Source organism: Pseudomonas sp. GW821-FHT04D07, from assembly GCF_059420225.1.
Map to the genome: position 1 here is coordinate 1 of NZ_JBWKTH010000005.1, position 115,343 is coordinate 115,343.

Below are 115,343 nucleotides of genomic sequence, written 5' to 3' on the forward strand. Positions count from 1 at the left end.
CGAGTGAGATAACCGAGCTGTTGCCGCACAGGTGGGCGCCCGTTTAATCACGCAAGGTGTGTTGGGCGGACGCTTACACTCGATGACCGCTTCTGGCCGGTTCCTGCCCTAACCCGAGCATTCACTCGACCCAACGGTGTAGCATCGGCTTGGCATTTTGCAATGCTGACGCACGTTCTACGGCAGTAAGGAAGCACTGATGAAATATGATCTAAAGGTTCTATGGCAACGCGAACGCGCACGCCGTGAAACGCTGTGGACTCTAGAACGCCTACGACCAGGCAGTGAAGAAGCGAGGCCATTATTGGCCCTGCTCGACGACATCGAACAGCAGGATCTCGAAAACCCTATCGGTGATTCCTCATCAATTTCGATTGATGAGCTGCGTGAGTTGGTACCTGAAACGCCATTCGTAGGTACTGACGGACACCACTTTGTGCTCGTGCTCGATCAACACATACCGCAGCCATGGAGAATGCGATTTGAAGCCGACGCGACTGCGTGAAGGCAGTTACGCCAGCGACTGGCGCCGTTTTTTACGACTGTGGTTACGCGAAGTTGAGCACGTCGCCGCCCACAGGGCTGGGTTAACCGATGATTCGAACTTGATGTGAATCTGAAACGCCGCTGAGACACACGGTGACGTCAAGTGGTGAGGGCTCAGGATGAAGGAGATACCCAGCCTATGGGCGTCAGGACTATTGCGCCATCATTCACCTCGATGGTCAATTCGTCACCGAGGCCTAAGCCCAAACTCACAAGCAGTTCTGGCGGGAAGTTGACGATAACGTCGCCACTTCCATCTGCGGTGTCTTGGCACGTGACTTTCCAGCGTTGTGTTTCATTCATGATTCGGCTCCCGCATCAAAGGAGAAATTTCATTATGGTCGTGATTTTTTAGACGTAGCCGAATAATGTTTGAATCATTCATCTTCAGCCACAAGCAGTGCTTTGAAGTAAACATCTAAATGGCCGACCAATGAGTTGATCCGTACGAGTAGACAGGCATCGAGCGCCTTTGGTCGCTCCGGACTGCGATAGATTTCAGCGGCCAGCACATCCAAAATCCTGAGCACCATCGGATCACTTTCCGACAACTCAGAGTACCTCTCTATGCATTGGAATTCGCTTGGCGGCGAGCGGGCTAGGCGGAGGGTGGGCCATTAGATAGGAATACCGCTCTCAAGACGTCCGATGAGGTCAGTGACGGCAATGGCGCCCTCCTCTGTACTAAGCACCTCCAGGGGCGTCTTTGAATTCAAACTGCGTGCTGGTGACGTCAGAAATAGCCTCACTGCCTGGACATCACCTTCGAAGAGGCCATACGCTGCGTATAGCATGCTGATCAACGCCGCTAGCTTCCTGCTTTCGCTCACAGACAAGTGCCCTGCAACTGCCGTCCTCGATAGCGTGCGAGCTGGTATCGCCAGGTACTTGCCTAATATTTCGCTGCCCAAAGACAACACCTCGGCCACTTGCTCGAACAAACTGAACGGCAGACAGTGTTCAACGAAGTCGTGATCCATTGCATCTGGCAAAGGAAGATTCAAGTCCTTCATCGAATGATGTCGACACCGCCCATGAACTGCTGGAGAACAGCCGGCACGCGGATCGAACCGTCGGCCTGCTGATAGTTTTCCAGTACCGCTACCAGGGTGCGCCCCACCGCCAGTCCGGAACCGTTCAGGGTGTGCACCAGTTCCGGCTTGCCGGTTTCCGGGTTGCGGAAACGCGCCTGCATGCGGCGGGCCTGGAAATCGCCACAGTTGGAGCACGAGGATATTTCACGGTACTTGTCCTGGCTCGGAATCCACACTTCCAGATCGTAAGTCTTGATCGCGCTGAAGCCCATGTCGCCGGTGCACAGCGCCAGGGTACGGTAAGGCAACTCCAGCAGTTGCAGGACTTTCTCGGCGTTGGCGGTCAGGCCTTCCAATGCCTCCATGGACGTCGAAGGCTCAACAATCTGAACCATCTCAACCTTGTCGAACTGATGTTGGCGGATCATGCCACGGGGATCGCGACCCGACGCGCCGGCTTCACTGCGGAAGCATGGGGTGTGAGCGACGAACTTGATCGGCAGTTGTTTGGCGTCGATGATTTCGCCCGCCACGATGTTAGTCAGGGAGACTTCGGCAGTCGGGATCAGGTACAGATCGGCTTCGCCTTCGCGAACGATCTTAAACAGGTCTTCCTCGAACTTCGGCAACTGGCCGGTGCCTTGCAGTGCTGGCGCCTGCACCAGATACGGCGTGTAGACTTCTTCGTAGCCGTGCTCGCTGGTGTGCAAGTTGATCATGAATTGCGCCAGGGCACGATGCAGGCGCGCAACTGGGCCGCGTAACACTGAAAATCGGGCACCGGAGAGCTTGGTCGCGGCCTCAATGTCCAGACCTCCGCTGAACTCACCTAATGCGACATAGTCTTTGATCTCAAAATCGAACACACGCGGAGTGCCCCAGCGGCGCACTTCTACATTGTCATCCTCATTGCAGCCGATGGGCACACTGGCGTCCGGTAGGTTGGGCACGGTCAGAACGATATCGTCCAGTACTGCTTGAATGCCATCGAGCTCATTTTTGCCAGATTCAAGTTCACTGGCCATGCGCTCGACGTCAGTCATCAAGGGAGCAATGTCTTCGTTCCTAGCCTTTGCCTGGCCGATAGATTTTGAGCGAGCATTACGCTCTGCCTGCAATTGCTCAGTGCGGATCTGCACCGCCTTTCGGCGCTCTTCCAGTGATCGGATGCGCGCGACATCTAGGCTAAAGCCACGAGAGGCCAGGCGATCCGCCACTTCCTGAATTTGGCTGCGTAACAGTTTGGGATCGAGCATTTCGGTTTCTCGCAGTGTTAAGGTAGCTTTGCAATACAATCGTGAGTAAGCCAATCTAACTGAAAGACGGCTTGGGAGAGATTGAGATGGATGAACTGGCGACCTCAGTCAGCCCTCCTACGCTCATTGACAATCGTCTGCCATGGCTGGCCAGTTAAAATGGTCGAGGCAACGTACGCTGAACCAACGCTCACCAACTAAAGTCCCGGTCTGCCCACACACCTCGCACGTCGACAGTGACCGCTCCTCTGCCATGGCTACTACTTCACGACAAGCTGTATCACCACCAGAAAAGTAGAAGCGCAAGCCGCCGAACTTTTCCTTCACTTGGAGCACCTGTATTTGAGGCACATCAGGGTGAGCATTCAAGTGAATTTTCAGTGTGTGGCACAGCTCATCGATCAAATCCAGCCATCCTGGTAAGCACGCGATTTCGCGAAGATGTACGCTGGAGAAAAACTCCGGATAGCGTTCACGCAAGACCGGCAACAGGTCTTCAGTCATAAGGTTCCTAGCCTTCTAATAAGCCTCTAGCGCCTGCACAGCGGGCAGACTTGCATACTTTCGAGAGCCTCTTCCAGCTAGGATGTACAGCTTGTCTTTGCTTTCAAAAATACAGCCATCCAAATCGCGCAGGTATTCGCTGAGGACGCTCTCACCAGGACTGTGCTTGCCCTGGCTGTCATACAGCGTCATCGGGGAATACAAAATGGTTGGCTTAAGCCCCTGCATTTTAAGCTCGTGCTCCGTCGACGAGGACACCATTACATCGAAAATCATCCAATGCCGAACGACGCAAAATGGACGCCCCTTGAAGGCCTCATTTGATACTCGGATCAACTCGTCGTCGTCGAGTTCTGCCCCATTCAAAATGCACGCGGGGCCATAGAGGAGATCCGCCAACAGAACTAATTCCACACTACCCCACTAATTTTTTGCATGCTGGACTGCTTCCAGTGATGGCGTTTAATGCCCGCACAGCTACTCGTCCAAATTTATATCGCCAAACTTACCTACCGATTTCCATTACCGCCCTGGCACTGCCTTTCTTCCGCACACCACGCCCGAGCAAGACGTACACGGTGTTGGTGCTCTCGAACAGATAACCAAGGGTGAGCGACCGTTGAAAGGTGCTGCGCACCCAATCGCCCTTGCGTCGTTTCCCGCTGCTATGAAGAACCACCTCTGATGCGTACAGCACACATGGCGCAAGCCCAGCTCTCACCAGCGAGTCCCTGTAACTTTCATCGACGTCTACTTCGATAATTCGCCAGTCCCTCACCATACAGAATGGCTTATCAGGAAAGTTCAGGAGGGCTTCAACCTCAGCCTCCCAGATGTCCTTGCCGAAGCCGTTCATAGGCTCGCCACTGCCATGAAGCAGCTCTACTAATTCACTATCCACGCGGTTCCCTACTTTTTGAAATTGCCAATCGAAACTATCAGCTTTGATTGCCTGAAGGATTCGACTCGCCTAGAAAAATCCTCAACGGTGCACCCTCGCCTCCCTCAACAAAGCGTTCGTCAGTGGATCATTTTGATCTCGGGCAGAGCGCCATTTTCATACCACCAATGGCAAACAACGTACCGACTGCCGTTGCGCGTCTCGCACAGCTGATACCCCCGAAGCTCATACACTCTTTCGACCAGCGACGTACGGATCGTTTTTCCATCCGCAAAGCGCCCTCTCGACTCTGAGAAAACCACTCCAACCACACATGGGAACTGAAACTCAGCGCAGCAAAGGAACCCAGTAACCGGCACACCGAAATCAATTTCTTTTGCGTCCGACACGCATCTTGGAAGCCCCATTTCCCTGCCTTTTTTTGCCTATAACCGCCATCAAAGGCGACATCAGTGAACTCGATCAAAACGGTCTAAAGCTCCATTTTCATGCAACCAATGAGCGACCACGTACACGCCACCATCAACGGTTGTGATGACCTGATAGCCTGCGCGCCGACATCGATCAACAATGGCTGGCGTACGGATGGGCAATCCTTCCGGAAAGCTTCTCGTGTGGTCACAAAACAGCAAGCCGGTCAGCTGTGGAGGCCGCTCCAGAGCGCACAACAGATAACCCACAACATTGGGATCACCAATGGCTGTTCGTGCTCGCTCAATGAGCGTTGGCAGCCTGTGAAACCTGAAGTCGGACAGCTCTGCTCCGAAAGTTTTGATCCAGTACACCTAATTCCCCCAGCGCAATTGATCAAATTTCAATCGTGAAATTCGGAATGAATCCTGTGTCCTCTCCGGGATAACCGCGTGGATTTGAGATGAACCTGCACCCGCCGAGCTCAATATCGATCGCGCGATGTGTATGTCCAAAAATCCAAACGTCCACCAACGGCAAAAGTCGATGCCACCGATTTGTGTAAGCCGCGCTCAGATGGCCGTCATGCTTGTCACCCCCGACTTCCGGGATCGGGCAATGGTGCGTCACAACTACCGTCGAACCCTCAAACGGCTTGGCGAGTTCATCGCTCAGAAACTCAAACGCAACCCGGTTTCGCTCAATCACGTCATTCGGGCGTAGCCGGCGAAAGCTCTCCTCCGCTCTGATCACCTGGAAGTCATTCATCCATTGGCCGCACATCATCGTCGCCGCCACAACATCTCCGGAGGATGAAAAATCCGTCCACCCCGTTGTGGCCAAGAAACGCGTTTGGTTGCAAACCCAAACCTGATTTTCGAGGAGATGCACATGGGGTGCGGCTGCGTCACGCATTTTGCGCAAGGTATGATCGATATGGCCTTTGTAAAATTCGTGGTTACCGCATACGTAAATCACAGGGCAGCCGAACGTCTCGTTGGCCCACTTCACGCCCCGTGACTGAATGTCGATGTCCCCTGCCAATACGACCAGGTCGCAGTCTCCAGGCTCAGGGGCGAATGGAGAAAATTCGTTATGCAGATCCGAAAGCACGTAGAGCTTCATCTGTAGCCTGATCTCGATTTACAGCTAAATTGAAGGAGCAAACGCAAGGGCGGGACTGGATCTAGGGCCCTCAAGAATGCAGGACATCAACCAGAACCGCCATTCATATAAATATATAGATTTGAGTGGCGGATGGCAAACGCGGCATATAGCTCTGTTTTAACGGAACGAAAAAATGTCTGTGCGCATTGCTTTCGCTGCAGCGTTGAGGCTCTTGAGGACAGGACGCGGCCTCAAGCAAGATGACCTGAGCGGCAGCCTCACACAATCGCACGTGAGCCAAATTGAAAATGGAAAAACATCGCCTAGCCTTGAGGCGATCATTGAGCTGAGCGATGCTCTTAAACTGCACCCTGTCGCGCTGATGGCCTTGGTGTGTGCGGCGCAAGAAAAGCTGACTGCCAGCGATGTCCTCGAAATCGCCGAAAAAGATCTTCAGTCGAAGTCTCTACTCAAGGTCGCAATTGCCCTGGAAAAAGAGGAAAGACCTCACCCTCGTGTTACGGCAGCGGCTCTAGCACGGGACAAGGTTCAGGCTTTGAAAGAACAAGGGCATTCACAAGCTGAGATTGCAAGGAAGCTGGGGATGGCAGAATCGACGGTTAGGCGTCACTGGCATCGTCAGAGTTAATCGTGCTCGTTATGCTTGCTTGAGTATTTCGCTAGATGCTCTGCTCTACTGCTTGGTGCCGGGCAAACGCGGCGATCGTAATAGCCACCGGTACGCTCCAGACCTGCAGGTTTGACGAAGTGGAGGCTGATTGCGCGGCGGCTGCCATATTGGTTCAAAAATCGCTTGATTCAATCAGTGGAAAATCACGAATCAGGTGAAAATAATCGGTGGAAAATCACGATTTATTTTGTTTCTTCAGCGGAAAAACCATAAATGATTCCACTCATTTATCGAAGGGATCGGTTTCGCCTAGGAAATACGGGGCTTTGGGGCTTTCCACTTAAATCGCGATTGGTGCACCAATCGCGTTTTGAGTGGATTGTCCCCCTCCAAAACCCTCAAACCCTTGTATTCCGGGGCCTTAAGCACACCAGGCGCCCCGATTCGGCCGGATTTTTTAACGAAATAAGTGGATAATTTCTTCGGCCTAAAAATAGCAAAGCATTGATTTATATATGTTTTCTTAAAAGCGCTCCAAATGGAATAGCTCTTTCGGCTAAGGGGAAATTAGTGGAATCAGTTTTGACGCTGCGAAACCCCGCCAACCCTGAAACCCTCGCAGGACAAGGGCCCCAGCGCCATTTGAAGATTTTGGTGGACATTCCGACCTACCAATTCCTGAGACGTAATGAGTGGACATTCCACATGAACACCGACCCGCTCAACATTTCCTAAAACTGGGATGCTGACAATGTGTGATCAGACCTCCCTGAAAATAGCCCCTCTGCATATTTTGTCAAGATATATGATATTTTCATCATCACAATTCAGATCCAGGCATAGATCTTTATCTGCTGGAGGCTCTGGGAACACTGACCGGTTACAAACTGCATCTATGTAAATAAATAGAACCTGCTCCCCAGTTACTTCATCATCACCGGCAAACAAATGACAGTGGTCGTGTAAATTCCGCATTTCATCGCTAGAATGTACGGCGCGGCGCAGAGCAAGAACTCGCGCCTGTTTAGTTTTCTCTGAAAAACCGTCGCCTATTGACTCCTTAAACCCAATTGCGCTAAAAAAATCGTTGAATCCTCAGTAAGTCGATCTCGAAAGAAATAGCCAGACAGGACTCGACTGACTCTCCCTGCCGGGAACTAAACATGTCCGGCCACGTACAAACCCTCACCCTCACCCTCACCCCTTTATTGCTTCACGCAGAAGCTTCAGGTTCTGAATAATACCGCCCCGCCATATCTCGCTTTAACTTAGCGATATGATCAAAACAGTCTGCAGCCACATCCCTAAAGTCACTTTCGATCTGCTGGCAGTGATTAAGATAAATATCCGCCAAAACCGAAAAATAAGCCTCTATGATGCGAGTAAATACTAGAATACAGTCCTTCGTTCTTCTGCCCGAGCGGGCAACTACGTAGGTCTTGTTGCCTGACTTCTCTTGCGCAGGTTCGCTCTCCACATACACCCCCCATATCTTCTTATTGTTGTGTATATAGTCACTTAGCATGCCATTGAGGCTGCCAGCATCGGGAATAATCTCCTTCAGCGGCGTGATGGATTTGGTCGGCTCAAATCTATCAAGTTCTATTTTATCTTTTGCGCCCCTAATTTGATAGGCATGCCCTATCTGCTCAAGAACCGAACGAAGCAAGCAATTAACATCAAAGTACATACTGTTCTTTATAAGAATTGAGATTGATTGAAAGCTACTTAATACCCTTTGGAGAATTAGCATAGAAGCGCGGAGCCCTAGGTTAATCTCAGGAAGCCCCCCAATGCTCTCATCAATTGACTTGTGCGCCTTGAAGGAGCTAAACACCAAAAAATCTGTCGCCAAAAATTCATCCTTAACCAGCGTCTGCATAGTCAAGCCGTCAGGATCATTAAGATTTTGAAGTAGCGCCTGAAAATTATCGTTATCAAATTCTTCATTTTCATCAAGAGATGAAAAAAGATAGTGAACCAGCCTAAGCACCGTATTTGAACTATCTGTTGGCAGCGCGTAATCAAACTCGCCTGTTCCCAATGGAAAAAGAAGATGAACATTATCGATAGCATGCTCACCCTGCCGATAATAGCGAAGATCTCGCAAGGAAAACCACGGCTCACGATTATTGCTCATATTTATACAGGGCTCCATTTATTTAATATCCCGTCAGTATTCCAAGAGAATACGCAGGAATTTTCAAAGTTGAAGGAGAGCTCTCTTCTGACTGAAAGCTGACTATGATCCACGGATCCTGCCGGAAGCTGATACACGCATACTCTTGCGGCAATGTGAGGCACGAGACGGTAAAACGTAACTTGCATTAACTTATCAAAATCCGCTGAAATCCAGTGAGACAATTGGCTTTTTGTATCCTATGCCTTTGGCCTCAATGTAATCGACGAGCTCATATATAAAACCGTCAATTTTTATCGGAGCGAAAATTCTAACGAATGGGCTTTGGTTGCTCTCTTGCTCCTCAATATCTGCGAAGCCGTGCTCGTCAAGCAATATAAGCTCTTCCCTCAGGCCGGGGAATTTGCAGGTTCTTACAAGCTTGTTGTAGTTTAACCATAAGCACGCACGATAGAAGCTTCCGCTTGGGGTCTTTTTGTCGTCCATTTCTCTGCGCTCCAGAAGAAAAGCATAGAACTCTCGAGTGATTCTCGGCAGTTCGGCCAGCTTATGGGCGAAGCTTTTAAAGTGTTCCCTGACTTCGCTCAGCGAGTGCTCAAAATTCTCTTCAACCCTCTGTTGATAGGCATAGTATTTCTTGAAATCCGAAAACTGCGGCTTAGGGATTCTCTCAATATACGAATCTATTGATGTTGCAAAATTACCATCTTCATCGGGGATCTCCAGCTCAATCCGAATCCTTGTCAAGTTGCGACGGACAAGGTCATAGAGAGCCTGCAAACGATCAAGTGGAAGGGATATAGTCTTCCTACATAGGTCGTCTATATCCCAGATATTCTTCTCGGTGAAACTTAATGCTTTTGCATACGCCGAATTAATAGTGTATGTCGATTGTTTCTTTCCGATTATCAGTACGATGACTTCGGTGAAACCAGTTTTTTTCTCAAAAAGCACCTTGAGAGTCTTATTGATCTTTTGAGAGGTTTTTGTTGATGTAACTTGAAAGGCAATTGAGGCGACCTCATCGCCAAGGTCTAGACCTGGCTCATTGCTTCTATCGTCATTAAGGTTACACAAGAGCAATGAGAGAGTCTCATTTAAGAAGTCCTTAAAAAAATCCTCAAGATAGCGATTGAGATCGGTAAGTCCAAGCTGGCACCGAGTAGATACCTGCTGTGAAATAGTTGCGAGCCCGTCAACTATCTCGCCAATTAAATGTCCGCGCGTGATCATGCTTCACCGTGAATATGGTTTATAAGTCGGCGATACATACAGACGGGTGCCCCCCTGTTTCTATCGTGTAGCGAGTCTTGTCGATGCGCGCCACTTTATCCAATTATCTCAAGTATTGGAGTCGTAGCATAGGCAAAGAGGTCGCGGTAGGGACGGCAGTTACCTGCCGCCCCCCGCACAGATCCGTACGCGCGGAACTACCGCATACGGCTCCTGCCTCGGGTGATGCTATCAGCAAGGTCTGTCAGACAGATACCTACCACTGAGGGGATTTGAGCCGGACTAGAGGGGCCCCTTCTGTCATCGTCTAGCATTTCGTCCCGGGAAGTATGAACGTGTGACTACGGTGCCAGGGCTCCACGCCCTGGCACCCTCCAGGACTGAGCACTAATTACAATTAATGTCGTCGCTAGCACCCGTTGGGTTAAGTGGTAGATATTCCAGCTCCATACCTGCCATGGACTCCTGCGACAATGCCAGTTTCTTCAACAGCATGTCTTGCACCATAGGTATGGTCGCGCGTTGTAGCCATTCACGCGCAACATCCTGGTTTTCATAATCCTGTGGCTTGTCCCAATTGGAGGCGACGATTTCGGCAATCGTGTTCGCCGACGGCACGACAATACCCTGTGCTTTTGTAGTCAGCGTATTCATCCAACCTTGAGGGTCGAAATCGGGGAAACAGATGACGTTTCTTACGCCGGCAAGAGCTCTCGTCACTGCGGCCGGTGTGATTTGAGGACTCCCACGAAAGAGCATGGGTAGGTGCATGACATTGCCTGGCCAGTGGTACTCGTTGACCGCGAACATCACAGCTTGGTTCTCTACCAGAATCACCGTATCGAGGCCGTGAAGCTCCTCTGCAGGTACGTTCAGAGTGCCTCCGGCCGGGTGGCTGTAAACGCCAGTTGCCAACTGGATTTGTCCGGACAGCGACGCGGCCATGACAACGAAATCCCCGGGCCTCAATCGAGCCAATTTCTCATTACGTGACTTTTTGGCCAGAGCCAAGCGGTCACCCTCTAGCTCTTCCATGCTAACAACCAGAGCGTCTATGCCTGTTTCCCTCTCTAGCATCATGCGCACGGTGTGCAATTCAGCGTTTGTCAGCGTCAGGTAGGTAGCCCCAAGCCTTTTGCCAATGCAGTAGGTTGTGTGCAGGGACAACCAGGTAGCGTTGATTTTCACCTTGCACGCGTCCTGCCTGATTGCAATCACCACGGGTTTGATGGCCCTGATGTTGTCAAAAATTCTCATCGCCGCTCAGCTCTTTCCAAAATCAGGTCAATGACACGCCGGTTGGCAGATATGCGCGGGTATGGGGCATAAGTCGGGTTGAGCCGGTAGTTGAGCGGTTTGTGTCGCACCTTGGCTACCGCCGACTGCAGACGAACGTATCCATCCAGCGCGTAAAGCCAGATGCTCATCGAGATGTCACTGTCGCCATGGGTACTCCAATAGGCAACTGCAGACTGCGCTTGATTGGTCTTGTTCAGGGCCTCAAGCATGCGCATGAGATGATCACGCGCGAAGGGTTTCTCAAGAGCCTTGGGGGCCTCTTCGGCTGGAATCACGGCCTTCGACTCACGAGCTTTCGCGGGCTGTTCGATTCGTCGCTCTTTCGGAGGAGGGAGTGAGGCTATCAACAGTTCTAACTGCTCCAGGCTCTCCCCTGCCTCGACGTCACAGTACGCGCTACCCGCCAAGGTCATTTCCACGGCCGGAACCCAGGCAGCCGTGTCTCTGCCGTCAAACAGCGGTTCCAGATCAATCGGGTTGCCCGCCTGAAGGAACAGGTCAACCGCATGAGCTATCTGGCGCATGTGATTGCGCTTACGCACCGCCAAACTCAGCCGATCTAAGCGTCCGATCATCTCGTCCAGAGCGAGGCGGTTTCGTGAAACAGCACCGAGAAGGTTATCCAGGAGGACACGCCGTAGAGAACGATCACTGCCGGCCATACTTGAAAGGCCTACATGAGTGAACAAACCCAGGTTTTCGTGGAGCCGTTTGAGCCTGTTGATCGCATTATTGATATCTCGCAGCCGATCTCGCAGCCGTGGAGAGAACCCATACCCCCCTTCGATGAACGCTCGGGTTTGCGCTTGCTCGTTACGTAAGTGGTTCGTGACTTGACGGCAGCTGTACGTCAATCGTTTCAGGTGCTGTTCGGCCTCATTGGAGGAGTTGGCCGCTTTGGCGTCACGGTATGCCTCGCAGTGCTGCTCAATGGCTATGAGGGACTCTTTCAGGTCAGGAGCAGCACGACCAAAGCCCTGAAGCGAAATTTGCGCGCCGACCTCCAGCAGCAAGCCACTGAGGTAGTAGAGCTCATCATCTTCTTCGATGAGCCCTTTGGACATCAGATAGGAAATCCCCTTTGTCCGTCGCTCAGGCAGCGCCACTCCGTCCTCGTCTGCCATCGCTAATGCTTCGAGAAAAGGTGCATTTCGTGTGAGTGCATCACCCAGCTCGATCCAGTCTGGCTCCTTCACAAATTGAGCCCTCCCTGATGTTCAGTATGCGATTGGTCGCTGGCACCGATGTCGAGGCTGAGCGAGTTGTATTCGGCTATCCACGCCAAGATCGTATGAACGTAGCCCATCTTGCCTGTGGCGATGTAGTTCGCCGACTCGCTGTTGCGCTTGACGATGTACCCGGCGTCAGCCAATGCGCGAAGGACAAGTTTGAGCCTGTCGTTGTTGTCCTTACCGCTTTTGGATTTGTTGAAAAAGTCGTACCCGCTGAGATCCCAGAGCTGCGTACGGTAGGTGGGATGATTCTCGATTGAGTCCAGCATGTCGGCGAATGAAATGACGTCGCCCGGGGCCAGGCATGTCTCACTGCGTCCCGCACGATTGATTAGCCGGATGAATTCAAGGCAAGGCCGAATCTGGTCGCGTAGCTCGATCAGTTGCGCCGTTGCCGCTTCTCGATCTACAGGTTCAGAAAGGTCAATAAACCGTGCAAAGAACGTATCGGGAGCCTCGGGCTCACCGAGTGTTGCCAATTTTCGCCCCAGGGGCGCGAGCGCACTCTCAACGCAGGCCGCAAAATCAGCCTCTCGTAGCTGGCGGTGAAGCTCTGGATAGGCATATTGGCAAATGAAGCCCCCGGCAAGAAGCTTACTCAGTACGTCTCTCAGGGGGCTCATTGTGCATCCTTCCGATCATCGTTTCCCAGTGCATCGTTAAGGTCATCAAGCTCGTCCTTTTCCTCCATACCGTACTCCTTGACCACAATCGAATCGGTGTCAGACCGGCGCTCCAGGCTGTACCGATTATTAAACTGCCGGAGCAGCTCCGGCGCGCCTCCAGGAAAGCATGCCAACATGGAAAGCCCGCGATCATTGAAGTAGTTGACCAGCGCAACGTAGTTTTCTGGTGACAGCTCCAATGCTTCGTCGATGGGGATCGACATCTGAAAATCCGCCTCATTTCGCAAAAGCTCGAACAGCGATACGTAGATCATGGCCACGATGATCTTCGTCAGCCCTGTGCTGCTGAGGTGGATCAGCTCCGCGTTATTTGTCGCGACTTTCACCCTGCCTTGGTCGTTGCAGGTGACGGAGACATCGAAACAATCGGAAAGCTTAGACGTGAACGCACCGCCTTCAATCTGGCGTTCCACGGTGCGCAAGGCGTCCATGAAGCCATCAGTTGGTAGATAATCACCTCCCATCCCACTCCACCGCTTGTACTGCTGCTCGTAGTTCGTCATGTCGTCCCAAAACGACATCTCATGGATGCGTGATGAAACTTTGAACTCAAACTGGCGGATTTGGGCGAAAGAGCCGAGTACCTCGCTCGCCTTCTCTGTCGCGTCCTTTCCTAACTTCAAAATGCTTCGGTGCAGGTGCTGCAGCTTCGAGCGGTTATCGCAGAGCTCGTCTGAGAGGTTTTTAGCCTGAATAATCAGCTTGGTTTTCTGGTCAGGGTGAGATATCTCAATGTATTCCTGGAGATTCGCAGCGGCTTCCAACCACGCCAGCTCAAACACATATGCACTGTTTGAGGCGTGATTGATGATCTGTTCGATGGCCGCGCCCTGCGGCGTATGCACCAGCCGTTCTCTGACGAAACGATGGTGAACGTCGCGATAAAGCTCGGCGCCTTTGCGGTGGTGTTCTGATTTGCGACGTTTGAGCTTGCCGACCTCATCCTCGATGTCTGCAGCCTTCAGCGTAGAACCCAAGTGGGCCTCAGCGGCTGCGTCAATCTGTTCAAGATCGCGCAGTACCCGTGATACTGCACCTAGCTCCTGGTCATCGGCGTGCCCTTCGGTGACCAATGCCTTGCGACGCTCGGAAATCGTTTTTTGCGCAGCCCGTAGCTCAAGTTGCCATTGTTCAATGGCGCGACTGATCCGCTCAAACTCTGCGATTGCGCGAGCCAACGCCGCCTTACGTTCAGGAACTGCTGGTACTGATTCTCTAACCCAAAGTCGATAGCCATCGATCTCCGATTCATGATCCCTTAAACGTTTGATCGTTTTCTCCAGCTCAGCAATCTCGGCGCCAAGCCGCTTGCTCGCCGTGTCATCAACTCCAGCTGATTTGAGCTGGGCTTCAAGATCTGCCAGAGCTCGTTCCAGTTCCGCCGCGAGGGTGGCGTCGACCCGTTCTTCTGCGGTCTGCAGTTCCAGCTCGGCCCGAGACTGATCCTGAGTCAACTGCAGTCGAGACTTGTCTGCTTCACCTTGCAGGTCACTAATTTCCTGCCTGTGCCGTTTTTTCAAACTGTCTAGGTGGCTGGCGATCAATTCAAGCCGATGTGCTGCTTCCAAGACGCGGGCCGCCTGTATCTCGAGTTCCTGCACGACCTCGTCGCGAGCCCGATCAACCAAACCGGCGTGATCCCCTTTTAGCGTCTCCAGATCCAGAATCGCATTGGTCAGTTCTTTTTGAGCTGCCGACGCCCGGATACCTGTCTGGCGCAGGCGATCTTCTACTCCTCGCTGCTGTCGCTCTATCACCTCCATATCAGTGCCGAGCGCTCCAATCTGGGTGGTCAATAAAACGACCTCAGCTTCGAGAGCGTGAACACTGGCAACAGTGGTCTGGGGGAGCACGTCGAGATTGATCTCAACACCGTAGAGACTTTCTTGAACTGCCTCTAGCAGCGCGGGATTCAAATCCGTACGCATCAACGTCTCTGTCGGGACAAGTCGAGCGATATTATCTGTCCAGGTAGGGTGATGCCGTCGCAGGAAACCAAGCAATGTTTCGGCACCGGCGTTGATCTGCAGCTTGATGGTATTTCTGGACTCGACCAGCGCGTCTCGCCTGGCTTGCAAGCCGCTATACTCCGCAGCGCGGGTCTGTCGTTCCAGCGATAGGCTCTCTACCTCGGCTGACACAACACTCAGCGCGTTTTGAAACTCGGCAATGAGCAGCATTTGCTCATTGATACCCTTTTGGGACGCATCCAGCGCGATCTGGGCGTCAGGAAGCGCGCTGAGGGACTTGAGTTGTTCAGCACGTGCAAGCTCGCGAGCCTGAGTACCAGTTGCCTGGAGCTGTTCTTGCTGGTGCACGGCGAGCTCGTCCTCATGAGCGACCCGTCTCTCATCAAGCAATTTATCTTGAGTAGCGGACAACTCCTGATGCCGTTGTTGGATCGCGTGTGAGGACGCATGGTACTTGGAGAACGCAGCACTCTTTCCATCAGCAGCAGCCTGCTTCGCAGCCGCTTCGAGTTCCAGAAACACGCTTCGGATGTCAGCCCCTTGGCGGTTCAATTTGACCTGGTGTTCTTGCTTGAGGTGTAGCTGGTCTCGTATCTCCCCAAGCTGGTCGAATTCCTCCGAGAGCGCCTGTGTACGATTTTGCAGGTAGCGATCCCGCTTTTCGTTGAACCGATGCTGCCAGGACTCCGCCTCTGTCACCAGGGTCTGAGTTTCGCCCTTTAGACCGCTGAGTGCACTCATATGATCTCGGTTACGGTTTTGTAGCTGCTCATCTTCTGAACTGAGCTGGGCCAGCGCTTCCACTCGACCGTTTTGTCGTTCCTTGAGTTTCTCTTCGACCATGAGTGCTCGGCGCTTGTGCACGCCCAACTGCCGCAGGACTGCACGAAACTCGTGGCAGTGGCGATTCATTTCAAATATCACGGGTTTCAGCGACTCCATCAGGAGATAGCCCGCGCGGTTATCAATGACATTCCTGAACGGCTGCGCGTTGAGCATCATTAGAGTGCGGCTTGGATCTGCGTTGTCCTGCTGAAGGATTTCGGCCATGGTTGCCTTCATCGTGTCGAAGGTGCCGCCGCTCTCGATAAGCGCCAGAGTCACAAAATCGATGCCGTTGAAGTCCTTGCGCTTTGGTGCGAGTGAGAAGCCCATCCGCAGACTCACGATCAGCTTGCGCTTGGTAGCGTCGGTGATTTTCTCCAGATGGGCTGTGCCGCTATTGAATTGAATGATCTGCCGGTAGTGGTACGGTTGCAGCTCAGGGGAACAGGCGATCCCAAGGTGGGTCAGGTGGCCATGTAGTTCGCCTGGAAGTACCAACAGGCCTGCATCATAGTCGCGGTAGAGAAGTTCCGGGCTCCAAGCGCTTGATACCAGTCGATATGCATACCCTTCCCCGCTACGATGCATGATCGCGCAGCGAGCATCGCCAGCAAAGTTCACGTATTCAAACACGATGAAGCTCGAGGAACGTGGGAGATACCAGTTGGCAAAGCTCTCACGGTTGGTTCCAGCCTTCACCAAGCGCCCTGGAGACGCGCCATAAAACACAGGGATGAGCTTTATGAAGGACGACTTTCCGATTCCGTTTTCACCCGTGACGCTGGTGTTACCTTCCATGACAAGCTCTGCTTTGGCGCCCGCACATAGTGAATCGATCAGTACAATTTTGATGAGTTGCGACATCAGCTGCCTCTCTGGCTAACCTCGTATCAATACCGCCGACGGTTTCTCGGCATCCCTTCGCAGCGTCCATCTACTCCTTCGACGGTGCTTGCGCTCTCACTCAACGATATGTAGATATACCAGACACATCTACGGTGTTTACGCATACAGGTAAACTTTTCGAGCACATGGGGACGGTATGAAACGGGCGAAAGCGATTGAGGCTGTACGCTGGGATTTGGCATTGCGTTACAAACTGATAGAGACCGTTGCCTGGTGGGAAGGTCGCCTGACCACGGGGCACTTGATGCAGAGCTTTGGCATCAGTCGTCAGCAGGCGTCGAAGGACATCAACACCTACATCGATGAGCATGCGCCCCGAAATCTATCGTATGACAAGCACCTAAAAGGTTACGTACCCACCAAGCATTTCAAACCGCTGTTCATGAAGGAAAGTGCAAGTGCATATCTGCACCTGCTGAACCAGAATCACGAGCGGGCTCCACACATTGAAGGACTGACGTTGGCGTATGCGCACATTGACATCCTTGACGTGCAGGATCGCTCTATCCGCCCCGAAGTGCTTAGGCCGTTATTGAAGGCTTGTCGAGAAGGTCAACGACTTGAGTGTGAGTACGCTTCTTTCAAAACGCCAGATGGGGAAACCCGACTCATTGCGCCGCATACGCTTATCCATACCGGCATGCGCTGGCACGTGCGTGCATACTGCGAGAAAAATGGTGAGTATCGTGATTTTGTATTGAGTCGGTTTCGGGGTACTCCGGAGCTGATGAATGATTTCACAGAGCATTCACGTCAGCTCGACCCCGGGTGGACGACGCCGGCGACAGTGATCCTGGAAGCGGATTCGAGATTGAAGGCTGGGCAGCGGGCCATTCTCGAAGCCGATTACGGAATGGAGAACGGACAGTTGATGATAGAAACCCGCGGCGCGTTAGTTCAGTACGTCTTGAATCGCTACCAGATCGATACCGCCAAAATGCATATGAAACCAAGCGCCCAGCAGCTCATCGTGGCTAACCTGGACGAGCTCAGCCATTGGCTCTACTAGACCTGGGCAGCACCGTGAATGTGTAAACAAATCACGCATATCGCGCAGGTAGGGCTTGATCACATCCAACAGCAATCACCAGCTGCACCACAGCGGATGCCCCTTACTCAGAGGATCAGCTGGATCGCTGCCGTTGGAAAAGGCAATAGGCCTCATCAGCTCGGAGGCCTACCCCCTATCTACGGGGTGGCCATTTGCGACCTCACACTCAGCATCGTCGTTGGAGGCATCGTTCCTCCGCGATACTCTGAAGCTCAGCTATGAAGATGCTGAGCAGGATTTCAGCAAACTGCGCCTGGAGTCTGATCGGCTGTTAGAGATGGATGATAGCAAAGGACAACAGGGGTTACGTGCACTCCCCCGCCGCCAGAGTCCTTGGCAGCGCATTCGGATCATTCGACTGTAAGGCAAACATTAATTAGAGCAGCGTCGACTCCATGAGGAACGAGGTGCGTCCAGCGGCTATGGGGTCAGGATGCTATCGCCAACATGCGATGTCTTGATATGGCGACAAGGCGCGGCATTCGCGAGTAGCTGAAGATGGATAACGGTCGGTTTTGATTGCCGCTAGATGAGCACGAGTGCTCCCCTATTACCCTGCCGAGTCGCAGGAAGGTGAGCCAAGACGACCACTAATGCCTTGATGGAAAGGCGTGGCAGTGACCCGCTCTACCCCATCTCGTCCAGCTGAAAACTTTGCGTGAATTACGTACATATTGGTTCAAAAATCGCTTCAATCAATCAGTGGAAAATCACGAATCTGGTGAAAATAATTGGTGGAAAATCACGATTTATTTTGTTTCTTCAGTGGAAAAACCATAAATGATTCCACTCATTTATCAAAGGGCTCGGTTTGGCCTAGGAAATACGGGGCTTTGGGGCTTTCCACTTATATCGCGATTGGTGCAACACACCTTGCTTCGCTGTTCACACTCCCTGTACGATTTCCCCAGTTTGTTTGGCTATCCACTCATTCCAAGGAAGGACCATGCGCTTCGTACAGTTCCTCAGCAATCCTCCTGAAAATTTCAAGGGTGGAGCCCGCCAGCGTGTGAAACGGCTCGTTGCCGAGATGTCACCGGGGGTGAAGCCTCACACGCCAACTCCACGAAACAACACGGTCCTGCCTCTTTCGATGTATGAAGGTGGAGTGGCTGACACCCGGCACGAAGACTGCCACCGAGGACACCTCATTGCTCTGGAGTTTGGTGGGCCCGAGTCCTCGAGCAACCTGGTTCCGATGTATGGCTCATTCAACTCGGGAGGTATATGGCGCCAATTCGAGCGTGAGCTTGAGAGCTGGGTGGATACCGCAGGAGGTAATTGCGAAGTGGCCATCACCTGCGATTACGCTACCGAAATTTCCGAAGAACAGCGTGTGCCCACGCGGTTCACGATTATCACGAAAGTCCTGGCCGGCCTGCACGTCAATCGCACACGCACGTGGCCTATTCTGCATCCAAAGCCAGCGCCTATCATCGGCGGTGCCGACCCGACGAAGAAGGCCGAATACCTCGCACTCATCGACGAAATGACAAACGCAGGCTGGGACATCCAGGACCAGTTGAATACTGTAGGGTTTCCCTCTTACCGACGGCTCCCCGTTTTTCCTGCCGCGGCAAGGCCTTACGCGTTCCTCGATTATGCCGAGTGGAAGTCCGTCAAGGATGACCCCAAGCAGCTTGCGCATTGGAATGACCGCGTAATACTGTCGCAGGCAGCCGAATTCTCAAGCACGCAGATCGAAACTATCCGCGCAGTCAACCGCGTTCTCAACGATGGGTATCTTATAAGCGACGCCATCGTTGACCCTGTGTACACCGACAAGTACCGCATTCCAGGCCAGCGGGTTGGTCTACTGGTCGAAGGTGGTCATGATCTCACACCTCAGGTCGATCACATTATTGCCAAGTCTGCCAGCGGAGCGGCCGTTTACAGCAATGCCATGTTGATCAGCGCCAAGCACAACAGCGACAAGCGCGCACGATTGGCGTTCGCAGACAGCAATGCTTTGAGCAGCATTGTTCGCGGTACCGGCAGAGTCAAAAGATATAAGCCTTACTGAACTTGATTTCGAAGACTCGATAGCGGCAGGCAAGCATCAGTGCCTGCCCTCCTCTTTTTTTGAACTAGCATCCATCAGCCGCTGGACTGGGACCGTGAGAGGTCGGGGTGGCAAGGCTAGGGATGTCGGGGAAACTAGGTCTATGAACATCAATCGATGAACAGGCGAGTTAATTCCGAGAACATTGAGCCAGCAATTTCGGGCCTGTGAGCTACTTATGAACATCTGACATCGCCCACTTGTTAAATCATGAATCGTGTCGATGGTTACGCCGTCTGGCTCCAAAGCAGTCGTCACGCCGATAATCTGGTTGCCCGAATCGGCATAGCTGCGACGGCACCTTTTCCGTCGCTCCACGCCCCCCCACGCTGCGGATGGTGAAACTGGAATTCGGCAGATTTGGGGGCTTGTTTGGCGAGGGGCAAAGGAGCTATTCTGTGCCGAATAAAAATATAGTCGTTAGAACTATAACGGCGTAAGGGCAGATAGCGCGACCTGTATCGAAAACAATACAGCTTCGATAGCCAACTGGATTTGGCATGCTCGCGATTTTGATCCGCCCGGTGCGGTGCCCTCGATAGTTCTCCTTATTCAAGCAATTCGATTTTCGGATTATTGCCAGTGTGAAATGCAGGTTGATGGCGTATTGCCATGACCCTGCGAGCATTCACGACTATGCGTTATTAATTTTATTAATGCTTAATGGCTTACAGGGAGGTTGACATGCTGGATCGCCAACAGCTAGAGGCATTTGCCTGCGTCATAGAACATAAGAGCTTTGAACGCGCAGCATCGGCTCTTAATATCACCGGCGGCGCCATTTCACAGCGTATTAAGTCTCTGGAGAATTCCCTTTCAACCATCTTGATTATTCGAGAGCGCCCTATCCATCCTACCTCAGCCGGCCAGGCCTTATTGCAGCACGTCTCGGCGCTGCGTTCGCTTGAACATGATGTTCTGAGGTTGCTTTCGCGGAAAAACCACGCAAGCTCAAAAATTGCCATTGGCGTGCATCCCGATTCACTCAATACATGGTTCGCACCGCTCTTGATCGAGTTGATGCGCACGGAACAGGTTTGCGTAGAAATTATCTCCGATGATCGTTGCCATAGCCTGAATATTCTCAAGCGCGGTGACGTGCAAGGCTGTGTCTCGGTCGTTGCCGATACGCTCGATGGTTTTGAGGTCCAGCCGTTGGGGGCAATGGAGTATTACTGCGTCAGTACACCTGACTATATGCGCCGCTACCTGGCCCAAGGCATGGGGGTGCATTCCCTGCTGGACGCGCCGGCAATCACCCGAGGGCGCAACGACACGCGCCATAGCGCTTTTCTGCGCATATTGCTCGGTGTCACGATCGAGCGATTTCCTTGTCATTATCTGCCGTCATTACCCATGGTTCAGGACGCTGTCCTGGCGGGGCTTGGCTACACGCTGATGCCAGCGGATATCGCTGCGCCGTTTCTCGAGGACGGACAGCTGGTCAACCTGATGCCGCAAAGCAGTTATAGAGAACCCCTTTACTGGCATAGCTGGATGAACCACTCGCTCGTCAATGATCTGGTGGGGCAACGGATCATTGATACTGCTAGCAAATCCCTTCACTCCACGTCCTGTTAAGCAAATCTTCAACAACGTCAAGTCCGTTAAGCGTTACTCGCATCCCCTTAAAAAATCTAACGCTCGGTTTTGCTTAAATGTTTGTGCGTAGAATAAGTGAAATCGAGACACGTGGAGTGAGGATCACGGTATTGTAAAAAATGCTACACAACATGCATAACACGCCCCCTCATGTCGCACGATGCACTATTGAATTAGCTGATTGATAACCCTGGATAACGACGCATGGAAGCGAGTCCTTGCACAAAATTTTTCAGCCTTGTGGATTGTGTCGCCGAGCCATTCAAGGTGCACAGGCCAAGTAGTGTTTTATTGTTTTAAAAAATTAATTGGAGTCCAGTAAAGCCAGACTCATGCCTGGCATATTTCGCATCTGAACTGTCAGATATATCGCCTCATCCACAGGATACTTGTTATGAACTTCCTGATTCAGGCGTCGTTAATCTTCAGCCTACCTTTTTTGTTTTGGTTACCGCTGCGTCGCTTCTTGCCGTTGGTACTGATACAGATCCTATGTGGGATGTTAATCGGCCCGAGCCTTTTCGGCCGCCTGGCCCCGGAGCTCTATAGCGCGGTATTTCCACCCAACACAGCAGTCGCCTTATCAAGTCTCTCGGCGTTGGCGATTGTCTGCATTGGTTTTATCGCCGGATTGGAACTGGAGCTCGATGAACTCAAGCACCAGGCTCGTCAGGTACTGCGCGTCGGTTTCTTGAGTTACCTCATTCCTGCCCTGGGGGGCGGTGTGTTTGCCTGGTGGGCCGGGGGCCAGTGGCCAGAGTTGATGGGCGGGCACACAACGCTATTCGTCTTCGCCGTCGCAGGTTCGATCTGTTTCGGCGTAACGGCCCTGCCCGTCCTGGCGGCCATCCTGCACGAGATGAACCTGTCCAGCAGTCGGCTCGGCCGAATGTCGCTGAGTTTGGCCGCCATCAATGACCTGCTGCTGTGGAGCTGCCTGACTATTCTGATGCTTGCAACCTCACAACCAAGCACCTCACACAGCCGTTGGATCTGGTTGCTATGCCCAGTACTGGTGGCAATCGGGTTCATGCTTCGTCCGTGGCTGCGCAAGTGGCTGGACCGCCTGACTCAGGCAACGGAGCTATCGACGAGTGCGTTAAGCATTGTGCTCGTGGGCCTGTTCTTATCCGCCAGCCTCAGTGAAATGCTCGGTTTGCATGCGGTGATTGGCTCTTTCATTTTTGGGATGCTCCTGCCCCGAGCTCTTCGTCGGTACTTCACAAAGCTGACCGCCCCGTTCAGCAATGCGGTGCTGCTGCCATTTTTCTTTGTTTCGGCGGGACTCAGCCTTGATGTGACAGCGCCCCCACCCTGGATGTTTTTTACGCTCAGCGTACTGGTGGGGAGCGGGTTGAAAATCATAAGCACAGCGCTCCCCGTACGCGCCTGGGGCTGGAGTTGGCGCGAAGCGTTGCAGCTGGGGGCGCTGATGCAAAGCAAGGGGCTGATGGAGATCGTGGTGCTTCGCGCTCTTTACGACGCAGGAATCATTTCGCAAAGCTGCCTAACGGCGCTTCTGCTAATGGCATTGGTCTGTACCGCGTTGGCGATGCCGCTGACGCGCGGACTGACGCCGCAAGTCAGCCAGAATCTCACCGAGCCCCACGAACCTACTGCCGCCCTGGGGCAGGCAGAAAGAGGCCCTGGACGATCACAAGGTGCGGGTCTCGCTGGCTGAAACCAGAAACAGCAAGGCGGTCGCCTCAGCGCTGCAAAAACACCTGCCGCAGGTTTCTAACAACATAAAGAACTACCTAGATAGAAGCATGAATGATTAACCGTTTCACCCACCCAACTAACTGAGGTTTTACATGGAAGAGCAAGCGCGTTGCCGCAATCTTGATTTCAGTCTCAGCCAGGAAGAATTGGAAAAATTTCACCGCGACGGTTACATAGGGCCTTTCGACCTTTATCAAAAGGACGAAATGGAGAAGAAGCTGCAAGCCCTCCGGCCCAAGCTGATCAATACCAAGAAAGCCATTTACAGCCAAGACAAGGCAGTCTCCGGGGCTACCAACCTGGCTAACTATGATCGTCACCTGGACGTTGACTTCCTCGCCGAGCACATCACCCGAGCGGAGATCGTTGATCGGGTCGCGAGTATCCTAGGTCGCGATACGCTCTGCTGGCGCACCGAGTTTTTCCCCAAGTATCCCGGTGACGAAGGCACCGATTGGCACCAGGCCGACAACTTCTCCAACGTGGCCGGTTCCAAGCATCCGCAAATCATCTGGCCGGAAGATGCCCAATTCGGCGGCACCATCACAGTCTGGGCCGCACTCACCGAGGCCAGCGTGGAAAACGGTTGTTTGCAGTTCATCCCGGGGACCCACCGGACCATGAACTACGATGAATCGAAGACCATGGAATACGACGCCGATGCGATCAACAAACTGGAAAAGGGTGGCGTGCGCCGCGGCTTCTTTGGTTACGACTATCGACAGTTGCAGAAGGACCCTAACTGGAGACCTGACGAAGCTAAAGCTCAATCGATGGTCATGCGTCAAGGCCAGTTCATCATCTTTTGGTCCACCCTGATGCATGCCTCCCATCCCCACAGCGGTTTGACTGAACAGATGCGCCTGGGTTTCGCCGCCCGCTACCTACCCACTTCGGTCCGTGTCTATCCTCACTCCGACACCCTCGAAGAATTCGGCGGCCAGACCAGCCTGGAGAAATTCGGTTGTGTGTTGGTATCGGGCGAAGACACTTTCCATCACAACCGTTTTGTTGACCGCACCTGCAACGACTTTCAGTTTCCACGGCGCTGAGCCCCTATCAGAGGAGAACGAACCATGAGCAACGTCGCAGAAATCGGCAAAATTGAGCTTTGGTTGATCAGCACCTGTCGTGAGTTGGGGCTACGCATAGTAGACGCCGGGAGTGACTTCTTCGAGGTCGGCGGGACTTCTCTCAGTGCCATCAAGCTGATTGCCAAGGCAGAGGAGCATTTCGGCGAGGACACCCTGCCCCCCGAAGACCTCTTCGCCCAAGGCCGGATACAGGACATTGCCGCCTGTATCCAGCGCAACAGCATGCACCTCAATGCATTGACGGAGAGTTGAGGTTATGTCCGGGCCTTCGTACGACGAGCGCTGGCTGCTGGTTCCCAAGCCACTCGCCCATCCACGCCTGCGCCTGATTTGCTTTCCCTACGCGGGTGGCAATCCGGATCTGTTTCGTAGCTGGGTGGAAGATCTGGATGCCGATGTGGAATTGCTCGCCGTACGTCTGCCCGGACGCGGTTGCCGGATAAAAGAGCCGCCCTACCAGAACTGGTCATCACTGCTCGAAGACTGTCTGCGGGCACTGGCGCCGTACCTGGATTCGCCGCATGCGTTCTATGGGCACAGCTTTGGCGCACGCTTGGCCTACGAACTCAGCCAACAGACCCGACACCTCTATCCCGGCCAGACCCAATTGTTGTTTATCAGCGGCTGCCGCAGCCCGGCCAGCCCGCAAGCGCAGCCCTATCTGCATCAACTCAGTCCAGAGGACTTTCACCACGCCTTGCAGACCATGGGCGGTACGCCGCCGGCGGTCCTGCAAAGCGAGATGCTCATGCGCCTGATGCTGCCGGTACTGCGCAGCGACATGCAGCTCTCGGAGATCTGGAGCGACTGGCACCCTGCCCCGCTGGAGATCCCTATCCATGCCTACTTTGGCAGCCTGGATCCCATCGACCGGCACGCCAGCATGATCGGTTGGGCCAAACATAGCTCCCGCGCCTTCGAGCTGATTGAGATCGAGGGTGGACATTTCTTCCTCGACAGCCATCGCCAGCAACTGCTGAAAAGCATAACCGCACGGATGAGGGACCAGCATGGAAACGCTTGAATACAGTACTTCGGCACTAACCCTGCACACTCACATCAACCAGACACAGGAGCCCTACCCCGATAGCGCCAGCGTCGGCGAACTGTTCGCCGCCGTCGCCGCACGCTCGCCCCAGGCTGTGGCGCTGATCTGCCAGGAGCGTGAACTGAGCTACCAGCAGTTGAACGCGCAAGCCAACCTGCTCGCCTGGCACCTGATCGCCGAGGGTGTCCAGCCCGGCAGCGTGATAGCGGTGAGCCTGCCTCGCAGCCTGGACCTTATCATCTCTCTACTGGCGATTCTCAAGGCCGGCGCGACCTACCTGCCGCTGGATCCGGTCTGGCCGCAAGCGCGCATCCATGAACTGTTCAGCCAGGCGCACTGCACTTGCCTCTTGGGCAACGCTGACGCCAGGCACGACCCGCGCTTCGCAGGTTATCAGGTGATCATCCTCGAGGCGCTGCAAGGTGCAGCCGAGGCCAGCGCAAACCCACCTACGACGACGAATGCCGACAGCGTCGCCTACATCAACTTCACCTCAGGTTCCACTGGCAAGCCCAAGGGCGTACCGACTCTTCACCGCGGTATCACCCGGCTGGTGTACAACGCTCGATACGTCTCGCTGAATGAACAAAGCCGCCTGCTACAGCTGGCGCCCGTCACCTTTGATGCCGCCACCTTCGAAATCTGGGGCGCGCTGCTGCTCGGCGCTACTTGCGTGTTGTACCCGGAAGCCTTCATTCGCGTTTCGAGCCTGCAACGGCTGCTGCAGGCACAGCGCATCAGTGTGCTGTTCCTCACCACCGCGTTGTTCAACACCCTGATCGACGAAGCCCCCCAGGCACTGGCCAACGTCAGCACTGTGCTCACCGGCGGCGAAGCCCACTCCCTAAGGCATATGGCCAAGGCAGTGGCGCTGTATGGACCACAAAAGATTGTCAGCGTCTATGGGCCAACCGAAAGCACCACCTTTGCTACCTTCTACCCGGTCCGCGAACTGCACAGCGAAGACAACGCGCTGCCCATCGGTCTGCCGATCCAGAACACCCGGGTGTACCTGATCGATCAAGGCCGCCTCTGCGACAGTGGAGAAAGCGGCGAGGTCTGCCTCGCCGGGCCAGGCCTGTCACCAGGCTACCTGGGGTTGCCGGAAATCAGTCGCGAACGTTTTTTTGAATGTCGCATCGGCGATCGGCAGGAGCGTCTCTACCGCACCGGTGACCGCGGTTACTTGCGCGACGACGGTACGCTGGTATTTCAAGGGCGTCAGGATGACCAAGTGAAGATCAATGGCTTTCGCATCGAGCTGGGGGAAGTCGCCTATCATCTCAACAACCACCCGCAGGTGCGCCAGAGCTTTGTCACCGTCAGCGAGTCGGCACAGGGGGAAAAATCCTTGGTCGCCTTTGTCATCGCCGCCAGCGAAGACTGCAACCCGCTACGCCTGCGCCAGGAGTTGGCCACCCAACTCCCGACCTACATGGTCCCGAGCCGCATCCAACTGTGCCACAGCCTGCCGCTCTCGGCGACCGGCAAAGTCGATCGCCAGCGGCTGCTAGCCACACTTCAGTCATCAGGAGCACCCGCTTATGAGCATCAGTAAACGCGCCCAGCAATTTCAGGACATCCTCCATCAACGGGGCCACGCCCTGACCGTTCAGGAGCTGCCCGAATCGACCCACACCGCCGACGATGCGGCCCTTGCCCTTGGCTGTGAAAAAGCCCAGATAGTCAAGTCGCTGGTCTTTCGCACAGCGGCCAACGCCCCCGTACTGGTGCTTGCCAGCGGCCCCAACCGGGTGAACGAAAAAGCTATTTCGCGACTGCTCGGCGACAAGATTTCCAAAGCCGATGCCGACTTTGTCAAGGAGGTGACCGGGTACGTCATCGGCGGCGTTCCACCGCTCGGACACAAGCAAGAGATCACCCTGTTCGTCGATGAAGACCTGCTTACCTTCGATGAAGTCTGGGCCGCCGCCGGCACCCCGAACGCGGTCTTCAAAATCTCCGGTCGCTTGACGGACATCCTGCCCACCCACCGAGTGATATCGGTGAAATGAAGATAAGCCAAACATGCACAGCCCCTATCTGAACGACGAGCAACGAGATTTCGCCTTGTATGTGCGGCAGATCCTGGTGGACCAACTCCTGCCGCTGGTACCGGCCGCCGAGGAGCGCGGGCACCTCTGCCCCCAAGCCTGGCAAACTCTCGCAGAACATGGTTTGCTCGGCCTGCCGCAGCAAGGCGAAGGTTTTATGCGAAGTGCCGTATTCCTCGAGGAACTTGGGGCGCTGGGTTATGCCGGCATTCGTGCTGCCGTGGGCGTCCAGGCCTACATGGCCAGTGCATACCTGGAACTGTTCGGCAACGATGAACAGCGCCAGCGATACCTGCCAGGGATTCGCCAAGGACGCATCATCACCGCCCTGGCGATCACCGAAGAGCAGGCCGGCAGCGATCTCAGCCAGTTGCGCTGCCAAGCCCTGTCAACGGCAAAGGGGTTCATCGTCGACGGAGCCAAACGCTACATCGCCAATGGTTCGCAGGCGTCACTGATCGTCACCCTGGTGCGCAGTGGTGAGGGCCGCCATGCCTTGGGCAGCAGCAGCCTGCTGTTGATCGACGGCACCAGCCCAGGGCTGAACAGACAAGCACTGCCGATGCTGGGCTGGCGCAGCGCCGATATTTGCGACCTGGATTTCCAGCAACTCAAGGTGCCCACGCGACAACTTCTGGGCAAAGCCGGCAAGGCCTTGATCTACCTCATGCAGGGCCTGGACTTCGAGCGCCTGGTTGCCGGACTGTTGGCACTGGGCGGCGCCAACCACAGTATCTCGCTGCTCGAACGCTTCGTGCGTCAGCATCAGCTGCAAGGTGCCCCCTTGAGCGACAAGCAGAGCGTCAGGCACCGGTTGGCAGACCTGATCGGCGAGCAACAGATGCTCCGACACTACGCCTATCAAATAGCATGGCAGTACAGCCAAGGCCAACTCGATACGCGCTCCGCGTGCATTCTCAAGTTGCGTGCCAGCGAACTCGCGCTAAACGCGGCTCAGGCGTGTGCGCAGTTGCACGGAGCACGGGGTTATCAGCTTGATTCAGAGGTGGCGCGCCTGTACCGCGATGCCATGGCCGGCACCATCGCCGCCGGCGCCAGCGAGTTGATGCGCGACATGATCTTCGACAGTACTCCAGCATACGGATCGAGCAGTTGTCACCAGGACTCACGCTCAACGAGCGGGCATGCAACCCTGCGATAAACAGGTCAAAACCGGGCTTGCCATCCGGGCCGCGCAATCAACCCCGTCCGGAGAGTTTTCAAAAGCAAGGCGCTCAGGATACCCGCGCAATTAGTCGCGCCTAGGCTATTGGCCAAGCCTTGCGGATCAGTGTCACAGGAGGGGTCGCCGCCCCTATCCCATCCTGATGCACCGGGCTTATTCAAACTGCTGGCGATTTTCCGGGGTGATCAGTTTGAATGGCACCCAGATCAGCGGTGAGTCCAGGGGCTCGCCCCGAGCCAGGCGCAATGCAACCTCCACCGCGCCATTAGCCTGGCCGATGGCGTCCTGGAACACGCTCACGGCCATCTTGCCGTCAGCCATCAGTTTCAAGCCATCAGGAGTGCCATCAATGCCACCGACCCAATAGTCTTTGGCATTTTTGCCGGCCTTTTCCAGACCCATGATCGCGCCAATGGCCATCTCATCGTTATTGGCAGCGATGATCGAAAAGTCTACGCCCGCCTTGACCCAATCGATGACAATGGCGGCCGCCTGGCTACGCTCCCAGTTACCGACCTTCTTCTGCACCACTTTCATGTTCGGGTATTTGGCGACGACCTTTTCCACGTCTTCGGTGCGCATCAACGAGGATTTGTTGCTTGGGTCCCCCACCAGGATCACCACATTGCCCTTGTAGTTGGCGCGGCGGGCCAACTCTTCCATTTGCAGTGTGCCCGACTCCAGCTCATCGGATCCGACGAATGCCGTCTGTGCCGGCCACTTATCGGGGGCCGGGTTGCGGTTTACGAACACCAGCGGGATTTTCGCCGCACTGGCCAAACGCAGCATTTCAGGGGCGCTCTTGGCATTGACCATCGCGACCACTATGGCGTCCACCTTGGAATTGACCAGATTACGAAACTGGCGCATCTGCAACTCGGCACTGTCATGACCATCCTCCATGAAGATATCGGTATCCAGAACGGCGGCGTGTTTCTGCACGCCATTGCGCAGGATGGTCTGGAAGTTGTCATCGTATTTGGCCATGGCCACGCCCAACAGCGGCGTAGCGGCCTGGGCCAAACCGGCAGTAAGGAAACTGATACCCAAGGCAAGCGTCAACCACTGTTTCATGTTCGGTCTCCCCGGCGTCATACGCTGAAATGATGGAGCAGTTCACGCTGCACCTTGGCCATGTCCGACAGGCCCTGGCTGCTGCTTGCCGTACGCTCGGCCCCCTCGGCGGCCTGTTGGGCGGAGTCGTTGATCTGGGTGACCATGCGGCTGGTTTCTTGCACCGTGGCGCTCTGTTCCTCGGTGGCGGCAGCGATCTGAATGTTCATGTCACGGATGGTGCCCACCGCCTCGCCCATCGCCACCAGCAACTCATCGGCGCCAGAGGCCAACGTTACGCAGTTGTTGGATTGCACCTGGCTTTCGTTCATCACTTGCACGGCGGAATGAATCTTGCCCTGCATCTGACCGATCATTTCCTGGATTTCGCTGGTCGAAGCCTGGGTGCGGCTGGCCAGTGAACGCACTTCGTCAGCCACCACCGCAAAGCCCCTGCCTTGCTCTCCGGCACGGGCCGCTTCAATGGCGGCGTTGAGCGCCAACAGGTTGGTCTGCTCGGCAATGGTGCGAATCGCATCGACGATACTGTCGATGTTCTGGCCATATTTCTGCAGTTCGTCGGTGACCGCCGAAGCCTTGTTCACCTGCTCGGCCTGCTGGCGAATGTTGATGATCGTCTCGGCCACTCGCTGCTGCACCTTGTGAGTCAGTTCGCTGGTGTCGTCCACCGCGCTACGTGTGTCCTGTGCCCGCCGGGCGACTTCTTCGACGGTACTCTCCATCTCGGTCATCGCCGAAGCGGCGGAATGCAGACGATCTTTCTGTTCATCCACTACCCGCGTGGTCTGCTCACTGACCACCGCGTTATCGCTCGCGGACTGGGCCAGGCTATCGGCGGAGCCAATCAGCTCACGGAAGGTGGTCTGCAAGGACTGAGTCAGTTCGTTGAGGTAACCGCCGAGTTCACCGAATTCATCTTTGCGGCTGACATCGAAGCGCACCCGCATGTCACCCCGGGTAAGCTGCTTCAACACCTCGCGAAAGGCTGCCAACGGTCGACGCAAGCTGAAGGCCACCCACGTACCGATCACCAAAGCAGCCAACACCGCCAGCACGCAGACGATCAACAGCAGGCTGAGGCTATTGCTGATGGTGGCGTCGGCATCACTCTTCGCCGCGCTGGCCACGTCAAGAGACTGGCTACCGAATTCGCCGATCTTATCCAGAGTGGCCTGCAGACGGGTTTCCGTCGCCTGGCGTTGTTCGAGAACATGGTCGGCCAGGGTGGCTTCCTGCTGAAAGGCACGGTACAGCCCATCACTGCCGGTCAGGTCGTTGAGCAAACGATTGACCATGACCGCGACGATGCGCCCTACCCGAGGGTCAACGTCCAAAAACGCCTGAACCCGCGAGTTAATAACCTCGTCTTGCAGGTTAAGCAGACGCTGCAACGACACGATATCCGGCTTGGCGGCGTGGGCGGCCAGACTGTCGTAGGATTTGTTGACTTCCAGCAACAGCTTCTCCGCTGCGGCCAGGTGTTCATCGGCACCGGCACTGCGCTCACGGGCGATATAATCGCGCAGATAGCTGGTCAGTTGGACTCCCTGGCTGCTGCTGTAACCTTGCAACTCGTGGGTCTGGGCAACTTGCGCCACATATTGGCGATGGGTCTCCATCAGGTTCTGTGCCTGTTCGACATAAGCCGAACTGAGTTGGCGTTGTTGAGCAAGGTTGTCGCGTAGCCGCGGGTGATCGCCGATGTAGGTCGGAATACTCTCGAGCAATTGAGTAAAGCGCACCAGGCTGTCGTTGAACGGCTGCCTGCCGTCGTTGATCTGCTTGGGGTCGTTGCTGATAAGAATCGCCAACAGTGCCTGATTGGCCCTGAGGATATGAACGTAAAGCTCGCTGGCCGCCCGGCTCAACGGCGCGGATTGGCCGGTGATGATAGTCAAGCGTTCGCTGATCGAATGGGTACTTTGATAGCTGATGCCTACCATGGTGAGCAACACCACCAACAACAGGGCGAATCCGCCAATCACTCGCTGAAGAATGGTCATGGCTATCCTCTTTATTTTTAGTACGGACTCAAGCACGAGTGGCGGAGAGCACGAATCTTGGCGGTTTCTTGGTGACCTGAAATCTTATCGGCGTGGCAATGGTCAACTTTAGGCTCCGCCTGTTGACGCTGAGTACGGCAACAGGAAGTACGGCGGCACCCTGCCAGGCTTAGAGAGTCGCAGCCTGGATATTACTGACCATGTGCTTGAGCCTAGGCCCAATATCATCCTCCAGCTTGTCCCGCGGCAAAATAAAGCTCGGGCCGCCACAGTTGAACGCCAGGATGCCGTACTCGCTATGTATCAGCGGCACGGCGACGGAGTTGACATCCTTTGTCCACTCACCCAGTGACAGGCAGTAGCCGTAATCGGCGTAATCCTTGAAGCATTGCTCCAGGCCACGGCGGATCGTCAGCCATTCGGCGCTGTTGCGTTCACGAATATGATCGAGGATGAAGTCACGTTCGCTGTCCGGCATGGCCGCCAGGCATGCCCTCCCCGCCGAGCTCAAATGCAGTGGAAGGTAACTACCGATTTGCCGGCGCATGGTCAGGTTGGCTTCGCCCTGCACCACGTCCAGGTAAACCATCTGCATCCGGTCACGAGCTGCCATTGCCACGGCGGCACCCGCATAATTGGCCAGGCTCTGCATCAAAGGATGAGCCACTGCCCGGATAGACAGGTTCGACAACATTCCATAGCCCAGCGCCAGGACGCCAATATCCAGCTGGAATTTCGTCGAGTGGGGAACCGGCTTCAGGCAGCCCAGCTTGCACAGGGTGTGGGTCAGCCGCGTCACAGTGGGTTTGGGCAGCCCTGTTCGAGCCGCCAGGTCCTGGTTGCCCAGCACATGCGCGCCCGGGCCAAAACAGCGTAGGACCTCAATGCCTCGGGCCAACGCGGTAATGAAATTACGATCCTTGCCCTCCTCCTCGACGAAATCGAGCGAGACGCCATGGCTGGCCTCGTTTGTGCGCTGACGATCAATTTGATCGACCGATTCCGAGGGCTTTTTCATGGACTAACGCCTTAAATAATATTGCGAAAATATATTCCGCAGTGCGGAAATAAGCAATGTCAGCACGAGGCCGTCAACTCTTCAATGCCCTGGCCGCTTAACTGCTCGATAACGCCGAGGCCCTTGAGTTCCGCGAGCTGCGCGGCGCTCAACCCCAAGCGCTGGCTCAAGACACTGTCCGTGTGCTCGCCGAGCATCGGCGCCGGGCGCAGGTATTCAACCGGTGTGCGGGAGAACTTCATGGGGCTGCCCACGGTAACGAAATCGGCCTTGCGCGGATGAGGGATGGTCACCAGCATATCGCGGGCCTTGACCTGTGGTTCGGCCAACGCCGTTGCAATGTCGTTGATTGCCCCGACGGGCACCCCCTTGGCGTGAATCCGGGTCACCCAGCCTTGTGCCGTGCCTTGCAGGAAGTGCTCGGAAAGCATGCCAACGATGGCCTGTCGGTTGTTTACGCGGCTTGAATTGCGGGTAAACCGAGGATCCTCGGGCAACTCCGGCAAGCCAATGGCGTTGCACAGGTCAACGAACTGGGTGTCATTACCGCAGGCGATGATGAAGTCGCCATCGCTGGCCTTGAAGACCTGGTACGGAACGATATTGGCGTGGGCATTGCCGTACCGGCCTGGCGGTTTGCCCGAGGCCAGGTAGTTCTGGCTTTGATTGCACAGCGTGGCGATCTGCACGTCCAGCAACGCCATGTCGATGTACTGGCCCAGCCCGGTTTGATGCCGGCTCAACAGGGCAGCCTGGATGGCGACAGTGGAGTAAAGCCCGGTCATCAGATCGGAAAAGGCCACGCCAACCTTTTGGGCCCCGCCACCCGGCAGGTCATCACGTTCGCCGGTGATACTCATCAGCCCACCCAGCCCCTGGATAATGAAGTCATAGCCCGGCTCGCTGGCCCGCGGCCCGGTCTGGCCAAAACCGGTGACCGAACAGTAGACAAGGCGCGGATTGATCTCGGACAAGGTCTGGTAATCAAGCCCGTATTTGGCCAGCGAGCCGGCCTTGTAGTTCTCGATCAACACATCGCAGTCAGTGACCAGCGCTCGAATCAATGCCTGCCCTTCAGCGGAAGACAGGTCGAGGGCCACTGAAAGCTTGCCGCGGTTGGTCGATTGATAATAGGACGACTCCTGGGTCGACTCCCCCGCTTCATCCGGCATCCAGGGCGGTCCCCAGCCTCTGGTGTCGTCGCCGACCCTCGGCCGTTCTATCTTGATGACCTCGGCGCCCAGATCAGCCAGGACCTGGCCGCACCAGGGGCCGGCCAGGACCCGGCTTAAATCTAGAACCCGATAACCCGTCAAAGCACCCATTTCACTCACCCTTTAATTATTTTTAATCGAGTATCAACCAACCGATGGCTCGGGAGTCCGCAAAGACAGACCAAGCCCGGCTCGTCGACGCAGCCAGAGCCCTGGGCGGTAACGCGGGTCCGCGGTGAGATCGGCCATCCGCTTGAGGATATGTAGCACTCGCTTGGCGCCCAGCTCATCACCCCAGGTCAAAGGGCCCAGTGGATAGCCCAGACCGCGACGAACACCCTCCTCCAGGTCGTCGACCGTGGTGATTTGCTGTTGAACAATTTCCCCCGCCAGGTTGACGATCATGGCCATGACCCGCTGTGCCACGAAGCCGACACTGTCTTGAATGACTGTCACCCCTACCCCGTCTCTGGCCAACAATGAGTGCCCGGCGGCCAGGACGCTGGGTGCCGTTGCGGTCGTTGGCATCAGCGTCCTGTGTCGTTTCAGGTCGACCAACAGGTCGATGCATAACGTGCGAGTGGGATCGGTATCGAACTGCAGCGAAGCCTGGGCCGCATCAATACCGTAAGGCGCGAGCAGGCAGAGCGCATGGGCTGACGGCCGAACCGCGAACTCAACCTCGGCGCCCAGCTGATTCAGCAGGCTCACCAACGCGACTCTGTCCTCTTCTGTTTCTGTCCCCAGCCAAATGGGCGGGATGGTCTGTACGGCGGGAACCTCTTGACGGGGCCGCGGCTGGGCAAGCTGGCCGTTTGCATAACGATAGAAGCCACGGCCGACTTTTCGTCCGACAAAGCCAGCCTCGAGCATCCGCTGCATCTGCGCCGAAGGACGATAGCGAGGATCCTCATAAAACTGGCCGTAGATCGACTCAATGACCGGGTGGGACACATCCAGGGCGGTCAGGTCGAACAGCTCGAACGGCCCCATTCGAAAGCCCATGCCCTCGCGCAGGATGCGATCGATATCAGCGGGCGCCGCGACACCCTCCTTCAGCATCTGCAACGCCTCGGTACCGTACGCACGACCGGCATGGTTGATGATGAAGCCAGGTGTGTCCTTGGCACGAATGCCGCGATGCCCCATCTGTGTGGCCAGTGCCTGCAACCTGTCGCCGATATGCGGGTCGGTTGCCAGGCCGTCGATGACCTCGACCACTTTCATCAAGGGGACCGGATTGAAGAAGTGGAAGCCAGCCACCCGCTCCGGATGCTGGCAGGCACTGGCAATACGGGTGACCGATAACGACGAGGTGTTGGTCGCGAGGATGCACTTTGCCGTCACGACCGTCTCCAGCTCTCTGAGCAGATTTTGCTTGGCGTCGAGCTTCTCGATAATGGCTTCAATCACCAGGTCGCAGTCGGCGAGTGCGACCAGTTCCGTCTCGACACGCAGCCGGCTCATTGCCGCAGTCGCATCCGCCTGACTGATCTTGCCCTTGCCGACCAACTGCTCAAAGGTTTCACCCAGTTGCACGCGTGCGGCAGCGGCCGCACCGGAGCGAGCATCGAAGAGCGCGACTTGCAGGCCGGCTTGCACGGCGATCTGGGCAATCCCCGCCCCCATCACGCCGGTGCCGACGACGGCCATTGATTGAAGGGTTTGCGTCATGCTCATGCTCCAACAAACTCAGCTTTGCGTTTTTCCAGGAACGCCGAGGCGCCTTCTTTTTGATCCCTGGACGCAAACAGCAATTGAAAGGCCTTGCGCTCCAGGGTCAGCGCGCTCTCCAGGGACAGGTCGGCGCCGGCCAACATGACTTCCTTGATTTGAGCCACCGCCAACGGTGGCAGCGCGGCGATCTGTGTCGCCAGTTCCATCGCCCGAGGAAGCGTTTGTTCGTCGCTCACCAGCTCGCTGATCAGGCCCATGGCCAAGGCCTCAGGTGCCTTCACCAGGCAACCGGTCAAGGCGATGCGCATGGCCTGGAATTTTCCAACGGCGCGAATCAAGCGCTGCGTACCACCCGCCCCGGGCATCAAGCCGAGTTTTACCTCTGGCTGGGCAAAACTGGCGGACTCACCGGCGACGATGATGTCGCAGTGCATGGCAAGCTCACATCCGCCGCCAAGCGCAAAGCCGTTCACCGCAGCGATCACAGGCTTGGGACAACGGCTGATGGCTTCCCACAAACGCTCCGTGTGGCGCAGATACATGTCGATCGGGCCCGCCGATGCAAACTCCCGAATATCCGCCCCGGCAACGAAACAGCTGGGGCTTCCGGTGAGGACAATGACGCGAACCTCGGTATCGCGCCCCAACTCGCTGAAGTGCAACGCCAACTGCTCGCGAACCGCCCCATTCAGCGCATTTTTTGACTCCGGCCGATGGATCCGCACAACGGCGACGCCGTTTTGTGTCCGTTCAACCTGGACGAGAGCGTCCTCTGGTGTGTTCATGCCTGCTCCTATTGGATTTATTTCGCAGTGCGGTATTTGATACTGATTAATAAAATAATAGGGCGAAAAACTCCATCGTGTAAACCTGTAACTGGAAAAACGGCCGCGTCGAAGCGACGAACAGCGTCCGTTCCGGAGCGTTTACATGACTGTAAAATACCGCTGTGCGGAATCTAATTTTATTATGTTGATTTTCTTCGCGCTTCAGCCTTAACCTTTTGAGCAACAGGTGAGCGACGCGAGCCGGGGCCAATGGTTGGCACTGCGGTTACGCGGGTCATTTCTGGACAAAACCACAATGGTTGGGCAAGCGGGCCCCAGAGCCCGAGGAGTGCATATGATCCGCGATGCGGAAACCCTTCAAATCCTGCTGGACTCGATCAGCGCTTTTGTCAGCGGGGAGTTGATTCCACGAGAAACCGAGGTTGAAGAAACGGATTCCATACCGGCCGATATCGTCGATCAGATGCGTGAGATGGGGCTTTTCGGCCTGACCATTCCTGAGGAGTACGGTGGCCTGGGAGTAACCATGGAGGAAGAAGTCTCCATTGCCTTCGAGCTGGGACGCACCTCTCCAGCATTTCGTTCCTACATCGGAACCAACAATGGGATTGGCTCGATTGGCATTCTGCTCGACGGTACCGACGAGCAGAAAAATGACTATCTGCCAAGGCTTGCCAGCGGTGAACTGCTTTCCTCCTTCTGTCTCACTGAGCCGGATGCAGGATCGGATGCCGCTTCGCTGAAGACCTTCGCGGTACGCGACGGCGATTATTACGTGATCCGTGGCACCAAGCGTTTTATCACCAATGCCCCGGAAGCCGGTATCTACACGGTGATGGCCAGGACCAGCACGGAAATCAAAGGCGCCGGCGGTATCAGCGCCTTTATTGTCGAGCGGGAAACAGCGGGGCTGTCGTTGGGTAAACCCGATCACAAGATGGGCCAGAAAGGCGCCCATACCTGCGATGTGATCTTCGAAGATGTGCGGGTTCCAGCCAGCCAACTGATAGGTGGTGTAGAGGGCGTCGGCTTCAAGACCGCCATGAAGGTCCTGGATAAAGGGCGGCTTCATATTGCGGCTTTAAGCGTTGGCGCCGCGGAACGAATGCTCGCCGATGCGCTGCAATACGCCCTTGAGCGCAAACAGTTTGGTCAACCCATCGCTGAGTTCCAGTTGATTCAGGCGATGCTGGCCGACAGCAAGGCGGAGATTTACGCGGCGAAATGCATGGTGCTTGATGCCGCTCGCAAGCGTGACGAAGGCCTTAACGTCAGCACCGAGGCTTCCTGTTCGAAGATGTTTGCCACTGAAATGTGCGGCCGGGTCGCCGACCGCTGCGTGCAAATCCATGGCGGCGCGGGGTATGTCAGCGAGTACGCGATCGAGCGTTTCTACCGGGATGTACGCTTGTTCCGCATCTATGAAGGCACCACGCAAATCCAGCAGATCGTCATCGCCCGCAACATGATCCGCGAGGCATCTTCCTGACCCGAGCGAGTCAAGGATAGGCACCGAGCACACTCATTCGTTTAGCTCTCGCCTGGTCCAGGCCGCGAGAGTGCCTTTCAAATAACTACAATAGGTCACCCCGAATGGACAACACGGCATACCCGGCGCGTGCGGCAGCGCTTGAGCGTAGTAATACCTGGATCATCGTTTTCGTATTCTGTTTTCTCGGCCTGCTGATCGATGGCGCCGACCTGATGCTGCTGTCCTATAGCCTGACCAGTCTGAAAGCCGAGTTCGGCCTGACCAACGTCCAGGCCGGCAGCCTGGGTAGCGTGACACTGGCGGGCATGGCATTGGGCGGTATTTACGGCGGCTGGGCCTGTGACAAGTTCGGACGTGTGCGTACGGTGGTCTGGACCATCACCCTGTTCTCGCTGGGTACGGCGCTGCTGGGGCTCACCCACAGCTATGCGCAATTCGCCATTGCCCGATTTGTCGCCTCCCTTGGGTTGGGCGCGCTGTACGTCGCGTGTAATACGCTGATGGCCGAATACGTTCCCACACGTTATCGCACCACCGTGCTGGGCACGCTGCAAGCCGGTTGGTCGGTGGGCTACATCGTTGCGACCTTGTTGGCTGGATGGCTGTTACCTGACTATGGCTGGAGATGCCTGTTCTACGTGGCAATCGTTCCAGTGATCCTGGCGATCCTGATGCAGCGGCTGGTCCCTGAACCGGCGGCGTGGGTTGCGGCCAGGGCCAGTAAGTCGAGCCGCGATCATGGCGTATCCGGCCCCGGTAAACGTGTCCCGGCGCAAGGTGTCTTCAAGCAAATCCTTGCCGACGCCAAGGCGCGCAGGATGTTCACACTCTGGGCACTGACGGCGGGTTTCCTGCAATTTGGCTACTACGGCGTCAACAACTGGCTGCCCTCCTACCTCGAAACGGAAATGGGCCTGAACTTCAAAGCCATGACCGCTTACCTGGTCGGGACATACGCGGCCATGATTTTCGGTAAAGTCCTTGCCGGCGTGGCCTCCGACTGGTTGGGCCGGCGCTGCGTATTTTCATTCGGTGCACTGGGAACCGCGGTCTTCCTTCCGGTGATCGTTATCTATCACAGCCCCGATCAGATCCTCTGGATGCTGGTTGTCTTTGGCTTCCTGTATGGCATTCCCTACGGCGTCAACGCCACCTACATGACTGAGAGTTTTGAAGCGAAGTACCGTGGAAGCGCCGTAGGCGGTGCCTACAATATTGGCCGGATCGGCGCGGCCATCGCCCCGGCGGCGATCGGTTTCCTGGCGACTCAGGTATCCATCGGGATGGGCTTCCTGGTGATGGGCGCCGCGTATTTTATCTGCGGAGTGATTCCCGCCCTGCTTATCAAGGACAAGCTGTTCGATCCACAGAATGAGTGAGGGCCAGCGATCAGTCAGTCGCGTCCAGCCGGTGTTAATACCCAGAATAAAAAACATCAAGTCCGTTTTGTTCTATACCCGGCATTGACAGCGCTTTGATATCATTCTTTACTTCGGCATACATAACGCTATATCCATATAAGGAAATGAAAGCATGCGCAAGGACGCTGAAGCAATCGAGCTTGCTCACCCCCAAGAATTTTTCGAAAAGCGCCGTTAATTCGCATTCAACTCTTTGATTTTATTGTGCGCGCATCCTGATTTTGGTGCGCTCTAAACTGGGTCGAATCGAATACAGAGGGGCGCTTTATTGTGGAGAACTACACAGAAAAACATAACGTGTCCTCCCTGCCTTTCTGGGTGCTATCCGCAAGACAACTCTGTGACCTGGAGCTGCTGGCTAACGAGGCCTTTTCGCCACTGACGGGTTTCCTCGGCGTAGAAGATTATCTCAGCGTTGTTCACCACATGAGACTGAGCTCGGGTGCCCTTTGGCCAATGCCCATCACCTTGGACATCCCGCAAGCATTGGCTGATCAGCTAGCACCCGGTGGAGAGCTGGCGCTACGTGATCCGGAAGGCGTCACATTGGCCGTGCTGGCCATTGACTCAATCTATCAACCGGACCATCACATCGAGGCGCTGCAGGTTTTCGGCACCCAGGACCAGGGCCATCCCGGTGTGGCAGCCTTGTATCGTCAACATGCGTTTAATGTCGGCGGCGTCATTAAAAAAATTGAATCGGTGACGCATTACGATTTTGCTGATTTGCGCTTGTCCCCCAAGCAAGTCAAACATGAAATAGCTCGTCGTGGCTGGGAGGCAGTCGTTGCCTTTCAAACACGTAATCCGATGCATTGTGCCCATGTCGAATTGACCCTTCGCGCCATGAAACAGGCCAATGCGGCGTTGTTGCTACAGCCGGTGGTAGGGCTGACCAAACCGGATGACATCGATTATTACACCCGTGTCAGGTGTTACAAACATGCCTTGAAGTCTTATGCCGCCGATGCCGTCTTGCTGTCATTACTGCCGCTGGCCATGCGCATGGGCGGTCCCCGCGAAGCCGTTTGGCACGCCCTGATTCGCAAGAACTTCGGTGCGACGCATTTTATCGTTGGGCGTGATCACGCCGGCCCCGGCAACGACAAGCACGGCAACGCGTTTTACTCCCCTTATGCGGCCCAGGAGCTGGCGTTGGCCCATGCGCAAGAAATCGGCCTGAACATTCTTGCCTTTGAGGAAATGTTATATCTCAAAGAGGAGCGGCGTTATGTCGCTGCCTCAGAGGTGCCAGCGGGCGCCACCGTGCTGAGCTTGTCGGGAACCGCCGTGAGAGAAAAACTGGCCAGCGGCGCCGAAATTCCCGACTGGTTCAGTACCCCCGATATCGTCGCCGAACTGCGTCAGTCATATCGTCCGAAACAACAACAAGGTTTTGTGCTGTTCTTTACAGGACTGTCTGGCGCCGGCAAATCGACGATTGCCAATGGCGTTGCCGTGCGCTTGCGCGAAGACGGTAGACGAACCATCAGCTTGCTGGATGGCGATGTTGTCCGGCATAGCCTTTCCAGGGGACTCGGATTTTCAAAAGAGGACCGTGAGGCCAATATCGAGCGCATTGGTTTTGTGGCGACCGAAATCGCCCGAGCCGGTGGTGTTGCAATATGCGCGTGTATTTCCCCCTATGCGAGCACACGCCAGGTCTGTCGAGAGTTGGCCATGTCACACAAGACGGCCTTTTTCGAGATCTACATAGCTGCGGATTTGGACGTCTGTGAGAAGCGTGACCGAAAGGGGTTGTATGCCAAAGCGCGGGCCGGGAAGCTACCGGGAATGACCGGTATTGACGCGCCCTACGAAGCACCACTGTGTCCTGACTTACGTATTGATACCGCCTGCTTCAGTGCGGCCCAGGCAGTGGAGTTGATCATTTCCACCTTGGTCGAGCTAGGCTATGTCCCCGCCTCTCTCCTTCATGAATCCTGAACCGCAAAAGTGTTGTGTCAGTTCAATACCTTCCCCGTCTGTTGAGCTTGCCGTGTTCAAAGGAGAACCATGTGAACGTCACTCAAAAACCTGTGACCCAAGGTAACGCGCGTCCGCGGCCCGTATTGATGATCCCGTTGCGGCGCTGCGGCAGTCACGCATTGCGGCTACGGCTCAATCTTAATCCACAGTTCTATTCACCTTATCCACTGCACCTCGCTGACTTCATGCCGATTGTCCCCCTGTACGGTGATATTGCCGATGACAATGCTTATTTTCGCATGGTGGTCGATGTTGTCGGCCTGCAGGCAGCAAGCGTTGTCAAATGGCCGGGTAGCGCCTTCGATCCGGTCGATATTTTCGAGAGAGTCCGCCACGAGCCGCGCAGCGTGCATCGAATTGCCTGGGAGCTGCTGCTATGCGCCGCTGAACAGCATGAAGCCAGCGTGGTGATGGACAAATCTCTCGACGATGTGCACTACGCCCATGAGCTCATGGAGCTTTTCCCGCAGATGCTGCTGCTCAATGTTGTACGAGACCCGCGGGCTCAGGTCGCCTCGATGAATCGCGCGATCATTCATGACTTTGATACCTTGATCAATGCACAAACATGGGTGGCGGCGCATCGCGCGGCGCAATCCTTGATCGAGCGCTACCCAGAGCGCGTATTGACCATCCGCTATGAAGACTTTCTGCTGGATGAAGAAACTACGCTCAGGCAGATCTGCAATTTTTTCGACATTGAATTTCTCGATAAAATGCTCGATATCTCCGAGTCGCAGGAGGCCAGGCAGATTTCAAAAATGTCGGCGCTTTGGTCATCCAACTGCTTTTCGCCGATCACCACAAATATTGATAAATTCAAAGGGCAACTGAAAACCCGGGAGATCGAAATTATCGAGACCCTGGCGAAGGAGTTCATGTTGCGATATGGCTATGAACCCATGACCGAGGCCAATTTCGCCTTTGACACGCACATGTTGGTGGACGCCACCGAACGCTCGGGTGACGCCAAGAAATTTGCCTGGAAAGACTTGGAACAGGAGAATTTCCAAGACTACATTTTGCGCCAATACCGTGTGGACTACCTGACCTCGGTGCGCAGCCGGCTTGAACGAAGTCGATAACGCCAGGCGGATGGCGGAGTGGCCGAGCAAGTCGGCATAATCCGCCTATCCCACCTCAAGCAAGAGATCTTCATGGCCAATCACGACATCGCCTTCCTCCCCGATCCCGACGCGGACTCCATCTCCTCCGACGTTGCCGGTTTCGGCGGCCTGCTGGTCTCCACCCAGATCCCCACCCACGCTGACGGCAGCCTGGAGCTGGGCGACATCACCCTGCAGAGCGAATGCACCCTGCAGGCGCTCAAGGTGGCGCTGGAGCGCGCCGGCAGTTCCATGGACCGGGTTCTGCACCTGACCATCTACCTCACCGATATCGCCGACCGCCCTGCTTTCAACGAAGTCTACAAACGCTTCTTCGCCAAGCCCTGGCCAGTGCGCGCCGCCGTAGGCGTGGCCGCCCTGGCGGTTGAAGGCATGCGCGTGGAAGTCACCGCGATGGCCGCCAAGGGCTAAGTCCGCGGCCCTGGCTGGCGACCCCGCTCCGCGCGCGGTCGCCGATCGGCAGTATACGAGTGCCGGTCAGGCATTTCGCCGCTACAATGCACGCCTTGACCGTGAAGCCTGACTAAAAAACATGTCCCTACCCAAGCATCACCTGGAATTGCTCAGCCCCGCCCGCGACGTGGCCATTGCCCGCGAAGCCATCCTGCATGGTGCGGATGCGGTGTATATCGGTGGCCCAAGCTTCGGCGCGCGCCACAACGCCTGCAACGAGGTGAGCGATATCGCCGAATTGGTGGAGTTCGCCCGGCGTTACCATGCGCGGGTGTTCACCACCCTCAATACGATCCTGCACGACAATGAGCTGGAGCCGGCGCGCAAGCTGATCCACCAACTCTACGATGCCGGCGTCGACGCGCTGATCGTCCAGGACCTGGGCGTGATGGAACTGGATATCCCGCCGATCGAGCTGCACGCCAGCACCCAGACCGATATCCGTACCCTGGCGCGGGCGAAGTTCCTTGACCAGGCCGGCTTCTCGCAACTGGTACTGGCCCGTGAGCTGAACCTGCAAGAGATCCGCGCCATCGCCGATGAGACCGATGCGGCAATCGAGTTCTTTATCCACGGCGCGCTATGCGTGGCGTTCTCCGGCCAGTGCAATATCTCCCACGCGCAGAATGGCCGTAGCGCCAACCGTGGCGACTGTTCCCAGGCGTGCCGCCTGCCCTACACCCTGAAAGATGATCAGGGCCGTGTGGTTGCCTTTGAAAAACACCTGCTGTCGATGAAAGACAACAACCAGAGCGCCAATATTCGCGCCCTGGTGGAGGCCGGCGTACGCTCGTTCAAGATCGAGGGGCGCTACAAGGACATGGGCTATGTGAAGAACATCACGGCCTACTATCGCCAACGCCTGGACGATGTCCTCGAAGACCGCCCGGACCTGGCTAGTGCTTCCAGCGGCCGTACCGCGCACTTCTTCCTCCCCGATCCGGAAAAAACCTTCCATCGCGGCAGCACCGACTACTTTGTCAGCGACCGCAAGATCGATATTGGCGCCTTCGACACGCCAACCTTCACCGGCTTGCCGGTGGGTACGGTAGAGAAAGTCGGCAAGCGCGATATGCTGGTGCTGACCCATGAGCCGCTGTCCAATGGCGACGGGCTCAATGTGCAGGTCAAACGCGAGGTGGTGGGTTTCCGCGCCAATATCGCCGAGGCCAAGGGCGAGTTTGAGGTCGACGGCGAGAAACGCTACCGCTACCGCGTCGAGCCCAATGAAATGCCCGCAGGGTTGCACAGCCTGCGGCCGAACCACCCGCTGAACCGTAACCTGGACCACAACTGGCAACAGGCCCTGCTCAAGACCTCCGCTGAGCGCCGGATTGGTCTTTCCTGGGTCGCCCGTCTGCGCGAGGATCGCCTGGAACTGACCGCTAGCAGCGAAGAAGGCATCAGTGCCAGCGTCGCCCTGGACGGTCCGTTCGGCCTGGCCAACAAACCGGAACAGGCCCTGGAGCAACTGCAGGATCTGCTCGGTCAACTGGGCACCACTCAGTACCACGCCACGAGTGTCAAGCTGGATGCGCCGCAGGCGTATTTCATCCCTAATTCGCAGCTCAAGACCTTGCGCCGCGAAGTGATCGAAGCGCTGACCGTGGCTCGTATTGCCGCGCACCCACGCGGCGGCCGCAAGGCCGAGACCACGCCGCCGCCGGTGTACCCGGACTCGCACCTGTCGTTCCTGGCCAACGTCTACAACCAGAAGGCCCGCGACTTTTATCACCGCCATGGCGTCAAGCTGATCGATGCGGCCTTCGAGGCGCACGAGGAGACCGGCGAAGTGCCGGTGATGATCACCAAGCACTGCCTGCGCTTCTCCTTCAACCTCTGCCCCAAGCAGGCCAAGGGTGTGACTGGCGTGCGCACCAAGGTCGCGCCGATGCAATTGATCCATGGTGATGAAGTGCTGACGCTGAAGTTCGACTGCAAGCCTTGCGAGATGCACGTAGTCGGCAAGATCAAGGGCCATATCCTTGATCTGCCGCTACCGGGCAGCGGCGTGCAGCAAGTCGTCGGTCATATCAGTCCTGAAGATCTGCTCAAGACGATTCATCGTGCGCCGCACTGAGTGCATGAGTGCCTGACACCGGAACGGGGAGCAAAAGCGCCCCGTTTTCAGGCGCTTGAGTCATGCAGTACAACATCTGTTCGGGGGCGTTCCTGAATACGTCCTCATGCGACTCTCTAGCCTACGTACCTCCAAGAAATGTCCGACTATCTCTCCCGGCAGGTTTAGTCGAGCATATGGACAGGATCGCTGTTGTTCACAGCACTCGGCCAGGACGGCTATGTTGATGATGGCTATAACCCCTTGGGGCCGCCGTCATGAGGATGTCTCCGGTCACTTGTCAATTGCAGGAGGCATGATGAAACTATCGCTTACCTTATACGACGCACTGACCGCTGCCACCATTCCGGCGAACAAGGCCAAGGCAGTTGTAGATGCCTGGGAGGCCGATGTGGAAAATCTCGCGTCAAAATCTGACGTGCTGCAAACCGAGACGCACCTGAACGCGTCCATCTCGCAGCTGGGGTCAGCCATCAGGGAGCAAGGCGTGGAACTGCGGGCTCTGATCAAGGAGCAAGGTGCCGATCTTCGCTCGTCCATTTCGGGATTGGAATCGCAGAACAAAATCCTGCGATGGCAGTTCGGCCTTATCTTCATCTGCGTCGCGCTACCGATCTTGAAAATGGGCCTTGAGCTGCTGGCCAGATCAGCCTGACTCTTCCTTGCCTTTATTGTTTCGGGTTTGTGCGCTTGTTGTGTGCAAACCCACGAACCTATACTCGGCATCCGTCATAGGGGGTTTTACATGGGCTGTCCCCAAGTCTGTTCCGGCGCCACCCTGCAATGCACCTTCGGTCTGGCGCCTGGTGTGCTCAACGTGCTGCCGCAGAACCGCACCCTGGTGTCCGGTATGCCCGCGGCCAACCTGATGGACCATATTCCGCTGGTCAACATCATGCCCTTCGGCATGTGCCAGAGCCTGGCCAACCCCATGGTGGTGGCTGCTACGGCGGCGGCACTCGGGGTGCTCGTGCCGATGCCCTGTATTCCCGTGACCGTTGCCCCGTGGATACCTGGCGGCGCACCGACCATGCTGCTGGGGCCGATGCCGGCGCTGGATGCCAACAGCACGTTGATGTGCAACTGGGCCGGGGTGATCAAGATCGTCTTCCCGGGCCAGGTGCAGATGCTGATTCCCTGATCAGGCATCGGGCGGCTGCCGCCATTTCAACCACCAGGCCTTCCAACGCGCCATGGGTTTTCCCGACTCATCCAGCGGACGCCCATCCGCGGCATAGGATTGCGCGCCGTCCAATGGCTGGCCCTTGTCATATTCAATGCGCGCCGCCAGTTGGCCATTGCCATGGAACCGCTGGTAAAGCCCCTGCAATTGTCCCTGCTGATAGTGTTCGCGAGACGCCAGCGTGCCGTCTTCGAAGTAACTGAGGACCTGCCCGTGCAGCAATCCTGCGCGGTACTGCGCTTCGCGGATCAAGGCGCCTTGCGGGTTATGGAACAGCGCCTGACCGTCGAGTTTGTTCTTGCGAAAATTCAGCCGCGCCGAAGGTTGGCCGTTGGGGTGATAAATGACCATCGGCCCCTCCAGCGTTCCCTGGCTATAACTGAGCACCGCCTGCGGGCGACCACTCTCGGTCACCCGCGCCGGGCCTTCCAACTGGCCGCCGATCAGGGTGGCGTTGAGCTGGCTGTCGCCGCTGACGACTTCCACCTTGGCTGGTTTGTCCATATGCCTTCCTCAATTGACCTTGACCAGGCCGCCCTTGATGGTCAGCATCGCGCCGCCGTCCACGGTCTGCTCGGCCCCCCCCTTGTTCATCAGGCTGACGCCGGCGTCGTTGGTCAGCGTGGTGCCAGCCTTGTTTTCCAATGACGTCCCGGCCTTGTTGCTCAAGGCTGTTCCGGCCTGGTTGCTCAGGGCCATACCGGCCTTGGCACTGAGATTGGCGTCGCTCTTGGCAGTGAAGTCGCCGGCACTTTGCAAGGTCAAAGTGCCGGTCACCTTGATGGTCAGGTTTCCGTCCACGGTCAGTTGGTAGTTACCGCTCACCGTGTGGCTGTAGTTGCCACTGGTGGTGTGGGTCTGGTCGCCACCGACCTTGAGCGTGCGATCACCCTTGACGTCGAGGGTGTCGCTGCCGGTCTGCAGGGTCACTGTACGTTTGCCCTTTTCCAGGGTGACGGTTTCATCGCCTTCCTTGACTGTACGTGTCCGGGCGTTCTGCACCGTGAGGGTTTCGTCATGGCCAACGGTGGCGGTGGTGTCGTTGAGTACATTGAACTTGAGATCCTTCTGTGCCTGGAGAAAGACTTCCTCGCCGTCTTTCTTGTCTTCGAAACGCAGTTCGTTGAAGCCCCCTCCGCCCTTGGAGGACTGGGTCTTGATCCCGGACTGGGTCTGGTTCGCCGGCAAGGCATACGGCAGCGTGTTTTCGCCGTTGTAGATACAGGCAGTGACCAGCGGTCGGTCCGGGTCGCCGTCGATAAAGGTCACCACCACTTCCTGGCCGATACGCGGAATAAACTGCATGCCGAAGCCCTTGCCGGTCCAGCCCTGGGCGACACGGACCCAGCACGAACTGTTCTCGTTCTTTTCGCCCTGTCGGTCCCAGGTGAACTGGATCTTTATCCGTCCATACTCGTCGGTCCAGATGTCCTCACCGTCCTTGCCCACCACCCTGGCGGTCTGGGTATGCATGGTCGGCTTCGGGGTCAGGCGCAGGGGGCGGTAGTTGACGCTCTTGGGAATCGCCTCGAAGCGATTGCGGTAGTGTTTGTGGCTGGCCTCATGGCTGACCGAGGTCAGCAGCCATTCGATGTTCACGGCCTTGTCGTCATGCCCAGTCAGGGTGAAGGTATAGCCGGGTTGCAACCAGCGGCAATCGCTTTCACCGATCAGCCGTTGCGCCTGGGTACGCAAGGCGTCCATACGCTGTTTACCCAGGGCATCGCCCCGCGCCTTGGCGGTGTAGCCACCGGGGTGCTCATAGACCGACAGCGGCCCCGACTCGGCTTCGGCCCGGCCATACAACGAAGTGGTGGGGGTGACGAACTGATAGTCGGTGGCACTGTAGACCCCGGACACCGCTTGTTGGCTGATTTGCGCCGAACGAATGCCCTGCAATTCCCGATTGCCGATCTGCTGGCCGAGATAGGCGATGCTGGCACCATTCGGGCAGGCGGCAAAGGCGCTGTTGCTGTCCGCCAGTATCAGGGTATGCCGTCCTTCGGCATGGCTGAAAAACCAGAAGATACCCTCCTCCTCCAGCAACCGGCAGACAAAGGCGAAATCGGTTTCGCCGTACTGGATGCAGTATTCGCGCGGTTCGTAGCTGCCGGAAAGCTTCAACTCGTAATCGCTGAAACCATGGGCCTTGAAGATACTGGTGACGATGTCGCTGGTGGGCAGGTTCTGGTACACCCGGTTGTTGCTGGCCAGGGTCAACCACCAAAGCCAGGGGCGCAATTGCAGACTATAACGCTCGGCGGTGGCATCGGCCGGTAACTGGCGAATCTGCGCACAAAGCCCATCCACGGCACGCTGTTGCGCGTCGTTATGCAGGGTCAGGGTCACATGGGTGGCCACGGCGCTGGCCATGGCTAATATCTCGGTGGTGTAGCCGGTGACGCTGAACTCGCTTAGCTGATTCAGGGACTCTTCACCGCTCAGGGTTTCGGGGAACAACGGTGCCATGACCGCACCGCTCAATGACAGCGTGGTGTTGGTATCAGTGGGACGGGGCATGGTTTTCCTTGAAGATCATCTTTGACTACCTGTGTTCATTCCAGCACCCATTGCGCCAGTTGCCCTGCCACCTGCTCCATCAGTACATGTTCCACATCCCGCGCGCCGGCTGTACTGCAACGGGCCAGCACGGCCTTGACGATGCCGTCGTCGTAGTCGAAACGCTTGCCGGTGGCCGCCAGGTAACGCGCGCGCAGCTTCTCCAGCTTGGCCAGGACAATCCCTTCCAGGGTCGCCTCATCAAGGGCGCGATACGGTACCACGGTCATGCGCGCCAGAAAGGCCGGGCGAAACGCTTGCAACAGCACAGTGTGCAACTGTTGGTTGAAGGCCTCGGCGGTTGCTTGCTCGGCGGTGCCGTCGAGAATCAGCTCGGCGCCGACGTTACTGGTCGCCAGCATCACGGTGTTCTTGAAGTCGACCACCAGGCCGCTGCCGTCTTCCATAAGGCCTTTGTCGAACACGTTGTAGAAGGCTTCGAGCACGTCCGGATGGGCTTTTTCGATTTCGTCGAGCAAGACCACGCTGTAGGGCTTGCGCCGCACCGCTTCGGTCAGCACGCCGCCGCTGCCATAACCGACGTAGCCCGGCGGCGCGCCCTTGAGCTGGCTGACGGTATGGGCTTCCTGGTATTCGGAGAGGTTGATGCTGATCAGGTTGCGCTCGCCACCGTACAACGCATCGGCCAGCGCATAGGCGGTTTCGGTCTTGCCCACGCCGGTGGGCCCCAGCAGCAGGAACACCCCGACCGGCTTTTGCGGGTCAGTGAGACCGGCGCGATAGGCTTGCAGTCGTTGGGCGATGGCCCCGAGGGCCGATCCCTGCCCCATCACCCGCTGGCCGAGGCGTTCGGCCAGGGTGCGCAAGGCATAGGCTTCGTCGGCAAGCACCTTGCCTTGCGGAATGCCGGTCCAGGCAGCAATCACCGCGGCGACGACTTTCGAGTCGACCTGTTCCGGGACCAGCGGATCGTCCTCGCGAATCGCGTTCAGGCCGCTTTCCAGGCGCACCAGCTCGTTCGCCAGTTGTTCAAGGCGGTTGTCCAGTTCCTCATCATCATGGTTCGGATCGACACGTTCGTTGAGCGTGAGCATTTCGCGACGAGCCCTGAGCAACTCGGTCACCGCCTCACGCTCCTTGTGCCAACGGGTTTCCAGTTCGACGATGGCCTGGCGGTCCTCATGCTCCTGCAGTTCGAGCGGCCGGATGCGCTGGTCATGATCATGCCCGATGGCTTGTTCGCGGCGCAGGCGTTGCAGTTCGTCGAGCGTCGCCGCCTGGCGATGCCGCAGGCTTTCCAGGGCCGGTGGTACGTCGTGCTGGGCCAGCGCGACCCGGGCACAGGCGGTGTCGAGCACGCTGATGGCCTTGTCCGGCAGTTGCCGCCCGGAGATGTAGCGCTGGCTGAGTTTCACCGCATCCTGGATCGCCGCGTCCAGCACTTCGACACCATGGTGCTGCTCCAGCTTGCCGGCCACGGCGCGTAACATCTGCACGGCGGTCTGTTCGTCCGGTTCCTCGACCTGGACCAGCTGGAAGCGTCGCGTCAGTGCCGGGTCTTTCTCGAAGTATTTCTTGTACTCAAGCCAGGTGGTGGCGGCCAGTGTCCGTAGTTCACCACGGGCCAACGCCGGCTTGAGCAGATTGGCCGCATCGTTCTGCCCTTCAGCGGCGCCGGCACCGATCAGCGTATGGGCCTCGTCGATAAACAGGATGATCTTGCCGGCGGCATTACGGACGCCTTCGATCACGCCCTTGAGGCGCTGTTCGAACTCCCCCTTGACCCCGGCTCCGGCTTGCAGCAGTCCCAGGTCCAGTACTCGCAAGCTGACTTCCTGCAACGGTGGCGGCACATCACCCTGGGCAATGCGCAGCGCCAGGCCCTCGACCACGGCAGTTTTGCCGACCCCGGGAGCGCCTACCAGGATCGGGTTGTTCTGCCGACGGCGCAGGAGGATGTCGATGCACTGGCGGATCTCCGCATCGCGCCCGATGATCGGGTCGATGCGCCCCTGGCGGGCGTCCTCCGTCAGGTCCTGGGTGTATTGCTCAAGCAATGAAGCGTCAGCACCGCCGGCTCGCGACGAAGCTTTCCCGGGGCGGGCAGGCAGGCCGGTTTCGCAGGAGTGCTCGGTCAAGGCGATGAACTGAGTGCGCAACGGATCGCGGGCAATACCGAGTAATGACGGAATGCTGCCTTGCAGCAGGGCCCGATACTCGTCACGGTCAAGCAGCGCCAGTAACAGCAGTCCGGAGCGCACACCGGTGGCGCCGAACACGCTGGCCTGGACCACGGCGTCCTCGATCAGGGACAGCAACTGTTTGGACAGCGTCGGTGTGCGGGTGTTGCCGGTCTTGAACAGCTCCAGGGCCAGATTGATCTCACTCGCCAGGCGGTCGCGCTCCAAGCCCAGCGCCGGCAGCAGGCAAGCCAGGTCACCGCCTTCGATCTCCAACAGTTCCAGCATCAGGTGTTCGATTTCGACAAAGTGCTGGTTACGCTGCCAACTGCGCTGGGCGGCCCGTTCCATGGCGTCGCGGCACTGGTGGTTCAAGCGTGAGATCAGCACGGCGATTTCCATCTCAGGCACTTCCCTCTTCGTGCAAACGCAGGTCGATCCGGAAATCCCCCGTACGCGCTACATGGTTCAGTCGGGTCCCCTGACCCAGTGCGGTAGGTTGCTTGTGGCCAATCGTCAATATCGCGCTGCTGGTCACGTGCACGGACACCGTACACCGCAGCTGCGCACCGAAATAGAACGCCACCAGCGCCGCCAACTGCCGATGGGCCTCCTGGCGCGGCATGAAACGCTCGGCCATTTTGGGCGTCTGCGGGCCGAGGCGGATATGAATCCCGGCATGCTCATCCCAGACCCGTGTACCGCACAAGGCGTTGCGACCCAGGGTCAGGTTACGGCCCTGGCGGCCCAACACGCTCTGGTCGCTGGAAGCAATCTGTTGCCAGGCCCCCTGGTAGCCGTGCAGTTGCACGGGCAGATCGAAGTAGTGCCTGAGCAGGTTTTGAAACCCGGCCAGGGATCGCCGCCGGTTGGCCAGCAGTCCGGCACGGGCAATCAGGGCTCTTTCCGGCAGCACAGTCACCTGCTCCACGGAGCTGGATGACAGACCGCACAAGGCGCGCAGCTGCTCGTACACCGGGCTGTGGGCCGGCTTGCGGTAAGGCAAGGCCACTCGCTGGCGCTGTTGTACCCGATACATCAGGCTCAGCAAGCGATGCTGGAACAGATCGAGAAACGCGACAGTGCCGTGATCGCGGTTGCGCGCCCTCTGCTGCAACCATTCCTGATAGGCATAGGGCAACGGACCGTCCGGGCCACCCAGGCCGAACACCTGGGTGTGCAAGGTCAGCCGGGACCCGGACGTGAGCGCATTGGGAACCAGGCGCAGGCTGCTGATCTCGCTCGGCGCGAACTCCGGCAACAGCGGACCGCGCAGGCGCACCACCTCTCGCTCGGGGTCGCTACCGGTGCCCAGTGAATCGGCATTGTGCTGCTCGCGCTCCAGAATCAGCAACGCTTGCAGCAATTCGAAACGCTGGGGTACCTGGCGCAGCAGCGCGCCTAGAGAGCCAGGATGGGGTTGCTGCTCGGACTCCATTGCTTGATCTCCTTATCGCCCTCTACCAGCACGGTGCGAACAAAACAGTTGGCATTGGCATACAGCGCGAAAAAGTGCGCCAGCACACCGGAGAACAGCACCCGGCTGCTGCCGGAAAACTTGCTCGGATCCAGCTCCAGATGAACCTCCAGACCGTTGCGCCAGCCGCGCCAGGCATCCTTGCCGACACGGCCGACAACCCGTTCGGTTTTCAGCGAGAGAATGCCATTGATCTGCAAGCGAGCCGAGGGTTCGTCGCGCAGGTTATGCAGAATCAGCATTTCCTTGAGGGCCTCCAGGGCATGGGGGCCTTCCGTCAGCGACAGATGATTGAGGTTGAGTTGCGAGATCAGGCGCCAGCGTGAAGCCCCTTCCAGGTCGGGCAGCGATTGCGGCGTGGGGCTTCTCAGCAAGGCAATGCTGGCCACCGGACCGCTGCGTTCGAACTTCAAGGCGCTACCGGTCAACAGGTTTTGCGCCATATGCCGGTTGGTGCACCAGACCTGCGCGGTAAAGGTTTCGTCGGGCGATGCAGAGCGGGGCTGGAACTGGCTGTCCACCAGGCTCAGGATCATGTCGGTGCCGGCCCGCGAGTGGCCGGGGGCGCTGATCCGCCTGGCGTGCCAGAACAGGCCGTCATGCCCTTGACCATGCTGGTAGCCATAGTACGGCGGCACGCTCTGGTAACCTTTGGCGGTACCGGCCACCAGTTTGCGGATGCTGTGGATTTCGACACTGTTGTCACGGTGCGAATCAGCCACCAGGCGATACTCGCTTTGCGTACCGTCCGGGCGCAGGGTTTCGGCGGTACGGGCAAACAGGTTGATGACCGGCGTGCAGCCCAGGGCGATATCTTCGCGTTGCAGGCTGATACGGCTTTCGGGAGCTCGGTCGAAGGCGACATAGACCTCAAGTAGATCCATGGTCTGTGGCGGGACCTTCAGCGCGAGATCGAAAAAGGCAAACTTCTCCGGGAAGGCAAAATACTCCACCAACAAGTGCAACCCGGGGTGCACGCCATCTTCCTCCGGCAACAGCCGCTGGGTATCGTCATAGCCGGCCGGTAATGGCCGGACACCGAGCGGCTGTCCGACGCTGCCGGGCAAGCCGCAGACAATATCCAGGCTATGGGCGGCCAGCAGATCATAAAGTTGGGAACGATTGCCCGCGGGCCCCGCCAGGTGAATGCGCACGTTCTGGATCGGCAATTCGGACCAGGGTTTTCCACTATTGCATTTCAACACCAGGCGCAGTGCCGCCTCGGCGTTGGTGATCCCGGTGAGCAACTGCGCGGCGCTGCCTTCGATCAGGCTGGCGTCCTGGACCTCCAGGGGCCATAGGGTGACATCGGCGCAGGTGCGGAAATACAGACTGTCGAGTTGGTCTTTCTCCGGAGCCTTGAACACCTGCGTGCCACGCGGCAGGTGGTAGCCGGCAGCCAGGCTGCCTTTGCTCGGGTCCGGGCCGAACTGCACGATGGCGCAGGACGGCATCGGCCGCAGCGCCATCGGATACAGCTGCTCCAGCAAAGCGTCGCTGAATTCGGAGTAACCATCGTCGAGACGGCGTTGCAAACGCGCCGCGAGCAAGGCGAAGCTTTCGATCAGGCGTTCGACATGGGGGTCCTGGGAGCCACTGGACGATAGCTTCAGACTCTTGGCCAGGGGCGGATGGTTCTTGACGAAGTCGCTGCTGGCGCGGTGCAGCCAGGTCAGCTCGCGCTGGTAGTAGTCCAACAGCCGGGCATCAATCGAATCACTCATGCCTGACCTCGAAGCCGCTTTCACCCAGCTCCATGACGAACGACATGTTCGGAGCCGCTTCCAGGCCCCGGACATGCCCCATCACCCGCACCGTCATGCGGGTACGTTGCCCCGGCAGCGCCTGTACATCGACGTCTTCCAGCGCCAGGCGCGGTTCGAAACGGGTAATGGCACCCCGTATATCGCGAATCAGAACGTGATGATCCTCTTCGCGGTCGGCATACAGGGTGCTCCAGTCGCTCATCCCGTAGTCGATGATGGTCGGGGCGAACCCATGAACCCGTTCGGAGCGCCGAGTATTGAGCAGGCGCTCCAGCTCAAGGCGAATGGACTCGACGATCCGCAGCGGATCATGGGCATCGAAGTAGTCCTCCGTGTCCCCCGCCAGGAGGTCGAACAGCGCAACACGCATGAAAATCTCCAGCCGGATGAAAACAGGCGATCAACCCTTGATGAGTTTGTTCGCCGCCAGGTCCCAAGTGGAGGCTGCCGTGCCTTCCTTGGTGCCGTCGTCTTTCTGTGCGGTCAGCTCCCATTTGATCTTGGTGAAGTTCAGCGACAGGGTTTCCACCGGCTTGCCACCGGCACCGCCGCTGACGCTGACGTTGGAGACCACCACGTTGGTCAGGGTGTAGATAATGAATGGCATCAGTTGGCCGTTGCTCTCGGCGGCGTTACGGCCGACGGTGACCTTGACCTCGGCGATCGGCTTGCCGCCGCAGCAGTACTCATTGATGCTCGGGGTGGCGGAGTCGACGAATTTGGTCAGGGTGAACTCACCGATATGCGGCTTGCCGGAGGTACGCTCCGAGTTGCTGACGTCGTTGGTGACTTGCATGGCCACGTTGTGGCTGTAGGACATGACTTCGATCTTGTCGGCATAACCTTCCAGCAGGGAGTCGCCTTTGATCGTGGTGCCCAGGTCGAGAATAATTGCATCCATGGGGTGTTATTCCTTGCACGACTAGCAGAAATGGAGGGCCCGCCGGGTCACGGCGGGCTGCATGGCATGGATCAGGCCGCGGCAGGTGCCGGCAACGCGGCGACCAGGCGGATCGAAGCCGTCAGCTCCTCGAGCTGGAAGTGCGGTCGCAAGAACACCGTGGCGGTGTAGCTGCCGGGACGTCCAGGCACATCGCTGACATCCACCCGGGCTTCACGCAGTGGGTACTGCGCCTTGATTTCCTGAGGGGCGTTGTCGTTGATCAGCACGTAGTCGGCGATCCAGTTGTTGAGGTAGGTCTGCACGTTGTCGCGAGTCGCGAAGCTGCCGACCTTGTCGCGCAAGATCACCTTCAGGTAATGGGCAAAGCGCGAGGCCGCCAGGATGTACGGCAGCATGCCGGAGATCCGTGCGTTCGCGTTGGCCTCGAAGGTGTTGTAGGTCTGCGGTTTGTTGGTGGTCTGGCCACCGAAAAACACCGCGACATTGCTGTTCTTGCGATGGCACAGGGCGATGAAGCCCAGCGAATCGAGTTCCTTTTCCCGGCGATCGGTGATCGCCACTTCGGTGGGGCACTTGATCGCCAGGTCGCCGACCTGGGTATTGAACTGGTACACCGGCAAATCGCTGACCGTACCACCGCCTTCCGTTCCGCGAATCGCGGCGCACCAGCGGTAATGCGCAAAGGCGTCGGTGATGCGCTGGGTCAGCAGCCAGGCGGCGTTGCCCCAGAGGAACTTATCCGAGTCGGGCTCGACCATCTTCTGCGCATCGACATCGGCGCTTTCAGGCTGCACACCAGAGGCTTTGGCCGCCGAAACGGCTGCAATAGCCGCCGCTGCTGCCGCGGCCCCATCGGTGGTGTTGACGTCCTCGACAAAGGTCGACATCCCCGGTACCGGATTGTTCAGCGGGTCGTACGGCAGGCGTGACAGGTAATGCGGCAGGACCATGGCGACATAGCGCGAGTCCTCGGTCTTGCGAAACGCGTTCCACTCGATCAGTGCGCCGCTTTCGAAGACCTTGCTCAGGTCGCGGGGCACGCCCAGGTCAGCGAAGGTCTTGAGGTCGAACAGCTTCGGACTGGCCGCCGTGATAAACGGCGCATGGGCCGCCGCCGCAACACCCGACAGATTGGTGAGCATCTTCACATCGACACTGTTGCGACCGAACTCGTAGTCGCCCATCAGCAGGCTGAACGGGCTGCCGCCGAGGGTGCCGTACTCTTCCTCGTAGACCTTTTTGAACAGTACGCTCTGGTCGAAGTCGATGGCCTTCTCCAGGTCCTTCTGCAATTCGTCCTTGGTGACGTTGAGCAGGCGCAATTTCAGGGACTCGCCTGTTTCGGTGTTCATCACCAGTTGGTGCAAACCACGCCAGGACGCTTCCAGGGCCTGGAACGACGGGTCGTGGAGCACCAGGTTGAGCTGGGCGTTGATCAGCGTGTCGAGATCGGCGATCCGTTTGCTGATGGTGGTCAGCATGTTCTTGTCGGCCTGGACGTTTTTTTCGCCCACTTCGTCGGCGAAGACGCTGAGCATCTGCTGGGCATACTTCTTCTGGACGCCATCCTTGGCACCCAGAATCATCGCCTGGACGATACTCTCAAGCAGTGGGGTTTGAGCTGTTTGATCGGCCGTGGGTGCGGGCGCGTCCGCTGCCGGTGTAGTTGTGGGCGTCAAAGCTGGGTCATTGGTAGGCATCGCGGTTCCTCCATGGAGGGGAGCTGATCAACTAGGATTTGGCAGGGTCGACAACCGGCGCAGGGGGCACGGGATTGTTCGGGTCCACAGGAGGCGCTGCGGGGTCGGTCTTGACCGGGTCGACAATCGCCGCCGGATCAGCTTTAACCGGATCCACAACCGTTGCAGGGTCAGCCTTGGCAGGATCGACATCGGCCGCGGGGGCCGTTACTGGCGCAGCGAGGGCCTTTTGCAGGTCGTTCTTGAAGGCCAGAACCGCGGCGTCATCGTGCAGCCTGGCAATCAGGCTCTGGTCCAGATCGTCATTGCCGTCGAGCTTGATCAGCAGATCCTGCAGCTTCTGACGCTTGTTGTAGAGGTCCTTCAGCCCATCAATCTGGGAAACGATATTTTCCGGGCTGAAATCGTCGATGCTCTTGAAAGACAGCGCGGCCCACAGACCGTCGCTGTTTGGATCGATGAGATTCGCTACCTTGAATTTTTGCTGCGGGTTGATCCGGCTCAGCACCGTATCGAAGCTGTCCCGGTCGATCTCGACAAACCCGCGCGAAGCCAGTGGGTCGGCGGTCTTCGACTGGTTGTTGCCCGAGAGGTCGGAGAGGATGCCCACCACCAGCGGCAGCTCTTCTTTGGTGAAGGCGTTACCGATCTCGACGTCATAAGTAATTTGCACACGCGGCGGGCGGTTACGACCCAAGTACTTTTGCTTGCTTTCCTGATTAGCGGCCATGCCCTTCTCCTTCTGGCGCGCCTACCGAACGGCAACGCGCTCCTGGTGGTATAAACCTTTTCCGACGGCTTGAGTGCGAATTTTCTGTAGGAAAATCGACTGTCCAAAACCTTAGAAGAGGTCTATAAGACAAGCAAGAAATATCTGGCAAAACCTATATTTGAATCCTATGAAGCGAATTAAGTTCCTCGGTAGCCTCTGTGCGCTAGCTTTTTTCATGCTATTTCAGATAAGTGGTTGCAGCTTGTTTGCGCCGAAGGTCGCCCTGCAGAAAGTCATAGTCGATGTTGAGCCCAAAGCCAACAGCGACACGCCACTGCCCCTGGATTTTGTCGCTGTCGCCGATCCGCAACTGCTGGAGCGTCTCAAGGGTACGCCGGCCAACCAGTGGTTTGCCCAGCGTGAGCAGATGCGTCGCGACTTCCCCCAGGGTTTCAACGTCTGGAGCCTGGAGGTGGTTCCCGGGCAACTGATGACGTTCGCCAACAATCCCCTGCAAGGTGAAAAGGCTGAAGGACTGTTGCTGTTCGCAGGCTACAGTACACCTGGCGCACACCGATTGCTGCTCGACAAACAACCGGATATTTGGCTCAAGGTCGGCGCCCGCGAGATGCGCCTGCTCGATGCCCAAGGCCAGTGAAAACCGTATTCCAGGAAGGCTTAGGAGTGAAGGATGCGCGCTATACCGGATGCAATACCGGATGCGATCTGCTGGAGTGAGGGCATGCACCTGCTGCCACAACATTTCCAGTTGCAGAGTCTGCGTGCCGAGGGCGTAAGTGCCCGGCTCGCTGCCAATGCCAGGCCCTGGTACTGGGGCGTGCAATACATCGAACTGGAGGTGCTGGACAGCGGCAAGATCACCATCAAGGCACTCGAGGCTGTGATGCCCGATGGTTTGGTAATCGATCTCGATTCGGTCAAGGACAAGGAGTACTACCCACTTGAACTCAAACTGAGCGCCGATGATTTCCAGCAGCAGAGCACCGTCATGGTTTACCTGGCGGTCGATCCGTTGTGGCGTTCCGGACTGCTGGGCAAGATCAGTGGCCGACTGCATTCCCTCCATATCCACGCCGTGGACCTGAACGGCAGCGACGCTCCGACGTCTGACCCAGTGTGTATCTGGCGTCCCACCGTGCGGCTGGTCACGGAGAACCAACTCACCGACTCGATCCGCCTGCCCCTGTTGCGTATCAACCATTCGGGTGGTGTGTTCAGCCAGCTGGACTACGTTGCGCCCTGCCCTGTGCTGCTCCCCGATTCGATGATCGGCGAGAGGATCAGCAAGGTGTGCCTGCTGGCTCGAAGTAAATGCGATTTCCTTAAAGGCCGCTGGCGCCTGGCACAGGACGCCGGCAAGACCCTGGAGGGTGTCGAACTGCGTGGGCAACTGGTGGCGATCGGGGCCCGGCTGCCGGAATTGCAGGCCACGCTGGATACCGGTGTGGCTTCGCCGATGGCGCTGTACCTGCAATTGACCGGTCTGGTTGGCGCTCTATACGGGTTGCAGCCGGAGGAACCCCTACCCCGTTTCAGTCCCTTGCTATTCGAAGATATGCTGTCCGGCTTCACTCAGGTGCTTGACTGGATCGAAGGCCAGCTCAACAACATTCGCGCGAGCTACACTCGACGCAGCTTCGACTACAAGGACAAGCATTTCTCCATCGCCCTGCTGGACCGCCAGACGCCGGTCCAACAGTTGGTCATCGGCCTGCGCATGCCTTCCGGCGCTACGCCACAGGCGGCAGGGGATTGGTTGCAAAACGCATTCAGGGCTTCAAGGGCACAATTGCCGCCCCTGATCCAGCAGCGCTCCCATGGGTTGGCGTTCAACGTACTGGGACGCAACGATCAGGTTGCCTACGGCGTTGCCGAGGATATTCGCCTGTTCACCTTGCAGGCCGGAGGTGATGGGTTCACCCCCGATGCCGATCTGTGCCTGTACATGCCACCTGGTAGCGCCAGGGTCGAGCCGGTTGAAATCATGATATTCGACACCACGCGGGACTGAACCTGATCAGGGATTGATGAGCGATGCTGGATAATGACCCACTGCCGACGCTCGACACCTTCGAGGCCGCGCCCCTGAGCAGCGCCTTCAACCGGGCCTGGAATGAATGGCTGGTGTTCTGGCTGGCCCTGCCCCATACCACGGAGGCCAAGGTGCAGGTTGCGCAAGTGGCCGAGCAAGTCAGTCAGATTGCTCGACGGCTATGGCGCAGCACCTTCGCCGCTGTCGGTGATGCCCAGGGCCAGCAAGCCAAGGCGACACTCTTCGCTTTCGTCGGGCTGGTCGACGAACACCTGTTGTTCGAAGACTGGCCGGGACAATCCAGCTGGCAGGACCTGCCGATGGAGACCCGGATGTTCGGCACCCGTTCGGCGGGCGACCGGATTCCGGTCGCCATCAAGAAACTCCTGGAAACCCGTGACCCGGCCCTGCGTGACCTGGGCAGCGTCTACCTGTACTGCCTGATCCTCGGCTTCCAGGGCCGACTGCGCAACGGCAGCGGCCCGGCCTTGCACGAAAAATGGCGGCGCAGCCTGTTCACGTTCATCCGCCAACGCAGCGCGACAGCCAACGACATTGCCTTGCAACTGCAACGTCCGAGCGCCATCGCACCGCAACAACTGCCCGTACGCCGCAGCCTGCCCGACGGTTACCGGCTGGGCCTGGCGCTGGGGCTGGGCTTCTTGCTGTTGCTCGGCCTCAGCCAGGCGTTCTGGTGGAACATTCAATACCGGGTGCAGCCTGCTCTTGAGCAGGATCGGCAAACACTGGTCACGGAGCTCAAGCGCTGATGGCTTACCTGGGTGAAATACTCGCGGGCCTGCTCCTGCTGGTGGTGGTCGTGGCGCTGCTGTGGAAGTATTCCGCGCGATTGAACGGCGCCAATCGCAGCTTCTATGCCGCGGTGAGCGAGTGGGAGCAGGCGCTGGGCGTGCACGACCGTTATGAGACGCCGTGGTTGCTGATGCTCGGCGATGCGCCGCAGATAGAGGCACTGCTCAGCGGCTGGGGACTGACCAGCACGGCGCAACCGGCCTGGTTCGGCCGTTGGTGGTACGGCCCCGACGGTGCGGTCCTGGTGGTACCCCCTGCCCTGTTCAGCCATGGCGAGCGTGCCAGCGTGCAGCTCAAGCTCTGGCGTCAGCTTCTGGAACTGCTGCTGCAAGCCCGGGCCAATCGGCCGGCGGACGGCATTATCTGGCTCTGCGACCTCGACCAGTTGGCGCCCGATCAGGATACCGCCGCGGTCGGCCTGGCGGTGCGGCGCAAGTTTATCGACTTGCAGCAGCGTCTCGGTCTGAGCCTGCCGGTGTATATGCTCCTGAGTGGCTTCGAGAGCCTGCCCGGCACCAGTAAACTGCTGGAGGTGCTGCCGACAGCGGCGAAGGACGCGCCGTTCGGCTGGACCTCGCCCTACTCGGCGCAAATCCCTTGGCATCCGGACTGGATCAACCAGGGCCTGGGTCTGGTCGAACAGACCTTGGCCGACTTGCTGGTGGAAATCGGTACGCTGCGTGGCCAGGTGGACGCTGAGTTGTACTTGCTGCCCCGGCAATTACAAGCGCTGCATGACCCCCTGCGCTCCTTGTGTGACCCGATATTCCAGGGCAACGCCATGGGTGAAGCGCCACGTTTGCGCGGCCTGTATTTCAGTGCCCAGGCGGGTCCCGCCGCGCCGGCGGCCGATGACGAGCCCTTTGCCGAGGGCTCGGCACCGATCCTCGCACCACCGCTGTTCACACCACGTCTGTGGCGGCAACGGATCATCGCCGAACAAGGACTGGCCCAGCCGATCACGCGCATCCTGCAATTGCGTCAACGCTGGCAGCGACTGGTGGCCCTGGCCGTGGGCGTGATCGGCCTGGTCTGGGTGATCGGCATGCTCTGGACCTGGCACGGCCGTAGCGACGCCGCGACGCAGTTGAACGGCCTGCTGCACGATGACCAGGTGCATAACCCGGTGACCCTCGACGACGATGCCGCGCGCGAACGCATCGCCAGCTTCTGGCGCTTGCTCCAGGCCGCGCCACGTTGGCATATGCGCACCTCGCTCCTGCCTGGTTCCTGGCTCTCCTCGCTGGACCAGCAACTGGCGCAGGAGCTGCGTGTCCGGGCCCGGGTGCAATTGTTCTCGCCGCTCAAGGGCAAATTGCAGGACGAGATCAATACCCTGATTGCACCTCGCGTGGCGACGCGCCCCAGGGCCGGCAGCAGCAACAATGAAGAGGCCTATCGCCAAGCCATGCAGGTGCTCGACCAGGCCCTGGCGGTGGAGCAGCACAACAAACGCTTCGCCCAGAGCCTGCAAGGCGACCAACGCCCGCTGGACGATACCATCGCCCTGGCCAACGAGTTGTTCGGATTCAATTTCCAGACCAAGGGCCTGCCGCTGAGCGATGACTACAACAACCTGCTGGCCACCACAGAAGTGCCGCTGGCCAGCCCCGTGCAACTGGACCCGCTCAAGCCGCAGATTGCCAAGCGCTACGTCGATGCCATGAGCCTATGGCTCGACAGCCTGTTCGCCAGTTCCGACTTCAGCGCCACTGCCGGTGCCTTGAACAGCCAATTGCGAGCCTTGCAGGGAGGCCAGCGCAACAGCCTCGCCGAGCTTGAAGAGCTGGATGCCTCCATCGCCCGGTTGCGCCAGTTATTGGCCTTGACCAATGCGGCCTGGAGTCAGGGCAACGGCGCGCAATTGGCGCCCGGTTATCAGGAAGGGCTCGAAAAAGCCCGGCAAAGTGCATTGATCGGTAGCGGCGCCGTCGACCAGGTCGAGCGTTATGCCGACAGCTCGAAACGGACCTTCCACGACCGCTGGCTGGAACAGGGCGACGAGGAACAGGGCATTTTACGGCAACAGAGCGGCGGTGCCCTGGAGCTGCAAAGTAACGTCGACAAGCTCGGACAGGTGGTCGCGGCGCTGCTGCACCAGGATTTCAGTCAGATGGCCCTGAACCAGGACGATGCACCACCGCTGAGCGGCCAGGGGTTGCGCGAGCTGGACGGCGGTAAACTGGATGCGGCGCTGCACTATCACGACAGCTACCAGCTCTGGCTGCAACAGAGCGTGGCGGAACTGCCGGCGCCCTACCGCAAGGCCATGATCAGCGCCGCCCGCTCGGCGACCGCCGCCGCCATGTGGCAAAGCCTGAACAACGTCTCCAGCCTGAGCACCGGCAAGCCTGCGGGCGTCGATCGCGGCACGACCTTCAACCTGCCCGCCGACAAGGCCCTGCAAGTGCTGCAAGTGTTCAGCGACATTGCCGACACGCGCCAGACCGAAGCGCTGCGCCAGGAGTTGAATACCCGCGCGCTGAACGACCTGCATCGCGCCATCGCCGAGATCGATGCACTGCCGTTGTTTCGTCAGCCCATCGACTTCAGCCAATGGGACGGCACCCGCAACCTGTCGCTGCGCAGCTTCCGGGAAAGTGATCCGCAGGCCTTGAAACTGGACTTGAATCGGCAGTTCACCTTGATCGGCGATTCGTTGGCCACCGCGCGTCCGGCTATCGAGTGGCTCGATCAGCAACGTGATCGACTCTCGGCCAGCGACGATGGAAGTCTCGACAGCTTTGTCGACATGAGTGCCGAACTCAAGAAGTACAACGACCAGAACCCGGCCAGCTCGCCGTTGCAATACCAGCAGATGGTCCTGCGCGATTTCAACGACATGGACCTGGGCAACTGCGCCAAGACCCTGTCGGATTCGATCCTGCCGATGGGACAAGGCAATATCGCCCTGCTTGCCCGCAGCGCCCATGAGCGGGCGCGGCAACGCTGCGACAATTTGCAGAATTACACTGCCGCGGTGGCCTGGAAGCGCCTGGGCGATTACTTCAGTACCTACCTGGCCGGGCGTTTCCCCTTCAGCGGCGACGATACACCGGTTGATGCCAACCCCGACCGGGTCCGCGAGTTCCTCGACCTGATCGACAAGAATCTACCCAGCGCCTTCAGCGGCCTGGAGAACAACCGTTCGCCACAATCGTCCGCGGCCGCCGAGTTCCTGTTCAACCTGCAAAATGCCCGGGCCTGGCTCGGGCCGTTGCTGCTGCGTGACAAGGATGGCGTGCGGGGTCTGGACCTGGAGGTGCGTTGGCGCACCGACCGCGAGGAAGAACGTGGCGCCGACCAGGTGATTGACTGGAACCTGGCCACCGGCCCACGGGAAGTCGGCTATCCGGCGGAAAATCTCAGCCACGCCAATTGGACCGTCGGCGAACCGGTCCGCCTGGCTCTGCGCTGGGCCAAGGGCAGCAGCCAACGTCCACAGGACGATCCGAAACAACCGGCGCTGGCCGTGGCCGACTTGCAAGCCAGTTGGTCATACGAAGGCACCTGGGCCTTGTTGCGCTTTATCCACGCCAACCAGGCCGGCAATCACTTTGCGACCCAGGAGGCGGGTGACCGGCCGCTGGCGCTGCAACTACCGTTGCGCTCGCCACTGCCGGGCAATGCCAACGCGCTGATGTTCCTACGCCTGTCGCTCAAGGCGGTCGGAGGCAAGCAGCCGCTGACCCTCAGCGCGCTGCCGACGCGCGTGCCGGCCTCGCCCTATGGGTCGGTCTTCCCGTTGCCAGTGGCCAGTACCGAGAGCCAACAATGACTATCGACACCCCCTCCCTCGATCAGCTGCGCCTGCGTTTACCGGGCCTGATCGAGCCCCTGCCCGGCGCCGATCAGGCCGGTATCAGCTTGCGCTCGGCACCCGAGATCGACGTATTGCGCGAGGCCCGTCGCGAAGACGATGGCAGCCTGCCCACCGGGGTCTGGCAGGCCGACCTGAAACGCGCGGACTGGTCGACAGTGGAAAACCTGGCCAGCGAGCTGCTGAGTCAGCAGAGCAAGGACTTGCTGGTGGCGACCTGGCTAGGAGAGGCTTGGTTGCAGCGTTATCAATTGCCCGGTTTGTGTGTAGCGCTGGAACTGGTAGTTGGGCTATGTGAGCGTTATGGCCTGGCACTCTACCCTCGGGGTGACGACGCCAGTTGGCTGGCATCGCCACTGGCCTTGCTGGTTCGCCAGTACAGCCTGTTGCTGAATATCCGTGTGCCCTTGCTGGGCACCGCGGCGCGCGGCTTCGAAAACCTGACGCTGGAACAGTGGATGCGGGCGCAGAAACAGCGGCTGAACAAGAGCGAGGAGCGCAAGGCAAAGGCCCTGGCGCAGGAGTCGCAGGACCTGTTGCGTGACTGGCGCGAGGCGGTGCTGCGGGTTCCGCTGGATCAGCTCGACGCGCGGTTACAGTTGCTCAATGGCTGTTTGCAGGGTGTCGAACGACTGAACCGCTGGGGTGACAGCCAACTGGGTGAGGACGCGCCGAGCCTTGCCGCCTTGCAAAACATCCTGGATCTACACGTTCAAGCCTTGCGGGAGTTTATCGCCATGCACCCGGAACCGTTGCCTGTGCCAGTCAGCCTGCCCGCTGAACCGACGATCGAGGAGCCTGCCACCACAACGGCCCCGCTGCCGCTGTCGGCGCCAGAGTCACGCCAGGCCGCCTATCGACAGTTAAAAGTTATTTCCGACTATCTGAAACGGGTCGAGCCCCACAGCCCGGTCCCCTACCTGATCAACCGTGCGGTGGATTGGGGGAACATGGAGCTGCCGGAGTTGCTTGGGGAACTGATCAAGGCCGACCCCGATATCCAGCGGATCTGGAGATTGCTCGGGGTCTTGCCTTAAACAAGAATGGTCTTGCGCGGTCATTGTGGGAGCCGGCTTGCCGGCGATTCGATCTGCCGGTCGACATCGCTGTCGCTTGAAAAACGCTATCGCCGGCAAGCCAGTTTCTACAGTTTTAAATCGCGTGGCTTCAGTGCATGTCGCCGTGATCGGCCATGCTGTTCAACGCCCGTGCATGGGCTTTGACCTCGATCGACTCCTTGATGCCCTTGGCGTTTTCCACCACCAGGGTCAGCGGCACTTCATCGCCCTCCTTTACCTGCCCCACCAAGTCGATCAGCATCACATGATAACCCTCGGGCTCGATGGCCACGGTCTTGCCCGCCGGCAATGGCACGAACGCCACCGGCTGCATGCTCATCACGTCGTTGTCCATCTTCGACTGGTGGATCTGCACGATCTTGGCCACCGGCGATTTCGCTTCCAGCAGCTTGGCTTCATCACTGGAGGTGATCCGCATAAAAGCCCCGGTCGACGGTTGGCCGGGCACGGTGGCGCGCACCCAGGCGTCGTCCACGCTGGTTTGGGCAAAGCTCGGGACACTCAGCAGCGCAAGCAGGGAAAACATCAGGACGTTCAAGGGTTTCATGGTCGCAACCTTATAAGCTCGAATATTCATCAGCAGACTTCCATCACCGTGAGCAGATCCTCGGCGCACTGTTTGGCCGACAGCGATGGCGACAGCCCCAGGCGCAGTACGCCCCGCGTGTCATAGACGAAACTGGTCGCCGAATGGGACAGTGTGTAGGTCGAGCCGCTGGGGATCTTTTCGTAGAACACCTTGAATTCCTTGGCGGTGGCGGCGGTTTCTTCCAGGCTGCCGTAAAGTGCGACAAAGCTCGGGTCGAAGGCCTTTACATAGGCATCGAGCACCTTGGGCGTATCGCGTTCCGGGTCCAGGGTGATGAAGATCACCTGCAATCGGTCACCGTCCACCCCCATCAGTTTCTTGGCCTGCACCGCCCTGGCCAACGCGGTCGGACAGACGGCCGGGCACTGGGTGAAGCCGAAAAATACCATTGGCATCATGCCGCGGTAACTGGACAGCGTTTTGACGTTGCCGGCAGTGTCCTTCAGTTTGAAGGTCCGTCCGAGGATCTCGTCGCTCAGGTCCTTGCCGTATTTGTACGACAGGCCGTTGGAGCTGTCGCAGCCGGTCAGCGCGCCGAGGCCGAGCAAGCCAAGGCCGGCAACCACCTGGCGGCGAGTCAGCAATTCATTCATGTTCTGTAGTCCTTCGTAGGGAGCGATGTCGCGGCCTTGTGCTGGCGGATAAATGCCCATTGACGCGCCTCAGCGGGCGTCAGGGCTTATCGGCGGCAGGCCGTCTCGACAATGATCGGTGCGGCGGATCAGGCGCTGGCCTGAGGCGGTGCGCGCGAGCGGGCCCCCGGAAAAACCGCGGCCGAGGCTTGCTCGGGGGTGAAGTGGTTGTGCGCAAAGCTGGTCGGGGACAGGGCCAGGCGAGGCGCCAGGGCATGGGAGTCGTTCAGGGCCGGGTGCTGGAACAGCAGCGAGCAATAACCGCATTTCTCCCAGAGCATCGTCCCGTGCTGATCCGCCGAGCCGGAATCCCGCGGCGCGGTCACGCTCAGGCCGGGCACCGCGCCGCAGATATCTTCGCTCGACGGACCGGCACCGGGGGCCAGGCTTAGTCCCTGTCCGATCAGCGGGCCGGCAAAGACCAGCAGCATGGCCAGCAGGCTGAGCCAGGCACCGGTGCGGCGGCGACCGGAGGGTCGAAGGGGCGGGATGGGTTTCATGGGCGCAGAATGTACCACCGTCACTGTGGCGGGTGGTGCGACAAAATGGCACATCGGCTGCCGCGCCAGAGTCCAGAGTCGCCCCGCGACCTTCCGGATTGAGCTGGCCGAAGCGGCTTGGCGGTCGCTGCAGATCTAACCGAATGTGGTGTTCATGGGTGTGCCAACGATTCAAACAACTGGGCATGTTCGGGAAAACGCGCGGCGAGCTCCTGTTGTCGACCCAGGGTCATGTCGGCAAAGTCGAAACCGGGGAATACGGCCTCGCTGATCAACCCGTAGGCCGTGGATCCCGGTAACAGCCGTGAGGCTTTCCAGACACCGCCAGGAACATGCAGTTGCAGGCATTGGCCGGCGCGGACGTCGTTGCCCATGATCACGGTTTGCAAAGTGCCATCCGGAAAAACGAGGCTGTACTCGATGGCATCGCCCAGATGGTAGTAGTGCAGGATATCGGCGCGATTCAGGTGAAAATGGCCGATGGGAGCGGTTTCGGTCAGCAGGTAATAGATGGAGGTCAGCAGGTAGCGCTCGCCGCCGGCGGTGGCGAGCATGGCTCGATCATCGGCCTGAAAGGTTCGCCGGTAGTAGCCGCCTTCCACATGAGGTTCCAGGTTCAAGGCGGCAACCAGTTGCTGTGCGTTGAGAGAGGGCCTGTCGATGGGCGAGTCCGTCCTGCTGGGGGTTGTCGGTAGAGTCGTCTACCCGGAGTATGACGCGGCTCGGACAACAAGTGAAAGAATTGGCGGAAGGCAGCCGGAGTCGAACCTGCCCGGGAACGGATGCCGTCCCCAACCGGGTTTGAAGCCCGGCCGCGCCACCGGGCGCGATTGCCTTCCATTGATCTTGCGACCATGAAATCTTTATGAAAACGCCGACCCCCTAATGTGGAGCTGGCTTGCCAGCGATGACGGTGGTGAATGTTACATCGCTATCGCTGGCAAGCCAGCTCCTACAGGGGGGGTGGTGTGCTCAGTTCCGCGGGTTCGCCAGCGCGCTATCGGCACGAATGAAGCGCAAGTTGCCAACACGCCGGGTCAGGCCGATACGATCGAAAAACTCCAATATCTGTATGCAGCGTTTACGCCCCAAGCCCAGCCGATCACGAAAGGCGATCACCTGTACCGTCGGATTATCCGCCGCCAATTGCACCAGCATAGCCGCCAATTGCCGGACTGCCGCTTCCGTGTAAAAACGGTCGTGCACCACTTGGTACACCTGCCCCAGCCTGGCCAGTTTGCGCAACAGCAAGCGTACGGCGTCTTCATCCTGCCCGGTCGACAACGCCAGGGCGCGTACCCACGGAGGATCGATTGCGCCCTGCTCCAGCAGCGGTTGAAGCTGTTGCCATAAACCCTCGTCGTCTTCGCTCAAACGTACCTGATGGTCAGGCAAATGCAGCCAGGGTCCGCTCGCGACAATCGTGGCGTTGTCGAGCAAGGCGTCCAGCAGGCTGATAAATACCGGCCGCTCCAGTGCCAAGGCGGCAAAGCGTCGCAAACGGTCACGGTCCGGCCCCAGTTGATCGGGCTCCAGGCTGTGAAAGCGCGCCAGTTGCGCGAGCAAGGCATCCTTCTGGGCTTGCCAACCGGCACTGCTGAACAGCCGCGAGCCTTGTCGCGTGGAGATCACACTGATATCGGCAGGCAGCTTCCAGTTGTCGCGCGGTCGATTGAACTGGCGCTCCAGCCGTTGTGGATCAAGACCGCCAGCGCTGCCGGCGAGCAATGTCGGCAACACCGCCTCCAGGCTCTGCGCCTGCGCCAAGGCCTGTAACTGCGCCAGGCGCTCGGAACTGCGCCGCTGGCGAGTCGGCGCAAAGGGATCCAGCACCCGACCGCCGCCGAGGGTTCGTTGTGCGCTTTGATCGCGCAGCACCAGACGATCGCCATGCACCGCCTGCAAGGGCGCCTGGGTCAACAATTGGGCAAAGGCCCGTCCTCCCGGCGCCAGTTGCGTGACATCGAGCAAGGCCACCCGCCCCGGCACATCCTGGGTGCCCAAATGAATATGGACCGGGCTGAAGTGTTCGAACCGGCGGGTTTCACTGGCGAGCAGTTGCAGCTCGATGTCCACTCGCTGGGTCGGCGCATGCAGCCACTCGGCCTGTAACCAGTGGCCGCGATGAATCTGCTCGAGCACCAGGCGCTCGGCACTCAGGTTCAGCGCTACCCGTTGCCCGGCAAAGGCCTCGCTCCCCGGCTGGTTCTGCGCGTGCAGGCCGCGAACCCGCACGGTTTTGCCGGCGGGGCCCAACGCCAGGACGTCGCCCGTACCGACATGACCGGACAAGGCCGTGCCCGTGACCACAATGCCACTGCCCGGCACATTGAAGGCCCGGTCGATCGCCAGGCGAAAGCCGCCTTCGTCACTACGCTGGCGAACTTCGCCTTGAGCCTGGAGCAAAGCCAGGCGCAGTGTTTCGATGCCTTCGCCGCTGACACTGGAAACCTCGACACGCGGCGCCTGCGCATAAGGCCCGGATGCCAACAACGCCTGAATCTCGGCGTGCACCTGAGCTCTGCGCGCCGGGTCCACCCGGTCGCATTTGCTGATGGCCACCAATGCCCGGGGTATACCCAGCAATTGGACGATCGCCAGGTGCTCGCGGGTCTGGGGCATCACTCCGTCATCGGCGGCCACCACCAACAGCACCAGGTCGATTCCCTGGGCACCGGCCAGCATGTTATGGATAAACCGCTCATGGCCGGGCACATCGATAAAGCCGGTAAGCGCGGCGCCGTGCTCCAGTGGCGCATAGAGGTAACCCAGGTCGATGGTGATACCGCGCTCACGCTCCTCCCGGCGCTTGTCGCCGGCCTGGCCGGTCAGCGCCTGGAGCAGGCTCGTCTTGCCATGGTCGATATGTCCCGCCGTGCCGACGATCACCCCGCCTGACTCCCCTGCGGCCCGCTCTCAGGAGTCCCCGCCCCGCTTTTCGTAGGAGCAAGCTTGCTCGCGATGAACGATGACGCGTTCTCAAGGCTCAACCCCGCAAGCTGCGCCACCCAGACCGCCTCATCATCCAGCTGACGCAGATCCAGCCACAAGGCGTCGTCATCGATACGCCCCAACACCGGAATCGGCAAGCCCCGCAACGCTGCCTCCAGCCCATGCAAACTGCGTCCGCGCAGGCGTTTCGAAGTATTGGCTCGCAGGCACAAGGCCGCGCTGGGCAGCCGCGCCACCGGTTGGCTGCCGCTGCCGATCATACCCAGCGCCGGCATCGCCGTGACGCTCCAGCCCTCCCCCAATACCCCGGCCAACAGCGGACGCAGACGTTCAGCCTGGGCAAGTATCTCGGCCTGGGGCCGGGTCAGCAGACGCAAACTGGGCAAGCGCTCAGCCAATCGATCCGGGTTACGGTACAACCCCAGCACCGCCTCCAGCGCGGCAAGGGTCAACTTGTCGACCCGCAGCGCCCGTTTCAGCGGATTCTTCTTGATCTTGGCGATCAGTTCCTTGCGCCCGACAATCAACCCGGCCTGGGGTCCGCCGAGCAACTTGTCGCCGCTGAAGGTGACAATATCGGCTCCGTCTTCCAGCGCCTGACGCACCGTGGGTTCGGCGGGCAGGCCCCAGCGAGTGAGGTCCAGCAGGCTGCCGCTGCCCAGGTCCTCGAGCAACGGCAAGCCATGCCGATGGGCAATCCGGGCCAACTCGGCGGTGGCTACCTGGGCGGTGAAACCCTGGATGTTGTAGTTGCTGGCGTGCACGCGCATCAACAGGCCACTGCGCGGACCGATGGCGGCTTCGTAGTCACGGGCATGGGTGCGATTGGTGGTGCCCACTTCATGCAGGCGGACACCGGCGCGGGCCATGATGTCGGGAATCCGAAAGGCCCCGCCGATCTCGATCAATTCGCCGCGGGAGATAATGCCTTCCTTGCGTTGCCCGAGGCTGTTGAGGGCCAGCAGCACGGCGGCGGCATTGTTGTTGACCACGGTGACGGCTTCGGCGCCGGTCAGTTCGCGAATCAGGCCCTCGATCAGGTCGTCACGGTCGCCGCGCTTGCCGCTGTGCAGGTCGAATTCGAGGTTGAGCGGGTAACGGGCGGCGATTTGCATGGCGTCTATGGCTTCTTCGGGTAGCAGCGCCCGGCCGAGGTTGGTGTGCAGCACCGTGCCGGTCAGGTTGAACAGCCGTTGCACACGGCTGCGGTGCTGGTTGAACAGGCGCTCGCCGGCCCTGCCCGCGAGGACTGGCAGGGTCAGTTCGGCGGCGCTGAGTTGGCCCGAACGGGCCGGTTCGCGTAGTTCATCGAGCAGATTCCGCAGGGCCGCCAGCAAGGCATCGCGACCGTAACGCTCGAACAGAGGCTGGCAGGCGGGGTCACGCAACAGGCTATCGATGGAAGGCAGGCGTGGCGGGACAGCGGCAAGGTTCGAGGACATCAGCGGTTTCCTGAAGGCGCGATGCGGAAACCTGAGTGTAGACGCCTATCTCTGACCTACGCCGCCGCCCTCTGTAGGAGCGAGCTTGCTCGCGATGGTAGCCCAGGCACCGCGGGGCATCAGGTTTCCCGTGTTATCGTTGACGTTCATCGCGAGCAAGCTCGCTCCTACAAGGGGAGAAATGATGACGGTTCAATCGCCGCCAGGTGCCAGCAACAGGTTCGGTGCCTGACGCAGGTAACCTTCCTGATCCAGGCGAATATCCAGCGCCAGGCTGGTGATATCAGCCGACAGCGCCTCGGCTTCGGCGTCCTCTTCCAAATACAGCAGCTTGAGATAGCTGTTGCAGCCAGGGCAGATTTCCGCCCGCAACGGCGCATGTCCAGCCGCATGGCCGTCATCTCCCAGGCTCAAGTATTTGAGCCCCTTGCTCTGTTCGCAATAGATGCATTTGACCCGCACCACATGCCATTCGCAGGCGCACAACGAACACACCAGGTAACGCAGGCCGTTGAACTTACCCCGGTGCCGGATCACCCCGGCCATCGCCGGCGAACCACAGGCCGGGCATTGGCTCAGGCTCTCGCAAGGCTTCAGCGCAAGGTTCGGCACGCTCAGTAACCAATGGCTCCAGGCCACCTGCAAGGCGGCGCCGAGAAACGGCACCAGTGCTGCAGGCAAACCGGCGTACTCGCCCCCGAGCAACGCCAGTGCCCAGACCTTGCGCTGTCCGGCTCGGCTGTCCTGCAAAGTGCTGATGGCCTGTCGCACAGCGGGCGTCGTGCTCGTGTAGCTCGCGAGCAAGGCGTCGAGCCAAGGCAGCCAAAGATCTTCGCGTACCAGGCTGTCGGCGGTCAGCGGTGGCAGGCCGTGTTCCAGGCACAGCCGCTGGCGCTCAAGGTCCGGAAGCGTGGCGGTCGGCGGCTGGTCCAGCAGTTGCTGCTGCACTCGGCAAAGCCCGGCCACCAAGCCGATGTACTCGGCCAACGGGTGCCCCACCGCCAACTGTTCCAGCCGGGCCGCGCGCAAGGCGAACAGCGTCGAGGGTGGCAGGTGCAGAAACGGTGGCGAACTGGCCGAAGCCTCGATCTGTCCAGGTTCCAATATCGTGTTCAAGCGTTTATCCCTTTTTCGGTGGCTCGGCGGTCGAGGCCTCGTTCCGGGTCACTTCGCGGTACCACAACGCATGGTGCTTGCGCGCCCAGGCGCGGCTGACCCAGCCATGCAGCATGGCCCCGAGCGAACCCTTGATCCAGATACCGGCATAAATATGCACGATGATGCTCAACACCAGCACAAACGCCGCCAGGGCATGGAGCAACACCGCCAGGCGAATGCTGCCGATGCCGAAGTACTGGCTGAAATACGCCCGCCAGATCACCACCCCGCTGAACAGCAAGACCAGCATGCACGCCAGCAGCGTCCAGAACAGCAGCTTCTGCCCGGGGTTGTACTTGCCGATCGGCGGAACGCCCTCCTCCTCGTTGCGCATCACCCGGTCCACCCGCTTGAGCCACAGGCGATCGTTGGCGATAAAGACGTTGGCCCGCCAGAAGTGGATCACCAGCCCGAGGAACAGCACGAACATCAGCAGGCCCATGAATGGATGCAGGATACGGGTCCAGGGACCGCCGCCGAACAGTTGGCTGAGCCAGAACAACGACGGGTGAAACAACGCCAGCCCCGACAGACCGGCCATAAAGAACAGGATCGCCACCAGCCAGTGGTTGCTGCGCTGGTTGGCGGTATAACGCAGGATCGGCTTGTCGCTCATGGCCGTGGCTCCTCACCGGTTTTCGGATCAAAGACATGCACACTGGGATCGACCTGGTGGACGCTGTTGTCCGGGGGCGCCGGATGCTCGTCCTCCTCCACCCGTTGCGGGCCGATGCGCACGTAGTGGAAGAAACCCGCCAGCACCGCCGCGCCCATCGCCAGCAGACCGAGGGGCTTGCTGATGCCTTTCCACAATTCGACAAAGGGACTGATGCTCGGCTGGTTCGGCAGACCGGCGTACAGCGATGGCTGGTCGGCGTGGTGCAGCACGTACATCACATGGGTACCGCCGACACCGGCCGGGTCGTACAAGCCGGCCTGGTCGAAGCCGCGGGACTTGAGATCGACGATGCGCTCGGCGGCGTGCTCCTTCATGTCTTCCTTGCTACCGAAGACAATCGCCCCGGTCGGGCAGGTTTTTACACAGGCCGGCTCCAGCCCCACCGCCACCCGGTCAGAACACAGCGTGCACTTGTAGGCCTTGTGGTCCTTCTGCGAGATCCGCGGTATGTCGAAGGGACAGCCGGTGATGCAGTAGCCGCAACCGATGCAATGGTCCTGGTCGAAATCGACGATGCCATTGGCGTGCTTGATGATCGCCCCCGGACTGGGGCAGGCCTTCAGGCAACCGGGATCGGCGCAGTGCATGCAGCCGTCCTTGCGGATCAGCCACTCCAGGTTGCCGGCGGCGGTTTCATGCTCGGTGAAGCGCATCAGGGTCCAGCTTTCGGCACTCAGGTCCTGGGGGTTGTCGTAGGTGCCGTGGTTATGGCCAACCTCGTCGCGCAGTTCGTTCCATTCCGAACAGGCTACCTGGCAGGCCTTGCAGCCGATGCACTTGGTGGTGTCGATCAGTTTGGCCACTTCTTCCTGCTGGCGTACCGAGGGCGGCAAGGTGGTAGTCGCCGAACGGGCAATGATGTCTTGGCTGGCCATCAGATTTTCTCCACGTTGACCAGGAACGACTTGGATTCCGGGGTCTGCGAATTACCGTCGCCGAGGAACGGCACCAGGGTGTTGGTCAGGTAGCCGTGCCGCGCCACCCCGGTGAATCCCCAATGCAGCGGGATGCCGATATGGTGCACGACCTGGTTGTTGACCTGCAGCGGCCGAATCCGCTTGGTCACCACCGCCACCGCCTCGATATGGCCGCGCTTGGAACTGACCCGCACCCGGTCGCCGGCAGCGATGCCTTTCTCCTTGGCCAGCACCTCGCCGATCTCGACGAACTGCTCGGGCTGGGCAATGGCATTGAGCTTGCAATGCTTGCTCCAGAAGTGGAAATGCTCGGTCAGCCGGTAAGTGGTGGCCGCATAGGGGAAGTCCTTCGCCACCCCCAGGGTGTCCCAGACCGAATCGAAGATCCGCGCCGCCGGACTGCTGGTGACCTTTTTGTTATCCGGGTGCAGCGGGTTGATGCCGATGGGGGTTTCGAACGGCTCGTAGTGTTCCGGGAACGGCCCTTCGGCCATCTTGTCGACGGCAAAGAACCGCGCCACGCCCTCGGGGTTCATGATGAACGGATTCATCCCGGCTTCCGGCGGTACATCGGGCTTGTAGTCAGGCACATCGGTGCCGCTCCAGACCTTGCCGTTCCACCACACCAGGCGTTTTTCCGGCGACCAGGGCTTGCCCTGGATGTCGGCGGACGCGCGGTTGTAGAGAATGCGCCGGTTCATCGGCCAGGCCCAGGCCCAACCCAGGTGCTGTTTCATTCCGTAGGGATCGCTGTTGTCGCGCCGGGCCATCTGGTTGCCCTGCTCGGTCCAGCTGCCGCAGAAGATCCAGCAGCCCGAAGCGGTGCTGCCATCGTCCTTGAGCTGGGCGAATCCGGCCAGTTGTTGGCCAGCCTTGATCGCGCTGCCGCCGGTGTCGGTGAAGTCCGCGCTGGCGTAGCCGTTGATTTCCCGGGCCAGTTCTTCCGGCGAGGGTTCAGCGGCGATCTTGTAGGGCCAGCTCAGCTTGAGGATCGGCTCGGCGAAAGCGCCGCCATCGGCCTGATAACGTTTGCGAAGACGCAGGAACAATTCGCTCATGATCTTCACATCGGTGCGGGCTTCTCCAGGCCCCTCGGCGCCTTTCCAGTGCCATTGCAGCCAGCGACTGCTGTTGGTCAACGAGCCGTCTTCCTCGGCGAAGCAAGTGGTGGGAAAACGAATGACCTCGGTCTGGATACTGCCGGTGTCGACATCGTTGTAAGGCCCGGCATTGCGCCAGAACTCCGAGGTTTCGGTGGCCAGCGGGTCCATCACCACCAACCACTTGAGCTTGCCCAGCGCCGCGGTCACCCGGTTCTTGTCGGGCAACGCGGCAATCGGGTTGAAGCCCTGGCAGATATAGCCATTGACCAGTCCGTGCCCCATCCGGTCGAACATGCGCAGGATGTCGTAGCCGGGGTTGTCGAGCTTGGGCAGCCAGTCGTAGCCCCAGTGGTTTTCGGCGGTGGCATTGGCGCCGTACCAGGCCTTCATCAGGCTGACATGGAACTTGCCGTAGTTCTGCCAGTAGGACAACTGGCCGGGACGCAAGGGTTTGAGGGCGCGCTTGGCGATGTAGGTGTCGTAGTCCTGTTCGGCATCGGAGGCCAGGGTCAGGTAGCCGGGCAGCGAGTTGGACAACAGCCCGAGATCGGTCAGTCCCTGGATATTCGAGTGGCCGCGCAAGGCATTGACCCCGCCGCCGGGCATGCCGACGTTGCCCAGCAACAGCTGGACCATGGCGGCGCTGCGAATGATCTGCGAGCCGATGGAGTGCTGGGTCCAGCCCAGGGCATAGAGAATCGTCATGGTCTTGCCCGGTTGCGAGCAGGTGGCGATCTCGTCCCAGATCTTGCGCATGGCGTCCTGGGGCATGCCGCAGGTCTGGCTCGACAGTTCCAGGGTGTAGCGGCTGTAATGCCGTTTCATCAACTGGTAGACGCAGCGCTCGTGTTGCAGGCTCGGGTCGACCTTGGCGAAGCCATCCTCGCCCAGTTCGTAACCCCAGGAGGACTTGTCGGTATAGGTGCGGCTGGCCGCATCGTAGCCGCTGAACAGCCCGTCCTCGAAGCCGAAGCCGGCTTTGACGATAAACGATACATCGGTGTAGTTGCGCACGTATTCGTGCTGGATCTTGTCCTCGCTCAGGAGGAAGTTGATCAGCCCGCCCATGAAGGCGATATCGCTGCCGGTGCGGATCGGCGCGTAGTAGTCGGCCACCGAGGCGGTCCGGGTAAAACGCGGATCGACCACGATCAGCCGAGCCTGGTTGTGGGCCTTGGCTTCGGTCACCCATTTGAAGCCGCACGGATGCGCTTCAGCGGCATTGCCACCCATCACCAGGATCAGATTCGCGTTGGCGATATCGGTCCAGGTGTTGGTCATGGCTCCACGGCCGTACGTCGGGGCAAGACTTGCCACCGTCGGGCCGTGTCAGACACGCGCCTGGTTGTCGAACCCCAGCATGCCCAGACTGCGAATGACCTTGTGGGTCAGGTAACCGGCTTCATTGGACGCCGCCGAGGCGGCGAGAAAGCCGGTGCTCAGCCAGCGGTTGACCGTCTGCCCCTGGGCGTTTTTCTCGATGAAGTTGGCATCACGGTCGGCCTTGAGCAGGTCGCTGACGCGGTCCAGGGCTTCATCCCAGGAAATCCGGGTCCATTCCTGGCTGCCCGGCTTGCGCACCTGCGGATACTTGAGGCGGTCGGGACTGTGGATGAAGTCCAGCAGGCCGGCCCCTTTGGGGCACAGCGTGCCGCGATTGACCGGATGGTCGGCATCACCCTCGATATGGATGATGTTCTGGGCCACGTTCTTGGCGGTATCACCCTGGCTGTACATGATCAGCCCGCAACCGACCGAGCAATACGGGCAGGTGTTGCGGGTTTCATGGGTATGGGCGAGTTTGAAGTGGCGCACTTGCTCGGCGAAGGCCGGCGCCGGGGCCATGCCCAGCGCGGCCAGGCTCGAGCCTCCAAGGCCGATGGCGGCGACCTTGAAGAACTGACGACGGTTGAGATCCATCGTGTACTCCCGATCAGGTGAAGGTCCCGGTCAGGTGCCGGGACTTTGGAACAAAAAGCTGAAGCGATCACGCTGGCGGCATGATTGCCGTCAGTTTCACTCTAGCCAAGATTGGCGATTGTGCGTTGTGACCTGATCATCGGCGGCCTTGTGAGGCCCACAGGACCTGGAGCCTGGCTTGCCAGCGATGGGGCCGGTATGCCTTGTGTTGAATAGCCAGCCGCCATCGCCGGCAAGTCGGCTCCTAGACGGAACGCTTGGCCGTCACCGGTACGGCATGTTGGCGAATCGAGCGCTGGGTCTGCAGCACGCGCTCCAGCGCCTGCTCGGCCTCGCGGTCCTGCATCGGGGCGTGGATGGCCGCCGAGACCAGGCTGATCAGCTTGGCCATGACTTCGGCATCCGTGGCCGGGCGCCCCAGGCTCATGGCCTGCATCAGGAAACGCAGTTCGGTACCGGCAATCACTCCGGAAATGGCCTTGAGGGCGAATTGCAGGCGCACCCCGACTTCATTGCGCGGCATATCCGGCAGCGCCAGGGCGAAGGCGTTGAAGAAACGCTCGAAAACCGGCTGGTAATGTTCCTTGAGGTATTCCTGGATAAAGGGCGAGGTGTCGCTGTAGACCCGTCCCAGGAAGCGGATGAAGGACCGGCTTTCATCGCCGTCGCCGCTGCGCTCCAGGCCCATGGCCGGGGCGAACAGGACCCCCAGCAGGGTCTCGCAGTCCAGCGGGCCGTCCGCTTGCTCTTCGCATTTGGCCAGCAACTCCAGGCGCTGTTCGTTGAGCGGCCCCAGGCGCTGCATAAGCAAGGCGGTCATCAGGGAATCCTTGTCCCCGAAGTGGTAGTTCACCGCGGCCAGGTTGACCTGGGCGCGTTCGGTGATCTGGCGCAATAACACGGCGTCGTAGCCGTATTTGATAAACAGTGCCTCCGTGGCATCCAGCAGTCGGGTCTTGGTGACATTGGGGGCACTGAGTTTTTTTGCGACCATATGTGAGGAGCCTTTGCAGGATGAAAATTTGACCGAATGAACAGCGTTTTAAAAATAAATTTGATTTTTTATACCTGTGAAAGCCTTTGAAAGCAAGCCTCTACGCCGGGTAGCCTCGGTTATCGGGTGTTTGAAAACCATTCTGTTTGCTCTTAAAAATGTATCCAGTTGTCACAAAGCCCATCTTGAAAGGCCTTGGTTTTCCTTGAAGTAGACAGCTAGCGCCGGCCCAAGATCGCGGCTACTATTCAAACAATTATTTAAAATAAGAAAATAAACCCTGTGCTCGCCCCTGCTCCGAGAACCGCCTGAGCGTTCCATAAAACGCCCGGGGCCGGTGGCTCCTGTCAGGTCGAGCCGGCCGGCGCGATCAGCGATGACAGACACAATTGCTCACGAAGGCTTCATCTCCTTGCAAGGCATCGGCAAGCGTTATCGTCTCGCCGAGCAAACACTCACTATTCTCGACAATGTCTCGCTGTCCATCGAGGCCGGTGAAAGCTGCGCCATTCTCGGCGCTTCCGGTTCGGGTAAAAGCACCCTGCTCAATATCCTCGGCCTGCTCGACTTGCCGGACGACGGCCACTATCGTTTTGCCGGCCACGACATCTTTCGCTCCAGCCCCGATCAGTTGGCGGCGATTCGCAACCAGCAGATCGGTTTCGTTTTCCAGAGCTTCAACCTGCTGGCACGTCTCAGCGCCCTGGACAATGTTGCCCTGCCCTTGAGTTATCGCGGTATCCCTCGCGGGGAATCGCTGACGCGGGCCATGGCCATGCTCGAACAGGTCGGCCTGGAACAACGCGCGCACCATCGCCCCGCCGACCTCTCCGGAGGCCAGCGCCAACGGGTGGCGATTGCCCGGGCGCTAGTGGGCGAACCTTCGGTGATCCTCGCCGACGAACCCACCGGCAACCTCGACAGCAGCACCGCCCGGGAAATCATGGACCTGTTACTGGAGCTCAATCGGGTTCGCCAGGTCACGCTGATCATCGTCACCCACGACCCGCAAATCGCCCAGCGCCTGAACCGGCAGATCCGGGTGCATAACGGCGTGATACTCGAGGCCTGCCTGGCATGAGCGTGCAGGTCGAACAAAGTGCCAGCCAGTTGTTCCACGAAGCCTTTGTCAGCCTGAGGACGCTGGGTAAACGCTCGATCCTGGCCTTGCTGGGGATTGTCATCGGCAGTTCATCGGTCATCGCCCTGATCAATATCGGCCATAACGCCGCCCAGGAAGCCTCGGCGATCTTCAAGGACATGGGCACCGACACGCTGTCGGTGCAGTTTCCCGGCAATGCCGATATGCGCACGCCGATGCCGGCGACCCTCGATGGGCTGTCGTTGAGCAAGGCGCTGCCGGGCCTGCTGTACATCGCGCCCATTACCCTGTCCAGCAGCGCGGTGGTGTTTCACGGTCGCGCCAGCAACGCCAATCTGGTGGGGAGCACCGATCAATTGATGGGGGCCATGCGCCTGCAACTGGATGAAGGGCGTTTTATCTCCAACTTCGATTACGACGAAACCTATGTCGTGGTCGGGCACAAGATCGCCCAGGCATTGAGCAAACCCGGTGATCCGCTACGCCTGGGCGAACGCATCCGTATCAACGACTACCTGTTCCAGGTGATTGGCATCGCCCGTAGCCAGTCGCCGGCCATCCTGATTCCGGTGCAGGTCGACGACTCGCTGTTTCTACCCCTTGAGGGCCTGCGACGGATCATGAACGACCCGCAGATCAGCAACCTCATCGTCCGGGTTGCCCCTGGCCAGGACACCAATCAGCTCGCCGAGGCCTTGACCCTGGCCTTGAAGCAGACCCTCAGGGGCCGGGCCGTCGAGGTTCAGGTGCCGCAACAGATGATCGACGGCATGACCCGGCAAAGTCGGACCTTTGGTTACCTGCTGATGGCCCTGGGCGGTATCTCCCTGGTCGGCGGCGGTGTCGGGGTGATGAATGTGATGCTGATGAACGTCTCCGAGCGCCGCCGGGAGATCGGTGTGCGCATGGCGCTGGGGGCGCGGCGCAAGGATATCCGCAACCTGTTTCTGTTGGAGGCAGTCACTCTGACCGCCGTTGGCGCGTTATCCGGTGCGCTGCTGGGCATGTCCGCGGCCTACCTGTATGCGCGGATGTCCGGCTGGGAGTTTTCCCTGGCGCTGCTATCGCTGCCATTGGGGGTCGGTAGCACCCTGCTGGTGGGTCTGTTTTTCGGCCTTTACCCGGCCATTTCAGCCTCTCGACTGCAACCGGTGGAGGCCCTGCGCGATGAATAGACCCCGGCCATGGATGGCGCTGCTGCTCTGCCTGTCGAGCGCCCCGGCGTTGGCCGCCGACAATCTGCTCGGTCAGCCGTCGGCCCCGAGCCTGCGTAGCAATCAGGCCCGCGCTGTCCTGTTGAGCCAGCAGAACACCGACCTGACCCTGGGGGACGCGGTGTACCTGGGGTTGCGCAACAACCGCGGGATTCGCAGCGCCTATCTGCAACGGATCGCGCAAAAGTTCGACCTACGGGTCTCCGAAGATGTCTTCAATCCCAAGCTGTTGATCAGCGGCACCTATCAGGCCAACCGAGGCTCCAAGGACAGCTCACGCAATGCCACTGTCGCGCCGACCACCAGCCTGCTCAGCGAATACGGCACCCGCCTGAGCATGGCCTGGACCCGACAACTGAGCAATGCCGATCTCGCCGGGCGTTATCGCAGCGACGGCCTCGACCTGGCGATCATCCAGCCGCTGTTGCGTGGCGCCGGCTGGGATGTGACCACCGCGCCACTGCGCGTGGCGCGGATTGCCGAGCAGATCAACCGCCTGAGCCTCAAGTCCAGCGTTGCGCAGACCATCAGCGACATCGTCACCGCCTACCGGGAAATGCTCAGGTCCCAGGAGCAACTGACCATTACCCAGGACGCGCTCAAGCGCGCCCGCGCCCTGTTGGAGGTGAACAAGGCGCTGATCGCCGCGGGACGCATGGCCGAGTTCGAAATCGTCCAGACCGAAGCCGATATCGCCACCCAGGAACTGGGCGTCGAAGAAGCCCGCAACCAGGTGGATATCAATCGCCTGTCGCTGTTGCGCCTGCTGGCTCTCGACCTGTCCACGCCGATCCACGCCACCGAGGCGCTGGAAGCCAACCGGGTCAACATCGACAAGCAGGACGCCTTTCGCGTGGCCCAGGTCCAGCAGCCGGATTACCTGGCGTCCTTGCTCGGCAGCCAACAGGCCGACCTTAACCTGGTGATTGCCAAGGACCAGAGTCGTTGGGATGTGTCGCTGGTCGCAGGGGCCAACCAGATTCGCGATCGCACCGACAATGACGCCGGCAACGTGGGCAGCCGCCGTTGGGACAGCTACGCCGGTGTGCAGGTGCAGATCCCCATTGGCGACCTCAGTACACGGCAGGCCGAAGTGCATGCCCGGGTCGATGTCGAGAATCAGCAGATCATCCTTGCCGATGCCAAGCAGGCGCTGGAGCGCAACGTCAATGATGTGGTGCGCGACCTGGGCACCCGCTGGCGGCAATACGAGATTGCCCAGCGCGCCGTCGATCTGTCCCGGCGCAAGCTGGATATCGAGCGAGAAAAACTCAGTGCCGGGCGCTCCAGCAATTTCCAGGTCCTGAGCTACGAAGGTGATTTGCGTAACGCCGAAAACGCCCGACTCAACGCCCTGATTGCCTATCTGAACGCCCAGACCCAGTTGGATCTGACTCTGGGCATGACTCTGGAGAGCTGGGACATTGCGCTTAATGACTACTGATAGAACCAACCGTCGTAAACGCTGGCTGCAAGGCGGCGCACTGGGGTTGCTGCTGGTGGCCGCCGCCGCGGTGATCGGCTACCGCGCCCCCGCTGCCGATCAGCCGAAGAGCGGCCAGTGGATACCTGTTCAGACCGCCCCGCTCATCCATCGGATCGGCCTGGTGGGCAAGATCGAGCCGCAGCAGACCATCACCCTGACGGCGCCCTTCGACGGCAATGTTCGCGCTGTGCTGGTGGAACAGGGGCAGCGGGTTGAGTCCGGACAGACACTGCTGCAGATGGACCCGGCGCAGCTGGAAATCCAGCTGCGCGACGCCTTGTCCGCCCAGCTCAAGGCGCGCCGCGCGGTCCAGGAACTGCAAGACTGGAGCAACAGCCAGCAGGTCGCCCGCTCCCGGCGTTCGCTCAGAGCCGTGGAAATGTCCGTCGGCAACAACGAGCGCAAGCTGCGTGAAAGCCAGACCCTGTTCCAGCGCGGCATCATCGCGCGCAGCGAGTTGGATGATCTGCAGCAGCAACTGCAAACCCAGCGCCTGGACCTGGTGGCGGCCCGGGGTGATCTGCAACAGGCGCTGGACCAGGGCAAGGGCGAATATCGCCAGATCGCCGATATGGAACTGACCAATGCCACGGTCAAGTACGAAGCCTTGCGTACTCTGCTTGAGGGCAAGAATGTGTTGGCGCCGTTTGCCGGCATTGTCGTGCCGGCCCCAGGGGCGACTAGCCCGCAAGGCTCGACAGCTACCAGCTCCGGGCCGGTGCAGAACGGCAGCCGGGTCACCCAGGGACAGGTGCTGTTCGGCCTGGCCAATATCGAACAGTTGAAGATCGTCAGCAAGGTCTCGGAGCTGGACATCAACCAACTGCATCAAGGCCAGGGCGTCGAGATCCTGGGGGATGGTTTCGACGGTGTGCGCCTCGATGGCGCCGTCGACATTGTCAGCAGCCTGGCGTTGCCCAGCGACGCGCCCGGCGGTAGCGCGCAGTTCCCGGTGACGCTCTCGGTACCGAAACTGAGCAAGGAGCAGTTGCAACGGGTCCGACTGGGTATGAGTGCCCGGCTGACCATCATCACCTATCGCAACGACCAGGCGATCGTGCTACCGCCCGCGGCACTCCAGCATGTCGATAACGGTCTGCTGGTGGAATACCGTGAGGCGCTGGATCAGGCGGTCAAGCGAGTGACGGTCAGCACCGGCCAAGCGACCCCGGAAGGCGTCGAAGTATTCGGTTTGCGGCCGGGGTTTGTGCGCCTGCTGGAGTAACGTGCTGATAACTCTTCATCCCTGCTGAAACGCCCTGCGCTTGCTGATGGGGATTCCTGTTGATCAAGGGTTGTCTACCTACAATCAAAGAGGATTTCTGGAAAGCTCCTACGTATATATCCGTAAATATGACGGCTATTAAAATCCGCTCATAACTAGTACCCGGCCACGCCTGCTTTAGACTAAAAAAGTCGAGTTTTTTACCTTGAGTTCTCCCTGCACAGTGCACACTTTCTGTAGAGCAGCCGTCATGTCCAATGAAGATTGCGCCCCGTCCTTGCCTTGCGCCATCGAGGCGAACATTCCCGGCACGCTGGGTGCAAGTCCTGGCAACGGCGTCGTGTCTAACTCGGCGCTGCCTTTGAGCAAGTTGATGGCGCTGCGCGATGCTCTGGTGGCACTCAAGGGCCCATTGTCCGACGAGCCCGGCTTTCGGCAGGTGATCGAAAGTGTGCTGCTCAACAACGAGGTGCATGAACGGGTGTTGGGCAAGCGGGTTCGCGAAGCCACGAGCACGGTGCCCTTCAGTCCCGGCCTACCTCTGCAGCGGCGCCTTGAGATCTACCCCCAGGGCCTGGGCGAACGCTTTGACCAGCGGGCTGCGCGTCGTATTGTGACGCAGGATCAGATTGAAGGGGGTGCGATAGCTGACCCGATCCGGCATCAGGGCCCGCAATAAGCCTTTGGCCACCAGGGGGGCGGCATAGTGCTGCGGCAGGAAGCCGAGAAAACGCCCGGTCTGGACCAGCATGGCCACGGCTTCCACCTGGGACGCCGAGGCGGAAAAACTGTCGTAGGTGACAAAGTCGAGTTTGTCGCGATGAATCGCATAGCGATGGTTGACGAAGGCGTGCTCACGTAGCACTTCGACGCTATTGTGCGCGTCGTCCGAGTCGAACAACGGGTGCCCGACAGCGCAGTAAGCCTCGGCGCGCTCTTCATAGAGCGTGAAATAATCAAACTCTTCTCTTTTCTGATAAACCGGTACTATCCCAACGATATAACGCCCTTCTACAACCCCTCGCTCGACTTCATCTAATTGTGCCGCATGCAAACGAAATCTTACTTTCGGCGATTCGTCATGAATTTTCCGCAGGGCGGCAACTAAGGGTGAATTAGCGTCCGACAGGGTGTTGTCCACGACGCCCACACTCAGGTCGCCGATCAGTTCATTTTGAGCAGAACTAAGTCGGTCACGAAAGTTGTCGACCGAAGCAAACAAATCAATCGAGGCCTGATACACCAGGCTGCCCTCTTCGGTCAGGCAAAAGCCCTCCCGTCCTCGAGTGCACAGGCGCATGCCAATGCGGATTTCCAGGTCGGAAATCTGCTTGCTGATGGCGGCAAGCCCCACATTCAGCTCATTCTGGGCCGCGCTGAAGCCTCCGGCCTCGACCACCGCCTTGAACACCTTGAGTAACTTGAAGTCCAGTCCACTGAGGGCCAGGGGCGCTCGGTGTCCAGGTTTCGGCGCCGGGTTTCCAAAATTGGAAAGCTGGGTTTCCATCATACTTATTGACCTCGAACCGCATATTCAACAGGCTTAGCTCCACAAGAAAAACGTCGCCGGTCAATAATAATGAACACAGAAAACCGGGCTTGGCAACCACCGCTACTTTTTGCCAATCAGCCATCCCTCGCTGATTGCCAGTGTTTAAAAGCCAATCTTTTGTACTTGTAGCTGTCCACGAGCGGCGCCTACAAGGATTCGTAATCTGCCCTCCTGATAAGTGCATGACCTTGACCCTGACCCTCCCCGGACGGTTGGCGGCGGTCGTGCAGCGAACCCTTCATCTGAGTGAGGAAAAACAACAATGGCTCAAGCCACCGACCGTCTCTGGGGTGCCCGTTTCAAGAGTGGTCCCGCCGCCGCCCTGGCCGCCCTCTCCCGCTGCCCGGATCGCTATTTCCGTCTCACTCCCTATGACCTCGCCGGTTCCCGGGCCCATGCCCACGAGCTGCAACGGGCCGGCCTGCTCGACGAGCAGGAAACCCTGCGCATGGTCGAGGCCCTGGACCGTATCGGCGAGGATTTTCGCGCCGGCCGCGTCGCGCCGACCCTCGACGACGAGGACGTGCACACCTTTATCGAGCGCCTGCTGACCGAGCGCCTCGGCACCCTGGGCGGCAAACTGCGGGCCGGGCGTTCGCGCAACGACCAGACCGCCAATGACCTGCGCCTGTTCCTGCGTGACCATGTGCGCACCCTGACGGTGGAAGTCCTGGCCCTGCAACAGGCGCTGGTCGAGCAGGCCGAGCAGCATGTGCAGAGCATCTGCCCGGGCTTCACCCACTTGCAGCAGGCCCAACCGATCGTCTTCGCCCATCACCTGTTGGCCCACGCCCAGGCCATGTTGCGGGATGTCCAGCGTCTGGTGGACTGGGATGCCCGCACGTCGCTATCGCCCTTGGGCGCCGCGGCCATGGCAGGTTCCGCCATTGCCCGCCAGCCGCAGCAATCGGCCCGCGAAATGGGCTACAGCGGGGTCTGCGAAAACTCCATTGATGCGGTGGCCAGCCGCGACCATGTCGCCGAGTTCCTGTTTGTCGCCAGCATGCTCGGGATCAATATCTCGCGCCTGGCCGAAGAGTTCTGCCTGTGGTCGTCCCGGCAGTTCCGCTGGGTCGCGCTGGACGACGCCTACGCCACCGGCAGTTCGATCATGCCGCAAAAGAAAAACCCGGATATCGCCGAGTTGGCGCGGGGCAAGGCCGGCCGTCTGATCGGTAACCTGACCGGGCTGCTGTCGACGCTCAAGTCCCTGCCGCTGTCCTATAACCGCGACCTGAGCGAAGACAAGAATGGTGTGCTCGACAGCGTCGACACCCTGCTGCTGGTGCTGCCGGCCATGGCCGGGATGGTCGCGACCATGACTGTCAACGTCGAGGAGCTGCGGCGCCAGGCGCCCCTGGGCTTCACTCTGGCCACCGAGGTCGCCGACTGGCTGGCGGTGCGCGGCGTGCCGTTCAAGGAGGCCCATGAAATCACCGGTGCACTGGTCAAGGCCTGCGAAGCCGGCGATCTGGAACTCTGGGAAGCGAGCCCGGCGCTGTTGGCCGAGATCGATCCGCGCCTGACCCCGCAAGTGCGCGACTGCCTGACCCTGGAAGCCGCCATCGCCGCCCGTAGCGGTTGGGGCGGAACGGCGCCGGCGCAGGTACGCGAACAGATCGTCCGGTTGAAAGTCGCGCTGCAGGCACAGCGCCAATGGGCCGCCGAATACGCCGGTCTACGGGTGTAACAAAGCTTGGAAAACACTGAAACTCCTGTGGCAGCGGTGCTTGGTCCGGGCGGCGTTCCGACGAAGCTGTTGGCGGACTTGAGGGCCCTTTCGCGGGCAAGCTCCGCTCCCACGGTGAAGCGACAGTGTTCAATAGAAACAAGGCGGCGCCCCAGCGCCGCACACGGAGAAACACCATGAGCCAATCCCAGGCAGAACGCTTGCTCGCTGAGCGCAAACTGGCCGAGAACCAGTTCGATATCACCCAGTACGAACACGTACCGCGGCGCTATTACGGACGCATTTTCTTCGCCACCCTGATCGTCGTCGCCCTGGTCGGGTTGGTCCGGGCCTTTGCCCAGGGGCAGATCGAATGGTCCTATATCGGCCAGTTCCTGACCGCCAAGGCGATCCTCACCGGTCTGCTCAACACCATTATCATGGCGATCCTGGCCATGGCCCTGGGCGTGGTGTTCGGGGTGATCACGGCGATCATGCGCATGTCGGCCAACCCGATCCTGCGCTACGTGGCGATCACCTACACCTGGCTGTTCCGCGGCACGCCGCTGATTCTCCAGCTGTTGCTGTGGTTCAACCTGGCGCTGATCTTCCCCAGCATCGGGATTCCCGGGGTCTTCCAGCTCGATACCGTCAGCCTGATGAGCCCTTTCGTCGCCGCGCTGCTGGGCCTGTCCATCAACCAGGGCGCCTACACCGCCGAAGTGGTCCGCGCCGGCCTGCTGTCGGTGGACACCGGCCAGTATGAAGCCGCCAAGTCCATCGGCATGCCGCGACTGCAAGCCCTGCGCCGGATCATCCTGCCGCAGGCCATGCGCATCATCATCCCGCCCGTGGGCAACGAGTTTATCGGTATGGTCAAGATGACCAGCCTGGCGAGCGTGATCCAGTACTCGGAGCTGCTCTACAACGCCCAGAACATCTACTACGCCAACGCCCGAGTCATGGAGTTGCTGATCGTCGCCGGGATCTGGTACCTGGTCGCCGTCACCGTGCTGTCCTTCGGCCAGAGCCGCCTGGAACGGCGTTTTGCCCGCGGCGCCGGCAAGCGCTCGTAAGTGTCCTGGAGAATTCGAACATGAGAAGCATCATCAAGGCTGTCGGCCTGAACAAATACTACGACTCCTTCCACGCCCTCAAAGATATCAACATCGAGGTCGAGCAAGGCGAAGTGCTGTGCATCATCGGCCCCTCCGGTTCCGGCAAGAGCACCCTGCTGCGTTGCGTCAACCAGTTGGAAAAGATCGACAAGGGCGGTCTCTGGGTCGACGGCGAGCTGGTGGGTTACCGCATCGCCGGCAACAAGCTGCATGAACTCAATGAAGCGCAGATCGCCCGCCAGCGCCTGGCCACCGGCATGGTGTTCCAGCGTTTCAACCTGTTTCCGCACATGACCGTGCTGGAAAATATCATCGAAGGCCCGGTTCAGGTGCTCAAGCGCTCGCCCAAGGAGTCGGTCGAGGAGGCCCTGGAGTTGCTGGCCCGGGTCGGCCTGGCGCACAAGCGCGACAGCTACCCGATCGAGCTGTCCGGCGGCCAGCAGCAACGGGTGGCCATCGCCCGAGCCCTGGCGATGCGCCCCAAGCTGATGCTGTTCGATGAACCCACTTCGGCACTCGACCCGGAATTGGTCGCAGAGGTGCTGTCGGTGATGCGCGACTTGGCGCAGACCGGCATGACCATGATCGTCGTTACCCATGAACTGGGCTTCGCACGCGAAGTCTCGAACCGCATGGTGTTCATGGATGGCGGCCAGATCGTGGAGGAAGGAAGCCCCGAAGAACTTCTAATAAGTCCACAAAATCCGCGCACCCAAAGCTTCATTTCTGCCGTTCGAACCTAGGTTCCCCTGGACCTTCACAACATTCATAAGAGAACGACCATGAAGAATTTCGTCATTCCCGCAGTACTCGCCGGCCTCATGGCTTCCAGCTTTACCTGGGCCGCCGAATTGCCCGCCAGCATCAAGGCCAAGGGCGAGATCGTCGCCGCGATCATGCCCAACTACCCGCCGATGGACTTCAAGGACCCGGCCAACAACGAGCTCACCGGCGTCGACTTCGACCTGGGTAACGCCCTGGCACAGCATATGGGCGTGAAAATGAAGTGGCAGGAAACCTCTTTCGAACAGATGATCAACGCCCTGACCACCAAACGCGTGGACATTGTGCTCTCGGGCATGACCGACACCGCCGAGCGCCAAAAGGCCGTGGACTTCGTCGATTACTTCACCAGCGGTTCGCAGTTCTACACCCTGGAGAAGAACAAGGACATCAACGAGATGACCGATATCTGCGGCAAGACCGCCGGTACCAGCCGTCGCACCACCTTCCCGGCGGAAATCGCCGCCTGGAGCAGCGCGCACTGCCCGGCCGACAAGCCGATCAAGGTGATCGGCACCGAAGGTTCGGCCGACGCCCGCGCGCAGCTGCGCCAGAGCCGCATCAACGTTGCCGTGCAAGGCAGCGAGACCCTGCCGTACCTCGCGGCCCAGGAAAAGAACACCTTCAAGATCATCGGCACGCCGATGGTGGTGCAGTTCTCCGGGATTGGCGTGAGCAAGGAAAATAAGGAACTGCGTGACGCTATCCAGGCGGCCCTGCAAGGCATGATCGCCGACGGCAGCTACCAGGCCATCCTGAAGAAATGGGACCTTTCGGTCGGTGCCGTCGATAACATCGCCGTCAACAAGGGCCAGTAAACAGGAGCCGCCACTCATGTCCTCGACCCCGACCTGGCCGGATGGGCACAAAGCCTGCCTGGCCCTGGCGTTCGACCTCGACGGTCCCACCGGTGACGCCATGCTCGATGGCTCAATCTGGCACAAGCCCGAGTACTTCGGTTTTGGCGGTTACGGCCCATATCGGGCGTTGCCGCGGATTCTCGACCTGCTCGACGAGTTTCGCCTGCCGACCACCTTCTTCGTCCCGGCCTGGGTCGTGGAAAACTGGCCCCGGCAATGCCAGGCGATTGTCGAACGCGGACATGAAGTGGCCTACCACGGCTACAAACACGAATCCTTCTACGCCCTGACGCTGGACCAGCAGCGGGACGTGATGAACAAATGCCGCGAGGTGTTCTGGCAACACCTGACCATCCGTGCCGAGGGCTTTCGCACGCCCTCCGGCGACTGGCGCGCGGAAACCCCGGCGATGCTGGTGGAAGCCGGGGTGACCTACTCCAGCAGCATGCGCGGTGACGACCGGCCTTACCTGGTGCAGGTACCCGGCCATGCGCAACCGCTGGTGGAAATCCCCGGCCGCTGGGAGATGGATGACTACGCTTCCATCGCCTACACCCGCGAGCCGAATTTTCCGTCCGGGCTGGACCGCACGGCCAGCTATGAGCTGACCCTGGATAACTGGTGCCGGGAGTTCGACGGTGCGGTTGACGAGGGTCTGTGCCTGACCACTCTGTTTCACCCCAAGATCACCGGCAAGCCGGGGCGCATCCTGCTGCTGGAACGGTTGTTCGAGCATATGCGCGAGCGCGATGACGTCTGGTTTGCCACCGGCCGCGATGTCGCCCATTGGTGGCTGAAGGAGCATCATCATGGCTGAGTTGCAACGTCCCGCGTTCCAGAGTCCATGGCCGGCGCCGTATCGTTGTGCGGTAGTCATTACTATTGATTACAACGATATACACGGCATTCTTACCCAAGCACCTGAGGTTGCCGGGCGCGACAAGAGCCTGTCGGTCTGGCGCTATGGCAGCCAGCGCGGGGTCGAGCGTCTGCTCGGTTTATTCGAGGAATTAGGGGTGCGCAGCAGTTGGTGCATCCCGGGTATCGTCGCCGAGGAACAGCCGGCGCATATCCAGGCGATCCAGGCTGGCGGCCATGAAATCGCCTGTGCCGGATATCGGCACCAGAACTACGACAGCCTGACCCTTGATGAGCAGAAGACCGCGCTGGCACAAGGCTGCCAGGCTCTCGCGGCACTGACGGGTGAGCGGCCGAAGGGCTTTCGGATTCCGGCCGGCAATTGGTTACCGGGGTTTACCGAGGCCTTACACGACGAAGGCATCCACTGGTCGTCCTCCTGGCGTGGCGATGACCTGCCCTTCGCCCATCCGACGGCACCGCAGGTCATCGAGCTGCCGATGCACTATGAGCTGGAGGACGAGCCCTACTTCGCCTTCAACCTCAGCCCGGCGGTGCCTCCGGCGCAATCGCGGATCGCTTCCTACAGCCATACCCTGGGCAACCTGCAGATGGACTTTGCCGGCTTCCATCGCTTCGGACTGTGCTACGTGCTGCGCCTGCACCCGGAAGTCATTGCCACACCGGGGCGTATCGGTGTGCTGCGGGAGTTGCTCAAGGGTATTCAGCAACACGACGACGTCTGGATTGCCACGGGCGCCGAAGTGGCCCAGTGGTGGGACGACAACGGTCGCGCCATGACGGCGGACCATCCGGCAGCGGTTTATGAGCGCCACTACCGTAACTACCTGGCGTGACTTTGCAGCGTTCTTGAGGGCCTCTTCGCGGCGGTACGGCGGTCCGACAAGCTCCGCTCCCACAGAATTTGTGTCGTACATAAAATCTGCGCTCGACGCACATCCTGTGGGAGCGGAGCTTGCCCGCGAAGCTTTTAGCGATCTTGAGTTCGTGCGGCGAAAGACAGAGACGTTTCTAAAACAAGGATATAAGCACCACCGTGGCCACCTACTCCCTCGTTATCCGCCGGCTGATGATCTGCTCCGTGACCATCGTCGTCAGCCGTGCCATCACCAGTCCGCTGCTGACCCTGTTCCTCAGCAGAAAGCTCGGGCTGAACCAGCAGGATGTCGGCCTGCTGATGGGGATCGCGGTGTTTATCGCCACCCTGCTCTCGTTGTACGGCGGCTATATCATCGACCGCCTGGAAAAACGCCGGCTGATGATCCTCGCCATGCTCTCCAGCGGCATCGGGTTCACCCTGCTGACGTTCGCCCATGACCTGTACCTGACCACCCTGACCCTGGTGATCACCGAAACCGCGTCGGCGCTGTTTCTGATCGGTTCCAAGGCCATCATCAGCGAGAACCTGCCGATCAACCAGCGGGCCAAGGTCTTTTCCCTGCGCTATACCCTGACCAATATCGGTTACGCCACCGGCCCGATGCTTGGCGTGGTAATCGCCGGCGTGCAGCCGCTGGCACCGTTCCTGATCGCCGCCGGCATCGCCTTTGGCAGCATTTTTCTGATGCTGGGCATCACCCCGACCGCCCCGGCCCAGATCGGCAAGGTGCAAAGTTTCGTCAACACCCTGGTGACGTTGCGCAACGACCGGACCTTGATCCTGTTCACCTGCGGCAGCCTGCTGAGCACCATTGTCCATGGCCGCTTCACTCTGTATCTGTCGCAGTACCTGCTGGTGACCCACAGCAACCAGGACGCCCTGACCACCTTGTCGGCGATCCTGGCCTGCAACGCCATCAGCGTAATCCTGTTGCAATACCAGATCGGCCGCTTTCTCAAACGCGAGCAGCTACGCTACTGGATCGCCATTGGCACCAGTCTGTTTATCGTCGGGCTGATCGGTTTCAGTTTTGCGCAGAACCTGCTGACCTGGTGCGCGGCGATGTTCATCTTCACCCTTGGGGAGATGATCATTTACCCGTCCGAATACCTGTTCGTCGACACCATCGCCCCGGAAGAGCTACGGGGCAGCTACCTGGGCGCCCAGAACCTGGCGGCCCTGGGCGGGGCGTTGAGCCCGGTGATCTGCGGTTATCTGCTGATCCATACGGCGCCGGGGACGATGTTCTATGCCCTCAGCGGGCTCACAGCCATTGGCGGCAGCCTGTGTTTTCTGGCTGGGCGCGGGGTGCGCTCATTGCACAGGTGAGGCCGGGTGCGGTTTCTTCAGATAAGGGCTTTGTGATTTTTAGGGCCTCTTCGCGGGCAAGCTCCGCTCCCACACAGGATCTGCGTCGAACACAGATTTTGTGTGGGAGCGGAGCTTGCCCGCGAAGGCGTCAATAAGACCACCATCAAACCCAAGCCAAATACCGATCAGCGTTTGGCATTCAGATCGGTATGACCATCCCAACCGCCGCCCATCGCCGCGATCAACTGGACGCTGGCGATCAACCGGCTCTGCAGCAAGGTCAGCACGCTACGTTCGTTGGTCAGCGCCGTGGTCTGCACCGTGACCACATCCAGGTAAGTGATCAGGCCGGCCTTGTACTGGTTATCAGTCAAGCGCAGGGATTCCCGGGCTGCGTCCAGCGCCTGGGCCCGCACCGCCGCTTCGTCTTCCATCACCTTGAGCTGGACCATGTAGTTCTCCACTTCGCGCAAACCATCGAGCACGGTCTGGCGATACTTGGCCACGGTCTGGTCGTACACCGCCTCAGTGCGGTCCACTTCCGCCGACCGCTGGCCACCGTCGAACAAGGTGGTGGCCAGTTTGGGTCCCACCGACCAGAAACGGTTTGGCAGGCTGATCCAGTTTTGAAAGGTACTGCTGCTGTAGCCGCCGGACAGACTCAAGGTAAAGTCTGGATAATAAGCGGCCTTCGCCACGCCGATATTGGCATTGGCCGCGATCACCGAACGCTCCGCCGAGGCGATGTCCGGGCGTCGCTCCAACAGTTGCGACGGTATGCCCAACGGAATCGACGGCAAGACCGGAACACGGGTGGTGGCGGCCAGCTGGAATTGTGCCGGAGGTTGTCCGATCAACACGGCAATGGCGTTTTCAAACTGGGCCCGTTGCCAGATCAGGTCGATCAGGTCGCCCTGGGTACTCTTGAGCTGGGTCTGCGCCTGGGCGATCGCCGATTTGCCGGAAACGCCAAAGCGGTACTGGCTTTCGGTGTTCTTCAACGAACGCTCATAGGCCTGCACCGTGGCTTCAAGCAGGCGTTTCTGTTCGTCGATCACCCGCAGTTGCAGGTAGTTCTGCACCAGGCTCGACTGTTGGCTCAGGCGCATGGCCGCGAGGTCGGCAAAGCTCGCCTGGGCACTGGCGTCATTGGCTTCCAGGCCGCGGCGCAGCTTGCCCCAGATATCCGCCTCCCAACTCACCCCGAGTTGGGCGTTATAGGTGTCGAGAATGCCGCTGGATGAACGGCTCAGGCTTGAGCTACTGCTGCCGGTACCCTGGCTGGAACGGGTTTTTCCGGCACTCAAGTCGACACTTGGAAAGAACGCCCCACGGGAGCTCTTGACCAACGCCAGGGCCTGGCGGTACTGGGCTTCGGACTGCGCCACGGTCTGGTTGGCACTATTGAGTTTTTCCACCAGCCCATTGAGCGTCGGGTCACCATACAGCTCCCACCAGGCGCCGCGGGCCAGCGAGTCACTCGGCTGGGCCTGACGCCAGCCGGCGGCTTCCTTGTATTGCGCCGGCGAAGCGGCGTCCGGGCGCTTGTAGTCCGGGCCCACGGCGCAGGCACTGAGCATCAGCCCGCACAAGGTCAGGCTCAGCAGGCGTGAACCACGGACGGTCTCCAGATGTTGGGCGGCCAGAGGCACTTTGCATTGCGATTGATCAGTCATAGCTGAGTTTCCAGAGCACCATCAGTGCGTACGCCACGCCACGTGTTGAAACGGTGGCGCAAACGGTCGAGATAAAGGTAAACCACCGGGGTGGTGTAAAGCGTCAGGACCTGGCTGAAAATCAACCCGCCGATAATGGTCAAGCCCAGGGGTTGGCGCATTTCCGCGCCTTCGGCACTGCTCAGCAGCAAGGGCAAGGCGCCGAGGATCGCCGCCAGGGTGGTCATCAGGATCGGCCGCAGGCGCAACAGGCAGGCCTGACGAATCGATTCCAGTGGATCGAGGCCCGAATGGCGCTCCAGTTGCAGCGCCAGGTCGATCATCAGGATCGCGTTCTTTTTCACCACGCCAATCAGCAGGAACAGGCCCAGCAGCGAGATCAGGCTGAACTCGCCGCCCAGCAGGTAGATGCTGAGCAACGCGCCGACCCCGGCCGATGGCAGCGTCGAGAGGATGGTCAACGGGTGGATATAGCTCTCGTAGAGGATACCCAATACCAGATACACCGCCACCAGCGCGCCAAGGATCATGAACGGCTGGCTTTTCTGGGTCGCGGCAAAGGCGTCGCTGGTGCCAGCCAACTTGGCGATCACCGCCTCGGGCAAGCCAAGCTTGGCAATGGCCCGCTCGATGGCGGCGGTGCCCTGCTCCACCGTCACCCCGGGAGCCATGTCGAACGACAGGCTTTCGGAAGCGAACTGGCCCTCGTGATCGACCCGGTCGTCTTGCAGGCTGTTTTCATAATGGGCGATGGCCGACAGCGGAATACGCTGGCCGCTTGAGCCGATGACCTTGACCTGATTGAGGGTTTCCGGCGACTGGGCGTATTTCGGGTTGATCTCCATCACTACCTGATACTGGTTCAGGGTGTCGTAGATGGTGGAAATCTGCCGCTGGCTGTAGGCGTTGTTGAGCACCGTCGTGACCGTGTTCATGTCCACGCCCAGGCGTTTGGCGGTATCGCGGTCGACCACCAGTGTGGTCTGCGGAGCCCCGCGGCTTTCCCGTGCATCGACGGCGGTCAGTTCCGGCAGGGCCTTGAGTGCCGCGACCACTTTCGGGTACCACTCGCGCAACGCACCGAGATCGTCGCTTTGTAGGATGTAGGAGTACTGCGCGGTTTGTTGCTCGCGACCGCCACCAAACTGCAGGTCCTGATCGGCCATCAGCATCAGTCGGGCGCCGGGCACCTTGGGCATTTCGTCGCGCAGGCGCTCGATGACCTTCTGCGCCGAGACATTACGCTCCTTGATCGGCTTCAGGCGCACCAGCATGAAGGCATTGTTGGTACCGTTGTTGCCGCCGATAAACCCGGCCACGCTTTGCACCGCCGGGTCAGCCAGCACCGCCTTGCGGAAGATTTCCATCTTTGGCTGCATATTGCCGAACGACATGCCATCGTCGCCGCGGACGAAACCGATCAGTTGCCCGGTGTCCTGCTGTGGCAGAAAGGTTTTCGGCACCACCACGTACAGGGCAATGTTCACCCCGATGGTGACGAACAGGCTGAGCAAGGTCAGGCGCTTGTGCCGCAGGACCCAGTCGAGGCTGACGGCATAGGCCGCGATCATCCGTTCGTTGGCCTTTTCGCTCCAGCGTTGCAGGCGGCTCGGCTCACCCGGTCGGTGCGGCTTGAGCCAGCGCGCGCAGAGCATCGGTGTCAGGGTCAGGGACACCACCAGCGAAACCAGGATGGAGGCCGCCAGGGTGATGGAAAACTCGCGAAACAGGCTGCCGATGATCCCGCCGATGAACAGGATGGAAAGGAACACCACCACCAGCGACAGGTTCATCGAGAGCAAGGTGAAGCCGACTTCCTTGGCCCCCAGGTACGCGGCCTTCATCGGTGGGATGCCGTCGTCGATATGCCGGGAAATGTTCTCCAGCACCACAATGGCATCGTCCACCACCAGCCCGGTGGCCAGAATCAAGGCCATCAGCGACAGATTGTTCAGGGAGAAACCATAGAGGTACATGACGGCAAAGGTGCCGACCAGCGACACCGGCACCGCCAGGGTCGGGATCAGCGACGCGCGGAAGTTGCCGAGGAACAGGTACACCACCAGCACCACCAGGGCCACGGCGATCAGCAGGGTCATCTCGGCCTCGTGGAGCGTGGCCTTGATCACCGGCGAACGGTCCATGGCCAGGTTCAGCTTGACGCTGGCCGGCAACACCGCCTGCAAGGCCGGCAACTGGGCCTTGATCTCGTTCACCGTCTCGATGATGTTGGCACCGGCCTGGCGGTTGATCACCAGCAGGACCGCCTCGTCATTGTTGAAGAAACCGGCGTTGTAACGGTCCTCGACGCTGTCGCTGATCTTGGCCACATCCCCCAGGCGCAAGGCCGAGCCATTCTGGTAATGGATGATCAGCGGTTCGTAGTCCTTGGCTTTTTCCAACTGGTCGTTGGCCTGCACCTGCCAGTTGCGCTCGGCATCCTCCAACGAGCCCTTGGGCCGGCGCACGTTGGCGTTGGCAATGCTGGTGCGCACCTCGTCCAGGGCCACACCGTACTGGTTGAGCGACTGTGGTTCGAGTTCGATACGCACGGCTGGCAGCGAACTGCCACCGATCTGCACCTCGCCCACGCCCGGGACCTGGGACAGGCTCTGGGACAGGATGGTCGAGGCCAGGTCATAGAGCTGGCCCTTCTGCAACACCTCGGAGGTCAGCGACAGCACCATGATCGGCGCCTGCGACGGGTTGACCTTCTTGTAGGTGGGCATGCTGCGCATGCCGCTGGGCAGCAGGTTGCGCGAGGCATTGATCGCCGCCTGGACTTCCCGCGCCGCGCCGTTGATATCGCGGTTGAGGTCGAACTGCAGAATCACCCGGGTCGAACCCTGGCTGGAGCGGCTGCTCATGGTGTTGATGCCGGGAATCACCCCGAAGGAGCGCTCCAGCGGCGTGGCGACGGTGGAGGCCATGACTTCTGGACTCGCGCCGGGCAGGCTGGCCTGGACCACGATCACCGGGAAGTCTATCTGCGGCAGCGGCGAAACCGGCAGCAGGCCGAAACTCACGCCCCCCAGCAGGACAATCGCCAGGCTCAGCAGTATGGTCGCTACCGGTCGGCGGATAAAAGGTCCCGAGAGGTTCATGTCTCCACCTGCTCAAGCAGGCTCGAATGCCGCCCCCAACGCCGCCCCAGGCGGTCGAAGTACAGGTAGATCACTGGCGTCGTGAACAAGGTCAGCACCTGGCTGACCAGCAGCCCGCCGACCATCACCAGACCCAGGGGTTGCCGCAACTCAGCACCGGAGCCGGTGGCGAGCATCAACGGAATGGCGCCGAACAGCGCCGCCAGGGTGGTCATCAGGATCGGCCGGAACCGCAACAGGGCCGCCTGGTAGATCGCCTGCTCCGGGGCCATGCCCTGGTTACGCTCGGCATCGAGGGCGAAGTCGATCATCATGATCGCGTTTTTCTTGACGATACCGATCAGCAGGATGATACCGATAATGGCGATCATGCCCAGGTCGTTGCCGCTCAGGATCAACGCCAGCAAGGCACCGACCGCCGCCGAGGGCAAGGTCGAGAGAATCGTCACCGGGTGGATGTAGCTCTCATAGAGCACCCCCAGCACGATGTACATGGTCACCACCGCCGCCAGGATCAGCAACAAGGTACTCGACAGCGAGGCCTGGAAGGCTTCGGCCGCGCCCTGGAACTGGGTCTGCACGCCAATTGGCAGGCCGATTTCCTGCTTCACCTGGTCGATGGCCTGCACCGCCTGCCCCAACGCCACGCCGGGCGCCAGGTTGAACGACATCATCACCGCCGGGAACTGGCCGATGTGGGAGATGGCCAACTGCGCCTGACGCTCCTCGACACGGGCCAGGCTGGACAGGCGCACCTGCCCGCCGCTGGTGGTCTTGACGTGGATCTGTTCCAGCGCCTGCGGCCCGATCTTCTCCCCCGCCTGGGCTTGCAGCACCACGCGGTACTGGCTGGCCTGGGTGTAGATGGTGGAAATCTGCCGCTGGCCAAAACCGTCATACAGCGCGTCGGTGATATCCGACACCGCCACGCCGAGGCGCGACGCCGCGTCCCGGTCGATCACCAGGTAGACCTGCAAACCCTTGTCCTGCAGGTCGCTGGCCACATCCGTCAGTTCCGGGCGCTGAGCCAGCGCGTCCACCAGCTTGCCGCTCCACTCGGCGAGCAGGTCGGCGTCCGGCGAGGACATGCTGAACTGGTACTGGGTACGGCTGACCCGATCTTCGATGGTCAGGTCCTGCACCGGCTGCATGTACAGGCGGATCCCCGAAAGCTTGTCGACTTGCGGCTGCAGGCGGTTGATCACCTGGGTGGCGGTCAGGTCGCGCTGGTGGCGGGGCTTGAGGTTGATCAGCAGGCGGCCGCTGTTGAGCGTGGCATTGTCACCGTCGACGCCGATATAGGACGACAGGCTTTCCACATCCGGGTCGGCCAGGATGACCTTGGCCAGTGCCTGTTGTCGTTGGCTCATGGAGGCAAAGGACACCGACTGCGGCGCTTCGGAAATCCCCTGGATCACCCCGGTGTCCTGCACCGGGAAGAAACCCTTGGGCACCATCATGTAGAGGAACACGGTCAACGCCAGGGTCGCGACCGCTACCAGCAAGGTCAGCGGCTGGTGGTTGAGTACCCAGCGCAACTTGCGCGCGTAAGCTTCGATCAACCAGTCGATCCAGGCGCCACTGGCCCGATAGAAGCGGCCCTGCTCTTCAGGCTTGGGCTCGCGCTTGAGCAAGCGCGCGCACATCATCGGCGTCAGGGTCAGGGACACTACCAGGGAAATCAGGATGGCCACGGCCAGGGTGATGGCGAACTCGCGGAACAGCCGTCCGACCACATCGGCCATGAACAACAGCGGTATCAGCACGGCGATCAGCGACAGCGTCAGGGAAATCAGGGTGAAACCGATCTGCTTGGCGCCCTTGAGCGCCGCCTGCATCGGACTGTCACCCTCTTCGATGAAACGCGAGATGTTTTCCAGCATGACGATGGCATCGTCGACCACAAAGCCGGTGGCGATGGTCAGGGCCATCAGGGTCAGGTTGTTGACCGAAAAGCCTGCCAGGTACATCACGCCGAAGGTGCCGATCAGCGACAACGGCACGGCGACCGAAGGAATGAGGGTGGCGCTGGCCCGGCGCAGGAACAGGAACGTCACCATCACCACCAGGGCGATGGCGATCAACAGCTCGTGTTGTACGTCTGTGACCGAGGCACGGATGGTCTGGGTGCGGTCGGTCAGCACCTTGACCTCGATACCCGCCGGCAGATTGTCGCTGATGGAGGGCAGCAGCGCCTTGATCCGGTCCACCACCTCGATGACGTTGGCCCCGGGTTGGCGCTGGATATTCAGCAGCACGGCCTGGTGCTCGTTGGCCCAGGCGGCCAGACGCTCGTTCTCGGCGCCGTCGACGATCTGCGCGACATCCTTGAGCCGCAGCGGCGCACCGTTCTTGTAGGCCAGGATCAGTTCGGCGTATTCCTTGGGCGAACGCAACTGGTCGTTGGCATCAAGCATCGACACCCGGGTCGGGCCGTCGAAGTTGCCCTTGGGCTGGTTGACGTTCGAGGCGCCGATCAGCGTACGCACATCCGCCAGATTCAGGCTGTTGGCCGCCAGGGCTTCGGGGTTGACCTTGATCCGCACCGCCTGGCGCTGACCGCCGGCAATGCTGACCATGCCGACGCCGCTGATCTGGGCGATTTTCTGCGCCATGCGGGTGTCGACCAGATCGTTGAGCTTGGGCAACAGCATGGTTTTCGAGGTGATCGCCAGGGTCAGCACCGGGGTGTCCGCCGGGTTGACCTTGTTGTACACCGGTGGCGCCGGCAGGTCCTTGGGCAACAGGTTGGTAGCGGCATTGATCGCCGCCTGGACCTGCTGCTCGGCGACATCCATGTTGATGTCAAGGTTGAAGCGCAGGGTCAGGATCGAGGCTCCGCCGGAACTGGTGGAGGCCATCTGGGTCAGGCCGGGCATCTGCCCGAACTGGCGTTCCAAGGGCGCGGTGACCGCACTGGTCATTACATCGGGGCTGGCGCCCGGGTAGAGGGTCATCACCCGAATGGTCGGATAGTCGACCTGGGGCAATGCCGATACCGGCAACAGCCGGTAGGCGATGATGCCGACCAGGACAATGGCCAGCATGCTCAGGGTGGTCGCTACCGGACGGAGAATGAACAGCCGCGAGAGATTCATGCGCCGACCTTTTTCGCCTTGCCGACGTCAGCCGGTGCCTTGGCCGCCGAGTCGTCCTTCAACTGCCCGGCGGGCGCCTTGGGCACGTCCTGGACGTCATTGACCACTTCCACCTCGCCGCCATCCTTCAGTCGGTCGGTGCCTTCCAGGACCACACGGTCGCCGACGGCCAGGCCGTCCTTGATCACCGTGACATTGCCGTCGCTGGCGCCGACTTTCAACGGGCGGATCTTGACCTTCTTGTCGCCGTCCATGACATAGGCGAAGGTGCCATCGTTGCCGAACTGGATCGCCGCGCTCGGTGCCAGCACCACGTTTTTCAGGGTGTCGGCGAGCAGGTGCACATTGACGAACTGGTTGGGGAACAGACTCTGTTCGCGGTTATCGTAAAGCGCCTTGAACTTGAGGGTACCGGTGGTGATGTCGATCTGGTTGTCGATGCTCTGCAGCACACCGCTGGCCTGTTGTTTCAGGTCGCCACGGTCCCAGGCTTCGGCGGGTAATTTCGCCCCACCGTGATAACGCGTGAGCACGGTGTCGAGGTTGTTCTCCGGCAAGGTGAACGCGACGCTGATCGGCTGGGTCTGAGTGATGATCACCAGTATCTGGCTGTCGTTCGCCGCCAGCAGGTTACCGACGTCCAGTTGACGCAGGCCCAGGCGCCCGGAAATCGGTGCGCGGATCTTGGTGAAGTCCAGGTTCAGCTTGGCGGTGTCGACCGCACCCTGGTTGGCCTTGACCGTGCCCTGGTACTGCATCGCCAGCGCCTCGGCGGTGTCCAGGGTCTGCTTGGCGATACTGTCTTCGGCGAACAGCCCGCGGTAGCGCTGCACATCGACCTGGGCGTTCTTCAATTGCGCCTGGCTTTGCAGGAGCGTGCCCTGGGCCTGGAGCAAGGCGCTTTCGTAGTTGCGCGGATCAATCTCAGCCAGCACATCACCGGCCTTGACCATCTGGCCTTCCTGGAAGTGGATCTTGACCAGTTGCCCGGCCACTTGTGTACGCACATTGACCGTGTTGAGCGCGGTCACTGTCCCCAGGGCCTTGTAGTACACCGGGAAGTCCCCCACCGTCGCCGGCGCCACCCGTACCGGCACCGGGCCAGCAGAGGCGCCGAAGCCCGGACGCGCCATGCCCGATTTGCCCGTATGCGCGACGGACTTGGCTTGCGCACCCTTGTGCTGCACGCCTGACGGCCAGAAATGCCAGCACAGTGCGCCGATAATCAACAGGACCAACAGGCCGAACAGCCAGCGACGAGATGTGTGGGAAACAGACGATTGCATGGAGTGATCAACCATTGTGCGCGAGAACTTCTTTTTGGGGAGGCTGCAAGATTAAGCACTGAATTGTTTCAGGCAAAGCGCCTTTACCGGCAATTTACCTTGGGATGACTTTCCTCAGTGTTCAGGTAAAACACTGAAGCACAAATAAAAACGGCCTGGACAGGGTCAGGCCGTGAATAATTGTAAACCCCTTGTATCAGAGCCGTTTATTTCAGAACCGCGAGTGCCGCCTCGTAGTCGGGTTCCTGGCCGATATCGGCCACCAGCTCGCTGTACAGCACCTGGTCATGGGCATCGAGCACCACCACCGCGCGGGTGGTCAGGCCTGCGAGGGGACCGTCGGCGATTTCCACGCCGTAGTCGCGCATGAACTCGCGACCGCGCAGGGTGGACAGATTGACGACATTGTCCAGGCCTTCGGCTCCGCAAAAGCGCGCCTGGGCGAACGGCAGGTCCGCCGAGATGCACAGCACTACGGTGTTTTCCAGCTGGTTGGCGCGCTCATTGAACTGGCGCACGGACTTGGCGCAGGTCGGCGTGTCGACACTGGGGAAGATATTCAGCACCTTGCGCTGGCCACGGAGGCTGCCCAGGGTGATATCGGAAAGATCCTTGGCCACCAGTGAAAATACCGGAGCCTGGGCGCCGGGTTGCGGTAACTGGCCATTGATCTGAACCGTTACGCCCCTGCGAGTGACTTGAGCCATGTGCTTGCCTCCTTGTAAACGCCAAACCCCGTGGGAGCCGGCTTGGCGGAACGCCTCACCGCGGCGATAGCGGCATGCACCGCCAACCGACTCCTTTGCCGTTACTTCAGGACAGCCAGGGCTGCTTCGTAGTTAGGCTCTTCGGCAATTTCCTTGACCAGTTCGCTGTGCAGCACCTTGTCGTTTTCGTCCAGCACGACGACGGCACGCGCGGTCAGGCCAGCCAGTGGGCCGTCAGCGATTTCAACGCCGTAGTCATGAATGAACTCGCGGCCACGCAGGGTGGACAGGTTCAGAACGTTTTCCAGGCCTTCGGCGCCGCAGAAACGCGCTTGGGCAAACGGCAGGTCAGCGGAAATGCACAGCACCACGGTGTTGGCCACTTCGTTGGCCTGGGCGTTGAACTTGCGCACCGAGGTCGCGCAGGTCGGGGTGTCGACGCTTGGGAAAATGTTCAGCACTTTGCGCTTGCCAGCATAACTGCCCAGCGTGACATCAGCCAGACCCGCGCCTACCAGGGAGAACGCAGGAGCCTGGGTACCGGCCTGCGGCAGTTGACCGTTGACCGTAACCGGGTTGCCTTTGAGGGTGACTTGAGCCATGAGCTGAATCCTTCTAAATGGTTGCGCTGAAAAGGCCGGAGTTAAACACGAGAATGCCACCCGACCTATGGGGTAGACAAAGTGTCACAGGATTTGCGACCCGGCAAACCCCTCCCGGGATTTTTTTGTCGTGGGAATCCGAGCGTGTCCATGCCGGACGTTTCAGTGATATTCGCGGGGAATCAAACTCTGCAACTGCAAGGCCAGGAAGTCGGCATCGAACACATTGATGTCCGGGTCCTTGAGGCCATTGGTCTTGCGCCACTGCCAATCGCTGGTACCCGGCACGGCCACCAGCGAAACGCTGCCATGCCGCGCCGCCATGTGCCCCATGACCGCCAGGGAAATCGCGCCGCCGCTGCCCATCACTTCCGGGACGAACTCCATCATTTTCCCGGCGATGTGGATCGTCAGTTTCTGGGTCTTGAAGGTCGAGGCCTCCACCGTCAGGTTGGGACCGAAGGCGACATAGGCTTCGCGCTGCGTCTCCAGCAGGTTCGGGCTCTTTACCGGTTCCAGCCACTGTTCCATGCGGTCGAACAATTCGGCGATGCGCGCCGTCCAGTGCGCCGATTGCTTTTCGAACAGTTGTTTCTTGTGTGTTTCAGTATCGGCGTAGTGCCGAAGCATTTCCCCCAGTTGCTGTACACCATTCATTGGAGCGCTCCTCGGGTGAACCTGAATCGAAGACTTGATCATGGCAGATCGCACTGCGGGGCGTGCGATTAACTCATGACCAAGCGCCGCTGCCGCCAAAGGTTCGGCGCAGGTCCGATGTTCAGGTCGGGCGACGGAACCGCGCCATGTTCAGGGTATTCACCAGAGCACCGTCGCGAATCGCGTAGTCGCGCATCACGCCCTCCTCCTCGAAACCGAACTTGCGATACAGCCCCTGGGCGGCGGCGTTGTCGACATACACCGTCAACTCGAGGCGTTGCAGGTTCATCCAGTTGTCGGCCACGTCCAACACCGCGGCCAGCAGTTTCGAACCGACGCCTTTGCCCTGCCAGGCCGTCGCCACGCCCATGCCGATGGTGCCCGCATGGCTGCGGCGTACCCGTGTGTATTGCTCCAGTGAGCAACTGCCGATTACTACGCCCTGATGCAGCGCTACCAATGAAACCAAGCGTTCGTTGTCCTGGCGCTGGATCAGTCGCTGGCGCCAGACCTCGGCAGACTGAAAGGGCATTTGCAGCACCTGGCGACAGACGGCAGGCTCGTTGTAGAGCGCGGTTATACCGTCGACGTGGGCTTCGCGGAAACGCTCGATGACGATAGCGGGAGTGTTGGCAGGCATCGTTTTTTCATCCATAAAAATAACCAGAGCAGCCAGTGTAGAGTGATTCACGACCGGCTGACAAAGCCTGCTCCGGCAGTCGGATTGACTCTCCCAAGACCGTCTTGCTCCTCAGCGCGACAGCATAAAGGTTTCGTACTCCAGATCGTCCAGCGCGGTCGACAACCGGGCCAGCCCCAGCAGCACACAGGCCAGCAGCGAAAAGGTGAACCCGTAACCGAAGAAACTCGGCCCCAAGTGCAGGCTGAGCACAGTCAATGCAGCGTTGAGCACGACGAACAACAGGCACAGTTCCAACACGATCGCCCGTTTGTCGAGGTAGAAAAACACGTTGAGAATCGCCATGAACACCACCTGGATGCTCACCCCGATCAGGTCGATGTAGAACAGCGGCAAGTAGTAGCTGGACATGCCCAGCCACTCCAGCAGGCGCGGACCGAACAGGAACAACAGGACCACTGTCAGCCCCTGGACCTTGCAGATTTCCAGCAGGCCCTGGCGAATCGAGAAGGTCATTTCGGCCTTCAATGAAGCGATATGCTGCAAGGTCTCGCCATCACGCACCGCGCAGAACAGGCGGTCGTACCATTCGGCGAAATCGGTCTCGATCCGCACCAGGAACACCGCCATCCCGGGAATGATCGCCAGGTAGGCGAGGAAGATCGGCAAGTCATAGAGAATCGAGGCGCGCATCGGTCCGATCACTTGGCTCGAAGTGTCCGGGTTGAACCAGAAGATCAACTTGTCGATCCAGACCCCCAGGTTGTAGCAAAACCCGGTGAGCAGCAGGCTGACAAATACCTGGCGCCGATCGAGGAAGTCGAAGGCCACCAGCTTCTCGGCGCGGTACTCACGCAGGATGTCGTAGAGAAACAGGAACAGCAGTGTGCTGTGGCCGAGCAACAACGCCAGCAGCAAGCCTTCCATCCCCAGGTGACGCAGGAAGAACGCGCTGCCGACCATCAGCGCATAACCCGCCAGCATCACCAGCAGGATGCGGTTATAGGCCTTCATCCCGGAGAGGAAGATGATTACCAGCCACAGGTTGCAGAGCACCACGAAGTTGGCCAGCGTCAGCAGCCGGTAGACCAGCGGCTGGTCGAACAGCGTGGCCAACAGGATGATGCCCAACAGCCCGGAGCCCAGGGTCACCAGCAGCAGCACGCCGACCAGGTTCGGCAGGATCTGCTCGTACTTGCGCTCGAACAGGCGGTCGGAGACGAAACGGGTGAAAAACAGCTGCAAACCGCCGGTGAGGATCAGCGACGTGGCCATCAGGTAGGTCACCGTGATCAGGAACTCGCGGATCAACACCTCCGGGATCACCAGCCCCAGGCTGATGACCCCCACCAGCATCACGCTGAGAATCGACAGGACCCAGGGGCCGGAACTGATCAGACCCGCGTAGACATACGCGTGCAGTGTCGCGGTGTAAGAGTCGCGCGAGAGAATCTTGCGCAGTTCAAAACCGATGCCGGCCATTTACACAATCCCCATGGCTGCGTGATAAAGCGTGCGATAACGGTCGATCATCAAGGTCTCGCTGTAGTAACGGTGAACCCGCAGCAAGCCGGCGGCCTGGGCCGACTTCCAACGCTCGGGGCTGCGCAGCAGGTCAGTGATCGCCTGGGACGTGGCCTGCGGATCGGCGATCGCCACCACCTTCCCGGCCAGGCCGAGATCACGGTCGGCCGCTGTGCCGCCCTCGATCAGTTCGCGGCAGGAGCCGACGTCACTGCTCACCACCGGCGTGCCGGCGGCCCAGGCTTCGAGAATCACCAGCGGCTGCGCCTCGCTGATCGAGGTCAGAACCATCAGGCCCAGTTGCGGCAGGATCTCCTGGATTTTCTGGAAGCCGAGGAACAGCACCTGCTTTTCCAGGCCCAGACTGGCCACCAGGCTGCGACACTCGGCCACGTATTCGAGGTCTTCCTCTTCTGGTCCGACGATCCAACCCTCGACTCCCGGCATCACACTGACCACTCCGCGCATGGCGCGCAGGAAGGTCTTCACATCCTTGATCGGCACCACCCGGCCGATCAGCCCGACCACGGGTGCGATCCCTTCGGCACGGGCGTTGAGGGCCTGGGTCCAGAGTTCCAGGTTGATGCCATTGGGGATCACCTGAGTACGCGCTGGCGGCGCGCCGTCCTTGATCTGCCGCTGGCGGTTGCCATCGTACAAGGCAATGATCTGGTCGGCGCTCTCGTACACCAGGTAGCCGATGCGTTCGAAGAACCGTACCCAGAGCATGCGGATGTAACCGGTGCCGGTAGTCATGCTGTCGTTGAGCGCTTGGTTGTTGCTTTCGGCGATCCAACTGGCTTGGGCCAGGTCGATCTTGCGTTCCTTGGTGTAGATTCCATGCTCGCTCAACAGCAACTGGCAACCCCACAATTGCTTGAGGATGCAGCCCACAAGCCCGGCGTAACCAGTGGAAATCGAGTGCAGGACCCGTGCTCGCGGCATCCGTCGGGCCGCATCGGCCAACATCAACAGTGGCGACTGCATGGTGCGCAGGGTCCAAAAATAGTTGACGAAGGACGGATCGGCGCAATGTTGCTCGTAACCTTCGGTCAGCGCCTCCCAGCTGGGGCGGCTATAGAGCACGTCGTCCAGGGTAATCCGCCCCTGGGCGAGGGCGTTGAGCACGCCAAAGCCCAGCTCGGCGGCCGGTTTCTCGGGGTTGTGCAGATAGCGGTAGAGATTGCTCAGCTCTTCGAGGGACGCGCTGTGCGCGACCCGCTTGCGCTTCGGATTGCGCCAGGCTTCCTCCAGGTACACCTCTTCGATATGCACCACGTTCGCCGGAATCTCATAGCGCCGCTGACCATAGGCTTCACGCTGGCCACCGATGAACAGCACCGAAAAGGTCAGTTGCGGCAGTCCGAGGATCAGTTGGTGAATCCAGCCGGACACACCGCCGCGCACATAGGGCCAGGTACCTTCGAGCAACAGGCAGACATCGGCGATTGGCGTCGGGTTGACGGGCTTTTTCATGTCCAGGTCCTTACCAGCCCGGCAAAGGGCGGACGTTGTTGCAACTCCGGCGGCAGGCTTTTCAACAGCCCGGGAATCTCGCTATAGCGTCCGCTTTCAAAGGCGATTTCAGCACTGAACGGCAGGACCTTGGCCGGGTCCATGCCCGCCTGCTCGGCCTGGCGCATATGCAGCCGCGCCTTGCCGATATCGCCGCGTTCAAGGGCAATGCGCCCGGTCAGCAGCAGCAACTCACCGCCCTCGCCCGCTTTCAGCGCCAGCTCGGCATGCTCGCCGGCTTGGCCGAGGACGTGCTGCTGGACACTGCCCTGGGCCAGGCCCAGGTAGGCCAGTTCCCAGTACCAGCGGGCCAGCGTGGCGTGCAAGGCCGCAGCCTTCTGTATGGGCGCGCCAGGCAACTGCGCGAGGGAAGACTGGATACGCAGGTTGATATCGCTTTCCTGCTTGTCGAGCATCGAATACGCCAGCAGACGGACATCATCGCTCGGATCGCCCAGGGCCAGCTTGAGAATCGGCACCGCTTCCTTGCCCGGCATCCGTCGAGTGGCGAGTAGTGCCGCCAGACGCTGGTCCGGGTCCGACGCATGGCGCAACACATCCTGCAGGCCACTGTCGCCGAAGGTCGGCGAATGCAGCTGGGTCTGCGCCCGAAACGGCAGCTCGGGAATACCCACCGCCTGCCACATCTGCGTCTCGCGCTGGCGTGGCAGGTACAGCGCCGGAAAGATCGCCGCGATCACCCCCACGGCACCGATCAGCGGCACAAAAAACGCCAGGCTGAAGATAAACAACGGGCTCCATGGCAGCGGCGCGCGGTAACGCGCCGGCAGCAATAGCCACACCGCCGCGGTCAACAGGCCGCAGGCGATGCCATGGGTCATGGTGTACAGGAGCGCGATCTGCGGGTCGGGCAGGCGTGTCGTGAGACTGGCCCAGCTCCCGGCTTCGAAAAACAGCGCCCCGCTAAACAGCCACTTGCTGAACATTCAGGCCACACTCGTTATGCAGGAAGTTACGCAGCCCGTCCCGTTGCCGGGCCGACTCCAGATCGTAAGGCAAGACATTGACCCCAAGGCCGGACAACTCCACGCTCATGCCGAAGTGTTCGTGGATCAGCTTGCCCAGGCGCATCAGATAACCTTGGGCGCCTTCGGCGCTGGTCAGCGGCAACAGCACCAGCAACAACGCATGCCCGCGGTTGTTGGTCAGGGTCAGGTGCAGGTCCAGTCCACGCTGGCTGCGTTCGAACAGCCGGGCCAGCTCATCGTTGCTCCGGCTCAGCTCGAAGGCATAGAGATTGCCGGACAAACCGTGCCGCTCGACATCCACCAACGAACGCTTGAGCTGACGGGTGAAGTGCTGGGCGTCGGCGTCCGCCAGTTGCAGCACCTGCGGATCGTGTTCCAGCAGATCGGCAATATGCCCGGCGAGCAAGGCCAGCAGACTGAGGGTCCGTTCCTGGAAGGCAAAGAACGGCATCTGCCGGACCGCGAGGATCGCCAGCATCCGGCCCTCGGTATCCACCAGCGGTATACACGCCTGCAGCGACGACACTGAGGCTTGGCCGCCGGCGTCGATCAGCTCTTCGCGCACGCTCACCAGCTCTCCGCGCTCCAGGCACAATCTGACCAGCAGGTCCTGGTTGTCCAATGGCCCCATGACCCCGGTGGCGGCCAACAGGGTCAAGCTCGGTGCGGCGTTGCGCGGCAGTTCCAGACGGTACAGCCCGGCCACCCGCAACGAACCGTACTGGCCGAGCAAGGTCAGCACCGGTTCGGCCAGCAACGACAGCGAATCTTCGCCATTGGGCGCGGCGCGCAGGCGCTCACGCAAGCCCAGCAACGAGCTGCGCAGGCTCTGGTCGCTGCCCGCCAGGCGCTGTTCCAGGCGATCGTGGGAGACTCGCAGTATCTGGTGCGCCCGGGTGAAATCGTCGAGCCGGTACTGGCGATACTCGTTGGCCATCTGCAAGCGCAACAGGCGCCGCTCCCACAAATCTCGCACCTCGCCCACCAGCATCCCGCAGACCAGCACGCCGACAATGTAGGACGGCGCGATCTGCGCGTAGCCTTGCAGTCCCGACTGGCGCAGAACGAAGAACGTCGCCACCAACAGGCTGGCACTGATCAGGCCACGGACAAAGCCATAGCGGACCCCCAGCAACAGCGGCGCCAATAACGACCAGGGAAACCCGCCATGTACCTGCAACGGGTCTTCGGGCGTCAGCCAGAGACCGAAGCCGATGACCAGCGCGGTCACCAGGAAGGATTCCAGCCATGACGCCGGACCGCTGGCGCGCGGTGCCAGCGCGTAGTCCATGTGTGGAGAGTTCATCGCCGTCACTCGATCCGCAGGCCGCCGACAAGCTTGTCGAGGACCTTCTGGGCCGCACCGGCCAGGCTTTCGCGGGACCAGCCGGCGCGAGCACCGCTATTGCTCCAGAGGACCTTGCCGGTGCCGGCTTCGACCACCCGCAGGCTGATGCCCACCGCCGGTTCGCCATCCAGGCCGTTCTTGTACTGCCACTCCTCGACGCTGCCGGACAGCACATAGTCGAGCTTCTGCTCACGGGCCCAGTCCATCGCCCCGGCAAGGCGTTCGTTATCGTCGAGCAGGGCCTGCTCACCCTGCCCTGGCGCGCCGGCATAGACCTGCGGTTGCAGGCCACGGCTGCTCAGCACGCTGAGCAGGATCTGCTCGCCGCGCTCACCGGCTTGTGGCGTCTGGGAATAGTTGGCCAGGGGCAATACCCCCCAACGGGCCTTGCTCGACAGTTCCGGACTGCTTTGGCCGGTAAAGCTGCTGCAGCCGGCCATCAACACGGCGGCCATCGCCAGACTCACGCAACGAATCGATTGCATAAGGTTAACTCCTCTTTGAATTCCATGATCAGCGTCCGAAACGCACGCTGTAACTGACACCCGCGGTACCGCCGGACTTGCCTGTGCCGCCTTGTGGCGCCGACTGGTAGCCGAAGGTCACTGCCAATTCGTCATTGCCCAACACCTCGGTGCCGACACCGGTACTGATGGCGTAGTTGATGGTGTTATCGGTCCACTGCCACCCCGTACTGAGATCCACCAGCCAGGTGTACTGCCCCCGTGTGCGGTTCAGTGCGCCGGGGAAACCGCGCCGCCAGGAACTGCCGAAGAACCACTGGCCGTACTGTTTCTGCAGCAGGGTCTGGCTGGTGATCTGGCTCGGATCATCAAGTTCGAGCCCGGCCAGGTCGATGCCCCCGCCCAGAGTATTGGCCAGATTGGCCAGCGAGTGGTTGTTCAAGCTGTTCTGCTGATAATCGATGCCGCTGCGCAGTTCCCAGTTCGGCCCTTCGAATTGCAAAGTGTGGTCGAACTCGATCTTCAGTGCCTGGCCGTTGCCCAGGTCATCGCCGCCGCGGGTCGCGAACCAGCGCTGGGCCAGGTTCCAGGACAGCTGGTCTCGGGCCGAGTAGCGATGCCGCCCACCCGCCCAGAGATCATCCTGGCGACCGAATGCACGCATCAGCCCGCTGTCCTCGTTCTTGCGGTGCCAGTCGGCGCCAGCATCCAGTTCGTTGCCGCTGTCCACCTGCCAGGTCCGGCTGACACCCAGACCGTTGCGGTCATCGTCCTGGCGCAGGCTGCTGTCGAAGATCAGCTTGTAATGGCCACTCTCCAGTTGCCGCTGCAGGGTCAGTTCGGTATTAGTCTCGGTGCCCAGGTGCGACGGATCCACGCTGTCGCCACTGTATTGCCCCTGCTCCAGCACCAGCTTGGCGTACCAGTTGTCGTTCAGATAACGCGCGGTGGTCAGCCGTGGACCGTTGAATACCAGTCCACCGTAGTCCTGCCGCTCCCAGGCCATCAGCACGCCCTGCGGGGTACGCTCGGTCATTTCAATGGCCTGGCGGCGCAACTGCTCACGGATCGCCGGCGGCTGATCGTCGCCCAGTGCCGACAGGTCCACGGCCAGGGCTTCGGCGCCGCGTCCCAGGCTATTGAGCGCCTCGACCTGCTGCGCCGGATCCAACTCGCCGCTGCTCACCAGGTGTTCCAATGCGGCACGATTGCTGCCACGCAGGGCTTCCTGGATCTGCTCGTAGCCATTGATCTTCAGACCACGGCTACGGGCCCAGGCCAGCCAGTCGTCTTTCTGCGCCGACTGATTGAGGTTATCCAGCCGTGCCAGCAACTGGTCGAACCACAGTTGCAGCATCGGTTTGGAGCCATCCCGCCATTGCATTGCCTGGTTCTGTGCCTTGCGCGACGAATAGCTGCTGGCCAGCAGGCGTAACCAGGTGCTGTAGCCCTGTGGGGTGGCGCGAATCTGCTCCGGCGTCACCTCGCGGTTGAGCTTGAGCCGCAAGCGCTGGGCCGACTCGGCATAACCGGCGCCTTCCAGCGCATCGGCATAGGCCGCCTGGACCATCCAGTCGCCGGCGTTGGTTTGCAGATAGAGGCGATACCAGGCCAGGGCCTCGGTGTTGCGTCCGACCAACTGGCTGGCGGCGGCAAACGGCAGCCACAAGCTGCTGTCGCTGCGGGCCAGGGCGCGCCATTGCTGCAACAACGGTTTGATTTCGTCGCTACGGCCCAGGTCGACGTACAGCCACAGCAGGCGCTCACGGAAGGTATTGTCATCCGGGAAACGGCTCAACCCCAGGCGATACAAACGCAAGGCCTCCTCGCTCTGCCCTTGTTGCACGGCCAGCGCGCCACGGGCCGCCAGCACCTGGGAGCGTTCGGATGCGTCCGGATACTGCTCGGCATCCTTGAGCAGATCGATCACCAGCGGCCAGTCCTGAAGTTCCTGGGCCAGTTGCAAGGCGGCCACCAGGCGCTGCGGGGCGTGGCCCTGCTTCCAGCTGTCGACGGTCAACTGCAAGGCCTTGCGTGGATCCCGGGTTCGATAGAGGGCAATCAGCTCACTCTCGTCACCGCTATTGAGCGAGCCCTTGATGGCGAGCATCTTCTCCAGCGCGAGCCGCAGCTCGTCGTCCAGTTCCAGGTCCCAGGCCAGCGCCGCGCGGGATTGCCAATAGCCGAGATCATTGATCTTGTTGCCATCGACCGCCGTGATCACCTTCCAGGCCGACTGGCTGTCAAACAGCTTGAGGTGGTTGTTGGCCCAGTCCACGCGCTCGGTACTGCTCAGCGGGAAACCTTTGGCGAAGTTCCGCCAGACCGCCAGGCGTGCCGGATACTGCTCGGTGTTTTCCAGGTTCTGCAACAGGCGGACCCAGGCCAGGCGGTGTTTCGGATACTGGCTGACGTAAGCGCGCAACCACGTTTCAGCCTGCTCCGGCGTACCGCGCGACTCTTCGGCGTAGACCAGGGCATCGAGCTCGACGTTGCTCAGCGCTCGCTTGTGCATGATCCCCGCCAGCACCGGTATGCCGCGATCGAAATCGTAGGTCTGCATCGCCAGGCGCCAGGTGTGTTCGAGTTCAGCCGGGTTGTCACGCAGCTCGCTCAGGCTGATCCAGTAGCCCAGCGCCGCAGCCGAGTCGGCCTGCCATTCGGCGATATGCGCCATCTGCTCCAGCAACAGCGGATCGTCCGGCTGCTGCTCGAGCAGCTGCAGGCCTACCGTATGCGCCCCCGGCAGGTCGCCGAAGGCCAGGCGCTGCTTGAACTCCTTGGCCAGCACTTGCGGGCTGTCAGGCTGCAACTTGCGCCATTCGGTAAAAAACTGCTCGGCCAGGTCCACGCGGTCATGGGCCACCGCGACATCGACACCTTGGTCAAGCAGGCTCGGATCGAGCCATCCCTGGGTGGCTCTGGCCTCAGGTTGCGCGGCCAGTTGCCTGGCGAGCAACTCGACTGCCTGATCGCCACGGTCCGCCTCCACCAGGCCCTTGAAAGCTTCCTGGAGGAACTGGCGACGCTGTTGCGGCTTCTGGCTGTTATCGAGCAACTGTATATAGAGGTCCGCCGCCCGCCCAGGTTGTTCGCTGGCCAGGTACCATTTCGCCGCTTCGGCCAGCCATTGGTCACGCCGCTGTGGATCGCGGCGCGCCAGTTCGGCATAGCTATCCGCGGCCAGACCCGGCGCCTGGGCGCTCAGGGCCAACGGCGCCAAGTGTTCGAGTTGGGGCGTTGGCAACGACTTGTAGTCGAAAGCCTTGAAGCGTTCGGCCAGCGCCTGCAATGCCGGGCTATCGCTGCTGCTGTTCAATGCCAGGGCATCGAGTTGCAGCCGATAATAGGCTTTCAGCGTCGAATCGGCTTGCGGCCAATCAGCCAGATGCTTTTCCGCGCGTGGGTATTCACCCAGCTGGATCAGCAGGTCGAGCAACTGGGTGCGCAGCTCGCTATTCTCCGGGTGCGCCGCCAGCAACACCTCCGCGTAGCTGGCCGAGACCTCGTCCGGCGCGCCACCCTTGGGACGAAATGCATCTTCATTATGAAAGGTCGCCCACAGCAGCACGCCGACGGCGATCGCCACCAGCAGCAGCGCCCAGGGATTGAGCAGCCGCGTGCTTTTAGCCTTAGTTGCAGAGGAGTTGGGCATCACTCACCTGCTTCAGCGGAAGTTGGAAATGCCACAGGCCTTGTTCGGCCCGGCCCACGTAACGTTGCCCGTGAACCTCGACCCGGCAGGCGCCGGCCGAGCGTACCGAAAACTCCAGGTTGAATTCGCCGGCGAAGGCGAAGGTCACCTGCTGGTCATTCACATACCGCCAGTCAAGCAAGGGAATATTCGCCAGCTCCAGCGCCGGGCGCGGATCACGCTCCGGGCGCAGGGCCAACAGCGCGCGGTCGCTACTCAGCGCCACATAGCGGCCCTGGGGCAGGTCCCGGACACCGGCCACGCCCTGGGAGCGGCCGAGGTCCGGCCAGCCGAGTGCCGGATCCAGGCGCAGGGTGCGTAAGCCATCCATCCCGCGCACTTGCCAGTCGCCCTCGCCGGTGCGGGCCAGGCTGGCCAGGTACAGACCGTGAAGCCGATCCAGGTAATCACTCATCCATAACGACATCGGCTGCTGGCCGCGCATGAACTGGTAGATGTCGGTCATGGCCTTGATCGATGCCTGCTTGGTCCCCGAATAGAAGTGGTAATACAAATGAATGCCGCGCAGGCGCCGTGGGCTGTCGGTCAACTCGAACGTATCGATCACATCGCGAAAGCCGTAATACGGGCCCTTCCACAGGTTGGTGTACATATTCTCGTTGATCACCGGCGCGTAATACTGCAAGCCGCCGGCGGTGGGCCGCAACAACGGATACAGGCCGGTCAGCGACGGATTGGCCTTGGTCAGGATGGTCTGACCACCGTTGACGTTCTTCAGCCCGGCGTCATAGGCCAGCTTGATGGTTTCCGCGCTTGGCAACGCATCACCCGGCCAGAAGATCATCTTCACCGGCTTTTTTGCCGTGGTCAGGCGGCTATTGATGTAGTCCCGCGAGCCAACGATCTCGCGCTGGTAGTCAAGGGTCTTGTAGCCCGGGATATTCAGCCGCAGGCCGTATTCGGCATGGAAATCTTCATCCTGCCTGGCCTTGTCCGGTTGCATATAGAACGGATGGCTGTAGGTGTGGGTAGCCACTTCGACCTTGGGATCGGCAAAGATCTCCTGGGCGATCGGTTCCAGTTCCCGGGCCAGGAAGGGCGACATACCCTTGGGCCCGACCTCGCCTTCAATGATCGACACCGAGGTCAGGAACGGATTGGGACGAATGTAGTCGGCCAGCACCTGGCGCCCGGAATACGGTGTGCCGCGTACTTCGGCGTGGGACGGGAAACCGTCGCCATCAATATGCACCGTGGCGATTCGCCGGCCGTTCTCGGTGGTGCTGTCCGGGCGTGGCTGGGCCGGTAGGCGCAGGGCTTTCTGGATGAACGCGAACGGATCGAGAATCCAGCGGGTCCGTTCGATGTTGGCTTCCACAACATAGGGTGCCAGGGCCATGCCGCCCCAGTCGCCAGTGACCACGGGGGCGAACTTGCCGCCCTTGCCGTCACCCAGCAACAAGGCCGGTTGCGGTCCGCCGGGCAGCAGCGTCACCCGGGTCAACTCGCGGCTGCGTGGGACCACTGGTGCTTCAAAGGCACCGAGCAGCGCCTTGTCCTGGCTGAGCACCTGCAAGGTATCGCGAGCCCCCGGCGCGGCGAGGTTCAGGCCCAGGCGTTTGAGCAGCGCGTGGTCTTCGATCGGCAGGCCGGCCATAATCGCCAGGGGGACCTGTTCGTCCAGGCGCTTGCCGATCCAGCTATAAAAGGCACGGCTGTCTTGCGGCGGGCCGCTGGTCATCCACACCACCACCCCGGCATACAAGCCGGCGAAGCTGTAGGACGGCAAGCTGTCGTCGACCGGCAGGTAATCCACCCGATAACCCAGGTATTCCAGCAGGCCACCGAGCATCCGGTGGCCGGCGTGATCGTAGAGTTCACCTTCGCGCGGGTCATAGAGCATGGCGATGCGCCGTGGCTGGACTTCCACGGTACTCATGCTGATGGCATTGAGGTCCGGGGTCGTGACCACCGGGATAAAGCCTTCCTGGCTCAACTGACGGACCAGTTTGCGGGCTTCTTCACGCCGCGTGGCTGGCAGGTAGTCGATGGCAACCAAGGGGATATTCC

91 protein-coding genes, 1 tRNA gene and 2 pseudogenes (1 of these 94 running past the window's edge) are annotated in these 115,343 nt (G+C 59.6%); 36 read left to right on the forward strand and 58 right to left on the reverse strand.

Features of this window, described 5'->3' with window-relative positions; all coding sequences use genetic code 11:
* Positions 1 to 199: 199 nt before the first annotated feature.
* Positions 200 to 505 carry a hypothetical protein gene (locus AC07T0_RS08805; protein ID WP_495000798.1) on the forward strand — a complete coding sequence of 102 codons (306 nt, stop codon included), beginning with the start codon at positions 200 to 202 and terminating at the stop codon, positions 503 to 505.
* 155 nt (positions 506 to 660) lie between these two features.
* Here AC07T0_RS08805 and AC07T0_RS08810 read toward each other — a convergent pair whose 3' ends face one another.
* From AC07T0_RS08810 to AC07T0_RS08845, 8 genes are all read right to left on the reverse strand, one after another.
* Positions 661 to 849 carry an AbrB/MazE/SpoVT family DNA-binding domain-containing protein gene (locus AC07T0_RS08810; protein ID WP_495000799.1) on the reverse strand — a complete coding sequence of 63 codons (189 nt, stop codon included), beginning with the start codon at positions 847 to 849 and terminating at the stop codon, positions 661 to 663.
* 74 nt (positions 850 to 923) lie between these two features.
* Complete coding sequence (locus AC07T0_RS08815; protein WP_495000800.1) at positions 924 to 1,097, reverse strand: AbrB/MazE/SpoVT family DNA-binding domain-containing protein; 174 nt, start codon at positions 1,095 to 1,097, stop codon at positions 924 to 926.
* A 66-nt stretch (positions 1,098 to 1,163) separates the two neighbouring features.
* On the reverse strand, positions 1,164 to 1,559 hold the full coding sequence (locus tag AC07T0_RS08820) for an antitoxin Xre/MbcA/ParS toxin-binding domain-containing protein (RefSeq protein WP_495000801.1): 396 nt from the start codon (positions 1,557 to 1,559) through the stop codon (positions 1,164 to 1,166).
* A complete protein-coding gene (gene serS / locus AC07T0_RS08825; RefSeq protein ID WP_495000802.1) occupies positions 1,556 to 2,836 on the reverse strand; it encodes a serine--tRNA ligase in 1,281 nt (426 codons plus the stop codon). The genes AC07T0_RS08820 and serS overlap by 4 nt, the downstream gene beginning before the upstream one ends.
* Positions 2,837 to 2,959: 123 nt before the next feature.
* Entirely contained in the window at positions 2,960 to 3,340 is a 381-nt protein-coding gene (locus tag AC07T0_RS08830; protein WP_495000803.1) for a hypothetical protein, read from the reverse strand.
* Between the two features lie 15 nt (positions 3,341 to 3,355).
* A complete protein-coding gene (locus AC07T0_RS08835) occupies positions 3,356 to 3,754 on the reverse strand; it encodes a DUF6957 family protein (protein ID WP_495000804.1) in 399 nt (132 codons plus the stop codon).
* Between the two features lie 91 nt (positions 3,755 to 3,845).
* Positions 3,846 to 4,241 carry a DUF6957 family protein gene (locus AC07T0_RS08840; RefSeq protein WP_495000805.1) on the reverse strand — a complete coding sequence of 132 codons (396 nt, stop codon included), beginning with the start codon at positions 4,239 to 4,241 and terminating at the stop codon, positions 3,846 to 3,848.
* 807 nt (positions 4,242 to 5,048) lie between these two features.
* The gene (locus AC07T0_RS08845; protein WP_495000806.1) at positions 5,049 to 5,777 is read right to left on the reverse strand and encodes a metallophosphoesterase; all 729 of its coding nucleotides are present in this window, start codon (positions 5,775 to 5,777) and stop codon (positions 5,049 to 5,051) included.
* A gap of 175 nt (positions 5,778 to 5,952) precedes the next feature.
* On the opposite strand from AC07T0_RS08845, the gene AC07T0_RS08850 reads away from it, so the two are divergent.
* Positions 5,953 to 6,408, forward strand: a complete 456-nt coding sequence (locus AC07T0_RS08850) for a helix-turn-helix domain-containing protein (RefSeq protein ID WP_495000807.1) — start codon at positions 5,953 to 5,955, stop codon at positions 6,406 to 6,408.
* 1,195 nt (positions 6,409 to 7,603) lie between these two features.
* Here the strand turns inward: AC07T0_RS08850 and AC07T0_RS08855 are convergent.
* The 6 genes from AC07T0_RS08855 to AC07T0_RS08880 all read right to left on the reverse strand — a co-directional run bounded on the left by AC07T0_RS08855 (position 7,604) and on the right by AC07T0_RS08880 (position 16,639).
* A complete protein-coding gene (locus tag AC07T0_RS08855; protein WP_463573882.1) occupies positions 7,604 to 8,530 on the reverse strand; it encodes a hypothetical protein in 927 nt (308 codons plus the stop codon).
* 195 nt (positions 8,531 to 8,725) lie between these two features.
* Entirely contained in the window at positions 8,726 to 9,763 is a 1,038-nt protein-coding gene (locus AC07T0_RS08860; RefSeq protein WP_495000808.1) for an SMEK domain-containing protein, read from the reverse strand.
* A gap of 387 nt (positions 9,764 to 10,150) precedes the next feature.
* Positions 10,151 to 11,020, reverse strand: a complete 870-nt coding sequence (locus tag AC07T0_RS08865) for a DUF7281 domain-containing protein (protein WP_495000809.1) — start codon at positions 11,018 to 11,020, stop codon at positions 10,151 to 10,153.
* Positions 11,017 to 12,258, reverse strand: coding sequence for a hypothetical protein (locus tag AC07T0_RS08870; protein WP_495000810.1), 1,242 nt, complete (start codon positions 12,256 to 12,258; stop codon positions 11,017 to 11,019). Before AC07T0_RS08870 ends, AC07T0_RS08865 begins: the two co-directional genes overlap by 4 nt.
* Positions 12,255 to 12,917: a hypothetical protein gene (locus AC07T0_RS08875; RefSeq protein WP_463573875.1), complete on the reverse strand. Its 663-nt coding sequence runs from the start codon at positions 12,915 to 12,917 to the stop codon at positions 12,255 to 12,257. The genes AC07T0_RS08870 and AC07T0_RS08875 overlap by 4 nt, the downstream gene beginning before the upstream one ends.
* A complete protein-coding gene (locus AC07T0_RS08880; protein ID WP_495000811.1) occupies positions 12,914 to 16,639 on the reverse strand; it encodes an ATP-binding protein in 3,726 nt (1,241 codons plus the stop codon). Before AC07T0_RS08880 ends, AC07T0_RS08875 begins: the two co-directional genes overlap by 4 nt.
* A gap of 178 nt (positions 16,640 to 16,817) precedes the next feature.
* Between AC07T0_RS08880 and AC07T0_RS08885 the strand changes: the two genes are divergently transcribed.
* The 10 genes from AC07T0_RS08885 to AC07T0_RS08930 all read left to right on the forward strand — a co-directional run bounded on the left by AC07T0_RS08885 (position 16,818) and on the right by AC07T0_RS08930 (position 28,476).
* Complete coding sequence (locus AC07T0_RS08885) at positions 16,818 to 17,690, forward strand: WYL domain-containing transcriptional regulator (RefSeq protein WP_016965239.1); 873 nt, start codon at positions 16,818 to 16,820, stop codon at positions 17,688 to 17,690.
* A 988-nt stretch (positions 17,691 to 18,678) separates the two neighbouring features.
* Positions 18,679 to 19,755: a DNA/RNA non-specific endonuclease gene (locus tag AC07T0_RS08890; RefSeq protein WP_495000812.1), complete on the forward strand. Its 1,077-nt coding sequence runs from the start codon at positions 18,679 to 18,681 to the stop codon at positions 19,753 to 19,755.
* Between the two features lie 723 nt (positions 19,756 to 20,478).
* Positions 20,479 to 21,375 carry an HTH-type transcriptional regulator ArgP gene (gene argP, locus AC07T0_RS08895; RefSeq protein ID WP_495000813.1) on the forward strand — a complete coding sequence of 299 codons (897 nt, stop codon included), beginning with the start codon at positions 20,479 to 20,481 and terminating at the stop codon, positions 21,373 to 21,375.
* 415 nt (positions 21,376 to 21,790) lie between these two features.
* Complete coding sequence (locus AC07T0_RS08900; protein ID WP_495000814.1) at positions 21,791 to 23,077, forward strand: cation:proton antiporter; 1,287 nt, start codon at positions 21,791 to 21,793, stop codon at positions 23,075 to 23,077.
* Between the two features lie 133 nt (positions 23,078 to 23,210).
* A complete protein-coding gene (locus AC07T0_RS08905) occupies positions 23,211 to 24,170 on the forward strand; it encodes a chlorinating enzyme (RefSeq protein WP_495000815.1) in 960 nt (319 codons plus the stop codon).
* A 24-nt stretch (positions 24,171 to 24,194) separates the two neighbouring features.
* Complete coding sequence (locus AC07T0_RS08910) at positions 24,195 to 24,464, forward strand: phosphopantetheine-binding protein (protein ID WP_495000816.1); 270 nt, start codon at positions 24,195 to 24,197, stop codon at positions 24,462 to 24,464.
* A gap of 4 nt (positions 24,465 to 24,468) precedes the next feature.
* On the forward strand, positions 24,469 to 25,236 hold the full coding sequence (locus AC07T0_RS08915) for a thioesterase II family protein (RefSeq protein WP_495000817.1): 768 nt from the start codon (positions 24,469 to 24,471) through the stop codon (positions 25,234 to 25,236).
* Entirely contained in the window at positions 25,223 to 26,818 is a 1,596-nt protein-coding gene (locus AC07T0_RS08920; protein WP_495000818.1) for an amino acid adenylation domain-containing protein, read from the forward strand. The genes AC07T0_RS08915 and AC07T0_RS08920 overlap by 14 nt, the downstream gene beginning before the upstream one ends.
* Positions 26,805 to 27,275, forward strand: coding sequence for a YbaK/EbsC family protein (locus tag AC07T0_RS08925; RefSeq protein ID WP_495000819.1), 471 nt, complete (start codon positions 26,805 to 26,807; stop codon positions 27,273 to 27,275). Before AC07T0_RS08920 ends, AC07T0_RS08925 begins: the two co-directional genes overlap by 14 nt.
* 13 nt (positions 27,276 to 27,288) lie before the next feature.
* Positions 27,289 to 28,476, forward strand: a complete 1,188-nt coding sequence (locus tag AC07T0_RS08930; RefSeq protein ID WP_495000820.1) for an acyl-CoA dehydrogenase family protein — start codon at positions 27,289 to 27,291, stop codon at positions 28,474 to 28,476.
* A 177-nt stretch (positions 28,477 to 28,653) separates the two neighbouring features.
* Here AC07T0_RS08930 and AC07T0_RS08935 read toward each other — a convergent pair whose 3' ends face one another.
* The 6 genes from AC07T0_RS08935 to AC07T0_RS08960 all read right to left on the reverse strand — a co-directional run bounded on the left by AC07T0_RS08935 (position 28,654) and on the right by AC07T0_RS08960 (position 36,271).
* Positions 28,654 to 29,574 (reverse strand): substrate-binding domain-containing protein, encoded by a 921-nt coding sequence (locus tag AC07T0_RS08935; protein ID WP_495000821.1) that lies wholly within the window; start codon positions 29,572 to 29,574, stop codon positions 28,654 to 28,656.
* A 17-nt stretch (positions 29,575 to 29,591) separates the two neighbouring features.
* The gene (locus AC07T0_RS08940) at positions 29,592 to 31,577 is read right to left on the reverse strand and encodes a methyl-accepting chemotaxis protein (protein ID WP_495000822.1); all 1,986 of its coding nucleotides are present in this window, start codon (positions 31,575 to 31,577) and stop codon (positions 29,592 to 29,594) included.
* A 169-nt stretch (positions 31,578 to 31,746) separates the two neighbouring features.
* Positions 31,747 to 32,595, reverse strand: coding sequence for an IclR family transcriptional regulator (locus tag AC07T0_RS08945; RefSeq protein ID WP_495000823.1), 849 nt, complete (start codon positions 32,593 to 32,595; stop codon positions 31,747 to 31,749).
* 59 nt (positions 32,596 to 32,654) lie between these two features.
* Positions 32,655 to 33,920 (reverse strand): CaiB/BaiF CoA transferase family protein, encoded by a 1,266-nt coding sequence (locus AC07T0_RS08950; RefSeq protein ID WP_495000824.1) that lies wholly within the window; start codon positions 33,918 to 33,920, stop codon positions 32,655 to 32,657.
* Positions 33,921 to 33,953: 33 nt separating this feature from the next.
* Entirely contained in the window at positions 33,954 to 35,483 is a 1,530-nt protein-coding gene (locus tag AC07T0_RS08955) for a 3-hydroxyacyl-CoA dehydrogenase (RefSeq protein ID WP_495000825.1), read from the reverse strand.
* Between the two features lie 2 nt (positions 35,484 to 35,485).
* Positions 35,486 to 36,271, reverse strand: coding sequence for an enoyl-CoA hydratase (locus AC07T0_RS08960; protein ID WP_495000826.1), 786 nt, complete (start codon positions 36,269 to 36,271; stop codon positions 35,486 to 35,488).
* 337 nt (positions 36,272 to 36,608) lie between these two features.
* On the opposite strand from AC07T0_RS08960, the gene AC07T0_RS08965 reads away from it, so the two are divergent.
* The 8 genes from AC07T0_RS08965 to AC07T0_RS09000 all read left to right on the forward strand — a co-directional run bounded on the left by AC07T0_RS08965 (position 36,609) and on the right by AC07T0_RS09000 (position 45,977).
* Positions 36,609 to 37,763 carry an acyl-CoA dehydrogenase family protein gene (locus AC07T0_RS08965; protein ID WP_495000827.1) on the forward strand — a complete coding sequence of 385 codons (1,155 nt, stop codon included), beginning with the start codon at positions 36,609 to 36,611 and terminating at the stop codon, positions 37,761 to 37,763.
* 104 nt (positions 37,764 to 37,867) lie between these two features.
* A complete protein-coding gene (locus tag AC07T0_RS08970) occupies positions 37,868 to 39,145 on the forward strand; it encodes an MFS transporter (protein WP_495000828.1) in 1,278 nt (425 codons plus the stop codon).
* Between the two features lie 312 nt (positions 39,146 to 39,457).
* A complete protein-coding gene (locus AC07T0_RS08975; protein ID WP_495000829.1) occupies positions 39,458 to 41,134 on the forward strand; it encodes a bifunctional sulfate adenylyltransferase/adenylylsulfate kinase in 1,677 nt (558 codons plus the stop codon).
* Between the two features lie 71 nt (positions 41,135 to 41,205).
* Positions 41,206 to 42,261, forward strand: coding sequence for a sulfotransferase family protein (locus AC07T0_RS08980; protein ID WP_495000830.1), 1,056 nt, complete (start codon positions 41,206 to 41,208; stop codon positions 42,259 to 42,261).
* A 72-nt stretch (positions 42,262 to 42,333) separates the two neighbouring features.
* On the forward strand, positions 42,334 to 42,714 hold the full coding sequence (locus AC07T0_RS08985; RefSeq protein ID WP_495000831.1) for a RidA family protein: 381 nt from the start codon (positions 42,334 to 42,336) through the stop codon (positions 42,712 to 42,714).
* Between the two features lie 121 nt (positions 42,715 to 42,835).
* Entirely contained in the window at positions 42,836 to 44,836 is a 2,001-nt protein-coding gene (locus tag AC07T0_RS08990; RefSeq protein WP_495000832.1) for a peptidase U32 family protein, read from the forward strand.
* Positions 44,837 to 45,062: 226 nt separating this feature from the next.
* Complete coding sequence (locus AC07T0_RS08995) at positions 45,063 to 45,491, forward strand: DUF1640 domain-containing protein (RefSeq protein WP_495000833.1); 429 nt, start codon at positions 45,063 to 45,065, stop codon at positions 45,489 to 45,491.
* A gap of 90 nt (positions 45,492 to 45,581) precedes the next feature.
* A complete protein-coding gene (locus tag AC07T0_RS09000; RefSeq protein WP_495000834.1) occupies positions 45,582 to 45,977 on the forward strand; it encodes a DUF4280 domain-containing protein in 396 nt (131 codons plus the stop codon).
* On the opposite strand, the gene AC07T0_RS09005 is transcribed toward AC07T0_RS09000, so the two are convergent.
* From AC07T0_RS09005 to tssB, 9 genes and pseudogenes are all read right to left on the reverse strand, one after another.
* Positions 45,978 to 46,523: a toxin-antitoxin system YwqK family antitoxin gene (locus tag AC07T0_RS09005; RefSeq protein WP_495000835.1), complete on the reverse strand. Its 546-nt coding sequence runs from the start codon at positions 46,521 to 46,523 to the stop codon at positions 45,978 to 45,980.
* Positions 46,524 to 46,532: 9 nt separating this feature from the next.
* Positions 46,533 to 48,539, reverse strand: a complete 2,007-nt coding sequence (locus tag AC07T0_RS09010) for a type VI secretion system Vgr family protein (RefSeq protein ID WP_495000836.1) — start codon at positions 48,537 to 48,539, stop codon at positions 46,533 to 46,535.
* A 35-nt stretch (positions 48,540 to 48,574) separates the two neighbouring features.
* Positions 48,575 to 51,121, reverse strand: a complete 2,547-nt coding sequence (gene tssH / locus AC07T0_RS09015) for a type VI secretion system ATPase TssH (protein ID WP_495001022.1) — start codon at positions 51,119 to 51,121, stop codon at positions 48,575 to 48,577.
* 1 nt (position 51,122) lies between these two features.
* Positions 51,123 to 52,157, reverse strand: a complete 1,035-nt coding sequence (gene tssG, locus AC07T0_RS09020) for a type VI secretion system baseplate subunit TssG (protein ID WP_495000837.1) — start codon at positions 52,155 to 52,157, stop codon at positions 51,123 to 51,125.
* Positions 52,121 to 53,920 (reverse strand): type VI secretion system baseplate subunit TssF, encoded by a 1,800-nt coding sequence (tssF, locus tag AC07T0_RS09025; RefSeq protein WP_495000838.1) that lies wholly within the window; start codon positions 53,918 to 53,920, stop codon positions 52,121 to 52,123. The genes tssG and tssF overlap by 37 nt, the downstream gene beginning before the upstream one ends.
* Positions 53,913 to 54,332, reverse strand: coding sequence for a type VI secretion system baseplate subunit TssE (tssE, locus tag AC07T0_RS09030; protein WP_495000839.1), 420 nt, complete (start codon positions 54,330 to 54,332; stop codon positions 53,913 to 53,915). Before tssE ends, tssF begins: the two co-directional genes overlap by 8 nt.
* A gap of 30 nt (positions 54,333 to 54,362) precedes the next feature.
* The gene (locus AC07T0_RS09035; protein ID WP_100943178.1) at positions 54,363 to 54,863 is read right to left on the reverse strand and encodes an Hcp family type VI secretion system effector; all 501 of its coding nucleotides are present in this window, start codon (positions 54,861 to 54,863) and stop codon (positions 54,363 to 54,365) included.
* Between the two features lie 71 nt (positions 54,864 to 54,934).
* A complete protein-coding gene (tssC, locus tag AC07T0_RS09040) occupies positions 54,935 to 56,566 on the reverse strand; it encodes a type VI secretion system contractile sheath large subunit (protein WP_495000840.1) in 1,632 nt (543 codons plus the stop codon).
* Between the two features lie 163 nt (positions 56,567 to 56,729).
* Positions 56,730 to 57,296: pseudogene (tssB, locus tag AC07T0_RS09045) on the reverse strand (type VI secretion system contractile sheath small subunit); the annotation flags it as partial.
* Positions 57,297 to 57,513: 217 nt separating this feature from the next.
* On the opposite strand from tssB, the gene AC07T0_RS09050 reads away from it, so the two are divergent.
* From AC07T0_RS09050 to tssA, 5 genes are read left to right on the forward strand one after another with little or no spacing between them, the layout of a single operon-like run.
* Positions 57,514 to 57,936 (forward strand): type VI secretion protein, encoded by a 423-nt coding sequence (locus tag AC07T0_RS09050; RefSeq protein ID WP_495000841.1) that lies wholly within the window; start codon positions 57,514 to 57,516, stop codon positions 57,934 to 57,936.
* 33 nt (positions 57,937 to 57,969) lie between these two features.
* Complete coding sequence (tssK, locus tag AC07T0_RS09055) at positions 57,970 to 59,310, forward strand: type VI secretion system baseplate subunit TssK (protein WP_495000842.1); 1,341 nt, start codon at positions 57,970 to 57,972, stop codon at positions 59,308 to 59,310.
* A 23-nt stretch (positions 59,311 to 59,333) separates the two neighbouring features.
* The gene (locus AC07T0_RS09060; RefSeq protein WP_495000843.1) at positions 59,334 to 60,101 is read left to right on the forward strand and encodes a DotU family type IV/VI secretion system protein; all 768 of its coding nucleotides are present in this window, start codon (positions 59,334 to 59,336) and stop codon (positions 60,099 to 60,101) included.
* The gene (locus AC07T0_RS09065) at positions 60,101 to 63,922 is read left to right on the forward strand and encodes a type VI secretion system protein (RefSeq protein ID WP_495000844.1); all 3,822 of its coding nucleotides are present in this window, start codon (positions 60,101 to 60,103) and stop codon (positions 63,920 to 63,922) included. Before AC07T0_RS09060 ends, AC07T0_RS09065 begins: the two co-directional genes overlap by 1 nt.
* Positions 63,919 to 65,001, forward strand: coding sequence for a type VI secretion system protein TssA (gene tssA / locus AC07T0_RS09070; RefSeq protein ID WP_495000845.1), 1,083 nt, complete (start codon positions 63,919 to 63,921; stop codon positions 64,999 to 65,001). Before AC07T0_RS09065 ends, tssA begins: the two co-directional genes overlap by 4 nt.
* Before the next feature lie 130 nt (positions 65,002 to 65,131).
* On the opposite strand, the gene AC07T0_RS09075 is transcribed toward tssA, so the two are convergent.
* The 12 genes and pseudogenes from AC07T0_RS09075 to AC07T0_RS09130 all read right to left on the reverse strand — a co-directional run bounded on the left by AC07T0_RS09075 (position 65,132) and on the right by AC07T0_RS09130 (position 77,929).
* Complete coding sequence (locus AC07T0_RS09075) at positions 65,132 to 65,590, reverse strand: copper chaperone PCu(A)C (RefSeq protein WP_495000846.1); 459 nt, start codon at positions 65,588 to 65,590, stop codon at positions 65,132 to 65,134.
* Positions 65,591 to 65,619: 29 nt separating this feature from the next.
* Positions 65,620 to 66,225, reverse strand: a complete 606-nt coding sequence (locus AC07T0_RS09080) for an SCO family protein (RefSeq protein ID WP_495000847.1) — start codon at positions 66,223 to 66,225, stop codon at positions 65,620 to 65,622.
* 128 nt (positions 66,226 to 66,353) lie between these two features.
* Complete coding sequence (locus AC07T0_RS09085) at positions 66,354 to 66,764, reverse strand: DUF2946 domain-containing protein (RefSeq protein WP_495000848.1); 411 nt, start codon at positions 66,762 to 66,764, stop codon at positions 66,354 to 66,356.
* Between the two features lie 152 nt (positions 66,765 to 66,916).
* On the reverse strand, positions 66,917 to 67,426 hold the full coding sequence (locus AC07T0_RS09090; RefSeq protein ID WP_495001023.1) for a cupin domain-containing protein: 510 nt from the start codon (positions 67,424 to 67,426) through the stop codon (positions 66,917 to 66,919).
* An 81-nt stretch (positions 67,427 to 67,507) separates the two neighbouring features.
* Positions 67,508 to 67,603, reverse strand: a tRNA-Sec gene (locus AC07T0_RS09095).
* Between the two features lie 133 nt (positions 67,604 to 67,736).
* The gene (selB, locus tag AC07T0_RS09100) at positions 67,737 to 69,653 is read right to left on the reverse strand and encodes a selenocysteine-specific translation elongation factor (RefSeq protein ID WP_495000849.1); all 1,917 of its coding nucleotides are present in this window, start codon (positions 69,651 to 69,653) and stop codon (positions 67,737 to 67,739) included.
* 89 nt (positions 69,654 to 69,742) lie between these two features.
* Positions 69,743 to 71,158: pseudogene (gene selA / locus AC07T0_RS09105) on the reverse strand (L-seryl-tRNA(Sec) selenium transferase); the annotation flags it as partial.
* 192 nt (positions 71,159 to 71,350) lie between these two features.
* On the reverse strand, positions 71,351 to 72,274 hold the full coding sequence (gene fdhE, locus AC07T0_RS09110) for a formate dehydrogenase accessory protein FdhE (RefSeq protein ID WP_495000850.1): 924 nt from the start codon (positions 72,272 to 72,274) through the stop codon (positions 71,351 to 71,353).
* A 4-nt stretch (positions 72,275 to 72,278) separates the two neighbouring features.
* The gene (locus AC07T0_RS09115) at positions 72,279 to 72,932 is read right to left on the reverse strand and encodes a formate dehydrogenase subunit gamma (RefSeq protein WP_495000851.1); all 654 of its coding nucleotides are present in this window, start codon (positions 72,930 to 72,932) and stop codon (positions 72,279 to 72,281) included.
* Complete coding sequence (gene fdxH / locus AC07T0_RS09120) at positions 72,929 to 73,870, reverse strand: formate dehydrogenase subunit beta (protein WP_495000852.1); 942 nt, start codon at positions 73,868 to 73,870, stop codon at positions 72,929 to 72,931. The genes AC07T0_RS09115 and fdxH overlap by 4 nt, the downstream gene beginning before the upstream one ends.
* Positions 73,870 to 76,935, reverse strand: coding sequence for a formate dehydrogenase-N subunit alpha (gene fdnG, locus AC07T0_RS09125; RefSeq protein WP_495000853.1), 3,066 nt, complete (start codon positions 76,933 to 76,935; stop codon positions 73,870 to 73,872). The genes fdxH and fdnG overlap by 1 nt, the downstream gene beginning before the upstream one ends.
* A 244-nt stretch (positions 76,936 to 77,179) precedes the next feature.
* Positions 77,180 to 77,929 (reverse strand): TetR/AcrR family transcriptional regulator, encoded by a 750-nt coding sequence (locus AC07T0_RS09130; protein WP_495000854.1) that lies wholly within the window; start codon positions 77,927 to 77,929, stop codon positions 77,180 to 77,182.
* A gap of 376 nt (positions 77,930 to 78,305) precedes the next feature.
* Here AC07T0_RS09130 and AC07T0_RS09135 point away from each other — a divergent pair, with 376 nt between their 5' ends.
* The 4 genes from AC07T0_RS09135 to AC07T0_RS09150 are packed head-to-tail and all read left to right on the forward strand — an operon-like array spanning position 78,306 to position 82,956.
* Positions 78,306 to 79,010: an ABC transporter ATP-binding protein gene (locus AC07T0_RS09135; protein WP_495000855.1), complete on the forward strand. Its 705-nt coding sequence runs from the start codon at positions 78,306 to 78,308 to the stop codon at positions 79,008 to 79,010.
* Entirely contained in the window at positions 79,007 to 80,206 is a 1,200-nt protein-coding gene (locus AC07T0_RS09140) for an ABC transporter permease (protein WP_495000856.1), read from the forward strand. The genes AC07T0_RS09135 and AC07T0_RS09140 overlap by 4 nt, the downstream gene beginning before the upstream one ends.
* Positions 80,199 to 81,689 carry a TolC family protein gene (locus AC07T0_RS09145; RefSeq protein WP_495000857.1) on the forward strand — a complete coding sequence of 497 codons (1,491 nt, stop codon included), beginning with the start codon at positions 80,199 to 80,201 and terminating at the stop codon, positions 81,687 to 81,689. Before AC07T0_RS09140 ends, AC07T0_RS09145 begins: the two co-directional genes overlap by 8 nt.
* Positions 81,679 to 82,956, forward strand: a complete 1,278-nt coding sequence (locus AC07T0_RS09150) for an efflux RND transporter periplasmic adaptor subunit (RefSeq protein ID WP_495000858.1) — start codon at positions 81,679 to 81,681, stop codon at positions 82,954 to 82,956. The genes AC07T0_RS09145 and AC07T0_RS09150 overlap by 11 nt, the downstream gene beginning before the upstream one ends.
* Positions 82,957 to 83,133: 177 nt before the next feature.
* On the opposite strand, the gene AC07T0_RS09155 is transcribed toward AC07T0_RS09150, so the two are convergent.
* Complete coding sequence (locus AC07T0_RS09155) at positions 83,134 to 83,361, reverse strand: hypothetical protein (RefSeq protein WP_495001028.1); 228 nt, start codon at positions 83,359 to 83,361, stop codon at positions 83,134 to 83,136.
* Positions 83,362 to 83,491: 130 nt separating this feature from the next.
* Positions 83,492 to 84,463, reverse strand: coding sequence for a LysR family transcriptional regulator (locus AC07T0_RS09160; RefSeq protein ID WP_495001024.1), 972 nt, complete (start codon positions 84,461 to 84,463; stop codon positions 83,492 to 83,494).
* Positions 84,464 to 84,770: 307 nt separating this feature from the next.
* On the opposite strand from AC07T0_RS09160, the gene argH reads away from it, so the two are divergent.
* From argH to AC07T0_RS09195, 7 genes are all read left to right on the forward strand, one after another.
* The gene (gene argH / locus AC07T0_RS09165) at positions 84,771 to 86,198 is read left to right on the forward strand and encodes an argininosuccinate lyase (RefSeq protein ID WP_495000859.1); all 1,428 of its coding nucleotides are present in this window, start codon (positions 84,771 to 84,773) and stop codon (positions 86,196 to 86,198) included.
* 176 nt (positions 86,199 to 86,374) lie between these two features.
* A complete protein-coding gene (locus tag AC07T0_RS09170; RefSeq protein ID WP_495000860.1) occupies positions 86,375 to 87,253 on the forward strand; it encodes an amino acid ABC transporter permease in 879 nt (292 codons plus the stop codon).
* Between the two features lie 20 nt (positions 87,254 to 87,273).
* Positions 87,274 to 88,038 carry an amino acid ABC transporter ATP-binding protein gene (locus tag AC07T0_RS09175; RefSeq protein ID WP_103494095.1) on the forward strand — a complete coding sequence of 255 codons (765 nt, stop codon included), beginning with the start codon at positions 87,274 to 87,276 and terminating at the stop codon, positions 88,036 to 88,038.
* A gap of 39 nt (positions 88,039 to 88,077) precedes the next feature.
* A complete protein-coding gene (locus tag AC07T0_RS09180) occupies positions 88,078 to 88,896 on the forward strand; it encodes an ABC transporter substrate-binding protein (RefSeq protein WP_495000861.1) in 819 nt (272 codons plus the stop codon).
* A 16-nt stretch (positions 88,897 to 88,912) separates the two neighbouring features.
* Entirely contained in the window at positions 88,913 to 89,755 is an 843-nt protein-coding gene (locus tag AC07T0_RS09185) for a polysaccharide deacetylase family protein (protein ID WP_495000862.1), read from the forward strand.
* Positions 89,748 to 90,653, forward strand: a complete 906-nt coding sequence (locus tag AC07T0_RS09190; protein WP_495000863.1) for a polysaccharide deacetylase family protein — start codon at positions 89,748 to 89,750, stop codon at positions 90,651 to 90,653. The genes AC07T0_RS09185 and AC07T0_RS09190 overlap by 8 nt, the downstream gene beginning before the upstream one ends.
* Positions 90,654 to 90,853: 200 nt before the next feature.
* Positions 90,854 to 92,026, forward strand: a complete 1,173-nt coding sequence (locus AC07T0_RS09195; protein WP_495000864.1) for an MFS transporter — start codon at positions 90,854 to 90,856, stop codon at positions 92,024 to 92,026.
* A gap of 167 nt (positions 92,027 to 92,193) precedes the next feature.
* On the opposite strand, the gene AC07T0_RS09200 is transcribed toward AC07T0_RS09195, so the two are convergent.
* From AC07T0_RS09200 to AC07T0_RS09270, 15 genes are all read right to left on the reverse strand, one after another.
* On the reverse strand, positions 92,194 to 93,684 hold the full coding sequence (locus tag AC07T0_RS09200) for an efflux transporter outer membrane subunit (RefSeq protein ID WP_495000865.1): 1,491 nt from the start codon (positions 93,682 to 93,684) through the stop codon (positions 92,194 to 92,196).
* Positions 93,681 to 96,788 (reverse strand): multidrug efflux RND transporter permease subunit, encoded by a 3,108-nt coding sequence (locus AC07T0_RS09205; RefSeq protein WP_495000866.1) that lies wholly within the window; start codon positions 96,786 to 96,788, stop codon positions 93,681 to 93,683. Before AC07T0_RS09205 ends, AC07T0_RS09200 begins: the two co-directional genes overlap by 4 nt.
* Positions 96,785 to 99,886 carry an MdtB/MuxB family multidrug efflux RND transporter permease subunit gene (locus AC07T0_RS09210; RefSeq protein WP_495000867.1) on the reverse strand — a complete coding sequence of 1,034 codons (3,102 nt, stop codon included), beginning with the start codon at positions 99,884 to 99,886 and terminating at the stop codon, positions 96,785 to 96,787. Before AC07T0_RS09210 ends, AC07T0_RS09205 begins: the two co-directional genes overlap by 4 nt.
* A complete protein-coding gene (locus AC07T0_RS09215) occupies positions 99,883 to 101,187 on the reverse strand; it encodes an MdtA/MuxA family multidrug efflux RND transporter periplasmic adaptor subunit (RefSeq protein WP_495000868.1) in 1,305 nt (434 codons plus the stop codon). Before AC07T0_RS09215 ends, AC07T0_RS09210 begins: the two co-directional genes overlap by 4 nt.
* Positions 101,188 to 101,378: 191 nt before the next feature.
* Positions 101,379 to 101,879, reverse strand: a complete 501-nt coding sequence (gene tpx, locus AC07T0_RS09220; protein WP_495000869.1) for a thiol peroxidase — start codon at positions 101,877 to 101,879, stop codon at positions 101,379 to 101,381.
* A gap of 101 nt (positions 101,880 to 101,980) precedes the next feature.
* Positions 101,981 to 102,481, reverse strand: coding sequence for a thiol peroxidase (tpx, locus tag AC07T0_RS09225; RefSeq protein WP_495000870.1), 501 nt, complete (start codon positions 102,479 to 102,481; stop codon positions 101,981 to 101,983).
* 162 nt (positions 102,482 to 102,643) lie between these two features.
* Positions 102,644 to 103,138: a hypothetical protein gene (locus AC07T0_RS09230; RefSeq protein WP_495000871.1), complete on the reverse strand. Its 495-nt coding sequence runs from the start codon at positions 103,136 to 103,138 to the stop codon at positions 102,644 to 102,646.
* A gap of 121 nt (positions 103,139 to 103,259) precedes the next feature.
* Positions 103,260 to 103,778, reverse strand: coding sequence for a GNAT family N-acetyltransferase (locus AC07T0_RS09235; protein ID WP_495000872.1), 519 nt, complete (start codon positions 103,776 to 103,778; stop codon positions 103,260 to 103,262).
* Between the two features lie 111 nt (positions 103,779 to 103,889).
* The gene (gene pelG, locus AC07T0_RS09240; RefSeq protein ID WP_495000873.1) at positions 103,890 to 105,260 is read right to left on the reverse strand and encodes an exopolysaccharide Pel transporter PelG; all 1,371 of its coding nucleotides are present in this window, start codon (positions 105,258 to 105,260) and stop codon (positions 103,890 to 103,892) included.
* Entirely contained in the window at positions 105,261 to 106,778 is a 1,518-nt protein-coding gene (gene pelF / locus AC07T0_RS09245; protein ID WP_495000874.1) for a GT4 family glycosyltransferase PelF, read from the reverse strand. It lies immediately after the preceding gene.
* Entirely contained in the window at positions 106,775 to 107,764 is a 990-nt protein-coding gene (locus AC07T0_RS09250) for a HEAT repeat domain-containing protein (protein WP_495000875.1), read from the reverse strand. Before AC07T0_RS09250 ends, pelF begins: the two co-directional genes overlap by 4 nt.
* A complete protein-coding gene (locus AC07T0_RS09255; protein WP_495000876.1) occupies positions 107,742 to 109,112 on the reverse strand; it encodes a PelD GGDEF domain-containing protein in 1,371 nt (456 codons plus the stop codon). Before AC07T0_RS09255 ends, AC07T0_RS09250 begins: the two co-directional genes overlap by 23 nt.
* A 5-nt stretch (positions 109,113 to 109,117) precedes the next feature.
* Complete coding sequence (locus AC07T0_RS09260; protein ID WP_495000877.1) at positions 109,118 to 109,639, reverse strand: penicillin-binding protein activator LpoB; 522 nt, start codon at positions 109,637 to 109,639, stop codon at positions 109,118 to 109,120.
* 28 nt (positions 109,640 to 109,667) lie between these two features.
* Entirely contained in the window at positions 109,668 to 113,273 is a 3,606-nt protein-coding gene (locus AC07T0_RS09265; protein WP_495000878.1) for a tetratricopeptide repeat protein, read from the reverse strand.
* A protein-coding gene (locus tag AC07T0_RS09270; RefSeq protein WP_495000879.1) for a bifunctional glycoside hydrolase/polysaccharide deacetylase family protein crosses the window boundary here: on the reverse strand, positions 113,251 to 115,343 show its 3' portion. It continues 718 nt past the right edge of the window; 2,093 of the gene's 2,811 nt are visible here — the last part of the coding sequence; its start codon lies off the right edge, out of view; it ends in the stop codon at positions 113,251 to 113,253. Before AC07T0_RS09270 ends, AC07T0_RS09265 begins: the two co-directional genes overlap by 23 nt.

What these genes read in the sequence shown, in the direction of transcription:
- AC07T0_RS08905 (WP_495000815.1), top strand. Translation starts at nt 23,211, where the DNA reads ATGGAAGAGCAAGCGCGTTGCCGCAATCTTGATTTCAGTCTCAGCCAG.
- AC07T0_RS09215 (WP_495000868.1), bottom strand. Translation starts at nt 101,187, where the DNA reads ATGGTTGATCACTCCATGCAATCGTCTGTTTCCCACACATCTCGTCGC.
- tssE (WP_495000839.1), bottom strand. Translation starts at nt 54,332, where the DNA reads ATGCGTGTTGCGCTGTTCGACCTCCTGGCGGGGGACACGGAGGACTAC.
- AC07T0_RS09085 (WP_495000848.1), bottom strand. Translation starts at nt 66,764, where the DNA reads ATGAAACCCATCCCGCCCCTTCGACCCTCCGGTCGCCGCCGCACCGGT.
- AC07T0_RS08950 (WP_495000824.1), bottom strand. Translation starts at nt 33,920, where the DNA reads ATGGGTGCTTTGACGGGTTATCGGGTTCTAGATTTAAGCCGGGTCCTG.
- AC07T0_RS08805 (WP_495000798.1), top strand. Translation starts at nt 200, where the DNA reads ATGAAATATGATCTAAAGGTTCTATGGCAACGCGAACGCGCACGCCGT.
- AC07T0_RS09140 (WP_495000856.1), top strand. Translation starts at nt 79,007, where the DNA reads ATGAGCGTGCAGGTCGAACAAAGTGCCAGCCAGTTGTTCCACGAAGCC.
- AC07T0_RS09205 (WP_495000866.1), bottom strand. Translation starts at nt 96,788, where the DNA reads ATGAACCTCTCGGGACCTTTTATCCGCCGACCGGTAGCGACCATACTG.
- AC07T0_RS08850 (WP_495000807.1), top strand. Translation starts at nt 5,953, where the DNA reads ATGTCTGTGCGCATTGCTTTCGCTGCAGCGTTGAGGCTCTTGAGGACA.
- AC07T0_RS08955 (WP_495000825.1), bottom strand. Translation starts at nt 35,483, where the DNA reads ATGACGCAAACCCTTCAATCAATGGCCGTCGTCGGCACCGGCGTGATG.
- AC07T0_RS08880 (WP_495000811.1), bottom strand. Translation starts at nt 16,639, where the DNA reads ATGTCGCAACTCATCAAAATTGTACTGATCGATTCACTATGTGCGGGC.
- pelG (WP_495000873.1), bottom strand. Translation starts at nt 105,260, where the DNA reads ATGGCCGGCATCGGTTTTGAACTGCGCAAGATTCTCTCGCGCGACTCT.
- AC07T0_RS08965 (WP_495000827.1), top strand. Translation starts at nt 36,609, where the DNA reads ATGATCCGCGATGCGGAAACCCTTCAAATCCTGCTGGACTCGATCAGC.
- AC07T0_RS09190 (WP_495000863.1), top strand. Translation starts at nt 89,748, where the DNA reads ATGGCTGAGTTGCAACGTCCCGCGTTCCAGAGTCCATGGCCGGCGCCG.
- AC07T0_RS09115 (WP_495000851.1), bottom strand. Translation starts at nt 72,932, where the DNA reads ATGAGCGACAAGCCGATCCTGCGTTATACCGCCAACCAGCGCAGCAAC.
- AC07T0_RS09210 (WP_495000867.1), bottom strand. Translation starts at nt 99,886, where the DNA reads ATGAATCTCTCGCGGCTGTTCATTCTCCGTCCGGTAGCGACCACCCTG.
- tpx (WP_495000869.1), bottom strand. Translation starts at nt 101,879, where the DNA reads ATGGCTCAAGTCACTCGCAGGGGCGTAACGGTTCAGATCAATGGCCAG.
- AC07T0_RS08935 (WP_495000821.1), bottom strand. Translation starts at nt 29,574, where the DNA reads ATGAAACAGTGGTTGACGCTTGCCTTGGGTATCAGTTTCCTTACTGCC.
- AC07T0_RS09050 (WP_495000841.1), top strand. Translation starts at nt 57,514, where the DNA reads ATGCTATTTCAGATAAGTGGTTGCAGCTTGTTTGCGCCGAAGGTCGCC.
- AC07T0_RS09000 (WP_495000834.1), top strand. Translation starts at nt 45,582, where the DNA reads ATGGGCTGTCCCCAAGTCTGTTCCGGCGCCACCCTGCAATGCACCTTC.
- AC07T0_RS08940 (WP_495000822.1), bottom strand. Translation starts at nt 31,577, where the DNA reads ATGACCATTCTTCAGCGAGTGATTGGCGGATTCGCCCTGTTGTTGGTG.
- AC07T0_RS09250 (WP_495000875.1), bottom strand. Translation starts at nt 107,764, where the DNA reads ATGTTCAGCAAGTGGCTGTTTAGCGGGGCGCTGTTTTTCGAAGCCGGG.
- AC07T0_RS09075 (WP_495000846.1), bottom strand. Translation starts at nt 65,590, where the DNA reads ATGAAACCCTTGAACGTCCTGATGTTTTCCCTGCTTGCGCTGCTGAGT.
- AC07T0_RS09265 (WP_495000878.1), bottom strand. Translation starts at nt 113,273, where the DNA reads ATGCCCAACTCCTCTGCAACTAAGGCTAAAAGCACGCGGCTGCTCAAT.
- AC07T0_RS09060 (WP_495000843.1), top strand. Translation starts at nt 59,334, where the DNA reads ATGCTGGATAATGACCCACTGCCGACGCTCGACACCTTCGAGGCCGCG.
- tpx (WP_495000870.1), bottom strand. Translation starts at nt 102,481, where the DNA reads ATGGCTCAAGTCACCCTCAAAGGCAACCCGGTTACGGTCAACGGTCAA.
- AC07T0_RS09065 (WP_495000844.1), top strand. Translation starts at nt 60,101, where the DNA reads ATGGCTTACCTGGGTGAAATACTCGCGGGCCTGCTCCTGCTGGTGGTG.
- AC07T0_RS08995 (WP_495000833.1), top strand. Translation starts at nt 45,063, where the DNA reads ATGATGGCTATAACCCCTTGGGGCCGCCGTCATGAGGATGTCTCCGGT.
- AC07T0_RS08915 (WP_495000817.1), top strand. Translation starts at nt 24,469, where the DNA reads ATGTCCGGGCCTTCGTACGACGAGCGCTGGCTGCTGGTTCCCAAGCCA.
- AC07T0_RS09135 (WP_495000855.1), top strand. Translation starts at nt 78,306, where the DNA reads ATGACAGACACAATTGCTCACGAAGGCTTCATCTCCTTGCAAGGCATC.
- AC07T0_RS08885 (WP_016965239.1), top strand. Translation starts at nt 16,818, where the DNA reads ATGAAACGGGCGAAAGCGATTGAGGCTGTACGCTGGGATTTGGCATTG.
- argH (WP_495000859.1), top strand. Translation starts at nt 84,771, where the DNA reads ATGGCTCAAGCCACCGACCGTCTCTGGGGTGCCCGTTTCAAGAGTGGT.
- AC07T0_RS09010 (WP_495000836.1), bottom strand. Translation starts at nt 48,539, where the DNA reads ATGCCCCGTCCCACTGATACCAACACCACGCTGTCATTGAGCGGTGCG.
- AC07T0_RS09130 (WP_495000854.1), bottom strand. Translation starts at nt 77,929, where the DNA reads ATGGTCGCAAAAAAACTCAGTGCCCCCAATGTCACCAAGACCCGACTG.
- AC07T0_RS09170 (WP_495000860.1), top strand. Translation starts at nt 86,375, where the DNA reads ATGAGCCAATCCCAGGCAGAACGCTTGCTCGCTGAGCGCAAACTGGCC.
- AC07T0_RS08920 (WP_495000818.1), top strand. Translation starts at nt 25,223, where the DNA reads ATGGAAACGCTTGAATACAGTACTTCGGCACTAACCCTGCACACTCAC.
- AC07T0_RS09235 (WP_495000872.1), bottom strand. Translation starts at nt 103,778, where the DNA reads ATGCCTGCCAACACTCCCGCTATCGTCATCGAGCGTTTCCGCGAAGCC.
- AC07T0_RS09150 (WP_495000858.1), top strand. Translation starts at nt 81,679, where the DNA reads ATGACTACTGATAGAACCAACCGTCGTAAACGCTGGCTGCAAGGCGGC.
- tssC (WP_495000840.1), bottom strand. Translation starts at nt 56,566, where the DNA reads ATGCCTACCAATGACCCAGCTTTGACGCCCACAACTACACCGGCAGCG.
- AC07T0_RS08865 (WP_495000809.1), bottom strand. Translation starts at nt 11,020, where the DNA reads ATGAGAATTTTTGACAACATCAGGGCCATCAAACCCGTGGTGATTGCA.
- AC07T0_RS08830 (WP_495000803.1), bottom strand. Translation starts at nt 3,340, where the DNA reads ATGACTGAAGACCTGTTGCCGGTCTTGCGTGAACGCTATCCGGAGTTT.
- argP (WP_495000813.1), top strand. Translation starts at nt 20,479, where the DNA reads ATGCTGGATCGCCAACAGCTAGAGGCATTTGCCTGCGTCATAGAACAT.
- tssG (WP_495000837.1), bottom strand. Translation starts at nt 52,157, where the DNA reads ATGGAGTCCGAGCAGCAACCCCATCCTGGCTCTCTAGGCGCGCTGCTG.
- AC07T0_RS08890 (WP_495000812.1), top strand. Translation starts at nt 18,679, where the DNA reads ATGCGCTTCGTACAGTTCCTCAGCAATCCTCCTGAAAATTTCAAGGGT.
- AC07T0_RS09080 (WP_495000847.1), bottom strand. Translation starts at nt 66,225, where the DNA reads ATGAATGAATTGCTGACTCGCCGCCAGGTGGTTGCCGGCCTTGGCTTG.
- AC07T0_RS09200 (WP_495000865.1), bottom strand. Translation starts at nt 93,684, where the DNA reads ATGACTGATCAATCGCAATGCAAAGTGCCTCTGGCCGCCCAACATCTG.
- AC07T0_RS09175 (WP_103494095.1), top strand. Translation starts at nt 87,274, where the DNA reads ATGAGAAGCATCATCAAGGCTGTCGGCCTGAACAAATACTACGACTCC.
- AC07T0_RS08910 (WP_495000816.1), top strand. Translation starts at nt 24,195, where the DNA reads ATGAGCAACGTCGCAGAAATCGGCAAAATTGAGCTTTGGTTGATCAGC.
- AC07T0_RS09255 (WP_495000876.1), bottom strand. Translation starts at nt 109,112, where the DNA reads ATGAACTCTCCACACATGGACTACGCGCTGGCACCGCGCGCCAGCGGT.
- AC07T0_RS09005 (WP_495000835.1), bottom strand. Translation starts at nt 46,523, where the DNA reads ATGGACAAACCAGCCAAGGTGGAAGTCGTCAGCGGCGACAGCCAGCTC.
- AC07T0_RS09185 (WP_495000862.1), top strand. Translation starts at nt 88,913, where the DNA reads ATGTCCTCGACCCCGACCTGGCCGGATGGGCACAAAGCCTGCCTGGCC.
- AC07T0_RS09180 (WP_495000861.1), top strand. Translation starts at nt 88,078, where the DNA reads ATGAAGAATTTCGTCATTCCCGCAGTACTCGCCGGCCTCATGGCTTCC.
- AC07T0_RS08845 (WP_495000806.1), bottom strand. Translation starts at nt 5,777, where the DNA reads ATGAAGCTCTACGTGCTTTCGGATCTGCATAACGAATTTTCTCCATTC.
- AC07T0_RS08945 (WP_495000823.1), bottom strand. Translation starts at nt 32,595, where the DNA reads ATGAAAAAGCCCTCGGAATCGGTCGATCAAATTGATCGTCAGCGCACA.
- tssF (WP_495000838.1), bottom strand. Translation starts at nt 53,920, where the DNA reads ATGAGTGATTCGATTGATGCCCGGCTGTTGGACTACTACCAGCGCGAG.
- AC07T0_RS09035 (WP_100943178.1), bottom strand. Translation starts at nt 54,863, where the DNA reads ATGGATGCAATTATTCTCGACCTGGGCACCACGATCAAAGGCGACTCC.
- AC07T0_RS09145 (WP_495000857.1), top strand. Translation starts at nt 80,199, where the DNA reads ATGAATAGACCCCGGCCATGGATGGCGCTGCTGCTCTGCCTGTCGAGC.
- AC07T0_RS08960 (WP_495000826.1), bottom strand. Translation starts at nt 36,271, where the DNA reads ATGAACACACCAGAGGACGCTCTCGTCCAGGTTGAACGGACACAAAAC.
- AC07T0_RS08925 (WP_495000819.1), top strand. Translation starts at nt 26,805, where the DNA reads ATGAGCATCAGTAAACGCGCCCAGCAATTTCAGGACATCCTCCATCAA.
- AC07T0_RS09230 (WP_495000871.1), bottom strand. Translation starts at nt 103,138, where the DNA reads ATGAATGGTGTACAGCAACTGGGGGAAATGCTTCGGCACTACGCCGAT.
- AC07T0_RS08900 (WP_495000814.1), top strand. Translation starts at nt 21,791, where the DNA reads ATGAACTTCCTGATTCAGGCGTCGTTAATCTTCAGCCTACCTTTTTTG.
- AC07T0_RS08860 (WP_495000808.1), bottom strand. Translation starts at nt 9,763, where the DNA reads ATGATCACGCGCGGACATTTAATTGGCGAGATAGTTGACGGGCTCGCA.
- AC07T0_RS08875 (WP_463573875.1), bottom strand. Translation starts at nt 12,917, where the DNA reads ATGAGCCCCCTGAGAGACGTACTGAGTAAGCTTCTTGCCGGGGGCTTC.
- AC07T0_RS08970 (WP_495000828.1), top strand. Translation starts at nt 37,868, where the DNA reads ATGGACAACACGGCATACCCGGCGCGTGCGGCAGCGCTTGAGCGTAGT.
- pelF (WP_495000874.1), bottom strand. Translation starts at nt 106,778, where the DNA reads ATGAAAAAGCCCGTCAACCCGACGCCAATCGCCGATGTCTGCCTGTTG.
- AC07T0_RS08810 (WP_495000799.1), bottom strand. Translation starts at nt 849, where the DNA reads ATGAATGAAACACAACGCTGGAAAGTCACGTGCCAAGACACCGCAGAT.
- AC07T0_RS08930 (WP_495000820.1), top strand. Translation starts at nt 27,289, where the DNA reads ATGCACAGCCCCTATCTGAACGACGAGCAACGAGATTTCGCCTTGTAT.
- fdxH (WP_495000852.1), bottom strand. Translation starts at nt 73,870, where the DNA reads ATGGCCAGCCAAGACATCATTGCCCGTTCGGCGACTACCACCTTGCCG.
- AC07T0_RS09260 (WP_495000877.1), bottom strand. Translation starts at nt 109,639, where the DNA reads ATGCAATCGATTCGTTGCGTGAGTCTGGCGATGGCCGCCGTGTTGATG.
- AC07T0_RS08820 (WP_495000801.1), bottom strand. Translation starts at nt 1,559, where the DNA reads ATGAAGGACTTGAATCTTCCTTTGCCAGATGCAATGGATCACGACTTC.
- serS (WP_495000802.1), bottom strand. Translation starts at nt 2,836, where the DNA reads ATGCTCGATCCCAAACTGTTACGCAGCCAAATTCAGGAAGTGGCGGAT.
- AC07T0_RS09160 (WP_495001024.1), bottom strand. Translation starts at nt 84,463, where the DNA reads ATGGAAACCCAGCTTTCCAATTTTGGAAACCCGGCGCCGAAACCTGGA.
- AC07T0_RS08855 (WP_463573882.1), bottom strand. Translation starts at nt 8,530, where the DNA reads ATGAGCAATAATCGTGAGCCGTGGTTTTCCTTGCGAGATCTTCGCTAT.
- AC07T0_RS08990 (WP_495000832.1), top strand. Translation starts at nt 42,836, where the DNA reads ATGTCCCTACCCAAGCATCACCTGGAATTGCTCAGCCCCGCCCGCGAC.
- AC07T0_RS08985 (WP_495000831.1), top strand. Translation starts at nt 42,334, where the DNA reads ATGGCCAATCACGACATCGCCTTCCTCCCCGATCCCGACGCGGACTCC.
- tssH (WP_495001022.1), bottom strand. Translation starts at nt 51,121, where the DNA reads ATGGAAATCGCCGTGCTGATCTCACGCTTGAACCACCAGTGCCGCGAC.
- tssK (WP_495000842.1), top strand. Translation starts at nt 57,970, where the DNA reads ATGCGCGCTATACCGGATGCAATACCGGATGCGATCTGCTGGAGTGAG.
- tssA (WP_495000845.1), top strand. Translation starts at nt 63,919, where the DNA reads ATGACTATCGACACCCCCTCCCTCGATCAGCTGCGCCTGCGTTTACCG.